Annotated in this window: 82 protein-coding genes and 4 tRNA genes (1 of these 86 only partly in view); 63 read left to right on the top strand and 23 right to left on the bottom strand. The window is 34.9% G+C overall.

The features are described 5' to 3' along the window. Positions 1–295 precede the first annotated feature (295 nt). From BCI01S_RS06040 to dnaA, 8 genes are all read right to left on the bottom strand, one after another. Positions 296–1,375: an HD-GYP domain-containing protein gene (locus BCI01S_RS06040; protein WP_047944613.1), complete on the bottom strand. Its 1,080-nt coding sequence runs from the start codon at positions 1,373–1,375 to the stop codon at positions 296–298. A gap of 178 nt (positions 1,376–1,553) precedes the next feature. Further along, positions 1,554–4,058: a DNA gyrase subunit A gene (gene gyrA / locus BCI01S_RS06035; RefSeq protein WP_061797270.1), complete on the bottom strand. Its 2,505-nt coding sequence runs from the start codon at positions 4,056–4,058 to the stop codon at positions 1,554–1,556. Between the two features lie 165 nt (positions 4,059–4,223). Next, complete coding sequence (gyrB, locus tag BCI01S_RS06030; RefSeq protein ID WP_047944611.1) at positions 4,224–6,155, bottom strand: DNA topoisomerase (ATP-hydrolyzing) subunit B; 1,932 nt, start codon at positions 6,153–6,155, stop codon at positions 4,224–4,226. Between the two features lie 60 nt (positions 6,156–6,215). After that, positions 6,216–6,461 (bottom strand): extracellular matrix regulator RemB, encoded by a 246-nt coding sequence (gene remB, locus BCI01S_RS06025; protein ID WP_047944610.1) that lies wholly within the window; start codon positions 6,459–6,461, stop codon positions 6,216–6,218. Between the two features lie 15 nt (positions 6,462–6,476). Then, positions 6,477–7,595, bottom strand: coding sequence for a DNA replication/repair protein RecF (gene recF, locus BCI01S_RS06020; protein ID WP_061797267.1), 1,119 nt, complete (start codon positions 7,593–7,595; stop codon positions 6,477–6,479). Positions 7,596–7,609: 14 nt separating this feature from the next. Beyond that, positions 7,610–7,822, bottom strand: coding sequence for a S4 domain-containing protein YaaA (yaaA, locus tag BCI01S_RS06015; protein WP_047944608.1), 213 nt, complete (start codon positions 7,820–7,822; stop codon positions 7,610–7,612). A 217-nt stretch (positions 7,823–8,039) separates the two neighbouring features. Then, complete coding sequence (dnaN, locus tag BCI01S_RS06010) at positions 8,040–9,173, bottom strand: DNA polymerase III subunit beta (protein WP_047944607.1); 1,134 nt, start codon at positions 9,171–9,173, stop codon at positions 8,040–8,042. Positions 9,174–9,372: 199 nt separating this feature from the next. Next, positions 9,373–10,713, bottom strand: a complete 1,341-nt coding sequence (gene dnaA, locus BCI01S_RS06005) for a chromosomal replication initiator protein DnaA (protein WP_047944606.1) — start codon at positions 10,711–10,713, stop codon at positions 9,373–9,375. Positions 10,714–11,733: 1,020 nt separating this feature from the next. On the opposite strand from dnaA, the gene rpmH reads away from it, so the two are divergent. From rpmH to BCI01S_RS05960, 10 genes are all read left to right on the top strand, one after another. Further along, complete coding sequence (gene rpmH / locus BCI01S_RS24645) at positions 11,734–11,868, top strand: 50S ribosomal protein L34 (RefSeq protein ID WP_016201470.1); 135 nt, start codon at positions 11,734–11,736, stop codon at positions 11,866–11,868. Positions 11,869–12,046: 178 nt separating this feature from the next. Then, a complete protein-coding gene (rnpA, locus tag BCI01S_RS06000; protein ID WP_047944605.1) occupies positions 12,047–12,394 on the top strand; it encodes a ribonuclease P protein component in 348 nt (115 codons plus the stop codon). Positions 12,395–12,533: 139 nt separating this feature from the next. Continuing rightward, positions 12,534–13,268 carry a YidC family membrane integrase SpoIIIJ gene (gene spoIIIJ / locus BCI01S_RS05995; RefSeq protein ID WP_369988879.1) on the top strand — a complete coding sequence of 245 codons (735 nt, stop codon included), beginning with the start codon at positions 12,534–12,536 and terminating at the stop codon, positions 13,266–13,268. After that, positions 13,265–13,894, top strand: coding sequence for an RNA-binding cell elongation regulator Jag/EloR (gene jag / locus BCI01S_RS05990; RefSeq protein ID WP_047944603.1), 630 nt, complete (start codon positions 13,265–13,267; stop codon positions 13,892–13,894). Before spoIIIJ ends, jag begins: the two co-directional genes overlap by 4 nt. Before the next feature lie 430 nt (positions 13,895–14,324). Then, entirely contained in the window at positions 14,325–15,710 is a 1,386-nt protein-coding gene (gene mnmE / locus BCI01S_RS05985) for a tRNA uridine-5-carboxymethylaminomethyl(34) synthesis GTPase MnmE (RefSeq protein ID WP_047944601.1), read from the top strand. Between the two features lie 73 nt (positions 15,711–15,783). Beyond that, a complete protein-coding gene (gene mnmG, locus BCI01S_RS05980; RefSeq protein WP_047944600.1) occupies positions 15,784–17,664 on the top strand; it encodes a tRNA uridine-5-carboxymethylaminomethyl(34) synthesis enzyme MnmG in 1,881 nt (626 codons plus the stop codon). 24 nt (positions 17,665–17,688) lie between these two features. Next, entirely contained in the window at positions 17,689–18,408 is a 720-nt protein-coding gene (gene rsmG / locus BCI01S_RS05975; protein WP_047944599.1) for a 16S rRNA (guanine(527)-N(7))-methyltransferase RsmG, read from the top strand. A 371-nt stretch (positions 18,409–18,779) separates the two neighbouring features. Then, positions 18,780–19,670 (top strand): nucleoid occlusion protein, encoded by an 891-nt coding sequence (gene noc / locus BCI01S_RS05970; protein WP_061797261.1) that lies wholly within the window; start codon positions 18,780–18,782, stop codon positions 19,668–19,670. A gap of 562 nt (positions 19,671–20,232) precedes the next feature. Then, entirely contained in the window at positions 20,233–20,994 is a 762-nt protein-coding gene (locus tag BCI01S_RS05965) for a ParA family protein (protein WP_047944597.1), read from the top strand. Further along, positions 20,987–21,844, top strand: coding sequence for a ParB/RepB/Spo0J family partition protein (locus BCI01S_RS05960; protein WP_061797255.1), 858 nt, complete (start codon positions 20,987–20,989; stop codon positions 21,842–21,844). Before BCI01S_RS05965 ends, BCI01S_RS05960 begins: the two co-directional genes overlap by 8 nt. Before the next feature lie 87 nt (positions 21,845–21,931). On the opposite strand, the gene yyaC is transcribed toward BCI01S_RS05960, so the two are convergent. Next, positions 21,932–22,549 (bottom strand): spore protease YyaC, encoded by a 618-nt coding sequence (gene yyaC, locus BCI01S_RS05955; RefSeq protein WP_047944595.1) that lies wholly within the window; start codon positions 22,547–22,549, stop codon positions 21,932–21,934. A 462-nt stretch (positions 22,550–23,011) separates the two neighbouring features. On the opposite strand from yyaC, the gene BCI01S_RS05950 reads away from it, so the two are divergent. The 24 genes from BCI01S_RS05950 to BCI01S_RS05840 all read left to right on the top strand — a co-directional run bounded on the left by BCI01S_RS05950 (position 23,012) and on the right by BCI01S_RS05840 (position 45,214). Further along, positions 23,012–23,863, top strand: a complete 852-nt coding sequence (locus BCI01S_RS05950) for a mechanosensitive ion channel family protein (RefSeq protein ID WP_047944594.1) — start codon at positions 23,012–23,014, stop codon at positions 23,861–23,863. Between the two features lie 20 nt (positions 23,864–23,883). Further along, entirely contained in the window at positions 23,884–24,084 is a 201-nt protein-coding gene (locus BCI01S_RS05945; protein ID WP_047944593.1) for a DUF951 domain-containing protein, read from the top strand. A gap of 179 nt (positions 24,085–24,263) precedes the next feature. Next, entirely contained in the window at positions 24,264–25,364 is a 1,101-nt protein-coding gene (gene ychF / locus BCI01S_RS05940) for a redox-regulated ATPase YchF (RefSeq protein ID WP_061797253.1), read from the top strand. 166 nt (positions 25,365–25,530) lie between these two features. Continuing rightward, entirely contained in the window at positions 25,531–26,682 is a 1,152-nt protein-coding gene (locus BCI01S_RS05935; RefSeq protein WP_047944591.1) for a glycosyltransferase family 4 protein, read from the top strand. A gap of 165 nt (positions 26,683–26,847) precedes the next feature. Next, a complete protein-coding gene (gene rpsF / locus BCI01S_RS05930; RefSeq protein WP_047944590.1) occupies positions 26,848–27,138 on the top strand; it encodes a 30S ribosomal protein S6 in 291 nt (96 codons plus the stop codon). 56 nt (positions 27,139–27,194) lie between these two features. Next, a complete protein-coding gene (ssb, locus tag BCI01S_RS05925; protein WP_047944589.1) occupies positions 27,195–27,713 on the top strand; it encodes a single-stranded DNA-binding protein in 519 nt (172 codons plus the stop codon). Positions 27,714–27,754: 41 nt separating this feature from the next. Then, positions 27,755–27,991 carry a 30S ribosomal protein S18 gene (gene rpsR, locus BCI01S_RS05920; protein WP_047944615.1) on the top strand — a complete coding sequence of 79 codons (237 nt, stop codon included), beginning with the start codon at positions 27,755–27,757 and terminating at the stop codon, positions 27,989–27,991. Between the two features lie 371 nt (positions 27,992–28,362). Beyond that, positions 28,363–30,336: a DHH family phosphoesterase gene (locus BCI01S_RS05915; RefSeq protein ID WP_061797251.1), complete on the top strand. Its 1,974-nt coding sequence runs from the start codon at positions 28,363–28,365 to the stop codon at positions 30,334–30,336. Beyond that, positions 30,333–30,782, top strand: a complete 450-nt coding sequence (gene rplI, locus BCI01S_RS05910) for a 50S ribosomal protein L9 (protein ID WP_047944587.1) — start codon at positions 30,333–30,335, stop codon at positions 30,780–30,782. Before BCI01S_RS05915 ends, rplI begins: the two co-directional genes overlap by 4 nt. Positions 30,783–31,031: 249 nt before the next feature. Then, complete coding sequence (dnaB, locus tag BCI01S_RS05905; protein ID WP_047944586.1) at positions 31,032–32,396, top strand: replicative DNA helicase; 1,365 nt, start codon at positions 31,032–31,034, stop codon at positions 32,394–32,396. 255 nt (positions 32,397–32,651) lie between these two features. Further along, on the top strand, positions 32,652–33,944 hold the full coding sequence (locus BCI01S_RS05900; protein ID WP_047944584.1) for an adenylosuccinate synthase: 1,293 nt from the start codon (positions 32,652–32,654) through the stop codon (positions 33,942–33,944). Positions 33,945–34,221: 277 nt separating this feature from the next. Continuing rightward, a tRNA-Lys gene (locus BCI01S_RS05895) sits at positions 34,222–34,297 on the top strand. A 19-nt stretch (positions 34,298–34,316) separates the two neighbouring features. Beyond that, positions 34,317–34,388: transfer RNA gene (locus BCI01S_RS05890), tRNA-Glu, on the top strand. Between the two features lie 33 nt (positions 34,389–34,421). After that, a tRNA-Asp gene (locus tag BCI01S_RS05885) sits at positions 34,422–34,498 on the top strand. Positions 34,499–34,609: 111 nt separating this feature from the next. Further along, positions 34,610–34,682: transfer RNA gene (locus BCI01S_RS05880), tRNA-Phe, on the top strand. Between the two features lie 849 nt (positions 34,683–35,531). Continuing rightward, the gene (gene yycF / locus BCI01S_RS05875; RefSeq protein ID WP_047941026.1) at positions 35,532–36,242 is read left to right on the top strand and encodes a response regulator YycF; all 711 of its coding nucleotides are present in this window, start codon (positions 35,532–35,534) and stop codon (positions 36,240–36,242) included. A gap of 8 nt (positions 36,243–36,250) precedes the next feature. After that, complete coding sequence (gene walK / locus BCI01S_RS05870; protein WP_047941025.1) at positions 36,251–38,080, top strand: cell wall metabolism sensor histidine kinase WalK; 1,830 nt, start codon at positions 36,251–36,253, stop codon at positions 38,078–38,080. Next, a complete protein-coding gene (locus tag BCI01S_RS05865) occupies positions 38,077–39,390 on the top strand; it encodes a YycH family regulatory protein (protein ID WP_061797249.1) in 1,314 nt (437 codons plus the stop codon). Before walK ends, BCI01S_RS05865 begins: the two co-directional genes overlap by 4 nt. Further along, a complete protein-coding gene (locus BCI01S_RS05860) occupies positions 39,377–40,177 on the top strand; it encodes a two-component system regulatory protein YycI (protein ID WP_061797248.1) in 801 nt (266 codons plus the stop codon). Before BCI01S_RS05865 ends, BCI01S_RS05860 begins: the two co-directional genes overlap by 14 nt. A gap of 6 nt (positions 40,178–40,183) precedes the next feature. Then, positions 40,184–40,972, top strand: a complete 789-nt coding sequence (locus BCI01S_RS05855) for an MBL fold metallo-hydrolase (protein WP_047941022.1) — start codon at positions 40,184–40,186, stop codon at positions 40,970–40,972. 188 nt (positions 40,973–41,160) lie between these two features. Continuing rightward, a complete protein-coding gene (locus tag BCI01S_RS05850; protein ID WP_061797245.1) occupies positions 41,161–42,372 on the top strand; it encodes a S1C family serine protease in 1,212 nt (403 codons plus the stop codon). A gap of 306 nt (positions 42,373–42,678) precedes the next feature. After that, entirely contained in the window at positions 42,679–42,840 is a 162-nt protein-coding gene (locus tag BCI01S_RS24640) for a CxxH/CxxC protein (RefSeq protein WP_016201499.1), read from the top strand. An 80-nt stretch (positions 42,841–42,920) separates the two neighbouring features. Then, a complete protein-coding gene (gene rlmH, locus BCI01S_RS05845; RefSeq protein WP_061797244.1) occupies positions 42,921–43,400 on the top strand; it encodes a 23S rRNA (pseudouridine(1915)-N(3))-methyltransferase RlmH in 480 nt (159 codons plus the stop codon). Between the two features lie 209 nt (positions 43,401–43,609). After that, positions 43,610–45,214 carry a DNA cytosine methyltransferase gene (locus tag BCI01S_RS05840; protein ID WP_061797242.1) on the top strand — a complete coding sequence of 535 codons (1,605 nt, stop codon included), beginning with the start codon at positions 43,610–43,612 and terminating at the stop codon, positions 45,212–45,214. Positions 45,215–45,271: 57 nt separating this feature from the next. Here the strand turns inward: BCI01S_RS05840 and BCI01S_RS05835 are convergent, their stop codons facing one another. From BCI01S_RS05835 to BCI01S_RS05825, 3 genes are all read right to left on the bottom strand, one after another. Next, positions 45,272–46,426 carry a DUF262 domain-containing protein gene (locus tag BCI01S_RS05835; RefSeq protein ID WP_061797240.1) on the bottom strand — a complete coding sequence of 385 codons (1,155 nt, stop codon included), beginning with the start codon at positions 46,424–46,426 and terminating at the stop codon, positions 45,272–45,274. Then, positions 46,413–47,039, bottom strand: coding sequence for a hypothetical protein (locus BCI01S_RS05830; protein WP_061797238.1), 627 nt, complete (start codon positions 47,037–47,039; stop codon positions 46,413–46,415). The genes BCI01S_RS05835 and BCI01S_RS05830 overlap by 14 nt, the downstream gene beginning before the upstream one ends. A gap of 295 nt (positions 47,040–47,334) precedes the next feature. Beyond that, positions 47,335–48,516: an MvaI/BcnI family restriction endonuclease gene (locus BCI01S_RS05825; RefSeq protein ID WP_061797236.1), complete on the bottom strand. Its 1,182-nt coding sequence runs from the start codon at positions 48,514–48,516 to the stop codon at positions 47,335–47,337. A 247-nt stretch (positions 48,517–48,763) separates the two neighbouring features. Between BCI01S_RS05825 and radC the strand changes: the two genes are divergently transcribed. Genes radC through BCI01S_RS05805 form a run of 4 tightly spaced genes read left to right on the top strand, consistent with a single transcriptional unit; the run spans position 48,764 to position 50,418 of the window. Further along, positions 48,764–49,243 carry a RadC family protein gene (gene radC / locus BCI01S_RS05820; RefSeq protein WP_235844444.1) on the top strand — a complete coding sequence of 160 codons (480 nt, stop codon included), beginning with the start codon at positions 48,764–48,766 and terminating at the stop codon, positions 49,241–49,243. A gap of 16 nt (positions 49,244–49,259) precedes the next feature. After that, the gene (locus tag BCI01S_RS05815; RefSeq protein ID WP_061797232.1) at positions 49,260–49,775 is read left to right on the top strand and encodes a DUF1643 domain-containing protein; all 516 of its coding nucleotides are present in this window, start codon (positions 49,260–49,262) and stop codon (positions 49,773–49,775) included. A gap of 27 nt (positions 49,776–49,802) precedes the next feature. Then, the gene (locus tag BCI01S_RS05810) at positions 49,803–50,123 is read left to right on the top strand and encodes a hypothetical protein (protein WP_061797231.1); all 321 of its coding nucleotides are present in this window, start codon (positions 49,803–49,805) and stop codon (positions 50,121–50,123) included. After that, positions 50,110–50,418, top strand: coding sequence for a DUF960 family protein (locus tag BCI01S_RS05805; protein WP_061797229.1), 309 nt, complete (start codon positions 50,110–50,112; stop codon positions 50,416–50,418). The genes BCI01S_RS05810 and BCI01S_RS05805 overlap by 14 nt, the downstream gene beginning before the upstream one ends. Before the next feature lie 38 nt (positions 50,419–50,456). Here the strand turns inward: BCI01S_RS05805 and BCI01S_RS05800 are convergent, their stop codons facing one another. Continuing rightward, entirely contained in the window at positions 50,457–50,939 is a 483-nt protein-coding gene (locus BCI01S_RS05800; RefSeq protein WP_061797227.1) for an arginine repressor, read from the bottom strand. Between the two features lie 299 nt (positions 50,940–51,238). On the opposite strand from BCI01S_RS05800, the gene BCI01S_RS05795 reads away from it, so the two are divergent. The 10 genes from BCI01S_RS05795 (at position 51,239) to BCI01S_RS05750 (ending at position 60,575) form a co-directional block, all read left to right on the top strand. After that, the gene (locus BCI01S_RS05795; protein WP_061797224.1) at positions 51,239–51,721 is read left to right on the top strand and encodes a hypothetical protein; all 483 of its coding nucleotides are present in this window, start codon (positions 51,239–51,241) and stop codon (positions 51,719–51,721) included. A 22-nt stretch (positions 51,722–51,743) separates the two neighbouring features. Then, positions 51,744–52,337 carry a hypothetical protein gene (locus BCI01S_RS05790; protein WP_061797220.1) on the top strand — a complete coding sequence of 198 codons (594 nt, stop codon included), beginning with the start codon at positions 51,744–51,746 and terminating at the stop codon, positions 52,335–52,337. A 44-nt stretch (positions 52,338–52,381) separates the two neighbouring features. After that, positions 52,382–54,076, top strand: coding sequence for a DNA primase family protein (locus BCI01S_RS05785; RefSeq protein WP_061797215.1), 1,695 nt, complete (start codon positions 52,382–52,384; stop codon positions 54,074–54,076). Between the two features lie 265 nt (positions 54,077–54,341). Next, positions 54,342–54,893 (top strand): recombinase family protein, encoded by a 552-nt coding sequence (locus tag BCI01S_RS05780; protein WP_061797211.1) that lies wholly within the window; start codon positions 54,342–54,344, stop codon positions 54,891–54,893. Next, positions 54,856–56,544 carry a recombinase family protein gene (locus BCI01S_RS05775; protein WP_061797210.1) on the top strand — a complete coding sequence of 563 codons (1,689 nt, stop codon included), beginning with the start codon at positions 54,856–54,858 and terminating at the stop codon, positions 56,542–56,544. The genes BCI01S_RS05780 and BCI01S_RS05775 overlap by 38 nt, the downstream gene beginning before the upstream one ends. A 17-nt stretch (positions 56,545–56,561) precedes the next feature. After that, positions 56,562–56,852: a hypothetical protein gene (locus BCI01S_RS05770; RefSeq protein ID WP_061797207.1), complete on the top strand. Its 291-nt coding sequence runs from the start codon at positions 56,562–56,564 to the stop codon at positions 56,850–56,852. A gap of 310 nt (positions 56,853–57,162) precedes the next feature. Next, the gene (locus tag BCI01S_RS05765; RefSeq protein ID WP_043858381.1) at positions 57,163–57,477 is read left to right on the top strand and encodes a hypothetical protein; all 315 of its coding nucleotides are present in this window, start codon (positions 57,163–57,165) and stop codon (positions 57,475–57,477) included. A gap of 100 nt (positions 57,478–57,577) precedes the next feature. Next, positions 57,578–58,615: a restriction endonuclease PLD domain-containing protein gene (locus BCI01S_RS05760; protein ID WP_061797206.1), complete on the top strand. Its 1,038-nt coding sequence runs from the start codon at positions 57,578–57,580 to the stop codon at positions 58,613–58,615. A gap of 70 nt (positions 58,616–58,685) precedes the next feature. Then, on the top strand, positions 58,686–59,702 hold the full coding sequence (locus BCI01S_RS05755) for an ATP-binding protein (RefSeq protein WP_061797204.1): 1,017 nt from the start codon (positions 58,686–58,688) through the stop codon (positions 59,700–59,702). A 6-nt stretch (positions 59,703–59,708) separates the two neighbouring features. Then, entirely contained in the window at positions 59,709–60,575 is an 867-nt protein-coding gene (locus tag BCI01S_RS05750; RefSeq protein ID WP_061797202.1) for a hypothetical protein, read from the top strand. Between the two features lie 126 nt (positions 60,576–60,701). On the opposite strand, the gene BCI01S_RS05745 is transcribed toward BCI01S_RS05750, so the two are convergent. After that, entirely contained in the window at positions 60,702–61,166 is a 465-nt protein-coding gene (locus BCI01S_RS05745; protein WP_047941019.1) for a DUF8821 family protein, read from the bottom strand. A gap of 21 nt (positions 61,167–61,187) precedes the next feature. Next, a complete protein-coding gene (locus BCI01S_RS05740) occupies positions 61,188–61,667 on the bottom strand; it encodes a GyrI-like domain-containing protein (protein WP_061797200.1) in 480 nt (159 codons plus the stop codon). Positions 61,668–61,776: 109 nt separating this feature from the next. On the opposite strand from BCI01S_RS05740, the gene BCI01S_RS05735 reads away from it, so the two are divergent. Then, entirely contained in the window at positions 61,777–62,739 is a 963-nt protein-coding gene (locus BCI01S_RS05735) for a helix-turn-helix transcriptional regulator (RefSeq protein WP_061797198.1), read from the top strand. 257 nt (positions 62,740–62,996) lie between these two features. Here the strand turns inward: BCI01S_RS05735 and pdxR (BCI01S_RS05730) are convergent, their stop codons facing one another. After that, complete coding sequence (pdxR, locus tag BCI01S_RS05730; protein ID WP_061797196.1) at positions 62,997–64,421, bottom strand: MocR-like pyridoxine biosynthesis transcription factor PdxR; 1,425 nt, start codon at positions 64,419–64,421, stop codon at positions 62,997–62,999. Between the two features lie 134 nt (positions 64,422–64,555). Here pdxR (BCI01S_RS05730) and BCI01S_RS05725 point away from each other — a divergent pair, with 134 nt between their 5' ends. Then, the gene (locus BCI01S_RS05725; protein WP_061797194.1) at positions 64,556–65,473 is read left to right on the top strand and encodes a DMT family transporter; all 918 of its coding nucleotides are present in this window, start codon (positions 64,556–64,558) and stop codon (positions 65,471–65,473) included. 149 nt (positions 65,474–65,622) lie between these two features. Here the strand turns inward: BCI01S_RS05725 and BCI01S_RS05720 are convergent, their stop codons facing one another. From BCI01S_RS05720 to BCI01S_RS05705, 4 genes are all read right to left on the bottom strand, one after another. Continuing rightward, positions 65,623–66,825: an AGE family epimerase/isomerase gene (locus tag BCI01S_RS05720; protein ID WP_061797191.1), complete on the bottom strand. Its 1,203-nt coding sequence runs from the start codon at positions 66,823–66,825 to the stop codon at positions 65,623–65,625. A gap of 123 nt (positions 66,826–66,948) precedes the next feature. Beyond that, positions 66,949–67,827, bottom strand: coding sequence for an SDR family oxidoreductase (locus BCI01S_RS05715; protein WP_061797189.1), 879 nt, complete (start codon positions 67,825–67,827; stop codon positions 66,949–66,951). Positions 67,828–68,221: 394 nt separating this feature from the next. After that, positions 68,222–69,325 carry a hypothetical protein gene (locus tag BCI01S_RS05710; RefSeq protein WP_061797187.1) on the bottom strand — a complete coding sequence of 368 codons (1,104 nt, stop codon included), beginning with the start codon at positions 69,323–69,325 and terminating at the stop codon, positions 68,222–68,224. A gap of 274 nt (positions 69,326–69,599) precedes the next feature. Beyond that, positions 69,600–70,028 carry a VOC family protein gene (locus tag BCI01S_RS05705; RefSeq protein WP_061797185.1) on the bottom strand — a complete coding sequence of 143 codons (429 nt, stop codon included), beginning with the start codon at positions 70,026–70,028 and terminating at the stop codon, positions 69,600–69,602. Positions 70,029–70,121: 93 nt separating this feature from the next. On the opposite strand from BCI01S_RS05705, the gene BCI01S_RS05700 reads away from it, so the two are divergent. The 3 genes from BCI01S_RS05700 to BCI01S_RS05690 all read left to right on the top strand — a co-directional run bounded on the left by BCI01S_RS05700 (position 70,122) and on the right by BCI01S_RS05690 (position 72,424). After that, positions 70,122–70,769, top strand: a complete 648-nt coding sequence (locus BCI01S_RS05700; RefSeq protein ID WP_061797183.1) for an RNA polymerase sigma factor — start codon at positions 70,122–70,124, stop codon at positions 70,767–70,769. 105 nt (positions 70,770–70,874) lie between these two features. Continuing rightward, positions 70,875–71,357, top strand: coding sequence for a hypothetical protein (locus BCI01S_RS05695; RefSeq protein ID WP_061797180.1), 483 nt, complete (start codon positions 70,875–70,877; stop codon positions 71,355–71,357). A 110-nt stretch (positions 71,358–71,467) separates the two neighbouring features. After that, positions 71,468–72,424 (top strand): TRM11 family SAM-dependent methyltransferase, encoded by a 957-nt coding sequence (locus BCI01S_RS05690; RefSeq protein ID WP_061797175.1) that lies wholly within the window; start codon positions 71,468–71,470, stop codon positions 72,422–72,424. A gap of 257 nt (positions 72,425–72,681) precedes the next feature. On the opposite strand, the gene BCI01S_RS05685 is transcribed toward BCI01S_RS05690, so the two are convergent. Continuing rightward, positions 72,682–73,644: a DMT family transporter gene (locus tag BCI01S_RS05685; RefSeq protein WP_373694329.1), complete on the bottom strand. Its 963-nt coding sequence runs from the start codon at positions 73,642–73,644 to the stop codon at positions 72,682–72,684. A 96-nt stretch (positions 73,645–73,740) separates the two neighbouring features. Between BCI01S_RS05685 and pdxR (BCI01S_RS05680) the strand changes: the two genes are divergently transcribed. Beyond that, positions 73,741–75,174 (top strand): MocR-like pyridoxine biosynthesis transcription factor PdxR, encoded by a 1,434-nt coding sequence (gene pdxR / locus BCI01S_RS05680; RefSeq protein WP_061797167.1) that lies wholly within the window; start codon positions 73,741–73,743, stop codon positions 75,172–75,174. Between the two features lie 520 nt (positions 75,175–75,694). On the opposite strand, the gene BCI01S_RS05675 is transcribed toward pdxR (BCI01S_RS05680), so the two are convergent. Continuing rightward, positions 75,695–76,420: a ZIP family transporter gene (locus BCI01S_RS05675; RefSeq protein WP_061797162.1), complete on the bottom strand. Its 726-nt coding sequence runs from the start codon at positions 76,418–76,420 to the stop codon at positions 75,695–75,697. Between the two features lie 599 nt (positions 76,421–77,019). Here BCI01S_RS05675 and BCI01S_RS05670 point away from each other — a divergent pair. The 7 genes from BCI01S_RS05670 to BCI01S_RS05640 all read left to right on the top strand — a co-directional run bounded on the left by BCI01S_RS05670 (position 77,020) and on the right by BCI01S_RS05640 (position 82,249). After that, on the top strand, positions 77,020–77,802 hold the full coding sequence (locus tag BCI01S_RS05670; protein ID WP_047940993.1) for a transporter substrate-binding domain-containing protein: 783 nt from the start codon (positions 77,020–77,022) through the stop codon (positions 77,800–77,802). A gap of 31 nt (positions 77,803–77,833) precedes the next feature. Beyond that, positions 77,834–78,499 carry an amino acid ABC transporter permease gene (locus tag BCI01S_RS05665; protein WP_047940992.1) on the top strand — a complete coding sequence of 222 codons (666 nt, stop codon included), beginning with the start codon at positions 77,834–77,836 and terminating at the stop codon, positions 78,497–78,499. A 26-nt stretch (positions 78,500–78,525) separates the two neighbouring features. Beyond that, entirely contained in the window at positions 78,526–79,254 is a 729-nt protein-coding gene (locus BCI01S_RS05660; protein WP_061797312.1) for an amino acid ABC transporter ATP-binding protein, read from the top strand. A 253-nt stretch (positions 79,255–79,507) separates the two neighbouring features. Next, positions 79,508–80,290 (top strand): isocitrate lyase/PEP mutase family protein, encoded by a 783-nt coding sequence (locus tag BCI01S_RS05655; protein ID WP_061797158.1) that lies wholly within the window; start codon positions 79,508–79,510, stop codon positions 80,288–80,290. Between the two features lie 16 nt (positions 80,291–80,306). Beyond that, positions 80,307–80,879, top strand: a complete 573-nt coding sequence (locus BCI01S_RS05650; RefSeq protein ID WP_047941053.1) for a bifunctional transcriptional activator/DNA repair enzyme AdaA — start codon at positions 80,307–80,309, stop codon at positions 80,877–80,879. After that, positions 80,866–81,783 (top strand): DNA-3-methyladenine glycosylase family protein, encoded by a 918-nt coding sequence (locus BCI01S_RS05645; protein WP_061797156.1) that lies wholly within the window; start codon positions 80,866–80,868, stop codon positions 81,781–81,783. Before BCI01S_RS05650 ends, BCI01S_RS05645 begins: the two co-directional genes overlap by 14 nt. Then, positions 81,767–82,249, top strand: a complete 483-nt coding sequence (locus BCI01S_RS05640) for a methylated-DNA--[protein]-cysteine S-methyltransferase (RefSeq protein WP_061797154.1) — start codon at positions 81,767–81,769, stop codon at positions 82,247–82,249. Before BCI01S_RS05645 ends, BCI01S_RS05640 begins: the two co-directional genes overlap by 17 nt. Before the next feature lie 337 nt (positions 82,250–82,586). Here the strand turns inward: BCI01S_RS05640 and BCI01S_RS05635 are convergent, their stop codons facing one another. Next, complete coding sequence (locus tag BCI01S_RS05635; protein ID WP_061797150.1) at positions 82,587–82,961, bottom strand: MerR family transcriptional regulator; 375 nt, start codon at positions 82,959–82,961, stop codon at positions 82,587–82,589. Between the two features lie 157 nt (positions 82,962–83,118). Here BCI01S_RS05635 and BCI01S_RS05630 point away from each other — a divergent pair, with 157 nt between their 5' ends. Together BCI01S_RS05630 and BCI01S_RS05625 are read left to right on the top strand one after the other, a co-directional pair. Next, positions 83,119–83,865, top strand: coding sequence for an SDR family oxidoreductase (locus tag BCI01S_RS05630; RefSeq protein ID WP_061797146.1), 747 nt, complete (start codon positions 83,119–83,121; stop codon positions 83,863–83,865). Between the two features lie 554 nt (positions 83,866–84,419). Then, a protein-coding gene (locus BCI01S_RS05625) for a sensor histidine kinase (protein ID WP_061797144.1) crosses the window boundary here: on the top strand, positions 84,420–84,477 show its 5' portion. The gene runs 1,685 nt beyond the window's last position; only the first 58 of its 1,743 coding nucleotides appear in the window; the start codon lies at positions 84,420–84,422; its stop codon lies beyond the right edge, outside the window.

Here is an 84,477-nt window from a genome sequence, read left to right as displayed (position 1 = left end):
GTTGCTTTTTTTGTTTTACAACATTCGTTATAAAACGATTATTGTTGACGTTTGTTTGTTCAGTTTTCAAAGAGCAATCTCATAAGAGACAACTTTTAAATGATAACATATCTCTAGTAATTTAGTCAATATATTTTTTAAAATCATTTAATGTTCTCTCGCTGACTTGTATTATTATAGCAACGTTTATATTTATATGCAATAGTTTTTTAAAATTTATTTTATAAAAAAAGAATATTTTTATTACAATTGTTTTTTTGTTCTATCCTATTTATTTTCGAGAAGTTACTTTCTATCATTCCTCTAAAATTTCCTCAATAAACAAATGTCTATTTTTTTCTAAATCAAGAATCCTTTCACTTTCCATTATTTTTACCAACGGTCTAGTGGAAGCATTCCCTTCCTTAAATAAAACCTCAGCTTTTTCGCCATTGGATAATCTAATTTTACTCCCAATTGTATATTGAGTAATAGCATTGCTTAATGCTTGTAATATTGTTAAATCAAATTTACCAAAGTGATCCTGCCGCATTTGTTCAATTACTCGAAAAGGAGATTGTTTCTTCCTATACAATCGTTCTGATGTCATAGCATGAAAAGTATCGGCTACTGCAATTATTTTAGCAAATGCATGTATCTTTGTATCTATATTTCCCATTGGATATCCACTTCCATCTATTCTTTCATGATGTTGGTAAATGGCAAGACGTGTCTCTTTCTTCAATAAACTATGCTCAGGAATCATTTCAAAACTATATCTTGTATGTTTTTTAATTTCATCAAACTCTTCCTCTGTTAAAGGCTCGGTTTTGTATAATAACCGTTGATCGATCTTAGCCATTCCTGCGTCACTTAAACAACCTGCTAATGCTACTTGAATCGTATCTCTGTAGCTATAATTCATTTTCCGAGCAATAAATGCGCTAATAATTGCAACTGCAATAGAATGCTGATGTATATATTCCTTTTTATTCGATAAGTGATAAAGAGAGAATATTTCTTTTGGCACACGTTCTGACTCTTCTAACAATGGTAAAATTATATTTCTGATATTGGCTATGTTTACAGGGAATCCTGACTGCCAAGAAATAAATTCTTTTTTGTATAATTGGACTGTATGTAAAAAAAGAGCTATAAAGCCACTTTCCACTTCTTTTCTCTCCACTTTATGAAAAGATGAATACGACTGAATAATTTGTGTACCATCTAATTGTGTATTTTCAATTGCTACTTCCTCTACTAAAAAAGCTTTTAATATCTTGATATGCTCCTCGGCTAAAACCGTTTTTGCGGTAATTATTGGTCTATTTGTTCGTATAAAAATGTCTTCTGCTAAAATACTGCCTGGCTTTAACTCTCTAACTTTAACAATCATGGAAACCACCCTTTAAAAAACGGACTTTTTTACTATTTTAATGTATTTTTTTTGAAATGTAACCCATTAATTTCATCCAATACTCCTAAAATCAGCTATATATTTAAAATATATGAATTAATCTCCATAAAAAAAGAGATGCCTCTAGGTTTTCCCTTTAAGACATCTCTACACAATATTATTCGTTTGAATCCGCGTCATTCTCTGAAGATGCTTGTTGACCTTCTTCAGTCATTTCCACTTCTTCATCCTCTTTTTCTACCTTCGCAACAGTTGCAACAAATTCATTGTCACTTTCATTTAATTTAATCAGTCGGACACCTTGAGTGCTTCTACCCATTGTAGAGATATCACTTACTGCCATTCTGATTAAAACCCCGCCTGTTGTGATAATCATTACATCTTCTTCCCCGGTAACGACTTTCATCGATACAAGATTTCCATTTTTATCGGTGATGTTGCATGTCTTAATACCTTTTCCGCCTCTACCTTGAACTCTATATTCATCTATCGGTGTTCTTTTTCCGTAACCTTTTTTAGTTACAATCAGTATTTCCGAATTTTCTTCAAGAACTTCCATACCTACTACTTCATCCTCAGATGATAGAGTGATACCTTTTACGCCCGTTGCCGTTCTACCCATAGAACGTACATCTGTTTCTGGGAAACGAATAAGCAATCCGTTTTTCGTACCAATAATAATTTCCTTTGAACCATCTGTTAAACGTACAGAGATCAACTCATCACCTTCTCTTAAGTTAACAGCAATTAGTCCATTATTTCTTATATTGGCAAAAGATGATAACGGAGAGCGTTTAGATATTCCTTCTTTTGTAGTGAAGAATAAATACCAATCATCTACAAATTCTGAGACAGGAATAATTGCATTGACCCACTCATCCTTTTCCACACCTAAAAGGTTAATGATTGGAATACCTTTAGCAGTTCGGCTGAATTCTGGTATCTCATACCCTTTTAATCTGTATACTTTCCCTTTATTCGTAAAGAATAGAATAGTATCATGAGTAGATGTAGAGCTTAACTGTTCAACGAAGTCATCTTCATTCGTACCCATGCCCTGAATTCCTCTGCCTCCACGTCTTTGCGCTCGGTAAGTAGATGCTGGTAGTCTCTTAATATAACCATTATGAGTTAAGGTTATAATGATATTTTCTTCTGGAATCAAATCTTCATCTTCAATGTTTTCAATTCCACCAGCAATAATTTCCGTACGACGTGTATCGTTAAATCGCTCTTTTACCTCTAAAAGCTCTTCGCGAATAATTTCTAAGATTTTTTCTTCATCCGCTAGAATAGCTTTTAATTCAGCAATTAGCTTAACTAATTCTTGATACTCATCTTCAATTTTTTCTCTTTCTAATCCAGTTAATCTTTGTAGACGCATGTCCAGAATAGCTTGAGCCTGTTTTTCCGAAAGATTAAAGTTCGTCATTAATCCTTCACGCGCTATATCTGTGGTTCGTGAACTTCGAATTAAGCTAATTACTTCATCTAAGTGATCTAAAGCAATACGCAGTCCTTCTAGTATATGAGCTCTAGCTTCAGCTTTTCTTAATTCAAATTCTGTTCTTCTGCGAATAATGACTTTTTGATGATCTAGATAATGAGCTAAACATTGTTTTAAGTTAAGTACCTTTGGCTGCCCATCAACCAATGCAAGAAGATTGATACCAAAGCTCGTCTGCATAGCCGTATGCTTATATAGATTATTTAATAAAACATTGGCATTTGCGTCTTTTCGCACTTCAATTACAATGCGCATTCCATTACGATCCGATTCATCTCGCAAATCAGTAATTCCATCAATTTTTTTATCGCGAACTAATTCAGCAATACGCTCTACTAGTCTTGCTTTATTGACTTGATAAGGAATTTCTTTGACAATAATAACTTCCTTACCACTAGGCTTCACTTCAATTTCCACTCGTGCTCTTAATATAATGGAACCTCTGCCAGTCTCATAGGCCTTTCTAATTCCGCTTCTACCTACGATCATTCCGTAAGTTGGAAAATCTGGTCCTGGGATAATTTCCATTAATTCAGGAATGGTAATATCAGCATTCTTACTTACAGCAAGGACTCCGTCTATTACTTCTCCTAATTGATGTGGAGGGATATTTGTAGCCATTCCGACCGCTATCCCACTTGTACCATTTACTAGTAAGTTAGGGAATCGAGAAGGTAATACTACTGGTTCCTTTTCTTCTCCGTCAAAGTTTGGCTTGTAATCAATTGTATCTTTATTAATATCACGTAATAGCTCCATTGCTATTTTTGACATTCTTGCTTCCGTATAACGCATCGCTGCAGCAGAGTCACCATCTACAGATCCAAAGTTACCATGCCCATCAACAAGCATATAGCGATAGTTAAAATCCTGAGCCATACGAACCATTGTTTCATAAACAGCACTATCACCATGTGGATGATACTTCCCGATAACTTCCCCAACAATACGGGCTGATTTCTTAAACGGCTTGTCAGAATGCATTCCAAGATCATGCATCGCATATAAAATACGTCGGTGTACTGGTTTTAATCCATCTCGTACATCTGGAAGAGCACGAGAAACAATAACGCTCATCGCGTAATCTAAAAAGGAATCACGCATTTCTTTACTTATATTTCTATCTTTAATTTGAGAATTTGGCATATCAGCCATTTAAAGGAACCTCCTTAAGAAACAATTAGACCAGCTTCTTCATGATAAAAAGTGTTTTAGAACAAGTATATCTAATCGAATTCCTTATGATTAATAGGAATAACTAACTTCTAAAGAAATACACAAGGTGCCAATCTAATCAGCACCAAATTTCTTTTCCTATCTTTAAACATCTAGGTTTTTAACGTAGGTCGCATTTTCTTCAATAAAGTTTCTGCGTGGCTCTACTTTATCACCCATTAGCATTTCAAATGTTTCATCTGCCTCAATGGCGTCATCTAAACTTACTTGTAAAAGTACGCGGTGTTCAGGATCCATCGTTGTATCCCATAACTGCTCTGCATTCATTTCTCCTAATCCTTTATAACGTTGTATATTCGGTTTAGGGTTGGCTGGTAATGTAGCTAGAACTTCTTGTAATTGTTTATCACTATATGCATATTCTAGCTTTTTCCCTTGTTTTATGCTGTATAGTGGCGGTTGTGCGATATAGATATAACCAGCTTCTACAATCTTTCTCATATAACGGTAGAAGAAGGTTAATAATAATGTTCGAATATGAGCACCATCAACATCGGCATCTGTCATAATAACAATTTTATGATATCTCGCTTTGGATATATCATAATCATCCCCAATTCCTGTTCCTATTGCAGTAATCATGGAACGAACCTCGTTGTTAGATAAAATCCGATCTAGTCTAGCTTTTTCAACATTAAGTATTTTACCTCTTAGCGGCAGAATTGCTTGGAAATGACGATCTCGACCTGATTTTGCAGAACCACCAGCAGAGTCTCCCTCTACTATGAATAGTTCACTAATTTTTGGGTCTCTTGAAGAACAATCCGCCAATTTTCCTGGTAAGCTTGAAACTTCGAGAGCACTTTTACGACGAGTTAATTCTCTTGCTTTTTTCGCAGCAATTCTTGCTCTTAAAGCCATTTGACCTTTGTCTACAATTTTACGAGCTACCGTAGGATTTTCTAAAAGGAATTTCTCAAGATGTTCAGAAAAAACAGTATCTGTAATGGTACGAACTTCTGAATTTCCTAGTTTGGTTTTTGTTTGTCCTTCAAACTGTGGATCTGGATGTTTAACAGAGACGATTGCAACAAGACCTTCTCTTACGTCTTCACCTGAAAGATTCGTATCTGATTCCTTTAATAAACTATTCTTTCTTGCATAATCATTAATTACACGGGTGAGGGCTGTCTTAAATCCGGATTCATGTGTTCCACCTTCATGTGTATTAATATTATTAGCAAATGAATGAATATTACCGGTATATCCGTCATTATACTGGAAAGAGATTTCAACTGTTATCCCGTCTTTTTCTCCTTCAATATAAATTGGTTCTTCAAAAAGGACCTCTTTATTACGGTTTAAATGTTCTACGTATGATTTAATACCACCTTCATAATGGTATTCTTTTCTTTTTTCCATGCCTTCACGTTTATCTTCAATCGTAATACGAATATCACGATTTAAGAAAGCAAGTTCTCTAACACGATTAGCTAATGTTTCATAATCATACTCTAATGTTTCCTTGAAAATTTCACCATCTGGCTTAAAGTGTGTAGTGGTTCCAGTAGTATCTGTTTCACCGATAATTTCTAAATCAGCAGCAGGAACCCCTTTTTGGTATTTTTGATAATAGATATTTCCATCCCGATGTACAAAAACCTCTAATTCTGTCGAAAGTGCGTTTACTACCGAAGCACCTACACCATGAAGTCCACCAGACACCTTATAACCGCCGCCGCCGAACTTTCCTCCGGCATGGAGAACTGTCATGATTACTTCTACAGCAGGTCTTCCCATTTTTTCCTGAATACCAACGGGAATACCACGACCATTATCTTTAACCGTAATACTATTATCTTGTTCGATAATAATATTTATCTCATTACAGAAACCAGCTAATGCTTCATCAATACTGTTATCGACAATTTCCCACACTAAGTGATGCAGACCTCGGCCACTTGTTGATCCGATATACATTCCTGGTCTTTTTCTTACAGCCTCTAGACCTTCTAAAACCTGTATCTGACTCTCATCATAAGATTGTTGTTCAACTGGATTCTGTTCCGTTGACATATCGATCACCTAACTTTCTATTGACATCAAAAAATTTTTTCATTTAATTTTGCATCATCATTAGTACTCTTGAATAGTTAACTGGACTATTCTTTTTTTTAACGTATTAGAAGCAATCGGCGAAAAATAGATAGTATCCTTCGTAATCACAATAGATTTATAAGTGGAACTTTTCCCATTGGTCATTGCTTTTTGCCGTTCTAGAAATTCCTTTGAGATAGGAGATGACTCAACTGTCTGTTTATCTAAAATAGTTAAAATTTCTGAAGTTCGCACAAGAATATTTTCTCCAATATGAACGTACACTTTTTCACCTCAAAGCTATTGAATCTTTTTAATCGTTCCGGATTCAACCTGAAAAGTAGCAGCTTCTTTTAATGTTTGATGGTCAATTCCATCAACATTGGTTGTTGTAACAAATGTTTGCACTTTCCCTTGAATGGTATTTAATAAATGAGATTGCCGGTAGTCATCTAATTCAGAAAGAACATCATCTAGCAGGAGTATCGGATACTCACGAATCTCAGAATAAATTAATTCAATTTCTGCCATCTTTATTGATAATGCAGTCGTTCTTTGCTGTCCTTGTGAACCAAAGGTTTGTACATCTCTACTGTTCACATAAAACATCATATCATCGCGATGAGGTCCGAATAATGTCATCCCTCGATCAATCTCTCGTTTTTTTAAATGCTGGAATTTTTCTTCGTATATACTCTTCATTTTCGACAAATCCTGGTCTTCTGATACATCAACGGAAGGTTTATAGCGAATTTCTAGCGTTTCCAACCCACGAGATATTCCTTTATGAATCGGAACGGCCCATTTTTCCAGCAGATGCAGAAATTCAAAACGCTTTGCGACAATTTTAACTGCCATATCTATAAATTGTTCGGTTAAAATTTCAAGCATTGTATGGTCTGTTTGTTTATTTGTTTGTAATTGTTTTAGGTAGGTATTTCGCTGGTGTAAAATTTTTTGATACTGGCTCATATCATGCAAATATACTGGTGATATTTGCCCTATTTCCATATCAATAAATCTTCTTCTAATTTGCGGGCTGCCTTTTACTAGATTTAAATCTTCAGGTGCGAACATAACTACGTTCATATTACCGATATATTGACTTAGTTTACGCTGCTCTATATGATTAAACTTGGCCTTTTTCCCTTTTTTAGCCACAACTAACTGCATGGGAATTTTCCCATGTGTCTTAACTAATCTACCTTCTATTTTAGCATATTCTTTGTCCCAACGAATAAGTTCTTTATCATTAGAAGTTCGGTGAGATTTAGCCATAGCTAGAACATAGATAGATTCCATCACATTGGTTTTTCCTTGTGCGTTTTCTCCTAAAATTACATTTACTTTATTTTCGAAAGAAATATCCAGTTCCTCATAATTCCGGTAATTTCTCAAAAGCAACTCATCAATATACATTTGGTTTCACCCTTTTATAAAACAGTGTACTTGCCAAATGAAGGAATATTTATTTCGTCACCACTTCTTAATTTTCTTCCTCTGCGCTGATCCTGTTCCCCATTCACAAATACCTCGTATTCTCCTAGGAACCATTTTGCCATTCCACCTGATTGTATTAACTCTGCTACTTTTAGAAATTGACCTAATGTAATATAATCCGTGTCAATTTTAATTTGATTATTCATCTTTTCACTCTCTCAACTTTAATCGTATCTTTCTATTCTACTAAATAATTTATTGATACACAAAGAAAAGTGTAATATTTCTATAAATAAGTCAGAAATAGTCGAAATGAGCTGACTAAAACACACTCACAGCTCACTCATTAATCATTTTGTATATTTATGCAATGCCTCTATAAAAAGAAAATTGGGTGTTCACTAAATAGAACACCCAAAAATTTTAATAGGTTCTAACCGGTAATATAAGCTGCAATGTAGAATCATCATTTGTTGGATGAATAACAAATGGTCGCATCGCTCCAGTAAAGCTGATTTTCACTTCTGATCCTTCAAGAACTTTCAACGCATCCATCATAAATTTAGCACTGAAAGAAATTTTTAATTCTTCCCCACTAACCGATTCGCTTACTAATTCCTCCATTACTTTTCCAATTTCCGGAGTAAAAGAAGAAATTTCTATCACATTATCACTCATAGTTGAAAATTTAACAACATTATTTCGACCTTCACGTGCGAGTAAGGAAGCACGATCAATGGATTGCAAAAATTCTTTAGAATTTACAACAATATCCGTCTTGCTCTCAGTAGGTATTAAGCGATTGGTGTCAGGATAATTCCCTTCTAACAAACGCGAGAAGAATAGAATATGTTTCGTTTTAAATAGAATCTGGTTTTCCGTAACAAAAATTTCAACAGGTTCATCATGATCATCTAGAATTCTATTCAATTCATTTAAGCTTTTTCCTGGAATAACAATATTAAATGATTGTTCTTCCTCTGTTTCTATTTTTGCTTTTCTTAAAGCTAGTCGATGACTATCTGTTGCAATACAGATTAAATCATTGTTTTCTATTTTCCAGTTTACACCTGTCAACACTGGACGTGTTTCTGAGGTGGACACCGCAAAAACAGTTTGTTTAATAATATTTTTTAGTAAATCTGTAGGAACTTTAATAGAATTTTGTTCCGAAATTTGTGGTAAATGCGGGTATTCTTCAGAATCTAGCCCATTTAAATTGAATTCTGATTTACCAGAACGAATGGTTGTTTGTAAATTATCAACCACAATTTCAACTTGGCTGGTAGGGAGTTTTTTTACAATTTCACTAAAAAACTTAGCTTGTAAAACAATAGAACCAGGTTGCTGGATATCAACTATTTCTTGATCTCCTTCTTCTTTAGGAATAAAAGATTCAATGGAAATATCAGAATCACTTCCAGTTAATGTTACTCCTTCTTCACTCGCAACAATTTTTATTCCAGTTAGAATTGGAATTGTTGTTCTACTAGTAATTGCTTTCATTACATCTTGAACACTTTGAACAAGATGGTCTTTTTGGATGATGAATTTCATTAATTAATCCTCCGATTTAAATAAATTTTGAATGTAAGTTCTAAATGCTTATTTTAATAATATATTTTTAAAAAAAATAGTAGTACAAGTAGTAGGCCCTGTTAGTATGTGGATAACTTTGTTTAAGCAAGGAAACACAGTCTATCAACATGTGGATAGACTGTGTTTAAAGTAAGGAAAGTTATACACATTATTCTATCTAAACTTTTAAGAGTTCATTTATTTCTTTTAATTGTTTTTGAAGTAGAGAGTCCGTTAAAAGCAATTTTGATATTTTTTCATGGGCATGAATAACAGTTGTATGATCACGGCCGCCGAACTCTTCTCCGATTTTTGGTAAAGAGAAATCCGTTAATTCTCTCGATAAGTACATAGCAATTTGTCTTGGGAATGCAATGGATTTAGTTCGTTTTTTGGCTTTGAAATCTTCTAACTTGATATGAAAATGCTCTCCTACTACCTTTTGAATATCATGAATGGTTATTACACGCGGTTTAGAGCTTGGAACTATATCTTTTAATGCTTCAGCTGCTAAATCAGCATTTATATCTTTATTAATTAAAGAAGAATAAGCAACAACACGAATAAGTGCACCTTCTAGCTCACGAATATTAGAATCAATTTGATTTGCAATATAAAGCATTACTTCATTTGGGATGTCTAATCCATCTGCTTTCGCTTTTTTCCTTAAGATAGCAATCCGTGTTTCTAAGTCTGGCGGCGTAATATCTGTAATAAGTCCCCATTCAAAACGAGAACGCAGGCGATCCTCTAGTGTTGGAATTTCCTTTGGAGGACGGTCACTAGAGATAATAATTTGTTTGCTTTCTTCATGTAACGTGTTAAATGTATGGAAAAATTCTTCTTGTGTTGATTCTTTTCCAGCAAGAAATTGAATATCATCTATTAAAAGAACGTCAACATTTCGATATTTATCACGGAATTCAGCACCTTTATTATCACGGATACTATTAATAAATTCGTTTGTGAATTTCTCAGAAGATAAATAAACTACTTTAGCAGATGGATTATGATCAAGAACATAGTGACCAATTGCATGCATTAAGTGAGTTTTTCCAAGCCCAACTCCTCCATAAATAAATAGAGGGTTATATGCTTTTGCAGGTGCTTCAGCAACAGCAAGGGAAGCTGCATGAGCAAAGCGATTTCCAGATCCAATTACAAAAGTGTCGAACGTATATTTGGAATTTAAAATAGTTTGTTCCGTAACTTCTTCATCTTTTTTCTTTTGTTTGGTAGAAATTTGCTGATCAAATTCCTCTTCTTTTTGATTTTGAGGAATAATAAATTTTACAAGAAGTTCCTCTCCTGTAATTTCATAAAGTATTTCAGCAATCAGTTGAGAGTACCGTTCTTCTAACCAATCTCGGGCAAATTCATTAGGTGCTGTTACAACTAGAAGATCTCCTTGCAGGGAATTAGCCTTTGTAGGCTTAAGCCATGTATCAAAACTAGGTTTACTAATCTTTGTTTCGATTGTGCTTAAGGCATTATTCCAGAGATCCGTTATATTCTTCAAGTATCCTCGCCTCCTTTTCTCAGAGTTAATCTTGTTAGCGCTGTTCATCCCAGCAGATGATCTATCTTAAAACGTATAGAAAAAGATGATTTTCAATAGGAATGGTTAAAATTACTCAATTTGTCGTTCCTTAAAAAATATTAAAAACAAAAAAAGAGCTTTAAAGCCTTAAGATAAAATCGCTAAAAATACTTTTGCTAAAAAAGATAAGATCGATTGATGCGATAAGCAGCAATCGTAAAATAAGTGTAAATTTTTTTTGCAAAAGTCGATATTTTTTTCTTTGCTTCCTGTATTAAGTCGTCAAATTCCTGCAAAAGGAATTATCTAATCGTGACTTTGGACAAAAATCTTGCAGCAATATAGATATAAATAGACAAGATAACAGGAAAGTTGTCCTTTTCTAATGTGGAAAAATATATTATAAGGAAGATTAGTGGTATTTCGACAGTATCCACCATCTGTGGAAAACTCTGTTCAGTCACAAAGAATAAGATGCCCACAACTTATCCACAGATTGTGGATAATAGAGTTATGCACAGATTTTATTCAGATGTGAAAACAAAACTATAATAACAAAAATTTATAAGAACTGCAATGCTTTTTAATATCTTATCCACAAGTCAATTAGGTTGTTAGTAATAAATGTCCACAAGCTATTAGTTTGTTGAAAAGTTGTAAATAACTATTGTGGAAAAAATATTACCGTCGAAATTTATCCACAAACGTCGAAAGGATAGTTAAAAATGCTCAAAATTAGATAAAAGAGATTTTTGTTGAAATATCCAAATTGGTAAAAATTATTCGTTAAGAAATAGAAATGTTGGGAAGGATTATGAAGAAGAATAGAAAAATATGTGGTATACTATTGCAATGGCCTAAAAAAGATAGGAACATCACTAAATAAAGTGATCCATAAAATTAGATAAATAAAATGAATAGTTGACAATTAATTGCCTATGTTTATATAATTGTAAGGACTGTCTATAACAGCTATTCCTCAGGGAGGTGTCATATACAATGAAAAGAACTTATCAACCAAATAAACGTAAAAGAAGTAAAGTTCACGGATTCCGTAGCCGCATGAGCAGCTCAAATGGACGTAATGTCTTAGCGCGCCGTCGACGCAAAGGAAGAAAAGTATTATCAGCTTAGGCCACTGAAAAGTCAGTGGTCTTTTTTCAATTAAAAGGAGAAGGGAATGATCTTGCATAAAAGGACAGACCCTTCCTTTTTTTACAATAGATTGGTTTACTTCACGTTAAGATGCCTATCTAATTCTTTCTTTTATTGTGAAATTAGGTAAGTTGGAGGATTGAAGGAGTTATAAACGTTGAAAAAAGAATTTAGAATCAAGAAAAATAAAGAATTTCAGTCTGTTTTTAAAAAAGGGCAATCTTTTGCCAATCGACAGTTTGTTATTTATAAATTGAAAAAAGAAGAACAAGTGCATTTTCGTATTGGCTTATCTGTTAGTAAAAAAATTGGCAATGCCGTAAAAAGAAACCAGATAAAACGCTATGTAAGACAAGCATTTCTTGAATTAGATGACATGTTGGAAAACAAGTATGATTATGTCATAATTGTAAGAAAGCCTGTTGCTGATATGTCTTTTGAAGAAGTAAAAAAGAGTCTTATCCATATTTTGAAAATAGCAAAAGTTCTTTCAAAAAAGAATTAATGGGAAAATCCTATTAAAGCGTTTCCTACCGTTCGTTTATCGGTTACAATACTTATTAAGTAATATTCGAAAATCATGTTACAGGAGGATTTGCAGCTTGAATAAGAAATTTTTATTGATAGTTGGTCTACTTTTTTTAATGACCATTCTAACAGGGTGTACAGAGTTTAATCAACCAATAACTTCTGAAAGTGAAGGGATTTGGAATGAATACATTGTATATCCATTATCTCAATTGATTATTAAAACAGCAGCATTCGCTGGTGGTAGTTATGGTATCTCTATTATTATCGTAACTATTTTAGTTCGACTGGTTATTTTACCGCTTATGATTAAACAAACAAGAAACAGTAAGGCAATGCAGGCAATCCAGCCGCAGATGAAAGAGCTGCAGCAAAAATATAGCTCGAAAGACCAAAAGACACAACAAAAGCTTCAAGAAGAAACAATGAAGTTATTCCAAGAGAATAAAGTAAATCCATTAGCGGGATGCTTCCCTCTAATCGTACAAATGCCTATATTGATTGGATTTTATCATGCTATTTCTCGTACAAGAGAAATTGCTTCCCATGATTTCTTATGGTTCAGTTTAGGACAGCCTGATCCAATCTATTTATTACCGATAATAGCTGGTGTAACAACATTTATTCAAACAAAACTATCAATGGCAGGAGCACCGCCAAATCCGCAAATGCAAATGATGGTTTGGATTATGCCAGTGATGATTTTAGTATTTGCTATTAATTTCCCGGCAGCATTATCTCTTTACTGGGTAGTAGGGAATATCTTTACAATTGTTCAAACGTATTTTATCAAAGGTCCTGAAATTAAAACTGCTGGACAAACTAGCAAAGCAGGAGGAGCGAAGAAGTGAAAGAAGTTACTGCCGTAGGACAAACAGTCGACGCAGCAGTGGAGTCAGCTTTAGCTCAGCTTAAGACAACAAAGAATCAAGTTGAAATCATTGTTGTTGAGGAAGGAAAAAAGGGATTTCTTGGTTTTGGTTCTAGAACAGCAAAGGTAATCGTAAGGAAAAAAGTTAATCCAGTGGAAACGGTAGAGGAATTTCTCAAAGATGTTTGCGAAAAAATGGGCGTTCCTGTTAAGATTCAAATAAAACAAAATGGCAGAAATATATTGTATGAATTATCTGGTGAAAAAATTGCTCTATTAATCGGAAAAAGAGGGCAGACCCTTAATTCTATTCAATATCTAGCACAATTGGTCATTAATAGAGAATCGAAAGAATACTTAAAAGTACTATTAGATGCAGAAGGCTACCGTGAACGAAGAAAACAGGCATTAATTCAGTTAGCGGAGAGAATTGCCTATAAAGCGGTTAAAATAGGCAAAGAGATTCCGCTTGAACCGATGCCTGCTGATGAAAGAAAAACGATCCATACTGCTTTGGTATCTTTCAAAGGAATAAAAACTTATTCTTCGGGGGAAGATGCGAAAAGGCATATAATTATTGCGCCGATTAAGGTGAAAAACAGATAGAAAAAAGAGAATGTCTCTCAAGGAAGAGACATTCTCTTTTTTTTTGTCTTTAAAAGAGGTTAGTAGTTATTTCTAATTATGAATGATTCGTCTTTACAATTTAGTCATTTGATTTGGAGTCAGATTCATGCAAAAGCAGTTTATCGAGTAAAAATGAAAAAAGAACATGGGCAAATAAAATTGAATCTAAGCACCTATAAAAATAGTAAGAAGAAATACATAGCTTTTGTAATTTTATTTTTCGTTTTATTGTTATTCACATGTGGATAAGATAAAATGGTAAGTAATGATAAAAGTGAATGTGGATAAGTGTGCGGATTTTTTTCTTTTTTTACATTTGTGGATATGTTAATCTAATCTATTGTAATCATGTCAAAGGTGAATACAATCATTTAAATAGATATTATTTTTTTGAATTGAGGTGAAAAAGATGGAATTAGATACAATTGCTGCGATATCGACGCCAATGGGTGAGGGAGCGATCGCAATCGTTCGATTAAGTGGACCGGATTCAATAAAAATCGCAGACAAGCTCTTTAAGAGTATAGGAAATAAAAAGTTAAGTGAGGTAGCAACTCATACGATACATTATGGACATATTATGGATCCAGCAACAAATGAGGTTGTGGAAGAAGTAATGGTATCGTTGATGAGAGGACCGAAAACTTTTACAAAAGAGGATGTTGTCGAAATTAATTGTCATGGTGGACTAGCTTCGGTAAATCGTTTATTGCAGTTGACTACTTCTCATGGTGCAAGAATTGCCGAACCGGGTGAATTTACAAAAAGAGCCTTTTTGAATGGAAGAATTGATCTTTCTCAGGCAGAAGCGGTAATGGACTTAATAAGAGCTAAAACAGATCGAGCGATGAATGTGGCACTTGGACAAATGGAAGGAAGATTATCGAAATTAATCAAGCATTTGCGCCAAGAAATTTTAGAGACATTAGCTCAAGTAGAGGTTAATATAGATTATCCCGAGTATGATGATGTGGAAGAGATGACACAGCAAGTGATGTTGGAGAAATCAAAGTATATTAAGACGGAGATTGAAAAACTTCTGCAAACGTCACAACAAGGAAAGATTCTGCGGGAAGGTCTAGCAACCGTTATTGTAGGAAGACCAAATGTAGGGAAATCCTCTTTATTAAATAGCTTAGTGCAAGAAAATAAAGCAATCGTTACAGATATCCCTGGTACAACAAGAGATGTCATTGAAGAATATGTAAATGTGCGCGGAGTCCCTCTTCGTTTGCTGGATACTGCCGGTATTCGAGAAACAGAAGATATTGTAGAGCGAATAGGGGTAGAGAAATCCCGGAAAGTACTACGAGAAGCCGATTTAATTTTGCTTGTCTTAAATTATGCGGATGATTTAACAGAAGAAGATAAGAATATTTTTAAAGCAACAGAAGGTATGGATTTTATTGTAATAGTTAATAAAACAGATTTACCACAAAAGATTGATTTAGAAAAAGTAAAAGAACTTGCCGGTAATCGAAAAGTCATTACAACTTCTTTAGTAGAAGAAAATGGTGTAGATCAATTAGAAGAGGCAATATCTAGCCTATTCTTTGAAGGTGCTATTGAAGCAAGTGATATGACCTATGTTTCTAACTCCAGACATATTTCCTTATTGAATCAAGCATTAAATGCTATTAGTGATGCAATAGTAGGCGCAGAAACTGGAACACCAATCGATATTGTACAAATTGACTTGACAAGAACGTGGGAAATACTTGGTGAGATTATTGGTGAAAGTGTTCATGAAAGCTTAATTAATCAGTTATTTTCTCAATTTTGTTTGGGGAAATAAACGAATAAATATAAATAGTACAGAGCCTCGAAAATAAGCTAAAAGAAAGACTTAGAAAGAAGGAGGCATCATGATGCAGTACGAAGCTGGAAATTATGATGTAATTGTTATTGGTGCAGGCCATGCAGGTTGTGAAGCAGGACTTGCAGCAGCAAGACTGGGCGCCAAAACATTAATGTTAACAATTAATTTAGATATGGTTGCTTTTATGCCATGTAATCCATCTGTGGGAGGACCGGCTAAGGGGATTGTTGTTAGAGAAATTGATGCACTTGGCGGCGAAATGGGTAAAAATATTGATAAAACCTACATTCAGATGAGGATGTTGAATACAGGAAAAGGACCTGCAGTCCGTGCACTAAGAGCTCAGGCAGATAAATATATGTATCAACATGAAATGAAGAAGACATTAGAAAATGAACCAAATCTGACATTAATTCAAGGGATGGTAGAAGAATTAATAGTGGAGGATCAAGTTGCAAAAGGTGTCATTACGAAAACGGGTGCTACGTATCGTGCAAAAACGATTGTCATAACTACTGGAACATATCTTCGCGGCGAAATTATTTTAGGGGAGCTTAAATATTCAAGCGGCCCGAATAACCAGCAGCCTTCCATTCGATTATCGGAGCATTTACAGGAGCTCGGTTTTGATTTAGTACGTTTTAAAACAGGAACACCTCCTCGTGTAAACAGTCATACTATTGACTATTCTAAAACAGAAATACAGCCAGGGGATGATGTTCCAAGAGCATTTTCTTATGAAACAACGAAATTTATTACAGAACAGCTTCCTTGCTGGTTAACATATACAAATGAAACAACACATCAAATTATTGATGCAAACTTACATCGTTCTCCAATGTATTCAGGGATGATTAAAGGAACTGGACCACGTTATTGTCCATCAATTGAAGATAAGGTGGTGCGATTTAACGATAAACCAAGACATCAAATTTTCTTAGAGCCAGAGGGGAAAAATACTCAAGAAGTTTATGTGCAAGGATTATCCACAAGCTTGCCTGAAGATGTTCAACAGGAAATTCTAAGAACGATACCGGGATTAGAAAATGTACAAATGATGCGTGCTGGATATGCAATTGAGTATGATGCTATTGTGCCAACACAGCTATGGCCAACATTGGAAACAAAGAAAATTAAAAATCTTTATACTGCTGGTCAAATCAATGGAACTTCAGGATACGAAGAGGCAGCAGGCCAAGGATTAATGGCTGGTATAAATGCAGGCTTAAATGCTTTAGAAAAAGAAGAAGTTATTTTAAGTCGTTCTGATGCGTATATTGGCGTTTTAATTGATGATTTAGTTACAAAAGGCACAAATGAACCCTACCGTCTTTTAACTTCTCGAGCAGAATATCGTTTATTACTTCGCCATGATAATGCAGATCTGCGTTTGACGGATATTGGCCATAGAATTGGTCTTATTTCTGAAGAGCGTTACGCGAAATTCTCGGAGAAAAAGCAATTAATTGAAAAAGAAAAGCAACGTTTAAGCGAAGTCATGCTAAAGCCAAATGAACAAGTTCAAAATGTTATTAAAGAACAAGGCGGCAGTGAATTAAAAGATGGCATAAGAGCAGGAGATCTATTAAAGCGACCTGAAATGAATTATAGTCATATTGAAGGACTGGCACCTAGTGATATAGAATTAACGGAAGATATAAAAGAGCAAGTAGAAATTCAAATAAAGTATGAAGGCTATATTGAGAAATCCTTACAGCAAGTAGAAAGACTAAAGAAAATGGAGAATAAAAAAATTCCTGAGAACATTGATTATGATGCTATCTCTAGTCTTGCAACAGAAGCAGTACAGAAACTAAAAAAAGTTCGACCATTGTCCATTGCACAGGCATCAAGAATATCTGGGGTAAATCCAGCAGATATATCCATTTTATTAGTTTATTTAGAACAAGGGAAAATTGCTCGAGTTTAATCTCTGGATAGAAAGGGTTCATGCATGAATACGGAAGAATTTATTCAAATGCTCTCCGATAAAGGAATCACTTTATCGGAAAAGCAAATAAATCAGTTTGAGCTCTACTATGAAACATTAGTAGAGTGGAATGAAAAAATGAATTTAACAGCTATTACGGATAAATCAGATGTTTATTTGAAGCATTTTTATGATTCCATTACTGCTGGATTTTACTATGAAGGGTTTCATCGTCCTGCACAGCTATGTGATGTGGGAGCTGGGGCTGGCTTTCCAAGTATTCCTTTAAAAATTGTCTTTCCTGATTTAAAGGTAACAATTGTTGACTCTTTGAAGAAAAGAATTCACTTTCTTGAGCATCTAGCGTCCGTCTTAGAGTTAGAAGAGGTTAACTTTATTCATGACCGAGCAGAAACCTTTGGCCAAAATAAGGAGTATCGTGAAACATTTGATATTGTTACGGCCAGAGCTGTAGCAAGACTTTCCGTCTTAAGTGAGCTTTGTCTGCCACTAGTAAAGCTTGGAGGTACTTTCGTTGCTATGAAAGCAGCAAGTGCCAAAGAAGAACTGGCAGCTGGAAAAAAGGCTGTAAACCTATTAGGAGGAAAGGTGAATGAAACACATGCCTTTTTCTTGCCAATGGAAGAAAGCGAAAGAAATATCATCACCATCGCAAAGGAAAAGCCAACACCTAAAAAGTATCCTAGAAAACCAGGAACTCCTAATAAGGAACCAATCGAGTAGGGTAAGCTTAAGCAATTTAACAGGATGAGATGTTAGCTGTCTTAAAGCTAATTCGCGTCTTTCGAAGATACTCTTTTTCCACCCCTCTATAAAGTTAAGTTCGTCAAATGAAAAGGGGTGGAATCCTACTATGAAGACGATAAAAAAAGGCGATTAATTTTAAGCTATTACGAAAGAAAAAAGAGAATGATATAATCATTCATAGGATTAGGACTATATCAATTATCATATCTACTATATAATATACCTATAATTGTCATATTCTATTAAATTTCGAGAAGTTTCTTTCTATAAGTTAGATGACTTTGCAGGGATTAATGTTTCATATAGAGAATAATTAATAGGGAGTTTTGTAAAGGTGGTGCAGGGTGATGAAGCCTTCTTTCTCACGATTTTTTGGACTAGGCGAAAAGGGAGATCCAATAGAAGATGCTAGTCAATTAGGTGCAGATGCTGCTCAAGAGGAGATCGAGAATATGGGAAACAGTGAAGAAGTTAGAAAAATCCCAATTCATCAGATTGTTCCTAACCGTTTTCAACCAAGAACGGTATTTGATGATGAAAAAATTGAAGAATTAGCTCGTACAATCCATACCCATGGTATTATTCAACCAATTGTAATTAGAGAGTATGAGCAAGATAAATTTGAAATCATTGCTGGAGAACGAAGATGGAGAGCAATGAAAAAGCTTGGTTGGGAAGAAGCGCCAGCTATCATAAAAAACTTGAGTGATACAGAAACTGCGTCTGTTGCACTTATTGAAAATCTTCAAAGAGAAGAGCTTTCTCCAATTGAAGAAGCAATTGCATATGGAAAATTATTAGAGCTGCACAATCTTACCCAGGAGGCCCTTGCGCAAAGATTAGGGAAAGGGCAATCGACTGTTGCGAATAAATTAAGACTTCTTAAATTACCAGAAGAAATTCAAGAAGCATTATTGAATAAAGAGATTTCTGAGCGTCATGCTCGTTCGATGATTCCTTTAAAAGAACGCGAAAAACAAATCCAGCTTTTACAAGAAATCATTGAAAGGGGCTTAAACGTAAAGCAAACAGAAGAGCGTGTAGTGAGAATGCTCGAACAGACGAAGCAGAAGCCAAAGCCAAAAAGAAAGGCTTTTAGTAAAGATATGCGGATAGCTGTAAATACAATCCGACAATCATTAAATATGGTTTCTGATAGTGGTATTAATCTGAATGCTGAAGAAGAAGAATTTGAAGATTTTTACCAATTTACGATTAAAATACCGAAAAAGAAATAATAGATTTTTATATAGCATAATTATTTATACTTCCTTGTAATTTTTAAGCTCTGTTAAATTCCGCTTGTATTAAGAATTCCTTTTCGTCATTATATTGATTTAACAGAGCATACTTTTTTGTGAGAATAATAGCTAATTATGCTGATTCTCACTTTTTTATAGGATGATTTTTTCCTCAAAGGACACCACAAATAAAAATTAAAACCTCCATTGCTTATTTACGATGATTATTTTTTAGACCCAATCAAATAGGAAATTCTCCAAAAATGCTTGTATTAATAAGGTTTTCTCACTTGTTTTATTGTAGGAGTTTCTTTTCACTTACCATCATTAATCGAGATTAAAAGAAAAAATAACGATATTTAGAAGTTTTCATGATAAAATAATATACGTGATTACAATAGGTAGGAAATGAGCCATGTTGTAGTCTATTCTGTTTTTTACTAATAAATTGTTTTATAGTTTTAAAGAGCTATAAACAGTTCAATCATTTTATATTAAGTAGCCATCTTGCGTCGATTTATATTTCGTAGCTAGTATGGAATTAAAGGTAGGTGACATCATGGGTAAAATTATTACTGTTGCTAACCAAAAAGGTGGAGTTGGAAAAACAACTACATCAGTCAATCTTGGCTCTTGTTTAGCATATATCGGGAAAAGTGTACTATTAGTAGATATTGATCCACAAGGAAATGCCACTAGTGGTGTAGGTATTGAAAAAGCTGATGTTGATCATTGTATCTATGATGTGTTAGTCGATGATCTAGAAGCAAGTATGGTGATTAAGCAGACAAATGTAGAGAATTTGGATGTTATTCCAGCTACTATTCAGTTAGCTGGGGCGGAAATAGAACTTGTTTCTACTATTTCGAGAGAAGTTAGATTAAAAAGGGCATTAGATGAAGTCAAACATAACTATGACTACGTATTAATAGATTGTCCTCCTTCTTTAGGGTTATTAACGATTAATGCATTAACAGCTTCAGATGCGGTATTAATTCCAGTTCAATGTGAATATTATGCTTTAGAAGGATTAAGTCAATTACTAAATACAGTTCGACTTGTTCAAAAACATTTAAATCATGATTTGGCCATAGAGGGTGTGCTGCTAACGATGTTAGATGCTAGAACAAATCTAGGTTTACAAGTTATTGAAGAGGTTAAAAAGTATTTCCAAGACAAAGTCTATAAAACAATTATTCCAAGAAATATTCGATTATCAGAAGCACCGAGTCATGGGGAACCAATTATCATTTACGATCCAAAATCACGTGGTGCAGAAGTATATTTGGACCTTGCGAAGGAAGTGGTTACTAGTGGCTAAAGGACTTGGAAAAGGATTAGATGCCTTTTTTCCTAAAATAGATGTGGAGAAGGAAGAAAATGTTCAAGAAATAAGTCTAAATGAATTACGTCCGAATCCTTATCAGCCTAGAAAATTCTTTGATGAGGAAGCGATTGAAGAATTGAAGCTTTCTATACTAGAACACGGAATTCTTCAACCGATAATCGTTAGAAAGAGTATTAAAGGCTATGAAATAGTTGTTGGTGAACGTAGATATCGAGCAGCTAAAGAAGCTAAGTTAGAGACAGTTCCAGCAGTTGTCCGTCAATTAACAGAGCAACAAATGATGGAATTAGCAGTACTAGAGAATCTTCAAAGAGAAGATTTATCTCCTATTGAAGAAGGACATGCCTATCAGACTTTAATGAAGAAGTTAAAGCTGACTCAAGAGGAACTTGCAAAGCGTTTAGGGAAAAGCAGACCCCATATTGCCAACCACGTTCGCTTATTGACTCTTCCGAAGGCTGTGCAAAATTATATTTCTGACGGTAAAATATCCATGGGACATGGAAGAACTTTATTAGGTTTGAAAAATAAAGATAAGCTTCCAGCAATAGTTGATAAAATTATTAAAGACGGATTAAACGTGCGTCAGCTGGAACAATTAATTCAGCAACTAAATGAGAATGTTTCACGTGAAACAAAAAAAGAAAAAGCGCCTGTGAAAAATGTCTTTTTAAAAGAGCAAGAATCGTTTCTGCGTGAAAGATTTGGTACTACTGTTCATATTAAACAGAAGAAAAATAAAGGGAAAATTGAAATTGAATTTTTCTCTGAAGATGACTTAGCGCGTATTCTTCAATTATTTGAATTAGAAAATGAAAAGTAAAAAAGCCACCTAAGAAAGGGAGTTTACCTTGTATGTGAACTAAACCTTTTTTAGGGGGCTTTTATATTAGCAATAAAATAGTAGGGATTAAACAGGTTCTTCCTTCGCTTGATATTCCTGAGCTTCTCTAGTATGCATATAGCGAAGGCTAGTATGATAAATGCCTTTGGAAATGATTTTGGCCATATTTAATACTAAGCTTAATCTAGTATTCTGAAGAACCAAGAATTCCATAAAACCACTAATATTTACTATCCCTGTAATATGAATATTTCCTACAGGAGGAAGCTCTTTATTAACACCACTGCCCGGTTTTACTGGCCCATCACCAATTTGGACGATACCTACACTTTTCATTCTGCCAAGGCAAGCATCAATACCTATAATGTAAGGGTTTTGATGTTTTTTATGCACTTCTCTTAATTTTTCCTCTAAATTAAGAGCGTGGATTGGATCATCTAGTGTTCCGTAAACATGAAAAGGAGAAATATTCTTTTCGCTTAACAAGGTACCAATAAGCGGACCTAATGAATCTCCAGTAGAACGATCAGTTCCAATACAAATAAAGACAATTGGCTGATTGATTGAAACGGATGGCAAATGTTTAGCTAATGAATCTGCTATCTTAAAGGCTGCTAATTGTTCATCATGAGCTATTCTAATGGGAAGTTCATTTTTTTCGAAAAGGCTGGAATATAAGGTCATTGAATCTACTCCTTTTATTTAGGATTCGATAAAATCTATAGAAGAAAGCAATTATTAAGTTGAGTTGATTGATGTTTGACCAACCATCAAGAATGAAAATCTATCGAACCATTAGTTGTTTTTAAGCATAATTATTGTAGTATTCAGTATATGGAAAAGAGGCATATTCTATACATATCCATCAAAATAAAGGAAAAAAGAGTGAGACAAATAGGAGAAACTTTCATGATAATAAGGGCAAAAGTCCTTTGTTTTAGGAAATATCGTACTACAAAGCAAATAGAAAAACTGTTAAAATAAACTTACCCAATATGATGGCTTTTAAAGAGTAAAATAGAAAAATAGTTAGCATTATTTTTTATTTGATTTAACTTTATAGAAAGTGCTTTATTTATTACCTTGCATGAATAGGGGATAAAAGGAAAATAATCTAGTAGAAGTTTATATTTAGAGGTGTTCTAAATGGATAAGAATATAAAAGAAGGTATAGATAGTCTTATGAATGAGAATTTGTGGAGGGATGTCGGCGTTGGAGCACTAAAACTCGTCCTTATTTTCCTAATAAGCGGAATTATCATCAGGATAGGGAAGGCTGCAGTACGGAATATATTTAAAGTAAGAACACATTCTGCCTTACGAGTATCTGAAAGAAGGGAAGCAACATTAATTAAGCTATTAGAAAACACGATTACTTATGTTGTTTATTTCATAGCTATCATGATGGCATTATCTGTCTTTCATATTGATGTTAAAGCATTATTAGCAGGTGCGGGAATTGTCGGCTTAGCCATTGGTTTTGGAGCACAAAGCCTTGTAAAAGATATTATTACTGGATTTTTTATTATTTTTGAAGACCAGTTTTCTGTTGGAGACCAAGTACGTATAGGAACTTACGAGGGCGTAGTTGAGGAAATTGGATTACGTACAACAAAAATAAAAGGATTTACTGGAGAGGTAAACATTATCCCGAATGGAAGCATTGTGGATGTAACGAATTTCTCCATCAATAATAGTAAAGCGATAGTAGATGTAAGTATTGCTTATCAAGGTGATATTAATCGAGCAGAAAAAGTAATACTGGAACTAATCGAAAAATTACCAGAGCAATATGAAGATATTGTTGGCGTTCCTGAATTATTAGGGGTACAAAATATTCAAGCAGCAGAAGTAACCATTCGTGTTGTAGCGGAAACACTGCCAACGAAGCATCATGCTATCGCAAGGATATTAAGGAAAGAAATAAAAAATGTTTTAGATGAAAATGGAATTGAAAGTCCTGTCCCCAAATTAGTCATGTATTCGCAACCACAGTAATTTATTTTTTAGGAGGTATTATGGAACAGAAAGAATTTGGTCTAAATGATGTCGTTGAGATGAAAAAAGCCCACCCTTGCGGTACAAACCGCTGGAAAATAATACGATTAGGAATGGATATTCGTATTAAATGTGAGGGATGTGGGCATAGTGTTCTTATTCCGCGAAGAGAATTTGCAAGGAAAATGAAAAAGGTTTTAGTAAAACATGAGCAAGAATAGATTATTTTTCTTAGAAAAGACTGCAAATAATATTTGTAGTCTTTTTATTGATGGGAAAGGGAACACTACTTGTCTTTTTCTCTCGTTAAAACTATAATTGTTAGAGGTTTATAATAATAATGAAATTACTTTCTAGTTTGTACGATAGAGGTAGAAAGTTTATATAAGGGAGTGGCATAATGGCGTTAACTGCTGGAATAGTTGGTTTACCCAATGTTGGTAAGTCTACATTATTTAATGCAATTACACAAGCAGGTGCAGAATCAGCAAACTATCCGTTCTGTACAATTGATCCAAACGTTGGAATTGTAGAAGTACCTGATCATCGTTTAACAAAATTAACAGAATTAGTACAACCGAAAAAAACAGTACCTACTACTTTTGAATTTACAGATATTGCCGGAATTGTAAAAGGGGCAAGTAAAGGAGAAGGGCTTGGTAATAAATTCTTATCTCATATTCGTGAAGTAGATGCAATTTGCCAAGTAGTACGTTGTTTTGCGGATGATAATATTACCCATGTCTCAGGAAAAGTAGATCCTATTTCTGATATAGAAACAATCAATTTAGAGTTAATTCTTGCTGATTTAGAATCGGTAGAAAAAAGAATTGCCCGAGTTGGGAAAATGGCGAAACAAAAAGATAAAGAAGCAGTTGCTGAATTAGAAGTATTAGAACTATTAAAAGCTGCTTTTGAAGAGGAAAAACCAGCAAGAACAGTAGAGTTTACAGAAGAACAAGCAAAAATTGCTAAAGGGCTACATCTTTTAACCATTAAGCCAGTATTATATGTTGCGAATGTAGGCGAAGATGAAATTGCTGATGCAGCAAATAATGAATATGTAAAGAGGGTAAAAGAATTTGCTGCAAATGAAAATGCAGAAGTTATTATTATTTGTGCAAAAATTGAAGAAGAAATTGCAGAGCTTGAAGGGGAAGAAAAAGACATGTTCCTACAAGAGCTTGGCATTGAAGAGTCTGGTTTAGATCAGCTAATTCGTGCGGCATATCATCTTCTTGGGTTAGCAACTTACTTTACTGCTGGTGTACAAGAAGTACGTGCTTGGACATTTGTACAAGGGATGAAAGCACCACAATGTGCTGGAATTATTCATTCTGATTTTGAAAGAGGCTTTATTCGTGCTGAAACCGTTTCTTATGAGGATTTATTAGCGAGCGGCAATATGGTTGCAGCGAAGGAAGCTGGTAAAGTTCGCTTGGAAGGTAAAGAATATGTAGTAAGAGATGGAGATATTATCCACTTCCGTTTCAACGTTTAATACAATAAATATGAAAATCACTCCTGCTAAGGAAACGGCGGGAGTGATTTTTTATATGTAAGAAGATAACTGTACAATCTTTTTACAATTCCTTAAAACTCTCCAAGTATTGGATTGCTAAAATAAAAATAACCTAAAATAGTTTGCTGAAAAGGGAGTGAGGCTTTTGAAAATTGCCATTTTTTCAGACACTTATTTTCCTCAAGTAAATGGTGTTGCTCAGACTTTAAAAAGACTTACTGATCATTTTGACAACAAACAAATAGCTTATCAAGTTTATTCTCCTGAAAATAAAACTTCTACTACATACCCTAATATAAACCAATTTCCAAGTCTTCCATTTTTTCTTTATCCTGAATGCCGAACTGTTATTACCAATCCAAAGAAAATAGAGAATAGCTTAAAAAAATTCCAACCAGACCTTATTCATCTAGCAACACCATATATGATGGGGTTATACGGGTTATTTGCTGCTAAGAAATTAAATATTCCAGTGGTATCTTCCTATCACACCAACTTTGATCAATATCTTAAATACTACCATGCCTCCTTGCTAGAACCATTTTTATGGAAATATTTAAAATGGTTTCATCAATCTACCGAAAGAATATTTGTCCCCAGTAAAGAAACACAAAGAAAGTTAGAATCTTTACATTTTGATGGCTTAAAAGTTTGGGGAAGAGGGATTGATTCTAAGCTTTTTGCGCCTGATCATGATGCTAAAGAACAACTAAGAAAGAAATACCAAATAAAAGAAAAATATATTTTATTGTATGTAGGTAGATTAGCTCCAGAGAAAGATTTAGATACATTAAATAAAATTATTCATTGTCCTTCCGATATCAAAGATTCGGTCCATTGGCTCATTGTTGGAGATGGGCCAAACAAAGAAGCCTGGAGGGAAAAAGAGAGAGTACAAAAAAATATAACAATAACTGGTTATATAAAGGGGGAAGAATTGGCAAGGATATATGCAGGAGCAGATCTTTTTGTTTTCCCTTCCTTTACAGAAACTTTTGGGAATGTTGTATTAGAAGCCATGTCTAGCGGTATTCCGGCTGTCGTTGCAAATGCAGGAGGGGTAAAGGAGTTTGTAATAAATAATGTGAATGGAAAAATATGTGAACAGCAAAATGCTGAGAGCTTTGTTCATGCAATAAGTGAGCTATTGGAAGATGAAACGATGCGACTGAGAATGGGTGTAGAAGCTAGAAATTATGCTCTAACACAATCATGGGATACTATTTTTGATGGGTTAATAAGCGATTACTATGCAGTCATACAATCCAGTCGTAATCTTAATCAAAAGTACGCTTAAAAGAGCTAGTTCTTTTTATATTTATTTAATAAAAATTAAAAGGTTATCGACTCATTTTCCTGCATTGCTATTTATTATGAAGTATGCTATACTTTTACATTGTGAGTAATGTATAGTTGCTCCTTGCCCATTGTGGGCCGTCTAGACCAAAAGGAGGTGAAAGTGATGAAAAAGTACGAAATTATGTACATCATCCGTCCAAATATTGAAGATGAGGCTAAGAAAGCTCTTGTTGAGCGTTTCAACTCTATTCTTACAGATAATGGAGCGGAATTAGCAGAATCAAAAGAGTGGGGTAAACGTCGCCTTGCATATGAAATCAATGATTTCCGCGATGGTTACTATCAATTAGTAAAAGTTAACGCTGCACCAGTAGCGGTTGAAGAATTCTCTCGTTTAGCTAAGATCAACGAAGATATCATTCGCCACATCGTAGTTAAAGATGAAGCAAAATAATAATAGATAAGTGATGTTTCACGTGAAACACTTAAAATGGAAGGGAGTTGAAACTGATGATGAATCGGGTAGTTCTTGTTGGCCGTCTAACGAAGGATCCTGACTTGCGTTATACACCGAGTGGAGTTGCTGTGGCTTCTTTCACACTTGCGGTTAACCGTACTTTTACGAACCAGCAAGGGGAAAGAGAAGCAGACTTCATTAACTGTGTTATTTGGAGAAAACCAGCAGAAAACGTTGCTAACTTCTTGAAAAAAGGGAGTTTAGCAGGTGTTGATGGTCGTATTCAAACTCGTAGCTATGATGGACAAGACGGAAAACGCGTGTATGTAACAGAAGTATTAGCAGAAAGTGTTCAGTTCTTAGAACCTAGAAACAGCTCTGGTAATAATAGAAGTGACAACATGAATTATGGAGCCCCAAGAGAACAAGATAATCCTTTTGGAGGATCAAATAATTATCAGAATCAGCGACCTCAAACAAATAGAAACAATCAAGATTATACAAAAGTGGATGAAGATCCATTTGCAAATAGCGGTCAAATCGATATTTCAGATGATGATCTACCGTTCTAAAAAGTAATTTTGATAATAAAAAGGAGGTTAATCTCATGGCAATGGGTGGACGCAGAGGTGGCCGTGCAAAGCGTCGTAAAGTATGTTACTTTACAGCTAACGGTATCACTCACATCGATTATAAAGATGTAGATTTACTTAAAAAATTCATCTCAGAACGTGGTAAAATTTTACCTCGTCGTGTAACTGGTACAAGCGCTAAATATCAACGTAAATTAACGATTGCTATTAAACGTGCCCGTACTATGGCTTTACTACCATACGTAAGTGGAGAATAATTAGCCTATAAAAAACCCTATTAGACATTTGTTTAATAGGGTTTTTATATTATCTATATGAAAACACTTGCATTGTTAGTTTCTTTTTGTCCTTCATACTCACGTTAGTAACTACATTGAAGAAGTAGATAAATGATAGTAAAATATTAGATAAAAGATGGGAACCCTTTCTTCTGGTAGAATACCCTTTTTCTAACGCCATAATAAGAAATCGATAACATCGAAAATCTTATTCAGCCATCATGGAGTAAACGGACAGAGATAGACCTTTTTATATTTTAATTTAGTATTATGGGGTATAATAGTATCAGGTTTAATGAATACATAGTAAGGATTATGTGAAAATCTCACGAGCTTTAGGAGGAGAAAAATTGCCTACTTTTTTAGAGAAAGGATCCATACGGTATCCATTAATAAGTTTAATCGGTATTACCACTATCATGCTTGGAATCCTCTCTTTTTATAATTGGTTCTTTTCCTTAATTGGGTTATTTCTTTTTGTTATTCCTTTTTATTTTATCTTACGAATAGATAGTCGTCAGAGAAAGGAAACGGAAGAATATATAACCACTCTTTCCTACCGTGTTAAAAAAGTAGGGGAAGAGGCATTAATGGAAATGCCAATAGGAATCATGCTTATAAATGATGATTATTATATCGAATGGACAAATCCCTTTTTAGCATCTTGTTTTACAGAGGATACACTTGTTGGAAGGTCTTTATATGATGTTTCTCCATCCATTATCCCATTAATTAAACAAGAGGTAGAAACGGAAATCATTACATTACATGAAAGAAAGTTCCGAGTCATTCATAAAGTGGAAGAACGACTATTATACTTTTTCGATGTGACAGAGCAAACGGAAATTGAAAAGCTGTATGAAGACGAACGTACGGCAATTGCCATTATCTTTCTAGATAATTATGATGACTTAACGCAAGGTATGGATGATCAGACAAGAAGTAGCATTAATAATACAGTCACAGCCATTTTAAATAAATGGGCTACAGATAATGGAGTCTTATTAAAACGGATTTCCTCTGATCGTTTCATTGCTATTTTCAATGAACATATTCTACAAAATTTGGAAAAGGGCAAGTTTACAATATTAGATGATGTTCGAGAATTAACTACGAAGCAAAATGTACCTTTAACACTTAGTATTGGAGTTGGATCTGGTGTATCTTCCTTGCCTGAGCTGGGAAATATTGCACAATCCAGTCTTGATTTAGCCTTAGGAAGAGGGGGAGATCAAGTTGCGATAAAGCAGCCAAATGGAAAAGTGAAGTTTTTTGGAGGTAAAACAAATCCTGTAGAAAAACGAACTAGGGTTAGAGCACGTGTAATTTCTCATGCTTTAAAGGAATTAGTTTTAGAGAGTGATAAAGTCATTATTATGGGACATAAGAACCCGGATATGGATGCAATTGGCGCAGCGATTGGGATACATAAAGTAGCCCAGATGAACCAAAAGGAAGCATATATAGTCATTAATTTTCAAGAGATAGATACAGCTGTTCGAAGGTTGATGGAAGAAATAAAAAAACAAGAGACCTTGTTTACGAAATTTATCACACCTGATCAAGCATTAGAAATGGCTACAGGCGATACACTTCTAGTAGTAGTTGATACCCATAAGCCTTCTTTAGTGATTGAAGAGCATTTATTGAATAAAATAGAAGATGTAGTAGTGATTGACCATCATCGTCGTGGAGAGGAATTTATAGAGAATCCGATTCTTGTCTATATGGAACCATATGCTTCCTCTACTGCCGAACTAGTAACAGAATTACTAGAATATCAGCCGAAAACTGTTAAAATTGAAATGTTAGAAGCAACAGCCCTTTTAGCAGGAATTATTGTGGATACAAAAAGCTTTACTCTTAGAACAGGGGCACGAACATTTGATGCTGCTTCTTATTTAAGAGGGCAGGGAGCAGACACTGTACTTGTTCAAAAATTCCTAAAAGAGGATATTGAAAACTATGTGAAAAGAGCAAGAATTATTGAAAATGTTCAATTTTATAAAGAGGGAATTGCAATAGCAATAGCGAAGGAAGAAGAAGCAGTAGATGTTGTTTTAATTGCCCAAACAGCTGATACTCTATTAACAATGGATGGAATTATTGCCTCTTTTGTAATAGCACCTAGAGGGGAAACGATGATTGGAATTAGCGCACGCTCCTTAGGAGACATCAATGTCCAAATTATTATGGAAAGTCTTCATGGTGGTGGACATTTAACCAATGCTGCTACACAGCTATCTAATATGCCGATGGAAGAGGTAGAGGCAAGGCTTAAGTTAGCGATTGATGACTATTTTGAAGGGAGAAGAAAAGAATGAAAGTTATTTTTCTAAAAGATGTAAAAGGAAAAGGGAAAAAAGGGGAAGTTAAAAACGTAGCAGATGGCTATGCACATAACTTTCTTTTAAAACAAGGTTTGGCTGTAGAGGCGAATGCTTCAGCTGTTAGTACACTAAATGCACAGAAGAAAAAAGAAGAGAAAGAAGCTATTGAAGAGCTTAATAGAGCAAAAGAATTAAAAGAAAAGCTAGAAAAAGTAACAGTGGAGCTGCATGCAAAATCAGGTGAAGGCGGTAGGTTATTTGGATCAATTACAAGTAAGCAAATTGCTGATGAACTAAATAAAAAGCATCAAATTAAAATTGATAAACGAAAAATTGAATTAAATGATGCTATTCGTTCACTAGGTGTGACAAAGGTTGCAGTGAAGCTTCATCACGAAGTGTCTGCAACATTAAATGTACATGTAAAAGAATTAAGCTAATATTGGAAGTTCCATTTGCCGCTAAACATGTTAAAATAGAATAAGCTTAAGAAAATGTGATACAGGTTGAGCTGGTCACATTTTTTGTTTGACTGTTTTTAATAGAAAATATTTAAAAAAATGAAAAGGGCACAGTGGATACAAAAATATCTTTCAGCAAATGAAAGAATCTTTTTGTATAGATTGTTGCTTTTTTTAACCTAGGCTATGTTTATTATCATATCCTCTCATTTAAGGAGGTTTTATAGATTGAGTGAAATGTTAAATGATCGAATGCCCCCTCAAAATATTGAGGCTGAGCAGGCTGTACTAGGGGCCATATTTCTTGAGCCACAAAGCTTAACACTAGCTTCTGAAATATTAATACCAGAAGACTTTTATCGTGGCGCACATCAAAGAATATATTCAACGATGCTTAAATTAAATGATGAAGGAAAAGCAGTCGATTTAATAACAGTGACGTCTGAATTGGCAGCTACTAATAACTTAGAAGATACAGGTGGAGTTAGTTATTTGAGCGAGCTGGCAGCTTCTGTGCCAACCGCTGCCAATATAGAATATTATGCGAAGATTGTAGAAGAGAAGTCATTGCTGCGCCGATTAATTCGAACAGCAACAAATATTGCCCAAGACGGATATTCCCGCGAGGATGAAGTAGAAGCCCTTCTAAGTGAAGCGGAAAAGAATATTTTAGAAGTAGCACAGCGGAAAAATGCCGGTGCGTTTCATAATATCAAAGATGTTCTCGTGCGAACATACGATAACATTGAAGAGATGCATAATCGTAAAGGCGATATAACAGGTATAGCAACAGGGTTTGCTGAGCTTGATAAAATGACGGCTGGATTCCAGCGCAATGATCTAATTATCGTTGGAGCGAGACCATCCGTTGGTAAAACTGCCTTTGCCTTAAATATTGCTCAGAATGTTGCCGTAAAAACAGGAGAAAATGTAGCAATCTTCAGTTTGGAGATGGGAGCAGAGCAGCTCGTTATGCGTATGCTTTGTGCAGAAGGTAATATAGATGCACAGCGTCTTCGTACAGGGTCATTAACGGACGAGGACTGGGGCAAGCTGACAATGGCAATGGGGAGTCTGTCCAATGCTGGTATTTTCATTGATGATACTCCAGGGGTAAAGATTACCGATATAAGAGCTAAATGTCGCCGCTTAAAGCAGGAGCATGGCTTAGGAATGATATTAATTGATTACCTTCAGCTTATTTTAGGAAGTGGACGAGCAGGCGAAAATAGACAGCAAGAGGTATCGGAAATTTCCCGTTCCTTAAAACAGCTTGCACGTGAGCTTCAAGTGCCCGTAATCGCCTTGTCCCAGCTATCACGCGGGGTAGAGCAAAGACAAGATAAGCGTCCGATGATGTCTGATATCAGGGAATCAGGAAGTATTGAGCAGGATGCCGATATTGTAGCGTTCTTGTACCGTGATGATTACTATGACAAGGAATCAGAAAGCAAGAATATTATAGAGATCATTATTGCGAAACAGCGTAATGGACCAACAGGAACGGTACAATTAGCTTTTGTAAAAGAATATAATAAATTCGTCAATTTAGAACGGCGCTTTGAAGATGGGGCAATGCCGACAGGCGCTTAGGAAAAAAAGATTAGTAGACTGCGAGCTACTAATCTTTTTTTGTGCCTTTTCAGATGGACAGAAGTCTTAATCGGAGTAAATATACTTCAACTTATATCGTTTTTTATTAATCTCTTTTTTACGAACATAATCTTAAAATATTAAAAAGATTGTTCGTGTTTTATTGACTTTTATCTTGGGGAATTGATAAAATAGGAATGTTGATTAAGGATATAATAAAAAAAGATATAGAAACCTGTGGAGGTGCTCTAGGATATGTCATCAGTAGTGGTGGTAGGAACGCAATGGGGAGACGAAGGAAAAGGTAAAATTACCGATTTCCTATCTGAAAATGCAGAAGTGATTGCACGTTATCAAGGTGGTAACAATGCAGGTCATACAATTAAGTTTAATGGAGAAACTTATAAATTACACTTAATTCCATCTGGGATATTTTATAAAGAAAAAATTAGTGTGGTTGGAAACGGAATGGTCGTTGATCCAAAAGCGATCATTGAAGAATTAAAATATTTACATGACCGTAATATCAATACAGATAATTTGAGAATTAGTAATCGTGCACATGTTATTCTTCCCTATCATCTAAAATTAGATGAGGTTGAGGAAGAAAGCAAAGGTGCTAATAAAATTGGAACAACGAAAAAAGGAATTGGACCAGCTTATATGGATAAAGCGGCGCGTACTGGTATCCGTATTGCTGACTTATTAGATAAAGAAGTATTTGAAGAAAAGCTTGCAAGAAATTTAATTGAAAAAAACCGTTTATTAGAGCGTATTTATGAAACGGAAGGCTTTAAATTAGAAGATATTTTAGATGAATATTATGAGTATGGGCAGCAAATTAAGAAATATGTTTGTGACACTTCTGTTGTATTGAATGATGCATTAGATGAAGGCCGCAGAGTATTATTTGAAGGTGCTCAAGGGGTAATGCTTGATATCGATCAAGGTACGTATCCGTTTGTTACATCTTCTAATCCAGTGGCTGGAGGGGTAACAATTGGTTCAGGTGTTGGTCCAACGAAAATTAAACATGTAGTTGGTGTGTCCAAAGCCTATACATCAAGAGTAGGGGATGGACCTTTCCCAACAGAACTAAATGACGAAATTGGACATCATATTAGAGAAGTTGGCCGTGAATATGGAACAACAACTGGTAGACCACGCCGTGTCGGCTGGTTTGATAGTGTCGTTGTACGTCATGCACGTCGTGTTAGCGGTATTACTGATCTTTCTCTGAATTCCATTGATGTTTTAACAGGAATTGAAACAGTAAAGATTTGTGTTGCTTATAAATACAAAGGGGAAGTAATGGAAGAGTTCCCAGCAAGCCTTAAAGTACTAGCTGATTGTGAGCCAGTATATGAAGAATTACCAGGCTGGTCAGAGGACATTACTGGATGTAAAACATTAAGTGAGCTTCCTGAAAATGCCCGTCATTATTTAGAAAGAGTTTCACAGTTAACAGGGATCCCATTATCCATGTTCTCAGTTGGTCCAGATCGTACACAAACAAATGTGATACACAGCCCTTGGAGACAAATCTAAACATGGTAAGAGGTCGTTCTAAACGTGTTAGAACGACCTTTTCTTTTCTAAATAGATAATAGAAGCAGGCTTGCTTGATTCGTTTACAGAAATGGCATGAGGGTATGATAAGTATACAGCATTCTTTATGTTGGGTATTTAATTTTAGTAACCTTGCGGAGGAAAAATAGTTACGTAGGAGTTAAAAAATATTTTTGAAAAAAACTTTTAAAAAAAGTATTGCTTTTTATTTTAGTAATATGCTAATATAAAAAGCGTCGCAAATGACAAAAAATACGAGCCATTAGCTCAGTCGGTAGAGCATCTGACTTTTAATCAGAGGGTCGGAGGTTCGAATCCTCCATGGCTCACCATTTCTTGTAATAATTTCACGGCCCATTGGTCAAGCGGTTAAGACACCGCCCTTTCACGGCGGTAACACGGGTTCGAATCCCGTATGGGTCATAATATCTTTTTAAAGGTATTAATAGTAAAAATGGTCCGGTAGTTCAGTTGGTTAGAATGCCTGCCTGTCACGCAGGAGGTCGCGGGTTCGAGTCCCGTCCGGACCGCCATTTTTTCTTCCTATGCATTTGCATATTTAATATATATTTTTATCTAATACATATTGAAGACAAGTAAGAATTTCGACCTGTGCTGCTAGTAAGCATCTGTCACAATAGTTTGGCTCAGTAGCTCAGTCGGTAGAGCAAAGGACTGAAAATCCTTGTGTCGGCGGTTCGATTCCGTCCTGAGCCACCTTGATTTATCATTACAACGACTGTTCGTTGTTTTTTTTATGCCAAATTATTTCCCCGTAAATAAATGTGAAGAAATCCGCGATTATTACAAATCCCACAGAACATATAAATTTAACAACAATTTTATTACAATATAATAGCAAACCATTTTTCCTTATAAAAGTATGATAAAGTTAATGTATATGTCTTCTTTGTTAGGAACTTTAAAATAATGAAGTGAATGGAGTAGAAACAGAAGAGAATTATTTAATTTAGAAAAAAGTAAGTAGAGGATGTTTTAGACAAAAAAAGGACAAGGGATCCATTCTATCAAAAAGGATATCCTTGCCAAAATTAAGGGAAAATGAAACTCATATATATAGACGATTATCTCGTCTAAAAGGTTTCAATAATTTATCCATCTACCTATGTATTTTTTATTGTAAAATAATGCTCTAACTAATTTTCTGCAGAAAGAAGGCATATAACAGCCTAGTATGTATTGATGATGGATGTATGCTTTTAGTTCCCATGTATAAGAATAAAAGACTAATAAAGAAAAATAAGCAATTCTCTCTTTAAATAGAGAGATTTTTTATTCGGGGATGGAAGGAATGTTCAGTGGGCTAATGAAAAGCTTCACTGTCTTTTTTATTTGGGGCTATTTAGTGGATAGCAGTTATTTGGAGAATTTTATCATCCTGCTACCTATTTTTTGTTTCTCTTGGTAAAGGGAGATGAAAGCGGGATAAACTAATAATAGAAAAAAAGTGATTATATAAATTTAAAATGGTAAAGTAGACATTAGAAGTAAACAATAAAAGAATGAAATAACAATAGATAAACTTGATATAAGGAGAATAGCAGAATGAACAAAAAGATTCTAGTTGTAGATGATGAAAAACCAATTGCGGATATTTTGCAATTTAATTTAAAGAAAGAAGGATTTGAAGTTTATTGTGCTTATGATGGCAACGAGGCGTTAGAGAAGGTAGAAGAACTTCAGCCGGATTTAGTATTATTAGATATTATGCTGCCACAAAGAGATGGAATGGAAGTATGTCGTGAGGTTAGAAAGAAATATGAGATGCCGATTATTATGTTAACGGCTAAGGACTCTGAGATAGATAAGGTGTTAGGACTGGAATTAGGGGCAGATGATTATGTAACAAAGCCTTTCAGTACGAGAGAGCTGATTGCACGTGTTAAAGCAAATCTTCGTAGACACCAGCAAGTTTCTTCTGCTGCAGAAGAGGAGAAAGAAACAAATGAAATTGAAGTTGGTTCCCTTATAATTCACCCAGATGCTTATATCGTATCGAAAAGGGGAGAAATGATTGAGTTGACTCATCGTGAGTTTGAATTGCTTTACTATTTAGCAAAACATATCGGACAAGTTATGACGAGAGAGCACTTGCTTCAAACTGTATGGGGTTACGACTACTATGGAGATGTAAGAACAGTAGACGTAACAGTAAGAAGGTTAAGAGAAAAAATTGAAGATAATCCTAGTCATCCAACTTGGATTGTGACAAGAAGAGGCGTTGGATACTACTTGAGAAATCCTGAGCAGGAGTAAATCTATTAATGAAAAAAGTGAGTTTTTTTCGTTCTATTCATTTGAAGCTTGTGGTAGTAATTGTTTTGCTTATTCTAATTTCTATTCAGATTATTGGAGTCTATTTTGTAAAGACTTTACAGACAACCTTATTGGATAGTTTTAAAGTATCGATTCAAGAGAAAGTAAATATCTTATCGATTTATTTAGAAGAGCAGCTTGTAAAGGAAAGAGTCGTCGAAAATGGGGATTCAAAGTTAGAAGATGATATTAGAAGAATTTTGAGTGATAATAATTCTTCTGATATTAAGGAAATTAGAGTAGTTAATAGTAATGGAATTATAGTCGGAACTTCGGATCCGGAAAATCAAAATTTAGTTGGCCAGAGAATGGTCGACTATTCGGTAAGACGAATTTTATCTAATTCTTCCCAGCCAGATAATCCGATCAAGCAGAAAAATGGCGAGAAAATCTATGAGCTGATTACTCCTATAAAGACGAATGGAGATGAAATAGTCGGAGCCATTTATTTGGTAGGGAAAATCGAGAATGTGTATAAACAAATTGATAAGATTAATCAAATCTTCCAAAAAGGAACCATTATTACATTGGTTGTTACCGCTATTTTGGGAGTTCTGTTAGCAAGAACAATCACCAAGCCAATCTCTGATATGCAAAAGCATGCTTTTGCCTTATCAAAGGGGAATTTCTCTCGAAAGGTAAAAGTGTATGGATTTGATGAAATCGGCCAGCTGGCGATTACTTTTAATAATTTGACCAAGAAGCTTCAAGAGTCACAGGCTACAACAGAAAGTGAAAGAAGAAAACTATCTTCAGTATTAGCCTATATGACAGACGGAGTAATTGCGACAGATAGAAAAGGACGGATTATTCTTATTAATGAGCCAGCTGCAAAAATGCTGGATGTTTCACGTGAAACAGTCCTTTCAGAACCAATTGTTAATCTTCTTGATCTTAATGGAAAGTATACATTTGAGGAACTTCTCGAGGAAAGAGAATCGGTTATTTTGGATTATAGTACACATTATGAGCCATATGTGTTACGGGCGAATTTTTCAGTTATCCAAAAAGAAACAGGGTTTGTGAATGGTTTAATTACGGTTCTTCACGATATTACCGAACAAGAAAAGATTGATATGGAAAGAAAAGAGTTTGTGGCGAATGTTTCCCATGAATTGCGTACGCCGCTAACGACAATGCGCAGTTATGTAGAGGCTCTATATGATGGGGCTTGGAAAGATGAAGAATTAGCTCCGAAATTCCTTAATGTCACACAAACGGAAACAGAACGGATGATACGCCTTGTAAATGACTTATTACAGCTTTCTAAATTAGATAGTCGTGATTATCAGTTAAATAAAGAACTTGTTGATTTCATCGTATTTTATAATCGCATTATTGATCGTTTTGAATTGACGAAAGAGCAAAATGTTATTTTTATAAGAAAATTGCCTAAGAAAGCAGCATTTGTGGAAATTGATGAAGATAAATTGACACAGGTTCTTGATAATATAATTTCTAATGCCTTGAAATACTCTCCTGAAGGTGGGAAAATTACTTTTTCTATAAAGGAGCAAGAACAGCAAATTATCGTAAGTGTATCGGATAATGGCGTAGGTATTCCAAAAGAAAATATTGATAAAATATTTGATCGTTTCTACCGTGTTGATAAGGCGAGAACACGTAAGCTTGGCGGAACAGGACTAGGCCTTGCTATTGCGAAAGAAATGGTAGAAGCACATGGGGGAAGAATTTGGGCATCCAGTAAAGAAGGAAAAGGAACAAAAATATCTTTCACCCTACCGTATATTCAATCTGAAGAGGATGATTGGGGATGAAATATGAGAACGTAAAAAGTGGCATTTTAATCTTGCTGGTAGCATTAAGTGTGTTATTATATTATCTCCTTTGGACAGACCAAGGTGGAGAGTTTGATGCGATGGATTCTAGTGGTTCTACTATGGAGCAAGAGGCATTAGGGGCTAAAAAGGAAGTCAGTGAAGTAATAAAGCCTGATGAAATTTACCAACACATCGATGGGCAGCATTATGGTACAATTTCCAAGGAGGAAGTAGACCATATTCTAAATAGATTGAAAGAATTTGATTATGGGAATTTCCGTAATATATCTTCCACCATTCCTAGTATAGCCACTTTTTTAGAAGAGCAGAATAATAGTCTAGAAATAAGGTTTCCAGGGCAAGTTCCTTTTCGTATTTATAAAGAAATTTTAAGAATTGATCAAGATAATTCCTTTGATTTTGATACGATCTTGTTTTCTTATAAGGATGGAAGTGTTTATTTTCTGTCTAAAGAAACAGAGAAAGTATATGAAGCATCGATAAATACAACCTATATAGAGCAGCTTAATAAATTGAAAGAAAATGTTTATGCGGAAAAGACAGTGTACTCCACTTATTTTTCTTATAAACCTAATGATCAATATTTAATTTACTTGCCTAATGGAAAGCAGGAAATAAATAAATATAAATACTTTACAAGACAAATTGAATCTATCCGCTTGAGCAGAGCATTATTTGAAGAGCCAAGTATTGCTCAAAAAGAAATTCTGACAAATTGGGAAGAGTATACGGATGATTCAGGTTTATTACGAATATATAAAGATACCCATATAGTTAGTTTCTTTAAACCTGCAGGCATTTCGAATGAAATGACTCAGAACCATATAATAAATAATAGTATCGAATTGATTAATGAACGTGGCGGCTGGATTAATGACTATCTTTATGTCGGACGAGATGATGATAGAAAGGTTACCTTTCGTTTATACAATACAAATGGGATGCCTGTGTTCAATCTAAATACGGAGTTGTCCGATATTCGATTATACTGGGAAGATAATAAGGCAAAGCGTCTGTTAACGAGTAATTTAATTATTATTAATACAACCACTCCGTTTGATTTTTCAAAAGAGACCATCTCATCAGGAGAGGATGTTCTAAATTATCTTAAAAGCAATAAAAAACTGAAGATGGAAAAACTCCAGAAGATCGTACTGGGATACGATATGCAGGTCGATTCGCAAAGTATCGTTTCTTTACAGCCAACTTGGTTTTACCAATATGATCATAAATGGTATTCCCTATATTCGGAAGGAACAGGGGGCAGCTTAGATGGACTGGAGTAAGATAAAGACGATATTTATCATTGCCTTTTTACTATTAGATGTTTATTTAATTTATGAATATGTAAAAATTAAGGAATACCAGCGGGCCGATGATTTACCAACAGAACCACCAACACACACATTGTCACGGCTAGGAATTGATTACGATAAAGAGAAACTGCCGGTCAATAATGTGAAGGATCAATATTTATCTGCCAAATCGAAGAAATTTACCGATGATGAGATCAAGAAGTTGGAAAAGGGATTATTAAGCGGTCAAGAAATTACGGTAAGAGATAGCATATATCTTCAAGCAGTCCTAGAGAAACCAATCAGTATAGATAAAGAGTTCGATCCCGATGATTTGACTGATTTTCTGCTTAATTCCGTACTTAACGGTGCAGAGTATCGCTTTTGGGAAAAGAAGGGGAACACGATAAAGTACTATCAGCAGCATGCAGGAAAAACATTGTATCGCAATCCTAAAGCGGAGCTTACCTTTAATGTCAATGAAGAAAATAAAATTGTTTCTTATAACCAGACATATTTAGAAAACATTAAAGAAATGGATAAAGAAGAGGTCATTATGCAGCCGCCTGATGCTATTCTTAACTTATTTAAGAATAATTTCATTGAAAGTGGTTCATATGTAAGTCATATAGAACTAGGGTATTATACACAGCTTGATACTTCGGCACAGCTGCTTGCGCCAACTTGGAAAGTAACAGTGAACGAAGAAGATTTTTATGTGAACGCGCTAGATGGACAAGTTATTCAGCCAGAAACAGAGGAAATGAAAGTGGAGTGAGAGAAAATGCGGTTTAGTGTTCTCGCAAGTGGCAGTACAGGAAATGCCATTTTTGTTGAATCAGGAGAACATTCCTTTTTAGTGGATGCCGGATTAAGCGGAAAGCAAATGGAAGGCTTATTTCAAGGCATTGAACGAAAAATGAGTGATCTAACAGGCATATTAGTAACACATGAGCATAGTGACCATATTAAAGGGGTAGGTATTGTTGCAAGAAAGTATAAACTGCCGATCTATGCGAATGAAAAAACATGGAAAGCAATGGATCCACTCATTGGGGAAATTCCAGTCGAGCAGAAATTTCATTTTGATATGGAAACAGTAAAGACATTCGGCAATGTATCCATTGAATCCTTTGGTGTTTCTCATGATGCAGCAGAGCCAATGTTTTATGTATTTCATGAAGGAGAGAAGAAGCTCGTTCTTATCACAGATACTGGGTACGTAAGTGATCGAATGAAAGGAATTATTTCCAATGCAGATTCGTATGTATTTGAAAGCAATCATGATGTGCAGATGCTGCGGATGGGAAAATATCCATGGAATATTAAAAGACGTATATTAAGTGATGTGGGACATGTCTGTAACGAGGATGCTGCGATAGCCATGAGTGAAGTGATTGGAGATCGTACAAAGCATATATACCTTGCGCACTTAAGCTTAGATAATAATATGAAGGATCTAGCAAGGATGTCAGTTGGACAGACATTAGAAAGCCGTGGCGTTGGTTTGGGGGAACAGGTTCATTTATTTGATACCGATCCAAGGATACCGACAAAGCTAATGGCTATATAGCAGGATCGAAAAAAGCGGATAGTTAGATATTCGCTTTTTTTACTAGAGAAATAAAAGTATGGCAGGAAGGCTTTTGGGCATGATAGGGAGAAAACTTCTTGAAGTATTTCGTTTGTTTTTTTAAAAAACAGGAAAAATAATAAGGATATAGGTTAAGGATGATTTTTAGATTATGTCTTTAGAAAGGAATGAAGCTTGTGGAGTATGATTACGGTAATCGGGGAGATGGGCCAAAGAGAGGCTCAAGAAGAGGCTATTTCTTCTCTGGATTTATAGGTGCGGTGATAGGAGCATTACTAGTATTATTATTAAGCCCCCGCTTGACGGACTTAGCAATTTTTCAGAATGGAAATGAAAATGAGCAAATCGTAACTAATTCTGATGGGATAAAAACACAGAATATTTCATTGAACGTGGAAACGGATATTACAAAGGCAGTGGATAAAGCAGCGGACTCAGTTGTCGGAATTACCAATCTGCAGTCCTCTAATTTCTGGGCAGATGAAACAACAGCCCAAGAAGCGGGCACAGGTTCTGGAGTTATTTATAAGAAAAGTGGCGGCAAAGCATTTATTGTCACAAATAATCATGTAGTCCAAGGAGCAACGGAACTTGAGGTCACGTTATCAGATGGAAAAAAAATTAACGCTAAGCTAATAGGTGCTGATATTTGGACCGATTTAGCAGTAGTCGAAGTAGCTGCAAAAGAGATAACAAAAGTAGCAGAGTTCGGCAATTCTGATAGCTTAAAGGCAGGTGAACCAGTCATTGCAATTGGGAATCCTCTTGGATTAACGTTTTCTGGTTCTGTCACGCAAGGAATCATATCTGGCTTACAGCGGACCATCCCTGTCGATATAAATGAAGATGGGACACCTGATTGGCAATCAGAAGTTATTCAAACAGATGCAGCGATTAATCCAGGAAATAGTGGCGGTGCACTGGTTAATATCGAAGGACAGCTTATTGGTATTAATAGCATGAAGATTGCTGAATCTGCGGTAGAGGGAATTGGACTTGCGATTCCGATTAACTCAGCGATTCCGATTATTGAGGATTTAGAACAACATGGAGAAGTGCAGCGCCCTTATATGGGGGTAGAACTGCAATCTGTTAGTGATATTCCAGGCTATTATCAGCAGGAAGCTTTGAAATTACCGAATGATGTTACAACAGGTGTTGCGATAAAAGATGTATCACGAAATTCTCCAGCACAAAAAGCAGGATTAAAAGAGCTAGATGTTATCGTAGAACTAGATGGGGAAGAAATAGTCGATTTAATTTCATTAAGAAAGCATTTATATACGGAGAAGAAAATCGGCGATAAAATGGAAGTGAAATATTATCGAAACGGTAAGCTAGAAACAACAGAGCTTACGTTATCAGAGGAAGAAATGTAGTTAAGGAAGTAGAGCGAAGCCTTATTTAGGTATCGCTCTACTTTTTTTATGTGTATGTATTTTTTGAATGGAGATACTATTGCTGAATAGATGTAATGGAGCGAAATAGTTTCTGTAAAAAATAATAAAATGCTTGTGGATAAGGTTTTATCGAAAAAGGCTGAGGAATTTCATTAGAGTAGTTGCAGTTTTTAGGTAGAATGATAAGATGGAATGTGGATAACTAATAATAAGGTCAAGAAGAAATATTATCCACAATTATTTATAGAAAAATGAAAACAGCAAGAGGTAAAAGGAGAAGAAGATATGATTTATAGTTGTGCTGAACACGTTGATATAGCAATAGATTCCGTTGTAAATGAGTATGAAACCTTTCCGATTTTAGAACAAATTTCAGAAGAAGAAAAGTTATCAACAACCTGTGAATATTGTAAAAATAATGCCATATATATGGTGGCGAACAAGTGATTCCATACTATATGTGGATTAAAAATGTGGATATGTGGATAAGTATTGTGGATATCTTGTTTGTAAAGTGAGGAAAGCATGTGAATATCTCAATTATTACAGTAGGAAAGTTAAAAGAAAAATATTTAAAGCTTGGAATCGAAGAATATACAAAAAGACTTTCAAGCTATTCTAAAATAGAAATTATAGAAGTGCCAGACGAAAAGGCACCCGAAATCTTAAGCGATGCCGAGATGCTGCAAGTGAAGAAAAAAGAAGGAGAAAGAATCCTTGCCAAAGTTCCAGCTGATGCACACGTTATTGCACTTGCGATAGAGGGCAAGCAAAAGTCATCCGAGGAGTTAGCCGACACACTCGATAAGTTAGGTACATACGGGAAGAGCAAAGTGACATTTATTATTGGCGGATCGTTGGGGCTTAGTGATGACGTATTGAGAAGAGCGGATGACAAGTTGTCGTTTAGCAAGATGACATTTCCCCATCAATTGATGCGGTTGATTCTGGTGGAGCAGGTTTATCGGGCTTTTCGGATTATGAGGGGAGAACCGTATCATAAGTAAATGAGGTTTTTATTTAAAACAATCAAAGAAAAAATTTGAGAAAATGTACATTTTGTATGTTTTCTTTTTTTTACGCAAGTTTTGTATGAGAAATGGAAACTTCCCAAAAGTAATTCTCTATTTTTAACAAATATTGATATTGAAAAGTCAATATTTAATCCTGGAAATTTTTTCGACAATATGATACATTATATCAGAGGTGAAAAACCATGTATGCAATAGACTTATTTTGTGGAGCTGGTGGATTTAGTGAAGGAATTCTACAAGCTGGATTCCACATCGTTTTTTCAAGTGATAGAAGTGCACACGTTATGGAAACGTATAAAAATAGGCATAAACAATTAGGGTTAATTCAAGGGAAGAATACACATTTTGAGTTGGCTGATATAAGAGAACTAGAAGGAGAATATATTTTAAAAAGAATTAATGAGCTTTCTGATTTTAAAGATAAGAAACAAAGCTTTAAAAAGGGGGATATTGATGCTATTTTCGGGGGACCCCCATGCCAAGGATTTAGTATAGCAGGAAAAAGGGACAAGTCTGACCCAAGGAATATGTTATTTAGAGAGTATCTAAGAGTAATTAAAGATATACAACCCAAATATATAGTGATGGAGAATGTTACTGGATTTATGAGTATGCAAGTTAATCCAGATTTCAAAAGCTTTAATAATGTTAAATATAGAGATGATGAATTAGTGAGTACAGTTGTTCAAACAGAGCTAGAAGGGTTCGGTTATACTGTCTTAAAGCCTAAAATTTTAGATGCATCCGATTTTGGAGTACCTCAACGAAGATTAAGAGTAATAGTACTTGCTTATAGAAAAGATGTTACGCCAATAGAATACCCTATTCCTACTACTATTAATGAAAACGAAAAAATAACAGTTGAAGAAGCATTGGCAGGAGTAAGTATTAGAACAAATAAAATGAATTATGCAATTGCATCAAGTAATGGACGTACACCACATTTTGAGAGTTTAGAGCCAGTTCCTAATTTTGTAAAACACTTTAATGTGGAGGAATCCAAACATAATGCGGTGATACAAGAGCGTTTCTCTTTGTTTCATCAAGGTGAGTCTGTAGTTAATCTGAAAAGTAGGCTTTTGAAGAAGAAAAATAATGGGGAAATGATTTTAGATTTACGTAATTATCCGAACCTCCTTATTGAGACAGTATTCACGATTAATAAAGAATTTAATTTAAACATTTTGAGACGAGAATTGAATAATAATAAAATGAAAATGGAGAAGAATTTAATCGTAAGTTTATATAAAAGGATTATAAAACTATGGGATATAGAAGTAGATTCTAATTTATTTTTAATTGAAGCTAAGAAGCCAATTGGTAAAATGAAAATTGAGAAGGACGCTTTTACTTCAATTTTTAATGTTGCAAAGAAGGAATTTAATAGGATTTTTACTAAAGAGGAATTGGTAACGTTGTTCCTAAATGATTCATTAAACACTAAGACTATTAATATTGACTGGAATGAAATATTGAATGCTCTTTTGACCAATAAGAACACTAGGACTAGACTAGATTCTCAAAAGACTGGACCGACAATGGTAACTTTGCCAGATGACTTTATTCATCCTACATTGAATAAAATATTGAATGTAAGAGAGATGGCAAGAATACAATCCTTTGATGATAGTTTTGAATTCTTAGGAAAACGAACAACTGGTGGAGATAAGAGAAAAGATGAGGTACCACAGTTTACGCAAGTAGGTAATGCTGTTCCACCACTTTTGGCTTTTGCTATAGCACAATCAGTACGAAATGCTCTAGAAGCGAAAAAACAATTAATATAAATAAAATAAACGATTTGCTTGCAATTTAAGAGGTGAAGCAAATCGTTTATTAAAATATTATAAAATACAATTTTTGATGATAGAATCTAAATATTCATTTCTAAGCTTTCTTTGTTTTTTATCCATGGGACTATTTTTAGCTGCTGAAATATAGTCATCTGGTAAGTCTGAACAAAAAGTTTCGAGTTTCTCGTTAAATTTATCAATATCAAGATGGTCCAAATATTCATAATTGAGAAGTAAAGTTAAAAAAAGTGAAAAAGCATTACTTCTAAGGTAAAAATATTTCTTTTTGCGAAAACCAGATACTTCAGGTATTTCTATATTATTGAATACATCAATAGCCTTAACAAATTTTATATAAATTAGATTTTTTTGTTTTAAAACTGTATCTGTGAGAATTTCAATTTCTTCATCTTCTAATACTCTTCCATGAAACTCTTTATTTATTAGAATTCCTATTAGGTCAATAACATCTTTAGTGTTAACGTTTCTCTTGATTTGTTGAATAGAATATATTTCTTCATTTAAGAAAAAGGTCTTGAATTTGGTGAACTCTTTTTTTTCAGCCCAATCTTTAAAGTCACTTGTAATAAAAGGATTTTCTCTGAAATGAATCGAATTCTCATTAGCAATTTCGTCTTCATCTAAATCATCGCTTAAGCCTTCCACGTCTTCAGAAGCTAAAATCTTATCGTTACTGATTAATCTAGCTAAGAAGACAAATTCATTATCAGAGAACTTTGATAATGTTTTTTCTGTGCTCGTTAGTTCATAGTTTCCTATGTTTAACCTTTGAAAAATCTTACTTATTTCAGTTATATCTTGTTCAGGATTATATTTTAATCTAACTGTTCCAATTTGATATTTAGAAAAATTTATCTTTTCCTTTTCTTCTAAATCTTTATATAATTTGTTATCTACTTCCAAATTATTTGATAAAAATTTCTCAACAGTTCTCATTCGTTGCTGCCCATCAATAATATGTAGATATTTAATATGGGTTTCTAAATCAATCTCGCCTTCTGCTACAAATATCATAGGACACGGTAATCCTAGCAGTATAGTCCTAATAAATTCCTTTTGATGTTCAGTATCCCATACGAAGTTACGTTGGTAGTATGGGTCATAAACTAAAGTTTTATTTCTCATTTTGACAAACAGTTCACCTAAAGATTCAGATTTAATTTCAAATTTTTCATTTAAGTCCATCTTGAATTACCCTCATCTCATAAAATTGACGTATTTGTTTATCTAAACGCATTATGAAACTTATTTCGTTTAGGTAAACAGCAGCACTTATTTTAATATCATATTCACTTTTCATATCTTCTGAAAAATCATTAAATAATTTCCTGTCACTGTAGCATCCAAGACTGTCAGGTCTTATAAAACCAGATATTAAATTTTTTCTATAGTAACTAAAATAATTTAATACATTTTTGCCCATAAATTTATCAGGTTTAAATTTGGTTTTATCCTGAAAATTATTAGTTTCTATCAGAGTATTTGTTGAAAGCTTATTAAACAAGTAAGAATCTATAATTGCTAAATCAATATCAGAATCATCTTGAACGTATTTAATTTCCCCATCACCATTTTTATCCATAAAACTAAATCCTTGATGTTTAGAACCAATTACTTTTATATGATGAAAAGAGGTGTTAAATCTTTTTTGGGCTTCATTTATAATATCACCCAACTCTTCATGATTAACATGTAAGGTAGGATAAATAAAATAAAGGCGTTTTAAGTAATCTTCTAGATTGTTTGTTTCGTTTATTTTGAAATGTTCCAAAGTTTTGTCAACATAAGAGTCTATCAAAACTTTTCCCCCTTTAACAATAACCCGTAGTACTTATAGGTTATACCTTAATTAAACCACAAAAATAAAGTTAAGTTAAATTATTCTGTAATTTATAAATAAAAGTACAGATGATTATATAAGAATTGTATTTCGATTTCAGAAAAGGTGGGCATGCTATTATACTCCTATTATTTACATAGCCATATTTACAGGTTACTGGGAGCATGCCCAGAGATATAAGCTCAAGTTGTACTATAATTATTTAATTGGGAATGATGTATCAGTAGAAAAAGCTATTGATACATCATTCCCTTTATAGTTTAACTGTTTCTATTTCATTAAAGAGTAAGTGCCGGTACTTTGGTAAAACTCTAAAGCAATGACCTTTGTCTTTATAACCAGTTCCGTCTTCCCTTACTCGTCCACGCCAATCATAAGTTACTTTGCCTTGAGAAACAAGCATTAAAAATGAACTGAAAACTGGTGTTTTGGTGTAACTGGCTTGTTTATAGTGAAAATGGATTTTACCATCTATGACTAACTCTTCTGCTATTAACCAAACTGTTTCAGGATGCTTTGCATACAACCTCTTTCTAATTTCATCCAATTTCCACGAACATGTGGCTCTTTTCTTACCAGTTTCCGTATTAATATAGTGTTGGTGAAGCAAACCATTTTCTTCATCCAATTCAAGGTACAATCCTTGATTATTTTTCTCGTGGTTTACTGTTACGAAAAGGTCAACATACCCTTCGTACTTATTAGAAGGATAACCATAAGTTAATAACATTTCAGGGGAAGAAGAAACTGAACTAATAGACCAGTCTGGCACCATTGAAAATAAAGTATCTTTTGATTTCATACCCTCTCTTTTTGCCTTTAACTCAATTTTAGATTTGAAATCAGCTAGCTTATCACTATTAGGGAGAATCCCTAATTCCCGTTCTAAGGTTCTTCCTACATCTTTTGCTGCACGAGAGTATGGAGATTCACTAATAACAGGTCCCTTTGCTTTTAAGGCTGCAACTAATTCAAATAGTTCTTCTTTTATTTTAAGATTTTCCTCGATGCCAAAGAAATCTTCAATGATATCTTGTTGGAATCCTGATTGTGTTAATGGGATGACCACTAGCGTATTATTGAAAACTGTCAGCAGTATCATGTCGCCTTCAGTCACATATTTTTTTAGACCATACACCCAAAATCGTGGGTCACCTTTTTTGGTATGTGGACGATAAAAACTTACCTTTTCTGTCTTGACATCAGATGAAAGCAGAATAATATCTTTCATAATTTTACCATCCGGACCACGTCCAACATGAGCATAATCAACTATTCCACCTTCTTTGAGAATGCCCCTGATTAAGGCTGATGCATCAATAATTGACTTATGAAGCATTGTTCCAGTAAGTCTAACTAATGCATACTCCTCTGAATGTACTTTTAATACCTTCTGAATCAACAATTGTTCTCTTGGATTCGGGTTGAATTCCATTTTACTTCCCCCTTTGTAATGTTGGTTTTTTCGTGTTGGTTAAATAAATGAAAATCATGTGGGTTATTTATTAACAATACTTACTTGTATTTGTTATTATATATAGGTTTTTGTCTGTTGTAAAGCAAAATATGTAAAAAATACCTGTGGTAAAATATGAAGACTATTGGTGGTGAAAATAGGCGTATTTAATTAGCGTTTCAAATATATATTATTTTTTCGATAATATATAAGGATGGTGTATAAAATGGAGTATGTGGATAAGGGAAAGAAGGATAAGTGTGGACCAGCAAAAAGAGTTAATATTGTTTCACTAAAATTAGTAAAAGAATCAAGTCTGCTTTACAAAGAAAGGTCAGTTAGGTCTCCTGAAGATGGGTACCAATTAATGAAGTTGCTCCTTGCAGATAAAGACCGTGAGCATTTCATTGTCGCTTCCCTTGATACTAAAAACCAGCCAGTATCAATCAATGTCTGTCACATTGGAAGCTTAAACGCTAGCATAGTACATCCTAGAGAGGTAATGAAGTCAGCAATCCTAAGTAATGCTGCATCAATAATTGTTGGACACAATCATCCATCGGGGAAAGCCGAACCAAGCAAAGAAGATATAGAGGTTACTAAGAGGTTAGCTGAAGCAGGAAAAATTATTGGTATAGACGTTCTTGACCACATTATTGTTGGTGACGATACATTCGTTTCATTGAAAGAAAAAGGCTATATCTGAAAGGAGTAAAAAAGCAGTGAGAACAACAAAAAGCACGATAAAAACTGAAGTCACCTACGATGACGAAATGAAAAACAAGTATCTTATTAGGAAAGAGTGGGACAAGAACAAGAAAAAAGCACTTGTCATCATGAAAAACGCAGGTCAAGCAGATGAAATTTTGCAAGACCAAACAACGATGTACGTCATTAATAACCTTTCTAAATTGGAATACGGTGTTGTAGAGATTGTGAATTTATTTCCATCTATTGAAGGAGAAGAAACGAAAGAGTCTGATATTGATAATTTGAAATGTATTCAGGAAGCAATCGCAAGAGTAGATGATGTTATTATTGCGGTTGGAAAAGGAGTAGAAACAAATAAGAAAGCTATTGAACGGTTAAATATGATTTTAGCCATTTTGCTAGACAGGAAGGCAAACATTCTTCAAATAGAAGCTAATTTTGGTCGGAAAGGTTTCCATCCTCTCTATCCAGCACTGAAACATAAGTGGAAATTAGTATCGTATGACGATAGCTATAAGGTGAGCTAATAATATTATATATGAAAGGAGCAAGCTATGTTTGGTATCGAGCAATTGATAAATTTTATGGAAGAGAAATTCGATGTAGCAGTTGAATTAAATGAGATAGGTGAGGAAACGGTACTTCTATATCATGAGGAACTAGACGAGGAACTCATTTCAGAGGATGTATTGCAAATATTACCGAATCCGGTTTCATTTCACACATATTTATACAATGGAGAATCAGAGTGGATTATTGGAATTGCCTTAGAAGCAAAGACCAATAATCCACTCTTTTTAGTTTGTTTGAAAGATGAAGAAAAAGTATATGAAAATGTATTGATTGGACAGGGAGAGAAGAATGAATTTGACTAACAAATCACGCTATATGACAAAGGCAATCAGTGAAGAATTAGATATTGAATTACAAGTGGTCTTGTGGAAATTTTACGATGAAATCAATGAACAACGAAAGGAGCAAATGGATTATCTGCAAGTTTTTGAAATTAGTGTATGTGTGGAAACTTTAACAATAACGAATAGGCAAGAAGTACCTTCACTACAAACAAAGGTTATCATCAATAACAAAGTCAAAGGAGCTAAAAATACTACTGTTTGGATTATAGATGACGAAAGATACCAAACAATGTTGTTCCCCAAGGATTATTGATTGGAAGGATGAATAAGGAATGGCGGTAATAGCCACCCTCATTCATCCTCTCCTTCAAAAACCTTCAGAAATTCATCCGACGCTTCATCCCCATCTGCAAAAACCAAAACACTGTCTAAATCAATGATTGTTTTTAAGACGATGTCATTAAATGCCTGTTCAAGATGAAAGGCAATTTGCTGTGCTTTTCCTTTTTCAGTTTTGATGAAATAGGTCTGGACATTTCTAGATGTACTTGAATTACTGCTTATTAGTAGGTCATAAAGGATATCAAGATGAAATTTTTTTTGCACATCATGTGATAGTTTAAAGTACCCATCATTGTTTTTCTTGATACCAAGATGCTCTAAATCACGATGTACGGTAGATTGGCTTGTTTTAATCCCTTGTTTCTGCAATTCAAGAACAATGTCCTCGTGAGTTCGTAAATCCATTTCCCCTAACAAAAGGTGAATAGCTTGATGACGTTTTTTCTTTTCCGATAAGCGTTCATTGTTATTTGAATGAATATTAGTTTCCATGATATTTCCCCCTAAAAGTCGTTTGTTCACAAATTTGTCACATTTACGGTAATTGTGCATTTTTTATTAGTCTCCTATTGCTTTTGAATGAATAAAGCTCCATACGATAGATGACTAATGGTATTTGTCTGAAATATAACTTGTTCCACAACAATAATGAATAAAAATATGAATAATTATATTCTATATGAATAACAAGGTTTAATCAACTCCGTTTAAATCAGCATTTTTACCTTCACAAGTATGAATAAAATGGGTTATATTCATTTTGCAAGCGAAATTGATTGGAGGAATGAAAAATGCTTCGTTACAAAAATAACTTTCAAATTGCTGTTGCTGCCTTAACTGATGTCCGCAGTGACCACTATGATGGAATCAATGCCATTTACCGTTTACCAGCGTGTGTGAAAATTCCTGAAGGGACTTGCGAAAACGGGTTAGAACGGCAACTGCAAAAACTCATAAAAGACTTGTCTGAATTGAGTGTGCGCCCCAACCGCATCTATATTCATGATGACATGATTGAAATTGACTGGTATCCGAAAGGATATCAAATGGTCATGAACCGAGGGCAATATGTAGGTTTGTTACTTGAATTTGCTGAGTTTTTGAACAAGGTACCAATACAAGACCTATTAATACAGGATGGATACTTTGGTGATGACCCAGAGGATTCAGTTAGAAGTGTCAGCAATGATATGGTCAATTTTTTCCCAGAATTCAACTCAAATTGCTTTGGCTTAAGAGATAACGAGTCTATTGAAATTATTAATTGTATCTAAGTGAAAATAGGGAGGTTGCATAATGGCTCTCAAAAAAGTAAGACGCCCAGTAATAAATAAACCAAGTGAAGATAACAACAAAGAACTAGAACAAGAAGCAAACAAAAATGGAAAGGAAGAACTTTCTATGAACCAACAAAACACTATTAATACCGAGAATATGAATGAAAGACTCTCTGAATCATTTTCAAACGCTTCCCAAAGAAATGATGCAATGGAAAGAATCATCTCATTTGTTGATGACTCTGTTTCAATGCAGCGGATGGCAAAAGTCAATGAGGGCTTATTTGAGTACCGAATCGATGAAATTAACGTTCGTGATAATGTAGTGACTCAATTTGGTTTGAAAGACCAGTATGTGATTACGTTTTCCCTTTATAGTGAAGTTACCGAACAAGTTACGAAGTTGTCACTAGCTTATAATATCTCATCCAATCAACAATCCGCTCTTATGATGTTTCTTGGAGCCTTCAAACAGGTATTCAAAGGTCAAAGAATAACGATGGGGCATTTGATAGGTTTAACTGGACAAGCAAGAATTCATCATGTGACTTCGGAAGCCGGTAATATTTTTGAAAAGATAGAGATTTTGACCATTGAAAACCCTAATACATAATAACAGAAGGGATACCCCCTTCTGTTGCAAAGGAGCAAGTACCTATGAAGCAGATAAAGGAAGTTTTAACGAAAGAAGTATCCCACTACATTTCCCCTTACAAGGTTTATAAAGTGAGATTGCTTGAAAGAAGTGAAAGAATTAGAAAACTACTTGAAGGTATTCACATGAAGGAACAGCTATCGATGTTAGTAACGGCTTTGTATATGATTGACCGTTCAGAAAGCCTTCAATATTTTAAGGCATTGCTCTTTGATTTTATTCGTATGCCGAACTATGAATCTGCAAAGATATTTGAATCAGCAGAACAAATTACGGAAGCAATGATTCCTGATGAACTGTTGGAGGAACTGCAACAGGTGATAAACATTAGTAAAGCGGAAGAACATGGCTTTATTTACGATGAAAAGAAGAATAGCTATTCCTTTAATGCGAATGTTTTTGCTAAGCAATTCGTTCGGAGATGCCATGTTCAATCAACGAATGATGGACGTCTATTTCTTTACCATAGGAAAGGTGTTTTCGTAGAGCCATCAGAAGTTGAACTTGGTAAAGTAATTCGAACCTTGATGCATGAAGGGCGTTGGAACAGTTGGAATAGTAAAGCGGAGGCAGAGGTAGTTAAAGTTTTGTTGCGAGAAGCAGACACAGTGGATGAGATGAATACCATGCGAAACTTCATTAATCTGAAAAATGGGATGTTGAGTTTGGATAGATTTGAACTACTTCCCCACCACCCGAGTTATTTATCAACGGTGCAATTGCCAATTGAATATGAACCAAAAGCTGTTGCTCCAACCTTTGAGCAGTTTCTAAAGGGGATTACAAAAGATGACGAAGAACTCATTCGGGTTCATCAGGAAATTTTAGGCTACCTTTTATCAGCTGAAACAAAAGCGGAAAAGGCATTCTTCTTTTACGGTAGCGGTGGAAATGGTAAGAGTGTCCTTGTTTCCATAATTACTCGGTTGGTGGGAGGAGAAAATGTAAGTAGCATACCGTTGGCTGAATTCGGCAAGCAGTTCGGTCTTGAAGGTTTAGTCAATAAATCAGTAAATATTGCTGCTGAAAATGAAATGGGTGGTAATGCGTTAAAGACAGAGAACTTTAAAGCCATTGTGAGTGGTGACACCATTACCATAAATATCAAATATCATCCCTCTATAAGCTATAAACCACATTGCAAACTCGTCTTTGTTGTTAATGCCCTACCTGATTCAATGGATGTGACTCATGGCTTTTTTAGGAAGTTGGTAATTGTCCCATTCCCCCAGAAATTTGAATCGGATGAACAGGACAAAGAACTTACTGACAAATTACTAGTAGAATTACCTGGGATATTGAACTGGGCAATTATAGGGCTAAAACGGTTGAGAGAAAATAACTACCAATTTACTCACTGTAAGGCAATTGAAGAATGCCAGCGGACTTATTATGTAGAACAGAATCCTGTAAGGGAGTTTTTCGTTGAACATATAGTTCTCAAAGAAGGTGCTCGTATAAGGCAATCTGATTTTCATGATATTTATTTACGGTGGTTGAATGAGCAAGGGATTGACGACAAAGGAACTAAATCCCGACAAAAGTTTTGGAGATACTTCAAAATTGTTCTTGCAAATGAGGGGATTCCAATTGTGACGAAGAAAGTCAAGGGAACAGTTTATTTCGAAGGAATGGAATTTGTGAGGTTAGAAAACCTTCCAACCCTAGCCTTAAACGGAGAAATCATTCAGTTTTAGGGGGGATAGGGGGAGTACAAAAACAAAAATTCTGGTAAGGGAAGGATAAAGGAAGCAATAAATATGAAAAGTTTCCATTTTACTCCCCACCCCTCCCCCTTTCCTAAAATCATATGCAAAATGAAATATATATTATTACTACGACGAGGAGAGCTTGCCATGAACGAAAAAGAAGGTTCTATCTACGAATATCAAAATCTTTTAGACATGTTAGCAGAAATGGTCACAGAATACCTTACAAAACACCCCAAAGGAGGAGATTCCAATGATAAGTAGAGATGAAACTGCACAGCAGAACCAAGACAAGATAGTAATTTACACAAGAAATACATCGTGGACCCAACCCGAGGGGTACAGAATTCATCGAGACGTCCAGGTCTTAAAAGACAAGTGTGAGCGGGCTGGATATCAAGTCAGTAGAGTCTACTGGGAACCAAGCTCGGAATCTCACGGGAAAAGAAGAAATGTTTTGAAGCGAATATTGGAGGATGCTGCTAAAGGCTTGTTCGGGGTAGTTGTTGTTTGGGATGTATTTACACTTTCTCCTGATGGGGAAGAGCTTCAACAAATAGAAAGAGAGCTTGCAAGATATGGTGTGGAGATTTGTTCAGTAACGGAACCTTTCGACACTTCCACACAAGAAGGATTGAGGGTGTTTGAATACATGTGCAAATTACTCAATACGAGACACTTAAGATTAGCAGCCATGCAAGGAATTCCTTTGTCGCAGGTAGCTTGGTGGTTAATTGAAGATGAAAATAAGAAAGGGGGTGAACATGATGCCGAACTCAGCGAGACAGCTACACGACCAGCTTGACCAATTTAGCCGAACTGGAACACAGAAAAGAGCAGCTATCTATGCCCGAGTCTCCACGTTGGAACAGGCAGAAGAAGGATACAGTATTGACGAACAGGTACGAGTTCTGAGAGAAATGTGCGAGCGAGAAGGTTACGTTGTTCATAAGGAATACGTGGACAGAGGTAAAAGTGGAAAAAATATTAAAGGTAGACCTGCTTTACAGCAACTACTGCATGATGCTAATAGCAAAGACTTTGAATTAGTGCTTGTTTGGAAGGTGAATCGTTTTTCTCGAAAGACGAAAGATTTGCTTAATATTGTTGAAGAACTTGAAGGGAAAAATATTGTTTTTCGCTCATATACTGAAAACTATGAAACAGCAACTCCTGCTGGAAAAATGCAGTTTCGTATGTTAGCAGTCATTGCTGAATTTGAACGAGACAATATCGCTCAAAACGTAAAAATGGGGATGTTGGCACGAGCAAAGGAAGGTTCTTGGAATGGCGGTCAGGTGCTTGGTTACGATGTCGTAAGCGTTCCAGGGGAGAATCGTAAAAGAAAGCTATCTACCCTTGTGATTAACCCAACAGAAGCTCAAACGGTTCGAAAGGTATTTGACCTTTACGTTGAGGGGAATGGTTACAAATCCATCGCAAACAAACTTAACAATGAAGGACACCGGACAAAAAAGAACAAAGACTTCTCCATCAACGGGGTAAAAACGATTCTAAGCAATCCCCTGTATGCAGGATTTATTCGCTACAATGTCCGGAGAGATTGGAACGAGAAGAGAAGAAACAATATTAATCCTAACCCTGTAATTGAAAAGGGGCAGCACGAAGCCATCATTTCAGAAGAAACATGGGAAAAAGCAAAAAATATCATGGCGAGCAGAAGCGGCAAGCCTAATCGAATACATGACGGCGAGTTCCCGCTCACAGGTATTATGAAGTGTCCTGCGTGTGGGGCAGGAATGGTGATTGGAAGGACAACGAACACACTCAAAGACGGAACAAAAAAGGTTCTGGAGTATTATGTATGTGGAGCTTGGAAGAACAAAGGTTCAGCGGTTTGTCGCTCGAATGGAGTAAGAACGGATTATGCAGACCCTTATGTACTTGAAAAGCTATCAAACATAGCCACAAGTGATGCGCTTATAGAGCAAATTGTTGAACGGATTAATAACAAGAAAGAACGAGATTCTTCTCCACTTCAACACGAATATGAGACCTTGAAAAAGGCACTAGAATCCAATCAACAAAAGAAAGAGAAGGTCCTTGGTTTGTACGAAGATGATTTGATTCAAAAAGCGGACCTTGTTCAACGATTATCCACCTTGAATGAAGAAAAGGAACGACTTGAAGAGAGGCTATCACCAATTGAATTGCAGATGGGGCAAGGTGGTACGCAGCTCATAAACTTTTCTATGGTCAAACAGGTCATGCAGAACTTCAAGAGTGCCTATAAAGAGTCATTGACTAGAGAGCAAAGGAAAAGGCTGATGCATCTGCTCATCCGACAAATCACCATCAGTGAGGACCGAAAGATTGATACGATACAAATACAGCTCAATAAAGAAGTTGCAAAACACTTCACCTTTAAAGGGGGAGAGGATTCATCTATTACGGATGAGTTCTCTCCCCCTTTTTCTATTTTAATCAACCTATGAAAAGGAGCAAATTACCTATGAGCATTATTAATGTATTCAGGAATTACATGGAGGAGCATCACCCACATTTAGCTTGGAAGGACTGGAAAGCGGATGTTAGAACTCTTTCAATAGATGACATAAGGAACGAAAAGGTTAAGGCTACTATTCCAGATGAAAACAAACCAGAACTAACATGCTGGGTATTCTTCTACGATGGTGGTACATCGAACGTTGTGTACTTATTACAGGATAAGCATGGTTTGAAAGATATCGGAATTGGTTTGCTGAAAGATGGTGAACTTGTGAAGCCTATTAGCTTCGTATGAAGAAATGGCAGTCGGAAAGGTAGAATAATCAATACATTTACAAGTCAGAGAGGTTTGCTCTGTAAGAGCTGTCGTCTCTTTTTTCGTGTTTAATCTTACAGCAAGGGAGGTGAGTTCATGACACCAATTGACCTATTCAAAGCAGGCGTGGCATTTGGCGTATCTATTTACGTTTATGTGAAAAAGAACACTACTTTTTGAAAAATAAAGGGGGAATAGTAATGCAATACTTTTTAATGGGAACAGTGGTTGGAATTGTAGCTTGTTTAGTATCAGAGCTTATACAGAATCCTTCAAGGAGTTATCGTTGATGAAAAGGATTCAATGTTTGACAGACCTTAATAACCTTGCAGGAGATATACCAAATGAATTGTTAAAGTACCTAAGCAGTGAGTTTTCTCACTTATACGAGTATCTAAGTAATGGTGAAAGGATTGAAGAATTTCTTCTTGAAAATCATCAAGCAATATTAATAGTTGAGGATTCTAAAGAATTAGACTTACTGTTACAAAATAGATTAGAACTTGAATATGTGGAAGAAATTCAATTAAATTCTTCTTTGTGTTTGAGAATTGGAATCTCTCAGTTAGAAGACATACAATTACATTATTATTTTAAAGTGTAAAAGAAAACTGTTCTCTCTTACTAATCATAGATAGCCAAAATTAAATAATGTATACTAAAATAGGTAAATTGTTACATGTCTATGTGAGGTGAGGGAGATTATGAAAATTTTAAATAACATTAATTCTAACCATTATAGTGACATTAAAAATATCCTTTTAAATGCAAATGAGCTAAAGATAATAAGCCCTTTTCTAATGGAATCATTTGATAATTTTTTCAGTCAATTACAAGGAACGGGTATTAGACATATTTCGCTGACAACTACCTTAAAAGACAATGACCCTGACTTATTTAAAAAATCAAACTCATTATATTCCTTCTGTTTGAATTGTCAAAAGAACAATATTAGTTATAGCGTCCAAGTTGACAATAAATTACATGGAAAGATATATATATCCTTAAATTCAGGAGCACCATTACAAGGAATAATTACGTCTGCTAATTTCACAAACTCTGGATTAGAGACTAATCATGAATGGGGAGTTTTAATTGATGACAATAGTCAATTATTAAAATTGGTTAGTGAAGTCAACAGTGTTGAAAGCATAGTGTTATCCAATAAAGAGTTAGAGGAAATAATAAAAAAGATAGATGCCTTTTCACAAGCATCTCCCATGCCTAAAGAGCCAAAAATTAGTTTAACCGTCAGCGATATCCTTAATAAAAAAAAGCATACAGTTACTTCTGATAAGCGTTACTTTATTAAACCTGTAGGTGTATCGGACGAGCCTTTTTCTGAACATAGAAGACTATCAACAGGTATACAGGAGCTTCACTTTTCTAAGAGGAAACCTGCTGCTGTAAGAGAAGGAGATATACTAATTTGTTATGCTGTGGGAACAGCTAAGCTCTTGGGTTATTTTGAGGTTATAGAAGGTCCTTATTATTTGGATGGAACCTCTAGTAGATGGCCTTGGGAAGTAAAAGCAAAAAATCTTTGTCCAAAGTATAGCGAAAGATGGAATACGTTTAATAACACCATCGCTACTATTCAAGCATCATACGACGAAAAATTACCAATCACAAAAAATAATCAGGGAAAAACACTTGGAGCTTTAAATTTCGGTGCTGATAAAATTCAATTAACTGAAGAGTTTGCTAGCCATGTAATAAATATAATAGAAGATTCAATATAGAAAAACTTTTAGGGCTTAGTAGGGGTATCCAACTCTTATTATAAACAGCTTGATTTATTTGGGGGATATTATGATAAGTATAGTTAATATGAAATACGATAACATGATGAGAATGACAAAACATCTTGATGAAAAAAAGTACTACTCAGATGAGCCAGAGGGTCTGACTTTTCAATTTTCTTCACTAAATTTTATTGAGCCAGCGGGAGCAATCATACTGCTTTCTACAATTGATAGATTAAGAGAAGATGCTGTGCCATATGAATTGGAACCAATAGAAAATATTAATAGGGATGCTATCTCTTATGGGGAAACCATGGGGATTTTTCAAAAGTTAGGACTCTCAGATGCACGTTCGTATAGTCAAGGAACTAATTACATTGCACCAACAAAAGTAGTTTTAGCTGAACTATTCGATTCACTTCATGACCAAGGCAAAACAATCGAAACCTACTATGATGATATTGCAAGTAAAATTGTAAGGAAGATATTGAGGGACCTCGGAACAGATAGTGATGAAAATGTTATGGACTTGTTTGAATTTGTTGTTAGAGAAATGATTAGAAATATCTTTGACCATTCACAAACAACACACTTTTATTATGGTTCTCAATTATACCCAACTACTAATAGTGTAGAAGTAGTGATTGCTGATTTAGGTCTTGGATTAGTAAAAACTATTCCCTTCGATATCGAGGAGACTTGGTTTAGACAGCCAACTGATGAAGATGCTATTAGAAAAGCAATGATACCTGGACTTTCTGCGTTATCAAATCATGCCTATGCCCCAGAAGATTATAAAAACTCGGGGTATGGTCTTGCACTGGTAAGAAGAATTGTTGAAAGAACTAATGGTTACTTTAGTATCGCTTCGGGGAAGAAAAGCATAACTTATAGTCTTTCTGAAGAAATTGTTGAAGATTGTGATATTAAAGGTACATTGGTTAGAATGAGAATTAACTTGGATAGATTAAATACTATTGATTTTGATGAAGTATTAGAAGATGCTAAGAAAGAGGCTTCTAGTAAAGGATATAGCAGCTCACCTTCATCAGCTTCACAAAAGTTAAAAAGTCAAAGGATATAAAGCTATATGATTGATATACTTTCTAGCCGTGAAATTGCGAGTGCAATCTGGTTCATTGTCATTCTTATTTTTATTTTCTTAAATCCCACAATAAGAGCATCAGCATTTAAAGTAATACAAGCCGCAACTGCTAAGCAAATAGTTATTCCATTTATTATTATAATTCTTTATTCAATGATTTTGGTAATATTAGCGTCAAAATTCTCATTTTGGGAATGGAAGTATTTAAAGGATATTGCCTTCTGGGTAACAATTACTGGCGTGCCAGTTTGCTTTGGTGCAATTACAAACAATGATAACAATGATTTTTTCATAAGTATACTAAAGAACAATTTAAAATTTATTGTCATTGTTGAGTTTTTATTAAGCTCTTTTACATTTAACATTTTCGTTGAATTGTTACTTCTACCGTTCCTAACACTTTTATTTTTGTTACATGCCGTTGCAGATACAAAAGAAGAGTACTACAAGGTAAAAAAACTATTATCATTCATCTTGTCATTTGTAGGTTTTGCAGTTCTAGGATTAACCATTAAAATAGCAGTTGCTACTTATGTTACTCTTAATAGTGTTGATTTACTAATAACATTTTTCATCCCTATAGTCCTATCAGCACTTTTTATTCCAATTGCATACGGTTATGCTGTTTTAGCAAAATACCAAGAGCTATTTATAATGATGAGTTTTAAGGAACCAAAAGACAAGAGAATAAGAAGAATGCATAGATGGGAGATAATGAAAGTATGTAAGTTATCATATAAAAGAGTGACATACTTTAGAGAGGTATGCTTGAAAGAAATGTATGTGAATATGAGCCAAGAAGAGTTCTACAAGATTATAGAGAAGTTTAAGCAAGCACGTTTTAATGGATAAAAACATTGATGTAGGTTTTAAAACCTCATTTAGATACATTACGGTGAACCGTACCACAAGTAAATAAGCTAAGCAAAAATAAAAACAGCACCTCTATTTTTATGAAGAGGTGCTGCTTTACTAACGTTAATATTCGCCTTTAATAACAAAAAATGAGCCTCGGATTGTTCCAGCTAACTTAGATTTCTGCCTAGCAAACTTAAATTTCCCTTCTAATTCCTTTGGTACTTCCATCCCATCAGAAAGCTTAAAACCAACGGCGCGCTTTTTCGGATCATCTACTGTATACAGAACGTTAATTGCAAGACCATCCTCATAAAAGACGTAGGTCCATTTGATATTTTCTACTTGAAAGGTTGAAGTTTCTAAAGGCTTGGCTGCAAATTCAATACCACGTTCTTCTTTTAAAATTCGGTTTACATAATTTAGGGTCTCACAGGACTCATTAGCTGGTACAACCGTAAATTCATGCTTATATTTGTTCATAAAGTAACGAGCCTCGTTAGCTCGTAAGCCAGCAAGTGCTTCTGCTATAGGTGAAGATTCTAAACCAATCGTAGACACATTTTTAAAATCAACGATATAGGCCATTTCTATCCCTCCATATCCTCCTTATTTCCTTACAACAGGAATCCACATCTCACCAAGTAATAAGCCGTTTCGCTGTCCCATTTCTACCACTGTATTTGGTCCACCAACATAGGCGAAATTCTTAGCTTCAGGCAAGATTTGACCAAATGCAATGCCAGTAAGCATATTCTGCAATTCATCAGTGCTCTTACTTTCCCCTTTAACTACTAAGTATTCTCCTTTAGGAAATTGAATCATTCTGTCCGCTTCTGGTAATGATTGCTCTGTCATGACCCCGACATAATGCATCATCTTGTTGTTTACTGCTTCGTTTACGATAAAAATATAGTCATTTGTGGCAATGGCTTTTAAGGTGTCAAGCTTTCCTTCTTGTTTGACTGCTTGCCAAAAGTCCGCTTTTTCCTTTGTTATGCCCGCATAGTCTGTGTAATCACTCTTAAGTTCAGTTCCAACCCCTAAAACGATAAAACTGTCTTTTTCTTCTAGCATATAATCTGCCATATTCAACACTTCCTCTTTAAAAAATTAATCAAATGATTTTTCTTTTCACTTGATAGATATATAATAAACTTAAACCATGTCAAAAAATGATACTGTTTAGGGGGACGGGATGAAAAAGGTTGAACGAATTAATACCATTATGCGGTATATTAACAACCGCGCCAACTTTACAATTTCTGAAATCATGAGAGAATTTAACATCTCTCGTTCGACAGCAATTAGAGACATCAGAGAAATTGAAGCGATGGGGATGCCACTTGTCGCAGAAGTCGGAAGGGACGGGGGATATTTTGTGATGAACAACTCTGTCCTGCCAACTGTTCGTTTTACTGATAATGAGATTAAAGCTCTTTTTATTGCCTTTATGGCCACGAGAAACCAACAACTTCCATATTTAAAGAGTCGCCAGTCTTTAGCTGAAAAATTACTAGGACTCATCTCGGAAACCCAGCAAGATGACCTTGTTCTTTTAAATCGCATCTTGCTATTTGAAGGGACCAACCCGAATAATCCTGATCTGCTTGATTTGTCAGATCTTCCTCATCCCATGTTAGAAAAATTAATCCAATTACTTATTATGGATAGATATTTACTAATTACTATTAGAGAGGAGAAAGTCATAAAGTCCTATCCTATTTACCTTTTGAACCTTTATCGTGAAAAAAGCATGTGGCTGATTGAAGGCTTTGATTTAAAGGAAGAGAAGAAACGGATTTTGCCTGTCGACAATCTCACAGATGTAGAACCATGCACTACCAATAATAGATTAAGTAGGAAAAAGATTTTAGAAAAACTAAGTAAGCAGGAGGAAGTAATCAACCTTGTCCTTGAACTTGGTCCAAAGGCAATTGCACAGTATAAGAAATACCATCCGTTAAGAATGTCCATTTCTTATACGAATCCTTACCAAACTACAGCCATTCTAAAGACCTTTATTAATGTTAATCATTCCGAAGAATTAACGGAAATAACAAGTTGGCTATTATTCCTAGGTGAGGATATCAAGGTCAGGGAAATGCCTGTAGAAATCTTGGAAGGTTTACAAAAGAGACTACTCCTATATTGTCCATAATCAATGCTTGTTAGACCATATTTATATAGATTACGTTGAACCAGTAAATAAGGTATTGGTTTATGCTTTTGACGAGTGAGAGACGAATCATGCTAAGCGTATCCATTGTAACTGCATGATAATCAGAGAGAATGATGTCATGCTCAATGATATTCCTGCTTTCATAAATTGGTTGTCAATTGCTTTACCAATATCTGCCCTCCATTAAAAAGGGATTTCTTCAAATCAGCTATTATTGGATTATTTAGTAGTGTTGTTTAATTTTTCCGTCCTGACTCTGCTTCTATCACATTTCTTAAGAGCTTTACTCCTTCTGCTAATTCCGTATCAGTTAAATTACCATATCCGAAAATAAGCTTGTTGTTGTGTTTTCCTTTAATTAAAGCATGTTTTTCTACGGAAAAGATATTAACTCCTTTATTTTTGATTTCATTTAAGATCTTTTGTGGGAACTTAAAATTAAATTTAACAACTAGGTGAATGCCTGTTGAAGCACCAAGAATTTCAATTAGGTCTCCAAATTCCTTTTTTAGACATCCTATTAAGAAATCTCTCTTTTTTTTATATAGTTTCCTCATTTTAACTACATGTTTCTCTAAGTGTCCATCCTTTATAAAACGTGCTAAAATTACTTGCTCAATAGTTGGAGAGTGATAATCAGTGTATCTTTTAAGATTTTTGGCTTCTTCTACCAGTGCATTTGGCAAAATGACATAACCAATTCGCAGGCTGGGTGATAAGATTTTACTAAAAGTCCCTATGTAAATAACTCGTTCAGGAAATAATCCTTGTAGTGAACTTACTGGATGACCAGAATAGCGAAATTCACTATCATAATCGTCCTCTAGAATATAACTATTTGTTTCCTTAGCAAAATTAATAAGTTGAATTCTTCTTTGAATTGGTAATATTCCACCTAAAGGGAATTGATGAGAGGGAGTAACGAAAATAATGTTTTCTTTTTTTTTCGTTGTAAGCCATTCTGTTTGCATTCCAAATTCATCGACTGGAATAGGAGTAATATTAGCCCCTCTTTCAATAAAAATTTCAGGAATTTCTTTCGTTACTGGATCCTCTATTAATACTTCGGAGTTAGTCTTTACTAATAGTTTAGCTAGAAGTGTGAATGCTTGAGTAGCTCCAGAGGTGATGATAATTTGACTAGGATGACAGCTTATTCCTCTAGTTCTATAAAGGTAGCTTGATAATACCACCCGTAACTCTTCACTTCCTTCAGGTGAACTATAACCAAATAATGAGTCTTCAATCGTTTCAAAAACGTCTTTTCCTATACTGGCCCACTTTTTTCGAGGAAACTTTTTTAAACAAGGTACGCCTGAACGAAAGTCAATGAAATTATTTGTCCTTACCTTACTCATTGAATCAGTACTTTTTTCAGAGATAGGCCGTTCCTCATTCGTAGGAAAATCCTCTAGTGATATTCCAGATTCCACGAAAGTTCCAGCTCCTTGTTTGGATTTAATGTATCCCTCAGCGATTAATTGATCATAGGCTTCGAGAACGACACTTCGAGACACGTTTAAAATGGCAGCTAAATCACGACTCGAGGGAAGTCGGTCCCCCTCAAGAAGTTCTCCTCGTAAAATCTGTTCTTTAATTTTCACGTATATTTGTTGAAATATTGGTTTTTCTGAAGTTCTATCTAATTCAATCCAAATCATCATTATCACCTAAGGTGTTCATATTGGTTTTAAAAATAAATGATAATTGGTTCTTTAATAAACCAATTTATAATGTTAATTTTACTGTAACACCAGTTTAAATGGAATAATTACTTGAGATGGAGTTGGTTATATTGAGTGAAAGGATTGTAGCATACCTTAAAGTTATTGCGGCAATGACCATTGTAGGGAGTTCGGTGGTTGCAGGAAAAATATTAATTCAAACGATGCCGATATTTTTAGCATCTGAGCTAAGGTTTTTAGTAGCCTCCCTGATATTAGTCCCTTTACTGATTTACAAGGAGGGGATTCCTTCATTAAGTAAAAGGGATATTGTCATTCTCTTTTTTCAATCTCTGATGGGAGTATTTTTATTTAGTATCTTTATGCTGTATGGTTTAAAATATACTACTGCAATGGAGGCAGGAATAGTTACTAGTACTTTACCAGCAATGGTTGCTCTTCTTGCTTACTTTATAATTAAAGAGAAACTTACAAGAAATAAAATAGCGGGTATAATAACTGCTATTTTAGGAGTCATCATTCTTAACGTTTCAGGAGTGATGCAAGAGATATCGGGCAGTCATCTAGAAATAGTAGGTAACTTCCTTGTTTTGGGGGCAGTGATGGGAGAAGCATTGTTTATCATTTTAGGTAAGTCTATATCAAAAAAAGTAAGTCCATTAACTATAACAACAGGAGTGTCTGTTATAGGGGGATTGTTATTTTTACCAATGGCTATTTATGATAGCATAACTGCTAATTATTCATTCGGTTCTGGTTATGATTGGCTTTTGATTTTTTATTTTGGAATGGTTGTTACTGTTTTGGCTTTTTTGCTTATGTATCAAGGCCTTGCTGTATTATCTGCTGCGACAGTAGGTATATTAACAAGCGTTTTGCCACTAAGCACAGTAGTTCTATCATTTTTCCTTTTGAAAGAACCACTTTATTATTACCATCTAATAGGACTATGCCTAATCTTTATGGCTATTTATTTTAGCTCGAGAGAAGAGAAAATACAGATGGATCAAGGGATTGGAAATAATTAAATCAAGTGCTAATCAGGCCACTAAGAGACAAATAATAGAAAAATAATCGGAAGATAGTGGAAAATCTAGAGACAAAAGCATCTTTTAGCCAAACCCACTAAAAGATGCTTTTTAATATCATAATCCAGGCCATTCTTTAGACATCTGGCTTATGGCAGAGCTAGTATGGATTGATAGCAGGCTGAGACGGGGTGGTAATCTGTTTTGGGAGGTGAGGTTTTTACATTGCTATATTTTTCATTCTCCCGGTTAAGCAGTGTATACCAACCACCATGTTCATGATCCATGAAATACTGGGCGGAATAAGTGAATAACTGATTATAATAATCCCAGTATTTTTGATTCTTTGTTTTTGCAGCTAGTAAGGCTGCGGCAGCGATTGCTTCTGACATAACCCAGTAATTTTTATCCGTATCAATGACTTCTAAGCTTGGCGATAGGGCAAAATAAATACCTCCATATTTTACATCCCAACCTTGTTCCCATCCTTTTGCGAACAATTTCTCTGCAGTCTCCTGCATCCAAGGTTCTGATTGATGTCTGTCAAGCCACATTAAGAGTTTACTCCATTCAAATTGATGACCAGGGATAAATCCAAATGGGCGGAATTCATCTTTTGTGTTGTCTTTATTGAATTGATAATCAGGCTGCCAGTCCGGTGTATAGTTTTCCCAAATCATTCCACTTGCACGGTCTGCTAATTCTTGGGTAACGCCCTCTGCTAGCTGGTAGGCCTTCTTTAAGTATTTTTCTTCATTTGTTGCTTCATATGCAGTCAGCATGGCTTCACACATATGCATGTTTGGGTTTTGCCCTCTATAAGAGGAAAGAGTGGTCCACGCAGCATCCCATTGGTCTTTGTAATATCCATGTTCCGGATCCCAAAAGTGAATTTCCACCACATTAAAGACGTTTTCCATCACTTCTCTGGCTTCTTGTATGCCAGCTTGGTAGGCGATAGAGGATGCTAATAATGTAAAGGCATGACCATAGGCCATTTTAGCAGCATCTTTTACATCCGTTCCATTCATTTCAAAGTAGTATCCATTATACTGTTTATCTAAATGATGTTCATGCAAAAATTGGATCCCATGTCGTGCGGCTTCTAAACACCAGTCTGGTCCATCTAAAATCGCACCAATACTAAAAATATAAATATACCGGCTAGTCGCTACTAAATGTTTAGTATCTGTGTCATAAATAGTACCATCATCTAAAAACCCATTAATATATCCGCCCTTTTCCTCATCGATACAGGCCGGATAATAAAAATGAAGTGTCTTAAATATATGTTTCTTCAATTCTTCCTTATCCTGATAATGGTCAGACTGGATATAACTTGAACCTTCCATATTGGCAACACTCCTCCATTATGCGAGACATTGAATAGATAGCAGCAATCAAGACAGTATTTCCTTACCATGAGGAAAATACTGCTTGATTTTTTTTGCTGTCCGAATGACGTATTTATCTAATTAAGAAGACATATATTGTCCACCATTCACATGGATAAATTGGCCGGTCATATAGGCAGAACCTTCAGAAGCAAGCAGGATGTATGGTTCTACAAGATCTGCTGGTTGACCAGGACGACCAAGAGGGGTAGAAACGCCAAATGATTCTTGCAGGTCGGTTGTCATGGTTGCTGGAATAAGTGGTGTCCAAATCGGTCCAGGTGCTACACCGTTAACTCGAATTCCCTTTGAGGCAAGTTCTTGCGCAATGGAACGAGTAAAGGATACAATAGCCCCTTTGGTAGATGTGTAATCAATCAATGCCTTATTGCCAACATATGCATTAATAGAAGCGGTATAGATTAAGCTATCACCAACTGATAAGTGGGGAATGGCAGCTTTAGTTAAATACACCATTGAAAAAAAGTTTACGTCAAATGTACGTTTCAATTGTTCAGCAGAGATTTCTAGCACACTGTTTTTTACTTCCTGACGTGCTGCGTTATTAACAAGGATATTCAGTTTTCCATGCTGCTGAATGACATCTTCAACTAGTTGATTACAAAATGCTTCATCCGCTACATCTCCAGCATGCAACGTACATTTTACGCCTTCTTGCTCAATACGCTTTTTCGTATTTTCCGCATCCTCTTGTTCATTTAAGTAGGCGATAGCAATATCCGCGCCTTCCTTTGCATATCCAATCGCTACTGCCTTACCAATTCCGCTGTCTCCTCCAGTAATCAAGGCCACTTTTCCTTTCAATTTTCCAGAACCAACATGGGTTTCTAGCTCATAAATCGGGATAGGGTCCATTTCCTTTTCAACCCCCGGCTGCTCGGATTGTTTTTGAGGAGTGACTCCATTTGATAATAGGGTTTGTTCGTCTAATTTACTCAATTGTAACGCCTCCTAAATTATTTATGTGTTATTTAACATTCCACCCTGTCTTGAGACTAAACTCCTTTTTGACATGCAACCGCTTAGTGGATTTTTTTACCTTTTTACCTAGGCGGAGTGTATAGCACCATCTGTCATATCAGGAATACTAGAGAATAAGTGGAATAGTTGATATATACCTTTTATAATTCGAGTGGCTCATATATTAATCGAATAATAGAGTGATGAAGTTTATCATAAATAGTGGCAGATCAAGGGATGAAATGAGAGAAAAGTAGGTTTTCAATACTATGAGCTTTTGCACGAGTTTGTAGAAGATAATATGAATGAAGAAGAGGGGGATCATAATAAAAAGGGAGTAATGAAACTCCCTTTTTTCACAAACATTAACTCTTTATTGATAATTAATAATCGCTGGGCTTGGATCCAGCTTTAAGACCTCTTCGGGACTTAGCACTGGTTTATCTTTGTTATAAAAGATTTTAAATCCACCGTATTGCACTGCTTCATTGCGCACGAATTTGCGATAGAGTGCCATTTTAGTATTAGAATCGCCCCACCCGTCATAATTTAAGGCTACTTCTACATTCTCGGTTGGCTTGATGGCTTCTTTGTTCGTTAATGCTTCGTCCATAAATTGATGGACAAGGACAATTTTATCGGGCAAATTATTTTCTTTTACCATTTCCGTCAAGTACTGCACTGCTTCTTGTACTTCAGCTCCGTCTACTTGACCAAGATTAACACCTGGAGTTTGTCCTTCTTTTACATGAAATTCCGTATCAATCGCTAGGTGGACATGAGGGAGCTTTAGCCATTTCTCAAGCAATTTCACCTGATTTAGAACGGAATCTGTTCCAAGTTGAACATCCAGCATAAGCAGGGCATCGTTTTCTTCCGCGAGAGTAGAATATTCATCAATTTGCTCTGGTGAAGTTGGATGGTAGTACTTCCCATCCGTCCCTGGATCACGCTGAGCTACGGTAGAAATGAGTTCAATCATTGGTACAGCAGGGCGTGAAGGGTCTGCATCTGAATATGCTTGGGTTTGCTCTTTTAATTTTGCCATTAATTCATCTGGCTCCATTTCTCCCAATATTCCCATTTTGGTAGAGTTTGGATGTCCGTAATACGCTATAAGTCTATGATTCTTTAAGGGACCATCGGTTTGGTCATCAGCACCCTTTACCAAAGTTTCTCCAAGTGGAACCATTCTAGTGCGATCTTCCCCACGGGCTTCTGCACTCGGCATCTTCTCTATTTCCTCTTCAGCTACCTTTTCAGTTAGAGGAGAAGCACCTTCTGTTGGTTCCATTGGTTTGTAGGCTGGCGGAGGATTCTCTTCTTTTATTGCTTTCTTCTCACCAGAAGACTTTTCTTCCTGTGTCTGTTCTTCATCATGTTGTTCACTTTCTTTAATAGTAGGAGTGTTTTTCGAACAAGAGATGAGGAAAACAACAAGGAGTACTCCTGAGAATAGCAAGGCTAGTCTTTTCATGTTGTCACTTCCTTATGTATATTCTTCTATCTATTATTCTAGATGTATTCCCTATATGCAACAAAGTTAACAGGGAATAACTTATTTTTCATAGAATAGGAGCATTTGGTTAATAGATTTACACTGTATTTTCAATGGTTGAACAGTTTGCGCATCCGTTAACCTAAAGGGTACCTTTTTCACAAAAACTTCCCGTTCATATAAATTTATCCTGCTGTAAAAGAAAAAAGAATTACCATTGAAGTAGAATGGATAATTCTTTTTTTATACATAGTTATTTATTTGTTTTATCTCTTTCTTGCATTTTCCTTACATTATCTGAGTGGAAGGGAGAATTACTCACTTCATTAACGACACTAAATGGGTTACCATCCAAGTCAAAGAAATCAAAGAATTTCATTCCGCCAAAATCATCGATTTCTGTAGTAACGATGCCATTGTTTCTAAATTGTTGATGGGCAGCTTGAATATCATCAACGACAAAATTAAAATAGGAGTTCTTCTGCTCCCCTTTAATAATAAATTCAGTAGGCTGGGGGGATTCTACTTTTACTAAGGCTAATTGTGTTGTCCCAGCTGGTAAATAAAAGCCGGCACCATCCTCCCAACTATCGATTATCTTCACACCAAGAAACTTTACATACCAATCGGTAGATTTCTTCATATCTGTAACGGGAATAAATATACTACCTACTTTAAACATAATCTTCCTCCTTGAAATGAAATTCTTCCTTATAACGAATATAATAGTGGAAAAGTTACACTTATATATAAATTTATATAAAGAGGGGGAAACATGGTTTTTGAAGATATAGAGGTTGTGATTAAAAAACTTTATAAATATTGCTTAAGGTTGTCAGGGTCACCTTGGACAGCCGAGGATCTAGTACAAGAAACAATCCTAAAGGTTTATAAAATAAAAAAAACAGAGCCGAAAAGGGAGTTTACATTTTCTTATTTATGTACGGTGGCAAAAAATCAGTTTATCGATGAGACAAGGAAATATAAAGAGAGTATTTTATTTAATGAGGATCTTTTCGGAGAGGCTTGCGATTTTATAGATTACGATGGTTTAATAGAAATTTTACTTACTACCTTACCTTTAAAACAGGCTATGCTGGTTACCTTGAAGGATGTATTTGGCTACACTTCAAAAGAAATGGCATCCATGTTAAGAATAAGTAATGAGTCGATTAAAACAGCACTTCATCGGGCGAGAAAGAAACTAAAATTACAAAATAATAATAAAGATATGGAAATCCCTTTTTCTAATCAAGAAATGATTATCGCACTTACTAAAGCTATACGGGAAGTAAAACCGATGCAAATATTTTATCTTTATCGACTATTAGAATCACAAAATTTTAAGGTCAGAAGAAGTTCTATCCATTCTCTATTCTATGTTATAGACCCAGATGGAAATATTTTAGAAATTACATCCTAGTAAGTTGAACTATATTCATACTAACAAAACGTGGTATATTAGTTTTACCCACAATTAGAACGGAGACTAATTATAATAATATTAATAAAAATCCTGGAGGCAAATATGCTATCATTTGAAGAAAAACTAAATATTATCGAGTCGTTCCCTCAATTAGAACGAAAGAATGTTTCTTTAAAACGCGTCAATTTTCATTATGCAGAAAGTGTAAGTGATAAAAAGAACGTCGTGTATCACTTACATCCCAATGGAAACGGATTTGTATATGCAGACAAGCTGAATGAGTATGAGACAGACGAAAAAGGGATGGTCAATATTAGAGATTTTTCAAAAGAAGAATTAATAGAAGTTATTGAAAAATCCATTCAATCATTAGGACCAAATATACAAGAAGAAGAAGAGACGGTGGAGGAAGAAATCGTGGAAGAAGAAACATGGATTGATACGGAAAATAATACGCTCCTCCTTTTTCAAGAAGAAGGGTTTTGGAATATATATGCCGGAGTCAATCTAGAAAATAGTTTTTCCAGTTACGAGGAAGCTTGTGAATACTTAAGGGAAGAAGGCTTTAATAAATCTTCCATTTAAATATGTAGGAAAACAATCAGCCATACTCCATATGTAAGAGTATGGCGTTTTACTATTTTCATGAAAAATGGAACAGCTCAAGGGCTTATCCAAAAAGGAGGAGAAAGGACTTGAGTCAAAATAGGTTGATCCCCAATACCTTCTTATATACCTTTAATTATGCGGAGGAAGAAGAACATTTATGTAAATTAGAAGTTCGTTCTCTATTTCATGCTGACTTACATGCCTTTGTATTAGAGAGCAGAATAGATAGAGACCCTAGCAGGAGTCCTTTTATAAAAGAGAAAATAGCGGTTCTATTTACAGGTGATACGTTAGAAGAGCTAAAACAAAGGGTAGAGGCAATGCCTTCTTTGCCTAGTACTTATAAGGTAATCGGCATCAATTATCGGGACATAGATCCCCTTGATAAAATGGATTTTGATGAAAGGAAAGGGATTGCTAGACAAATTGGATGCTTGATTCCAGGTGCAGCGAGTCTTCATGATCCAGAGATAGTATTCGCTATTACCAAGTTAAAAGGAAAATGGTATTTCGGATACTATTCGGAAAATCAGGGTATGTGGCTTATTCACCAACAAAAGCCTCATAACTACTCAACTGCGCTAACTACCCGAGTGGCTAGAGCGCTAGTGAATATTGCAGTTCCAGAATTAAGAGGAGTGAAGGTGATTGATCCATGCTGTGGCATCGGGACAGTATTGGTAGAGGCTTTATCGATGGGAGTTAATATAACAGGCAGTGATTATAATCCCTTAGTCATGAAGGGCATTCGGAACAATCTCGACCATTTTGGACTTTCTGGTCCTGTATTTTTAAGGGATATCAGAGACATAACAGAAATGTATGATGTGGCAATTATCGACATGCCATATAATCTTTGCTCCGTTGTTTCCGATGAGGAAAAATTTGCAATGCTGCAAAGCGCCCGTCGCTTTGCTAAAAAAATGGTTATCGTAACGACTGAAGATATAGATGGAATACTGGGTGAAGCAGGTTTTGAAATAGTAGATCGGTGTGAAGTCCCAAAGGGAAAGTTTATACGGCAAATAATCGTTTGCCGCTAAGGCATAGGGATGGAATAGATGAGGATTAACTAATACCAGATGAACTAATATATGATAACAAACAAAACGATTGGATTTATTACCAATCGTTTTATTTGCAAAGTTGTCTTCTTCAACGAAGCCCCCATTACTTTAAGTATATTTCTTAACAGGCTAATTCCTTTTTAATTCAATTATTATGGAAATCTTCCTATTTCTAAAGAGATATATCAATATCAGATTATTTTTATTATCCAAATTCACTTAACTTCCTTTACTTATTTTTGAAATCCCTTTCTTCTCAAATTAAATCTAATTTGTAATTTTTCTAAATTAAGATGAATAAACGATACCCCTGCTAATATTAGTAGTCCCCCTAATAGAGATACCTGTGTTGGTTTTTCACCAAGCCAATACCACCCAATCACAAAAGAAAGTGCTGGAGTTAAATAAAGCGAACTAGTTGCTACAGAGGACCCAACACGTAAAGTTAAGTAAGCTAATATTATATACGGAATAATGGTAGGGAAAATCCCTAAATATATGACGCTTAAAGTGGACGCTAATGAAGAGTTTGTAATTTCTCCTACTAAACCTGGGAGAAGAAAAAGCATACAAATAGTCCCAGCAATAATGGTATAAACAGTAAATTCGAAAAAACCATACTTCTTAATATAATGCGTTTGAAAAACAAAATAAAAACTTTCTGATATTGATGCTATAAGAATAAATAAAATTCCACTGCCAGTTCCAAACCCCCATGTTCCTAAGGAAATCAAAGCTACTCCAAAAAAGCTAATAATAGATCCAATCCATTTTGATATTCCGAATTTTTCCTGGAGAAACCAACCAGCTAAAAAAGCGCAAATAATCGGTGTAGTTGAGACCAGTAAACTGGCAATTCCTGAACTAACTGTCTTTTCTCCTATGTTTAATGCCAAATGGTATACAGTAAAGCCTAAAAATCCAAACAAAAATATAATGGGAATATCTTTAAATTCAGGCAATTTCATTTTGAAAATAATAGCAATTCCTATGAGTAATATAGAACCCACTAACATTCTAAATAGGGCAAGGTGTTCAGGTGTATAAGATTGTAATCCGACCCGAATCCCTGTAAAAGCTGATGCCCAAACAAAAATTATAAGGCAATTTGCCACTACTATCCTAATATTCAATTTATACGGCATATGTTCACATCCTCGATAAAATTTCCAACCAATTCTATTTTTCTTTTCCATAGTATTTAAGATTTGTTAAAATGTCTGCAACCAGTTAAAAAAGAAAAAAACCAACCACTTAAGGGATTAGGAAATTTTATAAGGAGGTAAACGGAATTGGTATTGAAAATTAAAACTCCAAAATATCAACAAATAATCGATTTTATTAAAGAGAAAATATCTAATGGAGAGTGGCCGATCGGAAGTAAAATACCTAGCCAAAGGGTATTAGCAAAAAGATTTGAGGTTAATAGAAGTACAATTATTACTGCTTTGGAAGAGTTAATGGCTGATGGATTAATTGAGGCTAAAATTGGATTAGGCACATACGTAGCGAATAACACATGGACTTTATTGGCTACAAACCCACCACCTGATTGGGATGAACACGTTAAATCTGGATTACTTAGACCAAGTCAATCAACTGTACAGGAAATAAATCTGGCCGAATCTAATGCTGATCTTATCCAACTTAGCAAAGGGGAGTTATCTAAAGATTTATTTCCCTTAGATACAATGAAATCTGTGTTAAGAAGAGTATCTGACCAATTAGAGGCTTTTGGGTATGAAGAACCAAAAGGGTTTCTTCCTTTAAGAGAAGCTTTGAGTGATTATCTTAAAACTATCGGTATTCAGGCTTCCCCTTCTTCCATTTTAATTGTGTCTGGTGCATTACAGGCTCTGCAATTAATTTCAGTGGGGCTACTCCATAGAGGTTCAAGTGTTTTACTGGAACAACCTTCCTATCTTTATTCCCTTCGTGTTTTTCAATCTGCTGGGATGAAGCTTACAGGACTACCAATTGATGAAGATGGACTTATACCTAACTCTATTTCCATCACAAATAAACAACGCAACAGAGCCATTTTGTATTCAATTCCTTGTTTTCATAACCCTACAGGTATCTTAATGCCTGACAAACGACGCCAAGAGCTCCTTAGCATTTGTAAAAAGGAACAGCTTCCTATGATTGAAGACGATATTTATCGAGAATTATGGCTTGATGAAATCCCACCTTCTCCTATTAAGGCAAATGATAAACATGGTCATGTATTGTATTTAGGCAGTCTATCTAAATCGTTAAGCCCTGGTTTAAGGATTGGATGGATTGTTGGGCCAGAACCAGTCATTGAACGATTATCCGATATTAAAATGCAGACAGATTATGGTTCCAGCTCCATATCTCAAAGAGTAGCAGCTGAATGGTTTAAAAGTGGGTTATATGAACAGCACCTTGGCTTGGTACGAGAAGAGTTAAAAAAAAGACGGACAGTCATGTTAGAAACATTAGAATATTATTTAAGCGATATAGCTTCTTGGTATACACCAAAGGGTGGATTCTTTATTTGGTTAAAAATAACTTCAAAAATTTCCATGAAAGAACTTTATGTAAAAGCCTTAGACAGAGGCATATTACTGAACCCTGGAAGTATATATGGTCAAAATTCTAACCGTTATCTTCGCCTTTCTTATAGCTATGCCTCCATCGCTGACTTGAAAAAGGGAATTTACCAGTTAAGCAAAATTTTAAGGGAACTTGTAGATAGTTAGATTGTAAATATTATGCTGTGAAAAAAATGGCTTCTCATTCTAATGGTTACTTTACCTTGGTTATCTATTCCGCTTATAGGCAAATAAACAATTAAGAAATATGTACTTACTGCTCTAACAATGAGTGTATATCTTGTTCTAGAAGGGAAATTTGCAGTAAAGAAAAAATGGTGATGGTTCCCTATAATATAAAACATATTGTCTTGGCCGAACTATCATTAATTAGTGAACCATTCTTTACTGGTTCTATTTGGATTCTCAAATCACATATGGAAATATATACAAGCATATTAGGTTTAGGTAATATTATTTCTCATTACAATTTCTAAGCGTTAATAGAAATAAGTTTATCAGTAATAATTTAGGAATGTCGTTTTATAGATATTCCTATTTTTTTCCTATTAGTAAAAATGTATCCCTTTATTTAACAGACGGATCTTTTTGTTTAAGTAGTATTATTTACAAGCTTTCTTGTTTCTTACTTATGCTTTGGCTATTTAAATACTTCAAAACTTTCTAGCTAAACAAGCAATAACAAGACAGAATAGCTCACCAAACCAAGGAAAAAAGCAACGAAACTGCTCTCTCTTTCTTCTGGTAACTCTTCCTTCAGTACATTTAAAATTATCCCCCCTGCCAAGAATGCTGTGAGCATGGAAATATAAATTTCTTTTAATTCGGTAAATAAGCCAACCAGCCATCCAAATAATATTGCTAATGTTAGTAACCATCTACCAAAATGGTCATATATTTCTTTGTGATCTTTTCTTAAACTGTGATCATTGGTAACAAAATGAACCGCCATTGCTAAGAAGTAGAATAACATTCCCCAGTTGCTTCTATATGTTTCTCTAATCAAAAGATAACCAATTAGCGCGTTATATACAAAAAAAGATGTTATATGAATCCAAAATACACCGGTTTTCGATTTTTTCGTCCCACTTTCTTTTTTTGAGTTTTTAACCATTTTTTCTAGTCCATAGAAAATAGTTAATCCCAGCAGAGCTATCAGATAGGCGTGATTTTCAAATAGGTGAAAAATTCCTTTATCTCCTAATTGCTCTAATACTCTTTGATGTTTGCTTAACTCGGGCATTAGATGGATAAATACATAAGAAACTGCTATACCACCAGCAATTGAGAGAAATCTACTTCTAGGTGAATCTTTGATAAACTTCATTGTTTTAGAAAAGAAGTGAATAAAAATAAATCCAATTACAAAAACAAGACTTAGACTAATCGTCATTTTAATCCCACCAAATTTTTAGGTTATGTACAGTAAATAACCTAAATCTACATAACAAAACCATACTCAGAGATTTTGAACCAGTTATTCTGCTAATTTTAATATAGTAAAACATTGGAATATTGGTAGTAGGCATGGACATCTTTCTCAGAAATATCACATCAATTCCTATTTAACAGCAAACACAAAAAATCCCTTTTGAATAGGAATTGAACAAAATGGATTTTCTTCTGGATTTTGTCTTTTATGTGAACACATTTATTTAAGTGTAAAAATATATTTCTTGTAGCAGGCATCAGAATTAAAACTATTGAAATTTCCTGAATGAAATAAAAATGACATACCAAATAACAAGCAAAATAACACCCCGATTGCACGATGACAATATCTATTGTTAAGAAGCGGTTAGGGTGTTATTTGCTATATTGCAAGCTAGCAAATTATAGTGTTTCTCCACAAAAACAGAACTACCTACTATTGAATCTACCTGATTTTTTTTGTTTTATCAGAAGGATAAAGGGTATATATTTCCATAAGTAATATATCAAGTTAGAAGTAATGGTAAAAAGTAAATGAAAGAAAAAGGATGGATAGCCAACATGTTGTTGAATAAAAAGATACTACTGTTCTTCAGTTTAATCGGGCTCTGCCTTTTATCTGCTTGTGCCGAAAAGGAGAAGCTTGCAGATGGATCTGAACTGATTAATAAAAATCAATTTGTTTTTGCTGCTTCTGGTGAGTTTAAGCCATTTAGTTATATAAATAACGATCTCACCATGTCAGGGTTCGATATTGAAGTTGGCGAAGCACTTGCAAAAGAAATGGGGCTTAAACCAGTTCAGAAGCGAATTAAATTCAAAGGGATTGTAGAAGGGGTGAAAACAGGACGTGCAGATGCAGCCGTTGCCAGTCACACCATTAATCCGCAGCGGAGCAAACATGTTGCCTTCAGTACCCCTTACTACTACTCGGGCCCGCAAATTTTCACCAGACCAGATAGTTCAATTAAGACGGTCAAAGATTTAAAAGGAAAGGAAGTAGCCGTTGCAAAAGGTTCTACATATGCCGATACTGCCTCCAAGTATACGGACAAAATAAAAACATATGACAGTGATATTACGGCTTTACAAGCGTTAAGCAGCGGTCGCCATGATGCAGTAATCACAGATTTTGTAACAGGGAAAAGTGCTGCACAGGAAGGGTTTGAGATTAAAGCCCAGCAGTTAATTGATCGCAGTGAACAAGCGATAGTTCTTCCTCAAGATAATCCAAAACTATTGAAGCGAGTAAACCAAGCCTTGGAAAAACTCCGAGAGGACGGGACACTTACTCGAATTAGTATGAAATATTTTGGAGAGGACATTACCACTAAACCAGAATAAATTTATACCAGAATAGAAAGGAAGTAATACTTTGCCAAGTTTTTCACATTTTTTTAACATACTAGCGGAAACAAAAGGTGTATTCCTAAAAGCTATGCTTTTGACATTAGAGCTGACAGCTGTTTCGATCGTACTCGGAATCGTCATTGGGCTTATCTTTGCCTTATTAAAAATTTCTAAAATCAAAGTGCTGGAGCTTATTTCCGATGCATATGTCTATTTGGTTCGCGGGACACCGCTGATTGTTCAAATATTTATTCTCTATTTCGGAATAAGTGGAATTTTCCTTCTTCCTGATTTTTGGGCTGCTTCCCTTGCGTTAGCATTCCATAATGGAGCTTATATTTCTGAGATTCTTCGTGGAGCAATTCAGGCAGTTGACAAAGGTCAGTTAGAAGCAGGACGTTCTTTGGGAATGACAAAGGCACTGACATTAAGGAGAATTATTCTTCCACAGGCATTTAGACGCGCGCTGCCACCTTTAGGTAATCAATTTATCATTAGTTTAAAAGATTCTTCGCTAGCTGCATTCATCTCCATGAATGAGCTGTTCAATGTAGCAACAACACTAGGATCCAATAATTTTGACGAAATGACCTATTTACTCATTGTAGCTGTCTACTATTTAGTACTAGTAGCACTGTTGACATTTGTAGTAAACCGAATTGAATTAAAATTAGCAGTAAGCGACAGATAGGGGCGAAGAAATTGAACAAGAAAGAAATGATTAGAATAAACCAATTGAATAAATCATTTGGAGACTTACATGTATTGAAAAATATTGATTTGACTGTTTATGAAAGTGATGTCGTTTGTTTAATAGGATCAAGTGGTTCAGGAAAAAGTACCCTCCTTCGCTGTTTGAATTTTTTAGAAAAAAAGGATAACGGCAGCATTATCATTGAAGGGAATGAGGTCAATCCAAGCACCGATAACTTGAACAAAATTAGGGAAAAGGTAGGAATGGTATTTCAAAATTTCAACTTATTTCCACATAAAACCGTACTGGAAAATATTATTGAAGCACCTATCATGGTAAAGGGTGTAGACAAAGATAAAGCTATCTCCAAAGCAAAACAGTTACTGCAAAAAGTAGATTTAGAGGATAAGGCAGATGTTTATCCTAGTAAACTATCAGGTGGGCAAAAGCAGCGGGTAGCCATTGCCAGAGCACTTGCAATGGAACCAGATATTATGCTCTTTGATGAGCCGACATCAGCACTGGATCCCGAGCTAGTGGGAGAGGTATTAACAACGATGAAAGACTTAGCAGAAGAAGGAATGACCATGGTGGTTGTAACCCACGAAATGGGATTTGCTAAAGAAGTAGCAGATAGTATTGTGTATATGCATGATGGAAAAATTATTGAACACGGTACAGCTGAGCAATTTTTTAACAATCCAAAAGAAGAAAGAACACAAGAATTTTTAAAAGCTACGATGCTTAAATAACAAAGAAGTCCTGTCTATACTTTAGGCAGGACTTCTTTGTTATTGTATTTGTAAATTGGATAAATTTCGTAAAATACGCTTGTAAATCTAAAGAAGACAGCCACTCATGATTCATTTTAATAGAGCTAAGAAGAGCATAATATTCCTTCACTTTTCTTTTCCAAAGACAGACCATAAAAGCAAGAATGAGGACGAAATGGTGGTAGATTACTTGTTAAAATAGGTCCAATAAAAGATTTGGAGGACAATAAAAATGAATATGATGAAGGAATTCAAGGAACTACACTTTTCAGATGATTTATTATTTCTTGGAAATGCCTGGGATATTCTTTCAGCTTTAACACTAGAAAAGGCTGGATTTAAAGCAATTGGTACAACTAGTTGGGGAATTGCTAACTCATTAGGATATTCAGATGGAGAATTAATTGATTTTGATCGACACTTAGCTATAATCCAAACGATTACAGAGAATGTAAAAATCCCTGTTTCCGCTGATATTGAAGCTGGATACAGTGAGGATCCTGATCAGATTATTAATAATGTATTAAGGACAGCTGAGATTGGAGTCGCTGGTATCAATATAGAGGATTCATTGAAAAAATCAAATGAATTGAGAGAAATAACGCAGCATTGTAAACTAATGGAAAAAATGAGGGCAGCCTTAGATAGAAGTGGTTATAAAGACTTTTATATCAATGCCAGAACGGATACTTACTTAAAGGGGAAAAATCCCTTGCTGGAAACAATGGAACGAGCTCATGCATATGTGGAGAGTGGTGCCAGCGGGATTTTTGTTCCTGGGTTAAGAGAGGAAAAGGAAATTAAAGAAATTACAAAGAATGTTAGCGCTCCACTAAATCTATTATCTTTACCTGGGCTGACGAATTGTAATATGCTTAAAGAATTAGGAGTAAGACGATTTAGTTTTGGAAATGCCCTATCTGATAGTGTAATTGCTTATTTAGAAAAAAAGGCTGGCAAATTATTAGAGCTTAAGGATACGTCCTCTTTGTATGAAAAAGAAGCACTAGGATGAAAGGATAGTGGTTTATATGTCGACTAATCTCAATCTTTCATTTGAAGAGATGTGGGAGAAGATCATCAGTTGTGATCGTAAGTATGATGGGATATTTTTTACCGCAGTAAAAACAACAAAAATATATTGCCGTCCTTCCTGCAGATCAAGGAAGCCTAAAAAGAAAAATGTTGAATTTTACCATGATAGGAATGAAGTTGAAAAAGCTGGGTACCGTCCTTGCAAAAGGTGCCAGCCAGAAGTTGAGCATTCTCCTCATATTGAACTTGTCAGAAATATCATTACCTTCCTAGTCAATCATTATAAACAAAATTTGATATTAAAGGATATAGCAGCCCATGTCGGTTTGAGTCCCTTTTATTTGGAACGATTGTTTAAAAAGGAAACTGCTGAAACTCCACGTGCTTATTTAGAAAAAATACGCATTGATAAAGCGGCCCATCTTCTCAAAAGCACTGCTATGACAAACCTAGAAATTTGTTATGAGGTGGGTTTCCAGAGTTCCTCTAATTTTTACAAAGTATTTAGAAGCATAAAAAACTGTTCTCCTAGTGAATATCGCAAGGGATACCAACATGAATTGGATTGATTATGAATCTTATATAGAGATTTATCCTCCAAAGGAATTTAATTTTGAAGAGTGTTTAGTTTTTTTAGGCAGATCCAATCAGGAAGTGCTTCATCGGATGGAAGAGGGATTTTTATACAAATTGATAAAAGTGAATGAATCGTTGATTTTATGTAAAGTTGGATCAATCAATCATGCCATAAAGGTCGAATTTCCATTGAATCCTGAATCCAATGACATCCACAAAAAAGTGGCGGAGTATATTTGGGAATGGTTTGATTTGGATCAGGATTTGGAGAGCTTTTACCAAGTCGCAGATAAAGATAAGGTGTTAAGGACACTTACCCATAAATATCATGGTTTAAGAATTATGTGCATTCCCGATTTATTTGAGGCGATCGTGTGGGCAATTATGGGTCAGCAAATTAATTTAACATTTGCTTATACTTTAAAGAAACGTTTTGTTGAAAAATACGGAGAAAGCCTGACATTCCAAGAGGAAACCTTTTGGTTATTCCCCTCATTTGAAAAAATTGCGTCCATCCATGTCGATGATTTAAGGGAACTTCAATTTACTACAAGGAAGGCTGAATACATCATTGGCATTGCTAAAGATATGCAAAGCGGCAAATTAACAAAAGAATTATTACTTATGAAACAAGATGATCATCAAGTAAAAAAATCTCTTCTGTTGATAAGAGGGATAGGAGCATGGACGGCAGAGTATGTCATGATGAAATGCCTCCACTACACCTCCTCCTTCCCAGTTTCAGATGTCGGCCTTCATAATGCATTAAAGAATGTACTAGAGCTTAAGAGTAAACCGACTATAGAAAAAACAGAAGAATTAGCAGAAGGTTGGAAAGGCTGGCAGGCATATGCAACTTTTTATCTTTGGAGGTCATTATATGACAAAAATACATAAATTAGATTATGAATCGCCGATTGGAAAGATGGAAATAATTGGTACCCATGAAGCAATTATTTCTATTTTATTTTCTGAAGAAAATGATAAGAGCGTGAATTCATTACAACCAGAAACTCCTTTCGTTTTAGTAGAATGCTATAACCAGCTCGACGAATATTTTAAAGGCAAGCGTCATGAATTTTCCATCCCATACCAATTGGAAGGAACAGATTTTCAAAGCGCGGTATGGAACGCTTTAATAAAAATACCGTATGCTGAAACGGGGTCCTATAAGGATATAGCCATTTCTATCGGGAATGAAAGAGCGATTAGAGCTGTAGGAAGTGCAAATGGAAAAAACAAGTTAAGCATTGTCATTCCTTGTCACAGAGTAATCGGTTCAAATGGGACATTAACTGGCTATGCAGGAGGTCTATGGAGGAAAGAATGGCTTCTTCAACATGAGAGAACGTATCACAAGTAATTAAAATGTTTAATAATAATCCACACCAATCATGATAAAGATTGGTGTGGATTTTGTATTTTTATCATAGAAGAGAGTAATAATAGTTCCTTTTATTACTCAATAAGGTAATGGTTTCAGCTATCCTTTTTACTCCTAATCTTATTTGATGATCTTGTGCTTGTGATATACATAAACGGATGAGATTGTCTTTCTTGTAGTTGGACAAGAACATTCTATCAGTATCATCAATTAATATGTATGGAATCTACTTTCTATATAAGTTGCCCTACGTTGTTTACAGATTGTTAATTAATATAATTTCAAAGAACGGCATATATTTTTTGCCGATTATCTTTTAAGGCATTCTTTTTACTTCTTCTAGTTGAACATCATATAAAGCAATTTTATAATTTATCTTTTCTAAATGTTCTACGGTTTTATTAATATGCTCTTTTACACTTTTTTTGTGTTGAAGCATCATCTCTTTTCTTTCTCTTAATGTTTCATCACCATGATTATATAATTCAGCGTAACTTCTTATTTTTTTCAGTGGCATCCCAGTTTCTTTTAAACTTATGATAAAATCTACCCACTCAACAATTTCATCTGTATAAATTCTATGCCCATTCTTATCTCGTGGTGCTCTTGGTATAATCTTTTCTTTTTCATAATATCTCAATGTAGATTCAGTTAAATTCCTTGTTTTTGCAATTTCATCTATATACTTCATTTTTCCTCCTTTAATTAAAGTTACTTTAATTATGATTTTTATTTAAAATCTTTTGATGGGTTCTAAATATTGATATGAAAGCACTTTTGTTTTAGCTTGCGTTAAACCAAAGTTTAATTGATATACTTAATTTACATCAAACAAGGAGGAATTACAAATGAACAATGTAGAAAATAAAACCGTTATTATTACTGGAGCTTCTAGTGGAATAGGGAAAGCTACAGCGATAAAGTTGGCAAATAATGGAGCGAACGTTGTATTAGCTGCACGTCGTAAAGACTTATTAGAAGAAATTACTACTACTATTAACGAAAACGGTGGCACGGCTGTTTACAAAGTTACTGATGTTACTAATGCTCATCAAATGGAAGAACTTGCATCATTTGCTTCAGAAAAATTCGGAAAAATTGATGTCCTTATTAATAATGCAGGGGTAATGCCTCTATCTGAACTTAAAAATAGAAAAATTCACGAATGGGATTTAATGGTAGATGTAAATATTAAAGGCGTCCTTTATGGTATTTATGCTGTTTTACCTTATATGCGTGAACAAAACAATGGTCATATAATTAATCTATCAAGTATTGCTGGCCATATTGTTTTTCCTGGTAGTGCTGTTTACTGTGCTACAAAATCAGCTGTGAGATCAATAAGTGAAGGATTACGTTTAGAAGAATCTTCAGATAGCAATATTAGATCTACAATTATTTCACCAGGATCTATCCTTACTGAATTATCAAAACATATTACAGATCAAGAACAAAAAAATGCGATAAACCAAATTGAAGAGGCTGTGGGTATTGAGCCAGAAAATATTGCTGAAGCAATTTATTATGCAATTAATCAGCCAGAAGAAGTAGGAGTAAATGAAATATTAGTACGTCCAACAAGGCAACAACTTTGATAGTAAAAGAAAAAATAACATTTTATATGGATAGTTAACATATTCATTCCTATAGACAGCAATCATGAAAACAAAGACGGAATTTGTCCATATTTGGGCAAATTCCGTCTTTTACGTTTGGTAGATAACTAGAAAAAGCTTTTACGTATGTTTCCAATTAGGTTATCTCCATCGTTAAAAAGTTTCTAAAATCCCACTATCTCTACCTTACAACCAATCTAGTACTACGCTAGTTTATAGTTCTATAGGTCATTAATGTTCCCCTTTTAGCTTTCCTCCCTAGTCTCTATTGAATAATTACTGTACAAAAAAAGGTGATTTCTGCTGGACAAATAAACTATGTCACTAAAATACAGCATATCGCCATTACTTAATCCAGATTCGTTTAAACTATGATTTCTTCTTTTTAAATAAGAGAGATAGATAAAAAGGGGTTCCCTAACTTGAAAAAAATGGTTACTATATGGAGGATTACATGTGGACACACAAAAAACATATCCATAGCTTAAGTTTAAGTTAGGAATAAACTGCCGTATGAAACAAAGGAGTATAACATGAGAAAACGCAGTATTACTGTCAAGTTATTCGCTGTAACGTCTATATTCTTTTTGG

The organism is Niallia circulans NBRC 13626, assembly GCF_001591585.1.
Classification (GTDB): domain Bacteria; phylum Bacillota; class Bacilli; order Bacillales; family Cytobacillaceae; genus Niallia; species Niallia circulans.
The sequence above is the reverse complement of the archived record's forward strand: the minus strand, read 5'-3'. Positions and strand labels throughout refer to the sequence as shown.

Excerpts from the sequence above, each read along its gene's own strand:
- BCI01S_RS06040 (WP_047944613.1), bottom strand. The coding sequence starts at position 1,375 with ATGATTGTTAAAGTTAGAGAGTTAAAGCCAGGCAGTATTTTAGCAGAA.
- gyrA (WP_061797270.1), bottom strand. The coding sequence starts at position 4,058 with ATGGCTGATATGCCAAATTCTCAAATTAAAGATAGAAATATAAGTAAA.
- gyrB (WP_047944611.1), bottom strand. The coding sequence starts at position 6,155 with ATGTCAACGGAACAGAATCCAGTTGAACAACAATCTTATGATGAGAGT.
- recF (WP_061797267.1), bottom strand. The coding sequence starts at position 7,595 with ATGTATATTGATGAGTTGCTTTTGAGAAATTACCGGAATTATGAGGAA.
- yaaA (WP_047944608.1), bottom strand. The coding sequence starts at position 7,822 with ATGAATAATCAAATTAAAATTGACACGGATTATATTACATTAGGTCAA.
- dnaN (WP_047944607.1), bottom strand. The coding sequence starts at position 9,173 with ATGAAATTCATCATCCAAAAAGACCATCTTGTTCAAAGTGTTCAAGAT.
- rpmH (WP_016201470.1), top strand. The coding sequence starts at position 11,734 with ATGAAAAGAACTTATCAACCAAATAAACGTAAAAGAAGTAAAGTTCAC.
- spoIIIJ (WP_369988879.1), top strand. The coding sequence starts at position 12,534 with ATGACCATTCTAACAGGGTGTACAGAGTTTAATCAACCAATAACTTCT.
- mnmE (WP_047944601.1), top strand. The coding sequence starts at position 14,325 with ATGGAATTAGATACAATTGCTGCGATATCGACGCCAATGGGTGAGGGA.
- mnmG (WP_047944600.1), top strand. The coding sequence starts at position 15,784 with ATGCAGTACGAAGCTGGAAATTATGATGTAATTGTTATTGGTGCAGGC.
- rsmG (WP_047944599.1), top strand. The coding sequence starts at position 17,689 with ATGAATACGGAAGAATTTATTCAAATGCTCTCCGATAAAGGAATCACT.
- noc (WP_061797261.1), top strand. The coding sequence starts at position 18,780 with ATGAAGCCTTCTTTCTCACGATTTTTTGGACTAGGCGAAAAGGGAGAT.
- BCI01S_RS05965 (WP_047944597.1), top strand. The coding sequence starts at position 20,233 with ATGGGTAAAATTATTACTGTTGCTAACCAAAAAGGTGGAGTTGGAAAA.
- yyaC (WP_047944595.1), bottom strand. The coding sequence starts at position 22,549 with ATGACCTTATATTCCAGCCTTTTCGAAAAAAATGAACTTCCCATTAGA.
- BCI01S_RS05950 (WP_047944594.1), top strand. The coding sequence starts at position 23,012 with ATGGATAAGAATATAAAAGAAGGTATAGATAGTCTTATGAATGAGAAT.
- BCI01S_RS05945 (WP_047944593.1), top strand. The coding sequence starts at position 23,884 with ATGGAACAGAAAGAATTTGGTCTAAATGATGTCGTTGAGATGAAAAAA.
- ychF (WP_061797253.1), top strand. The coding sequence starts at position 24,264 with ATGGCGTTAACTGCTGGAATAGTTGGTTTACCCAATGTTGGTAAGTCT.
- rpsF (WP_047944590.1), top strand. The coding sequence starts at position 26,848 with ATGAAAAAGTACGAAATTATGTACATCATCCGTCCAAATATTGAAGAT.
- ssb (WP_047944589.1), top strand. The coding sequence starts at position 27,195 with ATGATGAATCGGGTAGTTCTTGTTGGCCGTCTAACGAAGGATCCTGAC.
- rpsR (WP_047944615.1), top strand. The coding sequence starts at position 27,755 with ATGGGTGGACGCAGAGGTGGCCGTGCAAAGCGTCGTAAAGTATGTTAC.
- rplI (WP_047944587.1), top strand. The coding sequence starts at position 30,333 with ATGAAAGTTATTTTTCTAAAAGATGTAAAAGGAAAAGGGAAAAAAGGG.
- BCI01S_RS05900 (WP_047944584.1), top strand. The coding sequence starts at position 32,652 with ATGTCATCAGTAGTGGTGGTAGGAACGCAATGGGGAGACGAAGGAAAA.
- yycF (WP_047941026.1), top strand. The coding sequence starts at position 35,532 with ATGAACAAAAAGATTCTAGTTGTAGATGATGAAAAACCAATTGCGGAT.
- walK (WP_047941025.1), top strand. The coding sequence starts at position 36,251 with ATGAAAAAAGTGAGTTTTTTTCGTTCTATTCATTTGAAGCTTGTGGTA.
- BCI01S_RS05865 (WP_061797249.1), top strand. The coding sequence starts at position 38,077 with ATGAAATATGAGAACGTAAAAAGTGGCATTTTAATCTTGCTGGTAGCA.
- BCI01S_RS05860 (WP_061797248.1), top strand. The coding sequence starts at position 39,377 with ATGGACTGGAGTAAGATAAAGACGATATTTATCATTGCCTTTTTACTA.
- BCI01S_RS05855 (WP_047941022.1), top strand. The coding sequence starts at position 40,184 with ATGCGGTTTAGTGTTCTCGCAAGTGGCAGTACAGGAAATGCCATTTTT.
- BCI01S_RS05850 (WP_061797245.1), top strand. The coding sequence starts at position 41,161 with ATGAAGCTTGTGGAGTATGATTACGGTAATCGGGGAGATGGGCCAAAG.
- BCI01S_RS24640 (WP_016201499.1), top strand. The coding sequence starts at position 42,679 with ATGATTTATAGTTGTGCTGAACACGTTGATATAGCAATAGATTCCGTT.
- BCI01S_RS05840 (WP_061797242.1), top strand. The coding sequence starts at position 43,610 with ATGTATGCAATAGACTTATTTTGTGGAGCTGGTGGATTTAGTGAAGGA.
- BCI01S_RS05835 (WP_061797240.1), bottom strand. The coding sequence starts at position 46,426 with ATGGACTTAAATGAAAAATTTGAAATTAAATCTGAATCTTTAGGTGAA.
- BCI01S_RS05825 (WP_061797236.1), bottom strand. The coding sequence starts at position 48,516 with ATGGAATTCAACCCGAATCCAAGAGAACAATTGTTGATTCAGAAGGTA.
- radC (WP_235844444.1), top strand. The coding sequence starts at position 48,764 with ATGGAGTATGTGGATAAGGGAAAGAAGGATAAGTGTGGACCAGCAAAA.
- BCI01S_RS05810 (WP_061797231.1), top strand. The coding sequence starts at position 49,803 with ATGTTTGGTATCGAGCAATTGATAAATTTTATGGAAGAGAAATTCGAT.
- BCI01S_RS05805 (WP_061797229.1), top strand. The coding sequence starts at position 50,110 with ATGAATTTGACTAACAAATCACGCTATATGACAAAGGCAATCAGTGAA.
- BCI01S_RS05800 (WP_061797227.1), bottom strand. The coding sequence starts at position 50,939 with ATGGAAACTAATATTCATTCAAATAACAATGAACGCTTATCGGAAAAG.
- BCI01S_RS05795 (WP_061797224.1), top strand. The coding sequence starts at position 51,239 with ATGCTTCGTTACAAAAATAACTTTCAAATTGCTGTTGCTGCCTTAACT.
- BCI01S_RS05790 (WP_061797220.1), top strand. The coding sequence starts at position 51,744 with ATGGCTCTCAAAAAAGTAAGACGCCCAGTAATAAATAAACCAAGTGAA.
- BCI01S_RS05785 (WP_061797215.1), top strand. The coding sequence starts at position 52,382 with ATGAAGCAGATAAAGGAAGTTTTAACGAAAGAAGTATCCCACTACATT.
- BCI01S_RS05780 (WP_061797211.1), top strand. The coding sequence starts at position 54,342 with ATGATAAGTAGAGATGAAACTGCACAGCAGAACCAAGACAAGATAGTA.
- BCI01S_RS05775 (WP_061797210.1), top strand. The coding sequence starts at position 54,856 with ATGCCGAACTCAGCGAGACAGCTACACGACCAGCTTGACCAATTTAGC.
- BCI01S_RS05770 (WP_061797207.1), top strand. The coding sequence starts at position 56,562 with ATGAGCATTATTAATGTATTCAGGAATTACATGGAGGAGCATCACCCA.
- BCI01S_RS05765 (WP_043858381.1), top strand. The coding sequence starts at position 57,163 with ATGAAAAGGATTCAATGTTTGACAGACCTTAATAACCTTGCAGGAGAT.
- BCI01S_RS05760 (WP_061797206.1), top strand. The coding sequence starts at position 57,578 with ATGAAAATTTTAAATAACATTAATTCTAACCATTATAGTGACATTAAA.
- BCI01S_RS05755 (WP_061797204.1), top strand. The coding sequence starts at position 58,686 with ATGATAAGTATAGTTAATATGAAATACGATAACATGATGAGAATGACA.
- BCI01S_RS05750 (WP_061797202.1), top strand. The coding sequence starts at position 59,709 with ATGATTGATATACTTTCTAGCCGTGAAATTGCGAGTGCAATCTGGTTC.
- BCI01S_RS05745 (WP_047941019.1), bottom strand. The coding sequence starts at position 61,166 with ATGGCCTATATCGTTGATTTTAAAAATGTGTCTACGATTGGTTTAGAA.
- BCI01S_RS05740 (WP_061797200.1), bottom strand. The coding sequence starts at position 61,667 with ATGGCAGATTATATGCTAGAAGAAAAAGACAGTTTTATCGTTTTAGGG.
- BCI01S_RS05735 (WP_061797198.1), top strand. The coding sequence starts at position 61,777 with ATGAAAAAGGTTGAACGAATTAATACCATTATGCGGTATATTAACAAC.
- pdxR (WP_061797196.1), bottom strand. The coding sequence starts at position 64,421 with ATGATTTGGATTGAATTAGATAGAACTTCAGAAAAACCAATATTTCAA.
- BCI01S_RS05720 (WP_061797191.1), bottom strand. The coding sequence starts at position 66,825 with ATGGAAGGTTCAAGTTATATCCAGTCTGACCATTATCAGGATAAGGAA.
- BCI01S_RS05710 (WP_061797187.1), bottom strand. The coding sequence starts at position 69,325 with ATGAAAAGACTAGCCTTGCTATTCTCAGGAGTACTCCTTGTTGTTTTC.
- BCI01S_RS05705 (WP_061797185.1), bottom strand. The coding sequence starts at position 70,028 with ATGTTTAAAGTAGGTAGTATATTTATTCCCGTTACAGATATGAAGAAA.
- BCI01S_RS05700 (WP_061797183.1), top strand. The coding sequence starts at position 70,122 with ATGGTTTTTGAAGATATAGAGGTTGTGATTAAAAAACTTTATAAATAT.
- BCI01S_RS05695 (WP_061797180.1), top strand. The coding sequence starts at position 70,875 with ATGCTATCATTTGAAGAAAAACTAAATATTATCGAGTCGTTCCCTCAA.
- BCI01S_RS05685 (WP_373694329.1), bottom strand. The coding sequence starts at position 73,644 with ATGGAAAAGAAAAATAGAATTGGTTGGAAATTTTATCGAGGATGTGAA.
- BCI01S_RS05675 (WP_061797162.1), bottom strand. The coding sequence starts at position 76,420 with ATGACGATTAGTCTAAGTCTTGTTTTTGTAATTGGATTTATTTTTATT.
- BCI01S_RS05670 (WP_047940993.1), top strand. The coding sequence starts at position 77,020 with ATGTTGTTGAATAAAAAGATACTACTGTTCTTCAGTTTAATCGGGCTC.
- BCI01S_RS05660 (WP_061797312.1), top strand. The coding sequence starts at position 78,526 with ATGATTAGAATAAACCAATTGAATAAATCATTTGGAGACTTACATGTA.
- BCI01S_RS05655 (WP_061797158.1), top strand. The coding sequence starts at position 79,508 with ATGAATATGATGAAGGAATTCAAGGAACTACACTTTTCAGATGATTTA.
- BCI01S_RS05650 (WP_047941053.1), top strand. The coding sequence starts at position 80,307 with ATGTCGACTAATCTCAATCTTTCATTTGAAGAGATGTGGGAGAAGATC.
- BCI01S_RS05645 (WP_061797156.1), top strand. The coding sequence starts at position 80,866 with ATGAATTGGATTGATTATGAATCTTATATAGAGATTTATCCTCCAAAG.
- BCI01S_RS05640 (WP_061797154.1), top strand. The coding sequence starts at position 81,767 with ATGACAAAAATACATAAATTAGATTATGAATCGCCGATTGGAAAGATG.
- BCI01S_RS05635 (WP_061797150.1), bottom strand. The coding sequence starts at position 82,961 with ATGAAGTATATAGATGAAATTGCAAAAACAAGGAATTTAACTGAATCT.
- BCI01S_RS05630 (WP_061797146.1), top strand. The coding sequence starts at position 83,119 with ATGAACAATGTAGAAAATAAAACCGTTATTATTACTGGAGCTTCTAGT.